Annotated in this window: 112 protein-coding genes, 1 pseudogene and 1 other annotated feature (1 of these 114 only partly in view); of the genes and pseudogenes, 47 read left to right on the forward strand and 66 right to left on the reverse strand. The window is 68.3% G+C overall.

Annotation, left to right across the window (positions count from 1 at the left end):
• Both ALI144C_RS37870 and ALI144C_RS37880 read right to left on the reverse strand, forming a co-directional pair.
• Positions 1–800: DUF222 domain-containing protein (locus tag ALI144C_RS37870; RefSeq protein ID WP_168211455.1), on the reverse strand; the 800-nt coding region annotated here is incomplete at its 3' end.
• A 612-nt stretch (positions 801–1412) separates the two neighbouring features.
• Positions 1413–1994: a TetR/AcrR family transcriptional regulator gene (locus ALI144C_RS37880; protein ID WP_076992081.1), complete on the reverse strand. Its 582-nt coding sequence runs from the start codon at positions 1992–1994 to the stop codon at positions 1413–1415.
• Positions 1995–2174: 180 nt separating this feature from the next.
• On the opposite strand from ALI144C_RS37880, the gene ALI144C_RS37885 reads away from it, so the two are divergent.
• Positions 2175–2966: an SDR family NAD(P)-dependent oxidoreductase gene (locus tag ALI144C_RS37885; protein ID WP_076992082.1), complete on the forward strand. Its 792-nt coding sequence runs from the start codon at positions 2175–2177 to the stop codon at positions 2964–2966.
• Here ALI144C_RS37885 and ALI144C_RS37890 read toward each other — a convergent pair.
• Genes ALI144C_RS37890 through ALI144C_RS54915 form a run of 5 tightly spaced genes read right to left on the reverse strand, consistent with a single transcriptional unit; the run spans position 2953 to position 8432 of the window.
• Positions 2953–4737, reverse strand: a complete 1785-nt coding sequence (locus tag ALI144C_RS37890; RefSeq protein WP_083753758.1) for an HtaA domain-containing protein — start codon at positions 4735–4737, stop codon at positions 2953–2955. The genes ALI144C_RS37885 and ALI144C_RS37890 overlap by 14 nt on opposite strands.
• Positions 4730–5593, reverse strand: coding sequence for a hypothetical protein (locus ALI144C_RS37895; RefSeq protein ID WP_143231117.1), 864 nt, complete (start codon positions 5591–5593; stop codon positions 4730–4732). The genes ALI144C_RS37890 and ALI144C_RS37895 overlap by 8 nt, the downstream gene beginning before the upstream one ends.
• Entirely contained in the window at positions 5594–6409 is an 816-nt protein-coding gene (locus ALI144C_RS37900) for a heme ABC transporter ATP-binding protein (RefSeq protein ID WP_076992085.1), read from the reverse strand.
• The gene (locus ALI144C_RS54910) at positions 6406–7419 is read right to left on the reverse strand and encodes a FecCD family ABC transporter permease (protein WP_237774512.1); all 1014 of its coding nucleotides are present in this window, start codon (positions 7417–7419) and stop codon (positions 6406–6408) included. Before ALI144C_RS54910 ends, ALI144C_RS37900 begins: the two co-directional genes overlap by 4 nt.
• Positions 7416–8432 (reverse strand): heme/hemin ABC transporter substrate-binding protein, encoded by a 1017-nt coding sequence (locus ALI144C_RS54915; protein ID WP_076992086.1) that lies wholly within the window; start codon positions 8430–8432, stop codon positions 7416–7418. The genes ALI144C_RS54910 and ALI144C_RS54915 overlap by 4 nt, the downstream gene beginning before the upstream one ends.
• Positions 8433–8512: 80 nt before the next feature.
• Between ALI144C_RS54915 and ALI144C_RS37915 the strand changes: the two genes are divergently transcribed.
• The gene (locus ALI144C_RS37915) at positions 8513–9010 is read left to right on the forward strand and encodes a hypothetical protein (protein WP_076992087.1); all 498 of its coding nucleotides are present in this window, start codon (positions 8513–8515) and stop codon (positions 9008–9010) included.
• A gap of 155 nt (positions 9011–9165) precedes the next feature.
• Here the strand turns inward: ALI144C_RS37915 and ALI144C_RS37920 are convergent, their stop codons facing one another.
• From ALI144C_RS37920 to ALI144C_RS37935, 4 genes are read right to left on the reverse strand one after another with little or no spacing between them, the layout of a single operon-like run.
• Complete coding sequence (locus ALI144C_RS37920) at positions 9166–10449, reverse strand: amidohydrolase family protein (RefSeq protein WP_168211456.1); 1284 nt, start codon at positions 10447–10449, stop codon at positions 9166–9168.
• 46 nt (positions 10450–10495) lie between these two features.
• Positions 10496–10936, reverse strand: a complete 441-nt coding sequence (locus tag ALI144C_RS37925; protein WP_076992088.1) for a response regulator — start codon at positions 10934–10936, stop codon at positions 10496–10498.
• A complete protein-coding gene (locus ALI144C_RS37930; RefSeq protein WP_076992089.1) occupies positions 10929–12404 on the reverse strand; it encodes a sensor histidine kinase in 1476 nt (491 codons plus the stop codon). The genes ALI144C_RS37925 and ALI144C_RS37930 overlap by 8 nt, the downstream gene beginning before the upstream one ends.
• Positions 12401–13555 carry a PP2C family protein-serine/threonine phosphatase gene (locus tag ALI144C_RS37935; protein ID WP_076992090.1) on the reverse strand — a complete coding sequence of 385 codons (1155 nt, stop codon included), beginning with the start codon at positions 13553–13555 and terminating at the stop codon, positions 12401–12403. Before ALI144C_RS37935 ends, ALI144C_RS37930 begins: the two co-directional genes overlap by 4 nt.
• A gap of 132 nt (positions 13556–13687) precedes the next feature.
• Here ALI144C_RS37935 and ALI144C_RS37940 point away from each other — a divergent pair, with 132 nt between their 5' ends.
• A complete protein-coding gene (locus ALI144C_RS37940; protein WP_076992747.1) occupies positions 13688–14281 on the forward strand; it encodes an HAD family hydrolase in 594 nt (197 codons plus the stop codon).
• Here the strand turns inward: ALI144C_RS37940 and ALI144C_RS37945 are convergent.
• The 4 genes from ALI144C_RS37945 to ALI144C_RS37960 are packed head-to-tail and all read right to left on the reverse strand — an operon-like array spanning position 14278 to position 17785.
• Complete coding sequence (locus ALI144C_RS37945) at positions 14278–14904, reverse strand: TetR/AcrR family transcriptional regulator (protein WP_237774513.1); 627 nt, start codon at positions 14902–14904, stop codon at positions 14278–14280. The two genes, ALI144C_RS37940 and ALI144C_RS37945, sit on opposite strands and share 4 nt — an antisense overlap.
• 16 nt (positions 14905–14920) lie before the next feature.
• Entirely contained in the window at positions 14921–15958 is a 1038-nt protein-coding gene (locus ALI144C_RS37950; protein ID WP_076992091.1) for a PDR/VanB family oxidoreductase, read from the reverse strand.
• Positions 15955–16842, reverse strand: coding sequence for a metal-dependent hydrolase (locus tag ALI144C_RS37955; protein WP_076992092.1), 888 nt, complete (start codon positions 16840–16842; stop codon positions 15955–15957). Before ALI144C_RS37955 ends, ALI144C_RS37950 begins: the two co-directional genes overlap by 4 nt.
• Before the next feature lie 34 nt (positions 16843–16876).
• Complete coding sequence (locus ALI144C_RS37960) at positions 16877–17785, reverse strand: TIGR03620 family F420-dependent LLM class oxidoreductase (protein WP_076992093.1); 909 nt, start codon at positions 17783–17785, stop codon at positions 16877–16879.
• Between the two features lie 89 nt (positions 17786–17874).
• Here ALI144C_RS37960 and ALI144C_RS37965 point away from each other — a divergent pair, with 89 nt between their 5' ends.
• Positions 17875–18411, forward strand: coding sequence for a TetR/AcrR family transcriptional regulator (locus ALI144C_RS37965; RefSeq protein ID WP_076992094.1), 537 nt, complete (start codon positions 17875–17877; stop codon positions 18409–18411).
• 62 nt (positions 18412–18473) lie between these two features.
• Positions 18474–18977, forward strand: coding sequence for a mycothiol transferase (locus ALI144C_RS37970; protein WP_076992095.1), 504 nt, complete (start codon positions 18474–18476; stop codon positions 18975–18977).
• Here the strand turns inward: ALI144C_RS37970 and ALI144C_RS37975 are convergent.
• Complete coding sequence (locus ALI144C_RS37975; RefSeq protein ID WP_076992096.1) at positions 18974–19966, reverse strand: response regulator transcription factor; 993 nt, start codon at positions 19964–19966, stop codon at positions 18974–18976. The two genes, ALI144C_RS37970 and ALI144C_RS37975, sit on opposite strands and share 4 nt — an antisense overlap.
• A 92-nt stretch (positions 19967–20058) precedes the next feature.
• On the opposite strand from ALI144C_RS37975, the gene ALI144C_RS37980 reads away from it, so the two are divergent.
• Positions 20059–20688 carry a LuxR C-terminal-related transcriptional regulator gene (locus tag ALI144C_RS37980; protein WP_076992749.1) on the forward strand — a complete coding sequence of 210 codons (630 nt, stop codon included), beginning with the start codon at positions 20059–20061 and terminating at the stop codon, positions 20686–20688.
• A 23-nt stretch (positions 20689–20711) separates the two neighbouring features.
• Here ALI144C_RS37980 and ALI144C_RS37985 read toward each other — a convergent pair whose 3' ends face one another.
• Together ALI144C_RS37985 and ALI144C_RS37990 are read right to left on the reverse strand one after the other, a co-directional pair.
• Positions 20712–21314 (reverse strand): TetR/AcrR family transcriptional regulator, encoded by a 603-nt coding sequence (locus ALI144C_RS37985; protein WP_143231118.1) that lies wholly within the window; start codon positions 21312–21314, stop codon positions 20712–20714.
• 52 nt (positions 21315–21366) lie between these two features.
• Positions 21367–22185, reverse strand: a complete 819-nt coding sequence (locus tag ALI144C_RS37990; RefSeq protein ID WP_076992098.1) for an SMI1/KNR4 family protein — start codon at positions 22183–22185, stop codon at positions 21367–21369.
• Positions 22186–22235: 50 nt separating this feature from the next.
• Here ALI144C_RS37990 and ALI144C_RS37995 point away from each other — a divergent pair, with 50 nt between their 5' ends.
• The 4 genes from ALI144C_RS37995 to ALI144C_RS38010 are packed head-to-tail and all read left to right on the forward strand — an operon-like array spanning position 22236 to position 26711.
• Positions 22236–23258 carry an alpha/beta hydrolase gene (locus ALI144C_RS37995; protein WP_202819154.1) on the forward strand — a complete coding sequence of 341 codons (1023 nt, stop codon included), beginning with the start codon at positions 22236–22238 and terminating at the stop codon, positions 23256–23258.
• A complete protein-coding gene (locus ALI144C_RS38000; protein WP_076992751.1) occupies positions 23255–23980 on the forward strand; it encodes an esterase family protein in 726 nt (241 codons plus the stop codon). Before ALI144C_RS37995 ends, ALI144C_RS38000 begins: the two co-directional genes overlap by 4 nt.
• Before the next feature lie 16 nt (positions 23981–23996).
• A complete protein-coding gene (locus ALI144C_RS38005; protein ID WP_076992099.1) occupies positions 23997–25229 on the forward strand; it encodes an ATP-grasp domain-containing protein in 1233 nt (410 codons plus the stop codon).
• A gap of 3 nt (positions 25230–25232) precedes the next feature.
• Positions 25233–26711: a glutamate-cysteine ligase family protein gene (locus tag ALI144C_RS38010; RefSeq protein WP_076992100.1), complete on the forward strand. Its 1479-nt coding sequence runs from the start codon at positions 25233–25235 to the stop codon at positions 26709–26711.
• 6 nt (positions 26712–26717) lie between these two features.
• Here the strand turns inward: ALI144C_RS38010 and ALI144C_RS38015 are convergent, their stop codons facing one another.
• The 3 genes from ALI144C_RS38015 to ALI144C_RS58025 are packed head-to-tail and all read right to left on the reverse strand — an operon-like array spanning position 26718 to position 28470.
• Positions 26718–27494 (reverse strand): DUF6082 family protein, encoded by a 777-nt coding sequence (locus ALI144C_RS38015; protein ID WP_143231119.1) that lies wholly within the window; start codon positions 27492–27494, stop codon positions 26718–26720.
• Positions 27495–27542: 48 nt separating this feature from the next.
• Entirely contained in the window at positions 27543–28163 is a 621-nt protein-coding gene (locus ALI144C_RS38020) for a DUF6879 family protein (protein ID WP_076992102.1), read from the reverse strand.
• On the reverse strand, positions 28156–28470 hold the full coding sequence (locus ALI144C_RS58025) for a hypothetical protein (protein WP_076992103.1): 315 nt from the start codon (positions 28468–28470) through the stop codon (positions 28156–28158). Before ALI144C_RS58025 ends, ALI144C_RS38020 begins: the two co-directional genes overlap by 8 nt.
• Before the next feature lie 253 nt (positions 28471–28723).
• Between ALI144C_RS58025 and ALI144C_RS38030 the strand changes: the two genes are divergently transcribed.
• Positions 28724–29131 carry a DoxX family protein gene (locus ALI144C_RS38030; protein ID WP_076992104.1) on the forward strand — a complete coding sequence of 136 codons (408 nt, stop codon included), beginning with the start codon at positions 28724–28726 and terminating at the stop codon, positions 29129–29131.
• Here ALI144C_RS38030 and ALI144C_RS38035 read toward each other — a convergent pair.
• Positions 29106–29561, reverse strand: coding sequence for a protein-tyrosine phosphatase family protein (locus ALI144C_RS38035; RefSeq protein WP_076992105.1), 456 nt, complete (start codon positions 29559–29561; stop codon positions 29106–29108). The two genes, ALI144C_RS38030 and ALI144C_RS38035, sit on opposite strands and share 26 nt — an antisense overlap.
• Positions 29562–29569: 8 nt before the next feature.
• Complete coding sequence (locus tag ALI144C_RS38040; protein WP_076992106.1) at positions 29570–30787, reverse strand: sialidase family protein; 1218 nt, start codon at positions 30785–30787, stop codon at positions 29570–29572.
• A gap of 75 nt (positions 30788–30862) precedes the next feature.
• On the opposite strand from ALI144C_RS38040, the gene ALI144C_RS38045 reads away from it, so the two are divergent.
• From ALI144C_RS38045 to ALI144C_RS58030, 4 genes and pseudogenes are all read left to right on the forward strand, one after another.
• Positions 30863–31537: a peptidylprolyl isomerase gene (locus ALI144C_RS38045; RefSeq protein WP_076992107.1), complete on the forward strand. Its 675-nt coding sequence runs from the start codon at positions 30863–30865 to the stop codon at positions 31535–31537.
• Positions 31538–31623: 86 nt separating this feature from the next.
• Positions 31624–31941, forward strand: a complete 318-nt coding sequence (locus tag ALI144C_RS38050) for a transposase (RefSeq protein ID WP_076992108.1) — start codon at positions 31624–31626, stop codon at positions 31939–31941.
• Positions 31899–32012: a sequence feature (AL1L pseudoknot), on the forward strand. (Overlaps the previous gene by 43 nt.)
• A 72-nt stretch (positions 32013–32084) precedes the next feature.
• A pseudogene (locus tag ALI144C_RS59245) lies at positions 32085–32150 on the forward strand (hypothetical protein); the annotation flags it as partial.
• Positions 32151–32186: 36 nt separating this feature from the next.
• Complete coding sequence (locus ALI144C_RS58030) at positions 32187–32543, forward strand: hypothetical protein (RefSeq protein WP_076992109.1); 357 nt, start codon at positions 32187–32189, stop codon at positions 32541–32543.
• Positions 32544–32547: 4 nt separating this feature from the next.
• Here the strand turns inward: ALI144C_RS58030 and ALI144C_RS38060 are convergent, their stop codons facing one another.
• Complete coding sequence (locus ALI144C_RS38060; protein WP_076992110.1) at positions 32548–33447, reverse strand: pirin family protein; 900 nt, start codon at positions 33445–33447, stop codon at positions 32548–32550.
• The gene (locus ALI144C_RS38065) at positions 33444–33740 is read right to left on the reverse strand and encodes a GNAT family N-acetyltransferase (protein ID WP_076992752.1); all 297 of its coding nucleotides are present in this window, start codon (positions 33738–33740) and stop codon (positions 33444–33446) included. The genes ALI144C_RS38060 and ALI144C_RS38065 overlap by 4 nt, the downstream gene beginning before the upstream one ends.
• Positions 33741–33872: 132 nt before the next feature.
• On the opposite strand from ALI144C_RS38065, the gene sigC reads away from it, so the two are divergent.
• The 3 genes from sigC to ALI144C_RS38080 all read left to right on the forward strand — a co-directional run bounded on the left by sigC (position 33873) and on the right by ALI144C_RS38080 (position 36594).
• Positions 33873–34442, forward strand: coding sequence for an RNA polymerase sigma factor SigC (sigC, locus tag ALI144C_RS38070; protein ID WP_076992111.1), 570 nt, complete (start codon positions 33873–33875; stop codon positions 34440–34442).
• 211 nt (positions 34443–34653) lie between these two features.
• Positions 34654–35949, forward strand: coding sequence for an FAD-dependent oxidoreductase (locus ALI144C_RS38075; protein WP_076992753.1), 1296 nt, complete (start codon positions 34654–34656; stop codon positions 35947–35949).
• A gap of 18 nt (positions 35950–35967) precedes the next feature.
• A complete protein-coding gene (locus ALI144C_RS38080; RefSeq protein ID WP_076992112.1) occupies positions 35968–36594 on the forward strand; it encodes a TetR/AcrR family transcriptional regulator in 627 nt (208 codons plus the stop codon).
• Positions 36595–36610: 16 nt separating this feature from the next.
• Here the strand turns inward: ALI144C_RS38080 and ALI144C_RS38085 are convergent, their stop codons facing one another.
• Positions 36611–37549 (reverse strand): zinc-binding dehydrogenase, encoded by a 939-nt coding sequence (locus ALI144C_RS38085; protein WP_237774514.1) that lies wholly within the window; start codon positions 37547–37549, stop codon positions 36611–36613.
• Between the two features lie 204 nt (positions 37550–37753).
• On the opposite strand from ALI144C_RS38085, the gene ALI144C_RS38090 reads away from it, so the two are divergent.
• The 5 genes from ALI144C_RS38090 to ALI144C_RS38110 are packed head-to-tail and all read left to right on the forward strand — an operon-like array spanning position 37754 to position 41735.
• Positions 37754–38233: a hypothetical protein gene (locus ALI144C_RS38090; protein ID WP_076992113.1), complete on the forward strand. Its 480-nt coding sequence runs from the start codon at positions 37754–37756 to the stop codon at positions 38231–38233.
• Positions 38230–39126 carry an ABC transporter ATP-binding protein gene (locus ALI144C_RS38095; RefSeq protein WP_076992114.1) on the forward strand — a complete coding sequence of 299 codons (897 nt, stop codon included), beginning with the start codon at positions 38230–38232 and terminating at the stop codon, positions 39124–39126. The genes ALI144C_RS38090 and ALI144C_RS38095 overlap by 4 nt, the downstream gene beginning before the upstream one ends.
• The gene (locus ALI144C_RS38100) at positions 39119–39934 is read left to right on the forward strand and encodes an ABC transporter permease (RefSeq protein WP_237774515.1); all 816 of its coding nucleotides are present in this window, start codon (positions 39119–39121) and stop codon (positions 39932–39934) included. The genes ALI144C_RS38095 and ALI144C_RS38100 overlap by 8 nt, the downstream gene beginning before the upstream one ends.
• Before the next feature lie 14 nt (positions 39935–39948).
• Positions 39949–41088, forward strand: coding sequence for a sensor histidine kinase (locus ALI144C_RS38105; protein ID WP_076992115.1), 1140 nt, complete (start codon positions 39949–39951; stop codon positions 41086–41088).
• Positions 41085–41735 carry a response regulator transcription factor gene (locus tag ALI144C_RS38110; RefSeq protein WP_076992116.1) on the forward strand — a complete coding sequence of 217 codons (651 nt, stop codon included), beginning with the start codon at positions 41085–41087 and terminating at the stop codon, positions 41733–41735. The genes ALI144C_RS38105 and ALI144C_RS38110 overlap by 4 nt, the downstream gene beginning before the upstream one ends.
• Before the next feature lie 2 nt (positions 41736–41737).
• Here the strand turns inward: ALI144C_RS38110 and ALI144C_RS38115 are convergent, their stop codons facing one another.
• Complete coding sequence (locus tag ALI144C_RS38115) at positions 41738–42868, reverse strand: epoxide hydrolase family protein (protein ID WP_076992117.1); 1131 nt, start codon at positions 42866–42868, stop codon at positions 41738–41740.
• A gap of 51 nt (positions 42869–42919) precedes the next feature.
• Between ALI144C_RS38115 and ALI144C_RS38120 the strand changes: the two genes are divergently transcribed.
• Positions 42920–43855, forward strand: a complete 936-nt coding sequence (locus ALI144C_RS38120) for a helix-turn-helix transcriptional regulator (RefSeq protein ID WP_076992118.1) — start codon at positions 42920–42922, stop codon at positions 43853–43855.
• On the opposite strand, the gene ALI144C_RS38125 is transcribed toward ALI144C_RS38120, so the two are convergent.
• Positions 43834–44274 (reverse strand): MarR family winged helix-turn-helix transcriptional regulator, encoded by a 441-nt coding sequence (locus ALI144C_RS38125; protein ID WP_076992119.1) that lies wholly within the window; start codon positions 44272–44274, stop codon positions 43834–43836. The two genes, ALI144C_RS38120 and ALI144C_RS38125, sit on opposite strands and share 22 nt — an antisense overlap.
• A 133-nt stretch (positions 44275–44407) precedes the next feature.
• Between ALI144C_RS38125 and ALI144C_RS38130 the strand changes: the two genes are divergently transcribed.
• Positions 44408–45358 (forward strand): alpha/beta hydrolase, encoded by a 951-nt coding sequence (locus ALI144C_RS38130; protein ID WP_076992120.1) that lies wholly within the window; start codon positions 44408–44410, stop codon positions 45356–45358.
• A 14-nt stretch (positions 45359–45372) separates the two neighbouring features.
• Here the strand turns inward: ALI144C_RS38130 and ALI144C_RS38135 are convergent, their stop codons facing one another.
• Positions 45373–46602 carry an FAD-binding protein gene (locus tag ALI144C_RS38135; protein ID WP_076992121.1) on the reverse strand — a complete coding sequence of 410 codons (1230 nt, stop codon included), beginning with the start codon at positions 46600–46602 and terminating at the stop codon, positions 45373–45375.
• A 15-nt stretch (positions 46603–46617) separates the two neighbouring features.
• Positions 46618–47379 carry a DUF899 domain-containing protein gene (locus tag ALI144C_RS38140; protein ID WP_076992122.1) on the reverse strand — a complete coding sequence of 254 codons (762 nt, stop codon included), beginning with the start codon at positions 47377–47379 and terminating at the stop codon, positions 46618–46620.
• Between the two features lie 162 nt (positions 47380–47541).
• On the opposite strand from ALI144C_RS38140, the gene ALI144C_RS55945 reads away from it, so the two are divergent.
• On the forward strand, positions 47542–47730 hold the full coding sequence (locus tag ALI144C_RS55945) for a hypothetical protein (RefSeq protein ID WP_076992123.1): 189 nt from the start codon (positions 47542–47544) through the stop codon (positions 47728–47730).
• Between the two features lie 241 nt (positions 47731–47971).
• Here ALI144C_RS55945 and ALI144C_RS38150 read toward each other — a convergent pair whose 3' ends face one another.
• Positions 47972–48502, reverse strand: a complete 531-nt coding sequence (locus ALI144C_RS38150; RefSeq protein ID WP_237774516.1) for a GNAT family N-acetyltransferase — start codon at positions 48500–48502, stop codon at positions 47972–47974.
• 116 nt (positions 48503–48618) lie between these two features.
• Here ALI144C_RS38150 and ALI144C_RS38155 point away from each other — a divergent pair, with 116 nt between their 5' ends.
• Complete coding sequence (locus tag ALI144C_RS38155) at positions 48619–49362, forward strand: SDR family oxidoreductase (RefSeq protein WP_076992124.1); 744 nt, start codon at positions 48619–48621, stop codon at positions 49360–49362.
• Here the strand turns inward: ALI144C_RS38155 and ALI144C_RS38160 are convergent.
• From ALI144C_RS38160 to ALI144C_RS38200, 9 genes are read right to left on the reverse strand one after another with little or no spacing between them, the layout of a single operon-like run.
• Complete coding sequence (locus ALI144C_RS38160) at positions 49359–50258, reverse strand: LysR family transcriptional regulator (RefSeq protein WP_076992125.1); 900 nt, start codon at positions 50256–50258, stop codon at positions 49359–49361. The genes ALI144C_RS38155 and ALI144C_RS38160 overlap by 4 nt on opposite strands.
• 35 nt (positions 50259–50293) lie before the next feature.
• Complete coding sequence (locus ALI144C_RS38165; protein WP_076992126.1) at positions 50294–51310, reverse strand: hypothetical protein; 1017 nt, start codon at positions 51308–51310, stop codon at positions 50294–50296.
• Positions 51307–52041, reverse strand: coding sequence for an acetylxylan esterase (locus ALI144C_RS38170; protein ID WP_076992127.1), 735 nt, complete (start codon positions 52039–52041; stop codon positions 51307–51309). The genes ALI144C_RS38165 and ALI144C_RS38170 overlap by 4 nt, the downstream gene beginning before the upstream one ends.
• Complete coding sequence (locus ALI144C_RS38175) at positions 52038–52961, reverse strand: acetylxylan esterase (RefSeq protein WP_076992128.1); 924 nt, start codon at positions 52959–52961, stop codon at positions 52038–52040. The genes ALI144C_RS38170 and ALI144C_RS38175 overlap by 4 nt, the downstream gene beginning before the upstream one ends.
• Complete coding sequence (locus ALI144C_RS38180) at positions 52961–54043, reverse strand: ABC transporter ATP-binding protein (RefSeq protein ID WP_076992129.1); 1083 nt, start codon at positions 54041–54043, stop codon at positions 52961–52963. Before ALI144C_RS38180 ends, ALI144C_RS38175 begins: the two co-directional genes overlap by 1 nt.
• Positions 54044–54047: 4 nt before the next feature.
• On the reverse strand, positions 54048–54932 hold the full coding sequence (locus tag ALI144C_RS38185) for a carbohydrate ABC transporter permease (RefSeq protein ID WP_076992130.1): 885 nt from the start codon (positions 54930–54932) through the stop codon (positions 54048–54050).
• A complete protein-coding gene (locus ALI144C_RS38190) occupies positions 54929–55831 on the reverse strand; it encodes a carbohydrate ABC transporter permease (protein ID WP_076992131.1) in 903 nt (300 codons plus the stop codon). The genes ALI144C_RS38185 and ALI144C_RS38190 overlap by 4 nt, the downstream gene beginning before the upstream one ends.
• Positions 55828–57123: an ABC transporter substrate-binding protein gene (locus ALI144C_RS38195; protein ID WP_076992132.1), complete on the reverse strand. Its 1296-nt coding sequence runs from the start codon at positions 57121–57123 to the stop codon at positions 55828–55830. Before ALI144C_RS38195 ends, ALI144C_RS38190 begins: the two co-directional genes overlap by 4 nt.
• The gene (locus ALI144C_RS38200) at positions 57120–58436 is read right to left on the reverse strand and encodes a helix-turn-helix domain-containing protein (RefSeq protein WP_237774517.1); all 1317 of its coding nucleotides are present in this window, start codon (positions 58434–58436) and stop codon (positions 57120–57122) included. The genes ALI144C_RS38195 and ALI144C_RS38200 overlap by 4 nt, the downstream gene beginning before the upstream one ends.
• A gap of 149 nt (positions 58437–58585) precedes the next feature.
• On the opposite strand from ALI144C_RS38200, the gene ALI144C_RS38205 reads away from it, so the two are divergent.
• Complete coding sequence (locus ALI144C_RS38205) at positions 58586–61759, forward strand: hypothetical protein (RefSeq protein WP_143231120.1); 3174 nt, start codon at positions 58586–58588, stop codon at positions 61757–61759.
• A gap of 127 nt (positions 61760–61886) precedes the next feature.
• Positions 61887–62189 carry a hypothetical protein gene (locus ALI144C_RS38210; RefSeq protein WP_076992134.1) on the forward strand — a complete coding sequence of 101 codons (303 nt, stop codon included), beginning with the start codon at positions 61887–61889 and terminating at the stop codon, positions 62187–62189.
• Positions 62190–62299: 110 nt separating this feature from the next.
• Here ALI144C_RS38210 and ALI144C_RS38215 read toward each other — a convergent pair whose 3' ends face one another.
• From ALI144C_RS38215 to ALI144C_RS38230, 4 genes are all read right to left on the reverse strand, one after another.
• Complete coding sequence (locus ALI144C_RS38215) at positions 62300–64945, reverse strand: VIT domain-containing protein (RefSeq protein WP_237774518.1); 2646 nt, start codon at positions 64943–64945, stop codon at positions 62300–62302.
• Positions 64942–65613, reverse strand: a complete 672-nt coding sequence (locus tag ALI144C_RS38220; RefSeq protein WP_076992135.1) for a helix-turn-helix domain-containing protein — start codon at positions 65611–65613, stop codon at positions 64942–64944. The genes ALI144C_RS38215 and ALI144C_RS38220 overlap by 4 nt, the downstream gene beginning before the upstream one ends.
• 62 nt (positions 65614–65675) lie before the next feature.
• The gene (locus tag ALI144C_RS38225) at positions 65676–65954 is read right to left on the reverse strand and encodes an HPr family phosphocarrier protein (RefSeq protein WP_076992136.1); all 279 of its coding nucleotides are present in this window, start codon (positions 65952–65954) and stop codon (positions 65676–65678) included.
• Positions 65955–66049: 95 nt separating this feature from the next.
• A complete protein-coding gene (locus ALI144C_RS38230) occupies positions 66050–66811 on the reverse strand; it encodes a DeoR/GlpR family DNA-binding transcription regulator (RefSeq protein ID WP_076992137.1) in 762 nt (253 codons plus the stop codon).
• 97 nt (positions 66812–66908) lie between these two features.
• Between ALI144C_RS38230 and pfkB the strand changes: the two genes are divergently transcribed.
• From pfkB to ALI144C_RS38260, 6 genes are read left to right on the forward strand one after another with little or no spacing between them, the layout of a single operon-like run.
• On the forward strand, positions 66909–67895 hold the full coding sequence (gene pfkB, locus ALI144C_RS38235; protein ID WP_330359638.1) for a 1-phosphofructokinase: 987 nt from the start codon (positions 66909–66911) through the stop codon (positions 67893–67895).
• A 26-nt stretch (positions 67896–67921) separates the two neighbouring features.
• Complete coding sequence (gene mtlA, locus ALI144C_RS38240) at positions 67922–69022, forward strand: PTS mannitol transporter subunit IICB (protein WP_076992760.1); 1101 nt, start codon at positions 67922–67924, stop codon at positions 69020–69022.
• Between the two features lie 13 nt (positions 69023–69035).
• Entirely contained in the window at positions 69036–69344 is a 309-nt protein-coding gene (locus ALI144C_RS38245; RefSeq protein ID WP_076992138.1) for a PTS lactose transporter subunit IIB, read from the forward strand.
• Positions 69334–69795 carry a PTS sugar transporter subunit IIA gene (locus ALI144C_RS38250; RefSeq protein WP_076992139.1) on the forward strand — a complete coding sequence of 154 codons (462 nt, stop codon included), beginning with the start codon at positions 69334–69336 and terminating at the stop codon, positions 69793–69795. The genes ALI144C_RS38245 and ALI144C_RS38250 overlap by 11 nt, the downstream gene beginning before the upstream one ends.
• Positions 69792–70832, forward strand: coding sequence for a zinc-dependent dehydrogenase (locus ALI144C_RS38255; RefSeq protein WP_076992140.1), 1041 nt, complete (start codon positions 69792–69794; stop codon positions 70830–70832). The genes ALI144C_RS38250 and ALI144C_RS38255 overlap by 4 nt, the downstream gene beginning before the upstream one ends.
• A 37-nt stretch (positions 70833–70869) precedes the next feature.
• The gene (locus ALI144C_RS38260; RefSeq protein WP_076992761.1) at positions 70870–71616 is read left to right on the forward strand and encodes a DUF427 domain-containing protein; all 747 of its coding nucleotides are present in this window, start codon (positions 70870–70872) and stop codon (positions 71614–71616) included.
• Positions 71617–71634: 18 nt separating this feature from the next.
• Here ALI144C_RS38260 and ALI144C_RS38265 read toward each other — a convergent pair whose 3' ends face one another.
• A complete protein-coding gene (locus ALI144C_RS38265) occupies positions 71635–72453 on the reverse strand; it encodes an aldo/keto reductase (protein WP_143231121.1) in 819 nt (272 codons plus the stop codon).
• Positions 72454–72597: 144 nt separating this feature from the next.
• Between ALI144C_RS38265 and ALI144C_RS38270 the strand changes: the two genes are divergently transcribed.
• A complete protein-coding gene (locus ALI144C_RS38270) occupies positions 72598–73248 on the forward strand; it encodes a DJ-1/PfpI family protein (RefSeq protein WP_083753762.1) in 651 nt (216 codons plus the stop codon).
• A gap of 8 nt (positions 73249–73256) precedes the next feature.
• Here ALI144C_RS38270 and ALI144C_RS38275 read toward each other — a convergent pair whose 3' ends face one another.
• A complete protein-coding gene (locus tag ALI144C_RS38275; protein WP_076992142.1) occupies positions 73257–74030 on the reverse strand; it encodes a DUF4255 domain-containing protein in 774 nt (257 codons plus the stop codon).
• Positions 74014–75966 (reverse strand): ATP-binding protein, encoded by a 1953-nt coding sequence (locus ALI144C_RS38280; RefSeq protein ID WP_237774520.1) that lies wholly within the window; start codon positions 75964–75966, stop codon positions 74014–74016. The genes ALI144C_RS38275 and ALI144C_RS38280 overlap by 17 nt, the downstream gene beginning before the upstream one ends.
• 133 nt (positions 75967–76099) lie before the next feature.
• Here ALI144C_RS38280 and ALI144C_RS38285 point away from each other — a divergent pair, with 133 nt between their 5' ends.
• The 5 genes from ALI144C_RS38285 (at position 76100) to ALI144C_RS38305 (ending at position 83160) form a co-directional block, all read left to right on the forward strand.
• Positions 76100–77668 (forward strand): NlpC/P60 family protein, encoded by a 1569-nt coding sequence (locus tag ALI144C_RS38285; RefSeq protein WP_076992143.1) that lies wholly within the window; start codon positions 76100–76102, stop codon positions 77666–77668.
• A gap of 5 nt (positions 77669–77673) precedes the next feature.
• Positions 77674–79512, forward strand: a complete 1839-nt coding sequence (locus tag ALI144C_RS38290; protein ID WP_076992144.1) for a dynamin family protein — start codon at positions 77674–77676, stop codon at positions 79510–79512.
• On the forward strand, positions 79509–81164 hold the full coding sequence (locus ALI144C_RS38295; RefSeq protein WP_076992145.1) for a GTPase: 1656 nt from the start codon (positions 79509–79511) through the stop codon (positions 81162–81164). The genes ALI144C_RS38290 and ALI144C_RS38295 overlap by 4 nt, the downstream gene beginning before the upstream one ends.
• A 59-nt stretch (positions 81165–81223) precedes the next feature.
• On the forward strand, positions 81224–81658 hold the full coding sequence (locus ALI144C_RS38300; RefSeq protein WP_076992764.1) for an RrF2 family transcriptional regulator: 435 nt from the start codon (positions 81224–81226) through the stop codon (positions 81656–81658).
• 98 nt (positions 81659–81756) lie between these two features.
• Positions 81757–83160: an MFS transporter gene (locus ALI144C_RS38305; protein ID WP_076992146.1), complete on the forward strand. Its 1404-nt coding sequence runs from the start codon at positions 81757–81759 to the stop codon at positions 83158–83160.
• Here ALI144C_RS38305 and ALI144C_RS38310 read toward each other — a convergent pair.
• Positions 83157–85730, reverse strand: a complete 2574-nt coding sequence (locus tag ALI144C_RS38310) for an Hsp70 family protein (protein ID WP_076992147.1) — start codon at positions 85728–85730, stop codon at positions 83157–83159. The two genes, ALI144C_RS38305 and ALI144C_RS38310, sit on opposite strands and share 4 nt — an antisense overlap.
• Before the next feature lie 180 nt (positions 85731–85910).
• On the opposite strand from ALI144C_RS38310, the gene ALI144C_RS38315 reads away from it, so the two are divergent.
• The 5 genes from ALI144C_RS38315 (at position 85911) to ALI144C_RS38335 (ending at position 94397) form a co-directional block, all read left to right on the forward strand.
• Positions 85911–86891, forward strand: coding sequence for an AAA family ATPase (locus ALI144C_RS38315; protein WP_076992148.1), 981 nt, complete (start codon positions 85911–85913; stop codon positions 86889–86891).
• A gap of 1 nt (position 86892) precedes the next feature.
• On the forward strand, positions 86893–88035 hold the full coding sequence (locus ALI144C_RS38320) for a DUF58 domain-containing protein (RefSeq protein ID WP_076992149.1): 1143 nt from the start codon (positions 86893–86895) through the stop codon (positions 88033–88035).
• Positions 88032–90422: a transglutaminase family protein gene (locus ALI144C_RS38325; RefSeq protein ID WP_076992150.1), complete on the forward strand. Its 2391-nt coding sequence runs from the start codon at positions 88032–88034 to the stop codon at positions 90420–90422. The genes ALI144C_RS38320 and ALI144C_RS38325 overlap by 4 nt, the downstream gene beginning before the upstream one ends.
• A gap of 103 nt (positions 90423–90525) precedes the next feature.
• Positions 90526–92883, forward strand: a complete 2358-nt coding sequence (locus ALI144C_RS38330) for a PKD domain-containing protein (RefSeq protein ID WP_076992151.1) — start codon at positions 90526–90528, stop codon at positions 92881–92883.
• Positions 92884–92888: 5 nt separating this feature from the next.
• A complete protein-coding gene (locus ALI144C_RS38335) occupies positions 92889–94397 on the forward strand; it encodes a COG1470 family protein (protein WP_143231125.1) in 1509 nt (502 codons plus the stop codon).
• 73 nt (positions 94398–94470) lie between these two features.
• Here ALI144C_RS38335 and ALI144C_RS58535 read toward each other — a convergent pair whose 3' ends face one another.
• The 12 genes from ALI144C_RS58535 to ALI144C_RS38390 form a co-directional block, all read right to left on the reverse strand.
• On the reverse strand, positions 94471–94596 hold the full coding sequence (locus ALI144C_RS58535; protein ID WP_269086724.1) for a hypothetical protein: 126 nt from the start codon (positions 94594–94596) through the stop codon (positions 94471–94473).
• 368 nt (positions 94597–94964) lie between these two features.
• The gene (locus tag ALI144C_RS38340) at positions 94965–95510 is read right to left on the reverse strand and encodes a hypothetical protein (RefSeq protein WP_076992153.1); all 546 of its coding nucleotides are present in this window, start codon (positions 95508–95510) and stop codon (positions 94965–94967) included.
• Positions 95507–97471 carry a putative baseplate assembly protein gene (locus ALI144C_RS38345; protein ID WP_076992154.1) on the reverse strand — a complete coding sequence of 655 codons (1965 nt, stop codon included), beginning with the start codon at positions 97469–97471 and terminating at the stop codon, positions 95507–95509. Before ALI144C_RS38345 ends, ALI144C_RS38340 begins: the two co-directional genes overlap by 4 nt.
• On the reverse strand, positions 97468–97884 hold the full coding sequence (locus tag ALI144C_RS38350; protein WP_076992155.1) for a GPW/gp25 family protein: 417 nt from the start codon (positions 97882–97884) through the stop codon (positions 97468–97470). The genes ALI144C_RS38345 and ALI144C_RS38350 overlap by 4 nt, the downstream gene beginning before the upstream one ends.
• A 72-nt stretch (positions 97885–97956) precedes the next feature.
• Positions 97957–99612: a VgrG-related protein gene (locus ALI144C_RS38355; RefSeq protein WP_076992156.1), complete on the reverse strand. Its 1656-nt coding sequence runs from the start codon at positions 99610–99612 to the stop codon at positions 97957–97959.
• On the reverse strand, positions 99605–100282 hold the full coding sequence (locus ALI144C_RS38360) for a CIS tube protein (protein ID WP_076992157.1): 678 nt from the start codon (positions 100280–100282) through the stop codon (positions 99605–99607). The genes ALI144C_RS38355 and ALI144C_RS38360 overlap by 8 nt, the downstream gene beginning before the upstream one ends.
• Positions 100283–102247: an eCIS core domain-containing protein gene (locus ALI144C_RS38365; protein ID WP_076992158.1), complete on the reverse strand. Its 1965-nt coding sequence runs from the start codon at positions 102245–102247 to the stop codon at positions 100283–100285.
• A gap of 118 nt (positions 102248–102365) precedes the next feature.
• Positions 102366–102830: a phage tail protein gene (locus tag ALI144C_RS38370; RefSeq protein WP_076992159.1), complete on the reverse strand. Its 465-nt coding sequence runs from the start codon at positions 102828–102830 to the stop codon at positions 102366–102368.
• Positions 102820–102999: a DUF6760 family protein gene (locus tag ALI144C_RS58765; RefSeq protein ID WP_042193283.1), complete on the reverse strand. Its 180-nt coding sequence runs from the start codon at positions 102997–102999 to the stop codon at positions 102820–102822. Before ALI144C_RS58765 ends, ALI144C_RS38370 begins: the two co-directional genes overlap by 11 nt.
• A complete protein-coding gene (locus tag ALI144C_RS38380) occupies positions 102996–103352 on the reverse strand; it encodes a hypothetical protein (protein WP_076992160.1) in 357 nt (118 codons plus the stop codon). The genes ALI144C_RS58765 and ALI144C_RS38380 overlap by 4 nt, the downstream gene beginning before the upstream one ends.
• On the reverse strand, positions 103349–103780 hold the full coding sequence (locus ALI144C_RS38385) for a phage tail protein (protein WP_076992161.1): 432 nt from the start codon (positions 103778–103780) through the stop codon (positions 103349–103351). Before ALI144C_RS38385 ends, ALI144C_RS38380 begins: the two co-directional genes overlap by 4 nt.
• Before the next feature lie 32 nt (positions 103781–103812).
• Positions 103813–105405, reverse strand: a complete 1593-nt coding sequence (locus ALI144C_RS38390) for a phage tail sheath family protein (protein ID WP_076992162.1) — start codon at positions 105403–105405, stop codon at positions 103813–103815.
• A 412-nt stretch (positions 105406–105817) separates the two neighbouring features.
• On the opposite strand from ALI144C_RS38390, the gene ALI144C_RS38395 reads away from it, so the two are divergent.
• The gene (locus ALI144C_RS38395) at positions 105818–106774 is read left to right on the forward strand and encodes a LysR family transcriptional regulator (protein ID WP_076992163.1); all 957 of its coding nucleotides are present in this window, start codon (positions 105818–105820) and stop codon (positions 106772–106774) included.
• A gap of 5 nt (positions 106775–106779) precedes the next feature.
• Here ALI144C_RS38395 and ALI144C_RS38400 read toward each other — a convergent pair whose 3' ends face one another.
• The 6 genes from ALI144C_RS38400 to ALI144C_RS38425 form a co-directional block, all read right to left on the reverse strand.
• Positions 106780–107331: a DUF305 domain-containing protein gene (locus ALI144C_RS38400; protein ID WP_168211457.1), complete on the reverse strand. Its 552-nt coding sequence runs from the start codon at positions 107329–107331 to the stop codon at positions 106780–106782.
• A 41-nt stretch (positions 107332–107372) separates the two neighbouring features.
• Complete coding sequence (locus ALI144C_RS38405; RefSeq protein ID WP_202819156.1) at positions 107373–108848, reverse strand: LVIVD repeat-containing protein; 1476 nt, start codon at positions 108846–108848, stop codon at positions 107373–107375.
• 79 nt (positions 108849–108927) lie between these two features.
• On the reverse strand, positions 108928–109650 hold the full coding sequence (locus ALI144C_RS38410; RefSeq protein WP_076992166.1) for an alpha/beta fold hydrolase: 723 nt from the start codon (positions 109648–109650) through the stop codon (positions 108928–108930).
• 23 nt (positions 109651–109673) lie between these two features.
• Positions 109674–110840, reverse strand: coding sequence for a serine hydrolase domain-containing protein (locus ALI144C_RS38415; RefSeq protein ID WP_076992167.1), 1167 nt, complete (start codon positions 110838–110840; stop codon positions 109674–109676).
• A complete protein-coding gene (locus ALI144C_RS38420; protein ID WP_076992168.1) occupies positions 110833–111462 on the reverse strand; it encodes a TetR/AcrR family transcriptional regulator in 630 nt (209 codons plus the stop codon). The genes ALI144C_RS38415 and ALI144C_RS38420 overlap by 8 nt, the downstream gene beginning before the upstream one ends.
• Positions 111463–111518: 56 nt before the next feature.
• On the reverse strand, positions 111519–112389 hold the 3' portion of the coding sequence (locus ALI144C_RS38425; RefSeq protein WP_143231126.1) for a pentapeptide repeat-containing protein. Its footprint extends 119 nt past the window's final position; the window shows 871 of its 990 coding nt (coding positions 120–990); its start codon lies beyond the right edge, outside the window — the gene reads right to left on this strand; the stop codon is at positions 111519–111521.

Here is a 112389-nt window from a genome sequence, read left to right on the forward strand (position 1 = left end):
TGGACGAACCGGGTCAACCCGGGTGAGGCGAACCGTCGCCGAGACACTTCCAGCACCTGCCCGGTGGGGTCGGTGATCACCCGTCGCCAGGTGGCGTTCCGCGCCAGTTCTCGCGCGTACTCGGCGGTGATGGGCCCGATCCCGCTGATCTCTCCGGGTTGCTGGTTCAATCCCATCAACGTGGTCATCGGCACGACCACGTGCACACTCACCGACGGCCGGTCGACCTGTTTGCCGCTGATCAGGTCCATGAACACATCAGCCCGCGCCGTCGCGAGGTTCCGGCTTGTTCCTGTGGCGTGTCCGGCGAGCAGGTTGATGTGCTGGTACGCCAACTCCGCCTCGTGTGGCTGCAAGTGGACGGTGAGACTCGAGGTCCCGTCGGCCCGGTGCCATCGGGTGACATCCCGCTGCGCTTTCACCGCCAACCGGCGCTGTTCAGCGCCCTGCGGGTCCGCCCGGATGACTTCCCGCCGCAGGACGTGCTTGAACCGGGTCAGGTTCTCTTGCTTCCCGCCCGCCAACACCCGCTTCTCCACGTGTGCGGTCTGGTCGTCGTCCAATTCGGCGGTGTACTCCCGCACGGCCTTGGCCCGCATGACGTCGATCTCGCCGGTGGTCAGCGCTGACACCGTCCCCGGCAGGCGGGTCACCAATTCATGGGCCTCGTGCAGGTGTTTGGCGGTGGTGTTCGGGCTGAGAGACAATTCCACCGCGATCTCTTCTGCCGCGCCGTCTCCGATCGTGATTCCGCTGCGTTGTGGCGGGGTTAGTTCCGCGAACCGGGCGTACGCTTGCACGATTTCGCCGTCGATTTGGTTACGTCGTCGGTGACGGTCCACCACATAGTCAAGAACTTGATCCCGTGTCATCTCGGCGAGTGGAATGTGTGGTGGTTGACCTACTGGGCGGAATGGAACAGCGAGCTGTTCGGGCATAGGTCCAGTTTATCGGAAACAGTGCTTTTTTTCCAGCGGTGGCCACGGTTGAGTTACGGTCTGCCTACTTGTGGCCTGCTTGTCGCTGGGGCTGGTTTTCACGGATAATGTCTGATTGCTTTGCGCTGTTGGTTGCGTTGGAGTGCGGTTTCCGGCCAGGGGTTCGGTTTCCGGCGCTGGGTGCACTGTGTTGGTTACCTACCAGCCGTTGTGCGTCACCATAGAGTTCTTAACAGTCGTAGGCACGGTCGGCGTAAAGCGCGTCGGGGCGGCGGCAAGTCGCCCCACGCGCATGCCGAGCTGTCGAACACCGCCCGCGACCAGTCCAGCCTCCCGGCCGCGTTCAGCCCGGCCACTAACGTCTCGTGCAACCGCTGCCACACCCCGGTGGCCCCGTCGCGAGGGGAACTTCAGGGGCCTCCGATGCCGGTCAAGTGGCCTTCACGGCACACCGTCGGATACACCGGCGCAGAATCAACCGATCGGCCGCAAGGCGGCCCGAATCGTTTCCTCGGCGAAAGTCACCGCGGCCGCCGCCGTACCCGCTTTGCCCATAGCCGCACCGTTGGCCTTCAAGCCGTCGATGATCAGCAGCAGCCGGTCGGCCAGGGTGCGGGGGTCGGCCGCGCCGGTACGCTTCGCGAGACCGAAAAGGCTCTCCCTGATCAGCTCCAGGTTCTCGGCCGCCGCCATGTTCACAGGGTGATCCGCTTCCGGAAACTCCGCGTAAGCGTTGTATATGAAGCAGCCGCGGAAGCCGGGCGTGGTCGACTCCTCGGCCACCTTCGCCACGAGGGCCACCAGTTGGTCCGCCGGGCCGCTGACCTGCCGCTCCGTTTCCTCGAGGTTGACCAGCCACTCGCGCCTGCCGCGCCGGATGTAGGCGGCCACCAGGTCGTCCTTGGTCTGGAACTCGCGGTACAGCAGGTTCTTGCCGCACCCGACCTCGTCGATGATCTGCTGCATCCCCACGGCGTGCACGCCGTGCGCGTTGAACAGCCGGCAGGCGGCGTCGAGGATGCGGTCCCGTGCCCCCGGATCTGACTTACGAGGCATGCTCGCACCTTACCCGATCACGTTCCGGACCACCCAGTCCGACCGGGCACCCGTCGCACACCTCGCCGGTGACCGAAAACGGGAATACGCAGGGATCGGTTGACATGAACTCGCCACCTCCAGCACGATAGGGACCGAACGGTCCGGACCGATCGGTCCGATACTTCTGGGAGGAACTCAGTGGATCTGCGGTTGTCAGGCAAGACCGCCGTCGTCACCGGCGGCAGCAAGGGAATCGGGCTCGAGATCGTCCGGCTGCTGCTCGCCGAAGGGGTCGCGGTCGTCAGCGGCTCGCGGACCATCACCCCCGAGCTCAAGGAGACCGGCGCGCACGCGGTCACCGTCGATCTGTCCACTCCGGACGGTCCGAAGCGGCTGATCGACGAGGCGGCGGCCCTGCTCGGCGGGATCGACATCCTGGTCAACAACGTCGGTGTCGGTGACGCCGAGAGCCTGGTCGAAGGCGCGACGAACACGCTGCTCACGCTGCCGGACAGCGCCTGGGAAAGCGCGTTCGACCTGCACTTCTACAGCGCTCTGCGTGCCACGAGGGCGGCACTGCCGAGCCTGATCGAGCGCCGCGGCGTCGTGGTCAACGTGTCGTCGATCGGGGCGCGGCTGGTCGGCGGCGGCCCGGTCAACTACAACGTCTCCAAGGTCGCGCTGAACGCGTTGACCAAGATCACCGCCGAGCAGTTCGGCAGCCAGGGCGTGCGGGCGATCACCGTCTCCCCCGGCCCGGTCAGCACCGGCGTCTGGGTCGACGACGACGGCTACATCGCCAAGGTCGCGCGCAGCGAAGGCATCTCGCACCAGCAGTTCCAGGAGAACGCGCTCAACGGCATGGGCGTCTCCACCGGTCGCGTCAGCACACCGGTGGAAGTCGCCCAACTGGTCGTGTTCGCCGCGGCGCCGAACAACATCACCGGCGTCGACTACCTGATCGACGGCGGCGTCGTCAAGACCGCCTGACCCTCCGTCCGAAGTGGACCAGCCAGGCCCCGGACAGCACCAGCAGGACTCCCGTGGCCACCAGGCCGAACGGAGCCGATCCGGTGTTGGCCAACGGGGGCCGGAAGTTCAATGCGGGCACCAGGTCCTCCTGCGAACCTGACGCACCACCGCCGCTACCGCCCGACTGGCTCGCCGCGGCGGGCAGCGAGGAACACTCCGCTCCCAGCGTGACCGTCGCGTCATCGAGTTTCTCGCCTTTCGAGTAGTACCCGGCGAACGCGTCATCGCTGGCCAGCGTCGCCGCGACACCCGAAACCGTCAACACGCCGTCGGCCGACGACGTCTTCGCCGACTCGAAGTTCAGCTTCGCCAGTTCGACACCGGTCTGCTTGGTCGGCTTGCCCTGCCCACCGGCGTTCGCCGTCAGCTCCACATCCGCGAACAGCGAACCGGCCTTGCCGTCCACGACGACGCGGGGATTGCCGATCTGGACGGTGAAGTCGTCGTGGGCCGGATAGCTGAAGGTGATCGTCCCGCCGAACGACGTGTCGAACTTGGTCTCCGAGGTGAACTGGGCGGACCTGAACGGGTACTGGTGCAGACCGGTCGCCACCCCGTTCGGGTTCGCCTGCACGTCGATGTCGGTGATCACGGCACCACCCGACGCCGTGATGCTGTTGCCCTTGCCACCGCCGACGTAGTTGCGGAAGCTGCGTTTGAAGCCCCACAGGAGGTTGCCCTTGGTGTAGACGCCGTTCGCCTCACAGGCTGACGGTATGTCGGCGGTGAACGCCAAGGTCCCCGTGTCGAGCGGAGTGCCCTTCTTGTAGCCCCCGGCCGCCAGTGTCGCGCCGCCCTCCTCGGTCAACACGGCCGATTTGATCTTGACCGTGACCTTTTTGCCGGACACCGCGGGCTTGCCGTCGAACTCCAGGTCCGCGAACGGGATCTGCTGGGGCCCGAACACGTCCTTCGGTTGCGTCTTGGTGCCGAACAGCGCGTAGTTGACCGTCGCGTACAGCACGCCCTTGCCGTCCGGGTTGATCACGACCTTCGGGTTGGCCAGACCGTAGTCCCAGATCGTGTGCGCCTCGTACGAGAAGTTGACCTTCCCGGTGAGCTGCACCTCGCCCCTGCCCGTACGCGGGTCGTAGCTGGCGGTCTTGAACGGCCAGAAATACGGGTAGGGCGCCTGACCGGAGGTGTCGTAGGTGGCGCCCTGGCTCGGCGTGATGGTGCCACCGCCAGTGATGTAGGAGCGCCACGCCCCCTTGAACCCCCACGCCAACGCGCCATCGACCGGCGCGGGTGTGGTGATCCCCTTGAAGGTCAACGGGATCACGATGTCGCGGGACGTGTCGGGGTTGTCCCACGGGAAGATCATCAGGTAGATCTGCTCTTTCGCGGCACTGATCGCCTCGCCGTCGCCCGCGGTGTAGTTCGCCGCGGGTTTGATCGTGGCCTGCCAGGTGCCGTCCGGCTTCAGGGTGATGCCGGGTACCCAGTTCTCCTTGAGCAGCTTGCTGAACTGGGTGAACGGCGTCTTGTCCGTCCCGCGCCAGCCGGTTCGCCGCGGGCCGACGCGGACACCGTAGCCCTTGCCGTCGCCGAACTTCGGGTCGAAGGCGGCTCCGGTGACAGTGACCGGCTGCCCGGCCGGGTCGAGGTCGCTGCTGCTGGACAGCGAGACCCTGGGTGTCGGCGCGTCGGCGGCGGAGGCCGTGGGCGATGCCACGACGAGCAGCAACGCCCCCAGCGCTGCCGCACCCGCCCGCCTCAATCTACTCATCGTTTGACTCTTTCCTTGCGGTGAGGCGCCGACGGGACACCACCAGGCCACCCACCGCCACCAGGACGAGCACCGGGATCCCGATGATCAGCCAGAGGTTCGGTCCGTCGCCGGAGCCGAGGGGTTGGCTCTGCGCGGCCGGTTGCGGTGTCTGGTCCGGACTCGTCGTTTCCACATTGGACGTTGTCACCGCCGTCGTCGACGTGGTCGTCGGTGGCGGTGTCGTCGTGGTGACGGCCGGTGGTGGTGTTGCCGGTGTCGTCGCCTTCTGAGGGGGTGGTGGTGCGGGCTGCTGGTTCGGGACAGCGAAACTCACCGGGGTGAAGGTCTCGTTGTTGGCGTTCACCACGCCGTGCGCGCCGACCGTGATCACACCGCACCGCGTCCGCAGGCAATCCACTTCGGACACAGCGCCGGACCGGTCGGCGGTCTTGAACTTGGCGCCGGGGATGGTGAGCTTGGTACTCCAAGTACCGTTGTCGGCGATCGTGCCGCCGTTGGCCGACGAAGCGGTGTCGCTGCCAGGGAAGGCGACGAAACGCTGGTATCCGTTGTTGTCCTTGGTTTCCTTGTCCTGCACGTACCGGAAGGTGACGCCGCTCGCGCCACCCTTGCTCGGCCGCCAGGCACCGCCTGCCGGATCCGAGACCCAGCCGAAGAACACGTAGATCCCGCCGTGGCCGTTCCTGACCGACTGGAAACCCCGGCCCTGCACGGTCAGCGAGGTCGCGTACGCCGGGTCCGCGGCAGCGGGCGACACGGTCACGACCGCGCTCTGCGCCTCGGCAGGCCCAGCCATGACCAGGCCGAACACCGCCGTGCACGCCAAAGTCAGTGCTCCTGCTCGTGTTCTCATTCATCCCTCCCGATAGGGCATGACGACCGGTCGGCCGGTGCGCGGATGGCCGAACACCTCGACCCGGTGCTGGTAGACCTCGCTGAGCAGGCCCTCGGTCAACACCTCGGCAGGCTGCCCGTCCGCGACCACCCGGCCGTCCGACAGGACCGCTATCCGATCGGCGTGTGCGGCGGCGAAACCGAGGTCGTGCAGGACGACCAGGACCGCGTCGCCCGCCGCCGCGCCCTGGTTGGCTATTGCCAGCACGGACTCGGCGTGTTTCAGGTCAAGCGCCGCCGTCGGTTCGTCCAGCAGCACGATCCCGGTCCGTTGGGCCAGGACACGCGCCAAGGCGGCACGAGCCTGCTCGCCGCCCGACAGCGAGTTGAAGTCACGCTCGACGAACGCGGTCGTCTCGGTCAGCGCCATGACCTCGTCGACGACCTTGTCGTCCTCGTCGTCGTCCGGACCCCACGGCGTGCGCCCCATCCGGACGACCTCGCCGACCGTGAACGGAAACGACAGCGTGATCCGTTGCGGCAACACCGCCCTGCGCCGCGCGAGCTCCACAGTGGACCAATCGGCGATCGTCCTGCCGCCGATCCAGACCCCGCCGCTGTCCGGCGTGACGTCCCCGGCCAGCACGCTGAGCAGCGTGGACTTCCCCGAGCCGTTCGGGCCGACGAGGGCGAGCACCTCACCGGCCCGCAACTGCAGCGCGACGTCCCTGAGCACCGGCTGGCCGCCCAACCGGACGCTCACGCCGTCGGCGCGCAGCGCTTCCTTGCCGTGCTCCAGCCGCTCCGGTACCTCGATGCGCTTGCCCATTCTCATGCCCAGCCACCTGCCCGTCTTCTGGTGCGGCGCAGCAGGAAGAAGAACAACGGACCGCCCACCAGCGCGGTCAGCATCCCGATGGGCAGGTCGACGAACCGGATCAGGCCACGCGCCAGCAGGTCAGCCGAGACCAGCAGCAAAGCACCGCCCAACGCGCTGGCGGGCAGCAACACCCGGTGCCCTGGCCCGACGACCATGCGGATCGCGTGCGGCACGACCAGCCCGACGAACGCGATCACCCCGGTGAACGACACCGCCGCCGAGACCATCAGCGCGACGAGCACGATGGCCACCACCCGCAGCGCTTCGACGTTCACGCCGAGGTGCCGCGCGGAACGTTCGCCCAGCGACAGCAGGTCCATCCGGCGCGCCAACAGCATCGCGATCACGAGCCCGGCGGCGGCCAGCGGGATCACCGTCCACACGTAGGGCCAGCGCGAACCGGCGATACTTCCCAGTTGCCAGAACACGATCTGCTCGCGTGCCTGCTGGTCGCCGAGGAACGTCAGGAAGGCGATGGCGGCACCGGCGACGGCGTTGACCGCGATCCCGGTCAGCAGCAAGGTGACGACTTCGGTCTTGCCGCGTGCACGAGACAGCGTGTACACCGCCATGGTCGTGGCGAGGCCGAACGTGAACGCGAAGGCCGGAGTGGTGAACTGGCCAAGGAAGCTGATCTGGAACACGATCGTCAGGCACGCCCCGACCGCGGCACCCAACGACACCCCGACAACTCCGGGTTCGGCCAACGGATTGCCGAAGATTCCCTGCATCAGCGCGCCCGTGACCCCGAGAACCGCGCCCACCAGCAGCGACATCAGCACGCGGGGGAACCGGATGTTCCACAGCGTCGACTGGGCGGCCGGATCGGCCGCGCCGCCGCCGAACGCCGAGGCGATCACCTCGCGTAGCGGCACGGGGAACTGCCCGACGGACGCGGACACCAGTGCCATCACGACCACACCGACGACGAGCGCCGCGAACAACACGACGACCCGGATCTTCACTTGACGTCTCCGTAGAGCGCCGTGGCCAGCGCGTCGAGCACGTTCGCCGTCAGCGGGCCGAAGCCGAGTATCTGCGTGTCGTCCATGTCGACGACACGCCTGCGTTGCCCCGCAGGCGTTTGCGCGACGCCGGGGAGCTGCAGGATGCCGTCGACACCGCCGACGGACTGCAGCCCCTTCGTCATGACCAGGATCACGTCGGGGCGCGCGCCCGCCAGCGCTTCCGGGTTGACCGGCTTCATCCCGTCGAGGCCGACCTCGGAGGCGACGTCGACACCGCCGACCGCGTCGATCAACGAGTCCACTCCGCTGCCCCGGCCGAACATGTAGTAGACCCCCGCTTGGCCGCGCAGGTACAGGAAAACGATCCGCGGTTTGTGCTCCGGATTGGCGCGGTTGGCGATCGCGGCCTTGGCTTCGGTGATCTCCTTGGTGGTGCGCTCGACCAGCCGCGCGCCCGCGTCCGGCACGCCGAGCGCGGCGGCGACCTGGTGGGCGATGTCGTCGACGTTGTCGATCGTGCGCTTGGAATCCGTGACCACGACGGGGATTCCCGAATCGCGCAACTGCAGGACGACGTCCCACGGGCCGAGCGTGGTGTCCGTGATCACGACGGTCGGCCGGAGCGCCATGATCGCCTCGGCGTTGAGCTGGTGGCCGTTCGCCGTGATGACGGGCAGGTGCTTGGCTGCGGGGAAACCCGTCGACGTGTCGCGGCCGACGACCTTGTCGCCGAGGCCGAGGCCGAAGACCGTCGCGGCGAGCGTGCCGTACGTGTCGAAGGCGAGGGTGCGGTCCACGCTGGTCACGGTCACCTTCGTGCCTTGGTTGTCGGTGACCGTGACCGGCAGGTTCGGTTGCGGCGCGGGAGTGATCGGCACGATGTCCGGCCGCGCGACAACCGCGGTGGTTGGTCCATTGCCCTCGGTGGGTGTCTGGGGTGAAGTGCTTGCCGGAGGCGCGGAACAGCCCGCTGCGACCAGGATCGCCAGCGCGAGGAGCCATCTGAACACGGACTCGACATTAGCTTAGGCTTACCTAATAATCTAGCCCGGCTCCCACCACGGTCCGACTGCCTCAAGAAGGGCTGTTCATGGTTCGCAAGTCACTCACCCTGGCAACCACGGCGTTCGCCGTCCTGGCGCTGGCGACCCCGGCGTCAGCGGCCCCGGGTTCGGGTTCGCACAACGGCAGAACCCTGTCCGCGTCCAACGCCACCGACCTCGACCCGGCAGGCGAGACGATCACCGTGACCGGCACGGGCTACGACCCGAAGAAGGGCTACTACGTCGCGCTCTGCCAGGTGCCCGACGACTTCCGCTACGGCGACAACCCCACGCCATGCCAAGGTGGCGACGGACAGGGCGGGAGCGGAGTCGGGCCGTCGGCCTGGGTCACCAACACCCCGATCGGCACCAACCCGTCCACCCCGATCGCGGCGGACGGCAGCTTCACCACCCAGATCAGGATCACCCAGTCCGGCTCGCGGCTCGACTGCACCCAGGTGACCTGCGCGATCGTCAGCAAGCGCGACCACATCGGTCTGGGGGACCGCAGCTTCGACGTGTTCATCCCGGTCTCCTGGAGCTGACCGGCTGAACACCCCTCCGCGGCCGCCACGCATGGTCAAGGGCGTGGCGGCCGCGCCCGCGGGTCGCAAGTCTGAAGTAGACGGTTGAAATGAACCTGTTCCCCTCGGCTGGCGGGCGAGGTCTTACTTGGTCTCCACAAGGCGTTCAGCCTTCTTCAGCGAGTGATCGGCGCGCCGTTCTTCCACACCTCCGCGACACCCCGCAGCGCGGTGATGTCCTTCGTCGGGTCGCCGTCGACCAGCACGAGGTCGGCGCGCAGGCCCTGGCGGATCCGGCCGCGGTCAGCGAACCCGTAGATCGACGCGGGTGTCGTGGTGGCCGCCGTCAAGGCCTCGCACGGCGTCAGTCCCGCGCGGACGAGCAGTTCCAACTCGACCAGCAGGCTGACGCCGTGCGCGATGCCGGGGATCCCGGAGTCCGTGCCCGCGGTGATCGGTACGCCCGCGTCGTGCAGGATCTTGACGTTGCGCGACGCGGTGGCCAAGCCGGGACGTTCGAAACCCCAAGGCGCGTCGAGGAACGCGCGCTGCCGGGCGGAGATGTACGGCGCGACACGCTGGTCCTTGACCACCGCGTTGGTCGCCGGGTTGGCCGCCGATTCGAACGCGCTCCACAGCGTCAGCGTGGGATTGACGAACGCGCCCGTCCGGCGTGCCAACGCGACCGTCTCATCCGACACGACCTCGTCAGCGAACAAGTGCACGAGACCGGTCACTCCGGCCCGCAACCCGACCTGGGCCATGCGCTGCGCGGTCGCGTGTGCCACGGCGGGCATGCCGAGTTTCCTGGCCGCGGCAACGAGTTTGGTGGTCTGCTCGGCCGTCAGTACGGGGATCTGTTCCTGTGTCGCCAGATTCCTGTCCTCCAGGGCGAGCTTCAGGTGGTCCGAGCCCTCGGACCGGCGCGCCGCCACGAACTCGGCGAGGTCGGTGCCCGGCTCGACCAAGGGGAACACAGTTCCGGTTCCCGTGCCGTGGCCGCCCGGCACGGTCGCCCACCAGCCCGCCGTCCACAGGTCCGAATTCGCCGTCGCCGCGTAGGACCTGCGCTGCTGCTTGAACCGACCGTGCACGGTCGGGTCGCTGACCATGTCCAGTTCGGTGGTGACGCCGAACCGCGGCGCGTCGGTGCGGTTCGCGTCAGTGTGGTGCACGTGCCCGTCGATGAAGCCCGGCACCAGCGTTTTGCCTCTGCCGTCGTGCACCCGCAGTCCCGCGGGCACCCCGCCGCGGTCGAGCACCGACACGATCCGGCCCGCGGACACCACCACGTGACCGCGGTCGATCACCCGTTTGCCGTCGAAGATCCGCACGTTGGCGACGACGAACGCGTCCTGCGCGGCCGTCGCCTCCGTCCCGGCAAGCGCGACGGGGACCGCCAGCCCCGCCGCGAGCGCGGTCCGGCGGCTGACGGCCGATGTCGGGACAACATGGGACAAGCACATTTCGATCCCCCAAGAACAGTTCGGTGGACCTCCACGCTACTCACGTGTGCGGCAACTTGACCACCGTGAGGAAGAAGTCGTCGATCTGGCGGACCGCGGCGACGAACTGTTCGAAGTCGACCGGTTTGGTGACGTACGCGTTCGCGTGCAGCTGATAGCTGCGCAGGACGTCCTCCTCCGCTTCGGAGGTGGTCAGGATCACCACCGGAATCGTCCGCAGGTCGTCGCTGCTTTTCAGCTCCGCCAGCACTTCCTGCCCGTTGCGGCGCGGCAGGTTGAGGTCGAGCAGGATCAGGCCCGGCCTCGGCACGTCCTCATAAGGCGGTTGCCTGCGCACGAACCGCATGGCCTCGACGCCGTCGTTGACCACGTGCAGCGTGTTGTGGACTTTGTTGTCAGCCAGCGCCTCACGGGTCATCAGCACGTCACCCGGGTCGTCCTCGACGAGCAGGATGTCGATCGGGCGCAGCTGTTCAGGCATCGTTGTTCTCCCTGACGGGCAGTGTGAAACGGAAGGTCGTGCGCTCGTCGGCGGCCGAGGTGTCCAGCCAGATCCGGCCGTCGTGGTCCTCGATGATCCTGCGGGCCATCGCCAGGCCGATTCCGGTGCCCGGATAGGCGGTACGCGGGTGCAGCCGTTGGAAGATCACGAAGATCCGGTCGGCGTACTCGGCCTCGATGCCGATCCCGTTGTCGCTGACCGAGAAGACCCACTCGTCGCCTTGCCTTGCCGCTTCGACGGCGATCCGCGGCGGCTGGTGGCCGCGGAACTTGATGGCGTTGCCGACGAGGTTCTGGACCACTGTGGTCAGCAGCGAGGCCTCGCCGCGGACCACCGGCAGCCCGGCGAACGCCACCTCGGTCCCGGTTTCCTCGATCGGCTGCTCCAGGTTGTCCAGCGCGGCGCGGACCACGTCGGCCATGTCGACGTCGGTGGGCTCGGCGGTGTGCCTGCCGACGCCGGAGAACGCGAGCAAGTCGTTGATCAGCACCTGCATCCGCCGGGCACCGTCCACGGCGAACTCGATGTACTGCTCGCCGCGTTCGTCCAGCTGGCCCTGGTAGCGGCGCTGGATCAGCTGGCAGAAGCTGGTGACCTTGCGCAGCGGCTCCTGCAGGTCGTGCGACGCCACGTAGGCGAACTGTTCGAGGTCCGAATTGGACTGCTGCAGCTCCCGCGTCCGCGTGGCGAGCGACGCGACCTCGGTGACCAGCCGTTGCCGCAACGCTTCCACGTCACTGGCCAGTTCCTTGAGCTCGCTCGGGCCGTCTCCCGGTGGGATGACGTGGTCGATGTCGTCGGTCGCGGCCCGGATCTGTTCGGCCAGCGAGAACACCGGGCGGGCGACCCGGCGGTGGAAACCGAACGCCAGCACCACGAACAGGATCACGAGCAACAGCACGATGACGGCGAACACGACCGGCAGCAGGACGGCCGAACGCTGCAACGTCTGGCGGTCCGCCGCTCGTGCGGCGGTCAGATTGGTTCGCTGGGTGTTCAGCGCCGCACGTACCTCGTCGAACTGCGCCTTCCCCGTCTCGACCGCCGCCGGGTCGCCGGGAGTCGTGATCATCCGCTCGGCCGTCGCCCGCCACTCGGCCACCTTGGCCAGCACGACGGCGAGGTCCGTGCCCGCCGGTGTCCGGTCGGTCGCACCCAGCCTGCGCATCTCGGCCACGGCCCTGTCCTGCTGGACGCGGCCTTCGCGGTACGGCGTGAGGAAATCGGGCCGCCCGGTCAGCAGGAAACCGCGCAGGCCGGTTTCCTGTTCGAGCAGCGAGGTCTCCAGCTCGCGCTGCTCGATCAGCTCCGGGTCGATCTGGTCGACCACCCGGCTGCGCGCCTCGCCGAGCTGGGTCAGGCCGACCACGCCACCGACGACCGCCGCCGCGAGCACGACCGCCTCCAGCACGATCAGCAGCACCACCCAGCGGCGCAGGGTGTTCATCGGAGGTCGTGGTGGCTGAGCAGGGCCAGCGCCACGTCGTCGTCGAGCGGGCCGTCGTTGAGGTCGACGACCGCCGCGATCAACCGGTCGAGCACGGCTTCCGGCCGCGTGCGCCAGTCAGGGTTGGCCCGCAGGTCGGTCAGCACCAGCCGCGCCATGTTCTCGTGGCCGAGCCGATCCGTCTGGCCCCTTACCTTGCCCTCGAACACGCCATCGGTGTACAGCAACAACGACCACGCTTCGGGCAGGTCGACGTCGACCGCCTGCCACGAGGCGTCCTGCAGCAGCCCGAGCGGGACCCCGAGGCGGTCCAACGGCAGCAGTTCGCCGTCGTCACCGTCGATCAGCAGCGGCGGCGGGTGGCCGGCCAGCCGCATCCGCAGCGACCTCCTGTCCGGGGCGATGCTGATCGCGCACACCGTGACGAAGCTGTGCTTGATCCGCTCATGCCGCAACACGATCTCGATCGCGCGCAGCATCTCGTTGGTCGGCAGGCCCGCGACCACCAGCGACCGCCACGCGATGCGCACCGCGACACCGAGCGCGGCCTCGTCCGGGCCGTGCCCGCTGACGTCGCCGATGACCACGTGCAACGTGCCGTCCGGCAGTTCCACGGCGTCGTAGAAATCCCCGCCCAGCACGGATTCGCCACGGCCGGGACGGTAACGCGCGACCAGCGTGACACGGGGGTCGGTCAGCAGCGGAGCGGGCAGCAACCCACGCTCAAGGCGGCGGTTCTCGTCAGCCACCAACCGCTGCTGCCACAACTGCCGCTCGGCCTCTTCGGCACGCTTGCGTTCCCAGGCGTACCGCAGCGCCTTGACCAGCAGCCGACCGTCGACCTGGTCCTTCACCAGGTAGTCCTGTGCGCCCGCGGCCACGGCCGCGATCCCGACGGCCTCGTCGTGCTGCCCGGTCAGCACGACCACCGCTGTCCCCGGCGCGTGCTGGCGCAGCCTGGTCACGGCCGTGAGCCCCACCGCGTCGGGCAGTTGCAGGTCCAGCAGGACGCAGTCGACGCGCACCGGCGAGCCGAGCGCGTGGGCCAGGGTCTCGACCCGGTGCATCACGATCTGGTCGGACCGCTCCGCGAGCAGTTCGGCGACCAGGAAGGCGTCGGCGTCGTCGTCCTCGACGAGGAGCACCCGCATCGGCTGGCCCGCTCCCGGCGGCGCGTCCAGAACGTCCACACGGCCCCCTGGTCTCTGACCCGAATCGAACCGGCGATCATCTTACGGGTCGGTCATGCCCACACTAAGGTCGATCCGGTGGAGTCGCTCGCGATGCGAACCGAACGTGTTCCCGGTGTCCGCGCACTGATCTTCGACCTGGACGGCACACTCGTCGACACCAAGGCGAACAACCGCCGCGCCCTGTTCGCGACGTTCGAAACCCAAGGCATCCATCCGGGGGACATGCCGTCCGCGCCGGAGGGCACGGGGTTCGTCGACTGGTGCGCTTTGCTGGTCGCCGAAGGACTCCTCGACCCCGACGTGCCCGTCGGGTCGCTGCGGGAGATCTGCGAACGGGAAACGCTGGCCGGGATCCACCAGGTGCGTGAGATCCAGGTGGTGGCGTCGTTCGCCCGTTGGGCGCAGGGCCGGTTCCCGCTGGCGGTCGCGACGGGGAGTTCGCGTCCGGTCGTGGATCCCCTGCTGGCGGCGACCGGATTGCGGCCGCTGTTCGACGTAGTGGTGACACGCGACGAGGTCACACACGGCAAACCCGCGCCCGAGCTGTTCCTGCGCGCGGCCGAGCTGCTCGACGTCCCACCTGCGGCGTGTCTGGTCCTCGAGGACACCGACGTGGGCATGACGGCCGCCGAACGCGCCGGGATGGCGGCGTTGGACGTGCGACCGTACCGGCCGAAGGCCTAGCGACGTACGACTTCGCGGACGACCTGCGCGGTTTCCTTGTCGTAGTTCGCGGTTGCCGAGATCATCGCCATAAGCTGGTCCACGAGCCAGTTCTCCAGGTCCGCACGCGGCAGGTTGCGCTCCTGCAGCCAGGTCAACGTCGTTCCCTCGACGACCGCGGTCCAGCAGTTCAGCGTGAGCAGCCCGAGCGGTGAGGGGTGCTCCACCCCGGTGCGGGCCAGGATCTCGGCGACCGCGTGCCTGCGTACGTCGTCGACGACCGCGCCGGTCTCGGCCGTCGCGACCACCGAGCCGCCCCTGAGCAGGGCGACGAAGGCCGCGGCGTGTGTCTCGGCGAACGAGATGAACTCGCCGATCAGCGACCGGAGCTGGTCCAGCAGCGGGCCTTCCGCCGGGGCGGCGAAGCGGGCGATCAGGCTGTCGGCGGCGGACCGCAGCGCCGCGACGTAGATCTCCGTCGGGCTGGAGAAGTAGCGGTAGAACAACGCGCGGGAGACGTCCGCCGCCGCCGCGATGTCGTCGATCGAGACCTGTTCATACGGCCGGGTGCCGTACAACTGGATCGCCGCGTCGAGCAGCTGCATGCGCCGCTGCTCCGGCGCCATCCGCCGCGAAGTCTTCATCAGGCTCATTGTGGCATCACAGGTCCAGCACGATTCGACCGTTGCCCCGTGACACGCAGATCGCCATCTTCTCGCGCCGTTCGTCGTCGGTCAGCACGCGGTCGTGGTGCACCACCTCGCCACCGGCCACTTTCAGGGTGCACGTGCCGCAGAAACCCTGCCTGCACGAGTAGCCGACGCCGGGCACGGCCTCCCTGATGACGTCGAGCGCGGACCGGTCCGCCGGGACCTCCAGCACAGTCCCGCGACGGCTCAGCTCGATCTCGAACGGACGGCCGCCGACGATCGGCGGCGGGGAGAACCGCTCGAAGTGCAGTCCGGTCCGCCGGTCGACGCGGACACCGGCGATCATCTTCGGCGGACCGCAGCAGTAGACGTGCGTGCTGGGCAGCGCCCACGTCAGCAACTCCTTGCCGCTCACGGGAACGCCGTACTCCTCGTCCGGCCGGATCCACACCCGCGCCGGGTCGAGGTCCGCGATCTCGTCGAGAAACGGCATCGACTCCCTGGTTCGTCCACAGTAGACCAGGTGCCAGTCCTTGTCCCGCACGGCCTTGACCATCGGCAGGATCGGCGTGATCCCGATGCCGCCCGCGATGAACAGGTACCTCGGCACCTGGATGAACGGGAACGCGTTGCGCGGGCCCCGGACCGTGACGACGTCGCCTTCGCCGAGAGCGTGCACCTCCCGGGAACCCGAGCCCAGCTTGCGCACGGCGATCCGGTAGGTCGACCTGTCGTCGGGATCGCCGCACAGCGAGTACTGACGCCGGGTTCCCGACGGCAGGATCAGGTCAAGGTGGCACCCGGGCTGCCACGCGGGCAGCGGCGACCAGTCCGGCGCGGACAGCGTCACGCTGACGACGTCCTCGGCCTCGGGGGTGACCTTGCGCACGACCACGGTCGTGCTCAGGCTGACGACCGGCTTCGGCGGCGGCTCCTCGCCACCCGCGAGCTTTCTCGTGACGGCTTCGAAAGCGTCGACGGCACGCGCGGCGAAGGCCCACATCCGGTCCTTCGACCGTCTGCCGTACAGGTCAGGCGGGGCACTCATTGCTCGGCCGCCAGCGCGGCGGGCGAACTGGCCAGGTACGCGACGGCCTGGCTCGTGGAGCCCTCCTGCGACGGGTGGTAGCCCGGCTTGAAGTACCGGAGGATGGAGGCCACCAGGTACGGCACGGTCGGCAGGAGCCCCTTGCGACCGGCCCGCACCAGGTCACGCCACCGCGCCTTGCCCTTGCACCGCGGGTCGACGGTCATCAGGTAGCGCACGCCGCGGATCCACAGCCAGACCAGTGCGGGGAAGCCGATCGCCATGGCCGCGACCCGGTTGACGAAGCCGCCGTCGACGTGCGCGAACAGGTCGTAGGCCACGGCGCGGTGCTCGACTTCCTCGGCGCCGTGCCAGCGCAGCAGGTCCAGCATCGTCGCGTCCGCCCCGGCCTCGTCGAGCTTGGGCGAGTTGAGCACCCAGTGCCCGAGGAACGCCGTCATGTGCTCCACCGCGGCGATCACCGCCAGCCTCGCCACCAGCCAGCGCCTGCCGCCGTCCGGCCGGTCGAGTCGTTCGCGGAAGAACCATTCGAGTTGCCGGACGTACGGCGCCGGGTCGATGCCGTGCTGGAGGAGGTGGTCCTGCGCGCCCTGGTGCGCGGAAGCGTGCATCGCCTCCTGGCCGATGAAGCCGACGACGTCCTCGCGGAGGCGCTCGTCGGTGATCAGCGGCAGCGCCTCCTTGAAGACCTCGACGAACCAGCGCTCGCCTTCCGGCAGCAGCAGGTGCATCACGTTGAACATGTGCGTGGCGAACGGCTCGCCCGGAATCCAGTGCGCGGGCAGCGCGGCCCAGTCGAACCGCACGTCACGCGGCCTGAGCGCGAGGTTTTCCGGTTCCATCGTGACCTCCAGACCGAGCTCGCCAATGAGACTGGATGTCATGATAGACAGATCGTCAACAAGCGTGGAAGAGCTTCTACAACGCCGTGACGAGAGCCGCCAGCTCGCGCCACTCACGCAGCGGGAGCTCACCCGGCGTGGCCGTCATGACCTGCAGGCACACGTGGTCCGCGCCCGCATCGAAGTGGTCACGCACGCGCTGGGCGATCACGTCGAGGTCGCCGCCCGCGATCACCGCGTCGAGCAGCCTGTCACTGCCGCCGTCGGCGAAGTCGCCGTCGCCGAAGCCAAGGCGGCGCAGGTTGTTCAGCTGATGCGGAGCCAGCATGTACGGGCCGATATGGGCGCGCTGGACCTCACGCACGCGATCGGCGTCCGTCTCAAGAACCACCCCTTGCTCGACCGCCAGGTAGGCCTCGGCTCCCATGCGTTGCCTGGCCATCTCGGTATGCGACACCGGCACGAAGTAGGTATGCGCACCCCAGGTCCGCTCCGCCGCCAGGTCCAGCATCTTCGGCCCCAACGCCGCCAGCACCCGGCGAGGACGGACGGCCGCCACCCCGCTCAACGGGACCTCGTCGAGTTCGTCGAGGTAGTCACGCACTCCCGACACGGGCTTGCCGCTGAAGGGGATGCGATAGCCGCCCAGCGACAGCGGCGGCCCCGGCACCCGGTGACCCCCGAGCCCCAGCACGAACCGGCCGGGGTGCTGCTCCCCCAGCGACCGCTCCGCGGCCGCCATCGCCATCGGATGGCGCACGTACATGTTGGCGATACCGCTTGCCACCACGATGCGTTTCGTGGCGTCGAGCAGCAGAGCGCCCTGGGATATCGCGTCCCGGCCGAACGCCTCGCCGTACCAGAGTGCGCCGTAGCCCAGCTCGTCGAGTTCCCCCGCCGCGGCACGGACCGCCGCGGCCGGATGGGCGTCCAACGCCATCGTCCAGATTCCAAGCTTGCCCAGGTCGTGCTGGGTTTCAGTCACCGCGTACTCCCAATAAGGTGAGGATGCCTCCGGTTGTGCCGACCTTACGGAGGCTGCCTCCGTTTGGCAAATGTGATTGAGTAGGGCGAATGCGAGCAGATGCGCGCCGGAACTACGAACGACTCCTCGCGGAAGCCGAAGAGTCCTTCCGCACACGCGGCATCGACGCGTCGCTTGAGGACATCGCACGCAACGCGGGCGTCGGCATCGGGACCCTCTACCGGCACTTCCCCACCCGGGAAGCACTGCTGGAGGCCCTGCTGCACGACAGGTTCGCGGCACTGGACGAACTCAGCGCCGGACTGCTCGACGCCGAATCGCCGCGCGCGGCCCTGATCGAGTGGCTCAGGGAGTTCGTGAAGTCGTCGAACCGGTACCAGGGCCTGCCCGCGTCCGTGGTGGCGACGTTGCGCAACGAGCAGTCCCGCCTGTACGCGTCCTGCCACGCCATGCGGGAGGCGGGCGGACGCCTCCTGGCACGAGCCCAACAGGCCGGAACCGTCCGCGCGGACCTCGAGCCCGACGAACTCCTGCTGCTGACCGCGTCCATCTCGTGGGCGAACGAACACGGCCCGGACAACGTGGACAGGTTCATAACTCTGCTGGTCGAAGGCATCAACCCCTGAAACTGTCGTACCCACTCGGTACGGTCGGCCCAAGGAACCAACGAGATCCACAGAGGACGACAATGACAAGCACGGACCTGCTCGTCGACGCGTTCGGCCGAGTGCGCGAGGAGGTGCACGCGGCGCTGGACGGGCTGACCCCGGACGACCTCGCCCACCGCGTGAACGACAAGGCGAACTCGATCGGGTGGCTGATCTGGCACCTGACCCGCGTCCAGGACGACCACATCGCCGACGCGGCGGGCACCGCCCAGGTGTGGATCGAGGAAGGCTGGGCCGAGCGCCTCGGCCTGCCGCTGGCGGAGACCGACACCGGCTACGGCCACACGGCCGATCAAGTGGCGAAAGTCCGGTCCACGGCGGACCTCCTGGCCGGTTACCACGACGCCACCCACGAGCAGACCGTCGGCTACCTCGAAACACTGACCGACGAGGACCACGCCCGAGTCGTCGACACCGCGTGGGATCCGCCGGTCACGCTGGCCGTGCGGCTGATCAGCGTGATCTCCGACGACCTCCAGCACGTCGGCCAGGCCGCGTTCCTGCGTGGACTGCTGGGCCGTTAGCCGAACACGGCCGCCAGTTCGTCCCGCCCGCGGACGCCGAGCTTCCGGTAGATCGCCTTGAAGTGGTCGTTGACGGTGTGCGCGGACAGTTCCAGCCTGCGGGCGATCTGCTTCATGGGCAACCCGGCCAAGGCGTGGCCGATGACCGTCTCCTCCCGCCGCGTGACGTCGAACCACCTCGACACGACCGGCAGCCGCTCGTCGACCGACGCGGCCCGCAAAGTGATCACAGCCCCGCCGTCGGGAAGGATCTCGGTGTGACAGCAGGCCCACCCCGCTGAGGTCGGCTGGCGGTTCGAAGCGTGCCCGCCCATCAGGCGGGCGACGGCGATCTCGCTCAACGCCCACCCGGACCGGACTTCCGGATCCGTCGCGACATCGGCGTACAGCAATTCCATCCACCGGTAGGCGCTGGGCGAGCAGACGGTGATCTCGTCGCGCGCGTCGACCACCACCACCCCTGGCGGCAGCGGAGCCCGCAGTGCGCCGATCGGCTGTCCCATGACGAACCGTTGCAACGCCCCACCCAAAGCCCCGGTCATCGCCCGGGCCGCGGCGATGTCGCCCGCGCTGAACGGCGCGCGGCCGGACTCGCGAACCATGATCAGGAAGCCGGATGTCCGGCGCCCCTGCTTCAAGGCGACGCGCAACTCCGCGCCGATGCCGTCGTCGGCCAACGTGCGCAACCGATTCCGCTGCCCCGGAGCGGCGTCCTGGCCGCCGACAGCGCTGACCACCTTGGACCGCACGAACAAACTGACAAGGCTGTGCTCGTCGCGGCTGTCGCTCTCGTTGGACAACCATTTCCGGTACGTGCCGGGGCGGTAGCCGTCCCGACCGGTGTAGAGGCTGATCGCGTGGTCGACCGGATCCGTCGCGACGAGCATGTACCCGTCGTGGCGGATGTGTTTGCCGACGGCAGCGGTCACGATCTCCCCCAGATCGGCGATCGACTCCGCGTCAGGGTCGAGTCCCCCGAGCTCGCGCATGACTCGATCGTATGTGCGGTCAATCCCTTGTTGCAGGGATGGTTCCCGCCCCACGCGCCCGTGACACTCAGTCAGTGCGCGAAGGGGATCCGATGCTGCGAATCTTGTTGGCCGACCGCGATCCGGTCATGCGGACAGGCCTGGCCGTGCTCGTCACGCAAGCGGGCATGACCGTTGCCGGGCAGGTCAACGGCTCGTCGGAGCTGGTCCACGCGGCTCTCACGTGTTGTCCGGACGTCGTGGTCGGCGAGTTCGACGGGCTCGCCGCCGTCGAGCAGGTCGCCAGGGCCGTGCCTGGCGCCGCGCTGCTGATGTTCACAACCCGTGACGACGACGAATCCGTGCGCGCCGCGGTCAACGCGGGAGTGCGCGGATATCTGCACAAAAGTGCCTCCCCGACGAGCGTGGTGCGCGCCATCGAGTCGGTGGCCGCGGGTGAAGCGGTTCTCGGGCCGCGGATCGCGGCGCGGTTGCCCGCGTTGGCGTCGGTCGTCGTGGGAGAACCCGACGACGGGCTGACCGACCGGCAACAGGACATCCTGCGGCTGCTCGGCGAAGGCTGCGGCAACGCCGTGATCGCGGCACGCCTGGGCATCGCCGCGAAGACCGTCGGCAACCAGATCCCTTTGATACTGGCCAAGCTGGGAGTACCGGACCGGGCCGCGGCGATCGACTACGCGCGCCGCAAGCGACCACCCACACACCTCATGGCGGCCTGTTGAAGCCGGTTGTCCGAACAGGACAATCAGGACGGCGCCCGCGGACGCAGGCCGTCGAGGATGAACCCCAGCACCCGCCGGGAAGCCTGGTCGTCGACGGTGATGGTCGCCTGCACAGCCGCCGACAGCAGTGTCATGTCCCGCGCCTCGAAGTCGGCACGCAGCTCACCGGCCTGCTTGGCGCGGCGCACGAGCTTGTCCAGGTGCGCACCCATGACCTTGTGGTTGTCCGCGAACAACTGCGCCAGCCTGGTCGGCGGTGTGCCGCGCGCCCAGCCCAACGACTGGTTGAAGCCGCCCGTGGTCAGCTCCCACAGGCCGCGGTCGGCCGCCAGGTCACGGATGGACCGCTCGAAGAACCGCACGAACCCCGACCAGACGTCGTCGGCCTCGCTGGCATCACGGGCGAGTTCCGTGGCGCGCACGAGCGGCCCGCGGTAGACCTCGTAGATCAGCTCGTCCTTGTTGGCGAACCGCCGGTAGACCGTGCCCACGCCGACGCCCGCGTGCCCGGCCACGTCGGCGAGCGTCGCGTCGAGCCCACGGCCTGCGAACACTTCGGCCGCGGCGTCGAGCACCCTGCGCAGGTTGGTCTCGGCGTCCCGGCGCATCCGATCGCTTGACGGCACCCGGTCACCGTACCCGCATTCACGTCCCGCTGACCGGCACAGCGGTGCTGTCTCACGGAATGATGTCCCACTCGAGAACCTCACCGTCGACCACCTTGGGGCGGTAGTGCTTGAGCACGACGCCACCGGTCTCCAGCGAAGTCGCCGTCATCTCCAGCAGCTCGGTCAACGTGCGCGGATACGTGTCGAAGCGCATCTCCGACTCCTCGGAGTGGTCACCGAGCCAGCCGTCGCGCCCCGGTCGTTGGTCGAGCAGCAGGTTGCCGCCGCCGCCATCGTGCGCGAACGGCACAACCTGGCCGTGCCACCACCAACCGACGCTCTCGTCGTGTCCGCTCTTGCTCAGCACGTCGCACATCATCTTGGCTTCCTCGCCGATGTACCTCGTCGACAGCAGCCGGTAGAACGGCGGCAACGCGAAGCCCGCTCGCATGTCCGTGCCCGCACCGTCGTGCCGCCGCAGGAACGCGACCAGTTCGGCGGGGAAGGGCACACCGATCTGCCGCTGCGTCTCGGCGATCAGCCCGGGGTCGGCGGGCGGGGCGAGCGTCGCGGCGGTCGCGGGCGCGTTGGCCGCGAGCCACTTCTCGATCCGCTCCCACGCCCTGTTCATCCGGCCGGTCACCCGCTGGGGCACTTTCACCAGTTCCTTCGGCCCCTGCCCGATCCGGCATCCCGAGTCGACGGTCAGCGTCGGCCGCGGAGGTGGCGGCGGGGGCGTTGTCGTCTTCCTGGTGGTGCTCGTCGCCGAGACCCGTGGGCCCGCACCAGGTTCGGTGTTGGACGCCAGCAACACCGTCACCACGCCGACCGTCACGACAGCGACGACGATGCCGACAACCGCGAGAACCTGCCCCCTGTGTGGTTTCACGGCGACGCACTATTCCACGGATCCCGCGCGGCCGTGAGAGTGTGATCGGTGTGGACGAAACGACCGTCGAAGCCGGACCGCTGGTCACGGCGAGCTCGGTGAGGTTCCGGCTGCCTGACACCGGCCCTGTCCTCGCCGGGGTCAGGCTGCTGCCCGCCCTGTCGCTGCCCGGCGCGGCACTGGAGTTCACGCACGCGGACGGCTGCTGGACGCTGCCGCTGAACCGCCCGCCGGTCTGGCGGATGGAATACCGCCTGCAGTTGCGGCACCGCGACGGCCGGGTCGAGGAGATCTGCGACCCCGGCAACGAACTGCGCGCGCCCGGAGCGTTCGGCGACAAGTCCGTTGTCCAGTTCCCGGACTACGCCGCCCCGCGTTGGCTCGACACGCCCCCGGCAGGTGAGGTCGTCGACCTGGACGTCCCGGGGATCAAGGCCCAGCTGTGGTCGCCCGGCGAGGGCCCGATGCCGTTGCTGGTGGCCAACGACGGCCCGGAGTACGACCGGCTCGCCGGGTTGACGCGGTTCGCCGCCTGGTTCGACATCCCGCACCGGGTCGCGTTGCTCCAGCCGGGTGATCGTGATGACGAGTACTCCGGCAATCCGGAGTACGTCCGCACCCTCGCGCGTGACCTGCTGCCCGCGATCCGAAACCGCGTCCCGGTGGAGAAACCCGTGGTCGGGATGGGCGCGAGCCTCGGCGGGCTGGCCATGCTGCACGCGCACCGGCGCAGGCCGAGCCTGTTCGGCGGGTTGTTCCTGCAGTCGGGTTCGTTCTTCGACCGGCGGTTGGATCCGCAGGAGTCGGGGTACAGCCGGTTCGGGCGGATCACCAGGTTCGTCGGCGGTGTCGTACGCGGGACGGGAAAGGGCAGGCCGATCCCGGTGACGATCACGTGCGGTCTCGCCGAGGAGAACCTGGCGAACAACCGCCAGCTGGCCGCGGCCCTGGTGGCGCTGGGATACCCGACAGGACTGGTGGAGGTGCCGGACGCGCACAACTATGTGGGGTGGCGCGACGCGTTCGACCCCGCGCTGGCCGACCTGCTGCGCACGGTGTGGGAGGGATCTTGAGACGTGACCAGGTGGACGTGGCCGGCGGGACGGTGATCGCGTACGGCCACTACGGCAAGCCGTTGCTGGTGTTCCCGTCCGAGCAGGGCCGCGCGTGGGACTGGGAGAGCAACGGGATGATCGACGCGGTCCGGCCGTTGCTCGAGGACGGTCGGGTCAAGCTCTACTGCGTCGACTCCCACGACGGCGCGTCGTGGTCCAATCGGTCGATCCCGTTGGAAGAACGCGCGAGGCACCATGGCACGTACGAGGCGTGGGTCCTTGATCACGTGCTGCCGATGATCCACGCTGACTGTGGTGGACCGCAGGAGGTGACCACGATGGGATGTTCGCTCGGCGCGTTCCACGCGGTCCTCTTCGCCTTGCGCCGCGCCGACTTGTTCCCCCTCGCCATCGGCCTGTCCGGCAACTACGACGCGTCCTCCTGGCACGGCTGGGGTGAGCGCGGCGACGCGACGTACTTCGCCAACCCGGTCGACTTCGTGCCGAACCTGGACGGTGATCACCTGGAGTGGTTGCGGTCCAGGCTGTCGGTACTGCTGGTGGTCGGCCAGGGCCAGTGGGAGGACACGACCGGCTCGCTGCCGTCCACCCGGCACATGGCCAATGTGCTGCGGGACAAGGGCCTGCGCTGCGAACTCGACGTATGGGGGCACGACGTGCCGCACGACTGGCCGTCGTGGCGCGCCCAGGTCGCCCACCACCTGCCCAGGTTCTGCTGAGGAAGAGAGGCCGCGCATGCCGGACAGCACAAAGCACTTGCTCGGACTGCTGCTGGGCACCGAGGAGGACTGGCCGCGCGCGTTCGAGACGCTGGTGGCGCGGCTCGGGCCGGTGCGCGGTCCGTCGGGTGCCGACCACTCGTTGAGCACCGAGCGGATCACCATCGAGCCGTTCGACCTGCGTGCGAAACCGCGTTACGACCTGGTGATCGACCGGCTCGCGTACTGGTACTACGTGCCGCGTGAGTGGTTGAAGAAGGTCGCGCTGATGGACGACGTGTACCTGCTCAACAGCCCGTTCACGTTCCAGTCCATGGAGAAGCACGCCGCCTACTGCGCGATGATGCGGCTGGGGTTGAAAGTTCCGCCGACTTGGCTTGTGCCGTACAAGAATCCGGTCGACCACGCGAAGTACGCCTTCACCGCGGCGAAGTACAACAAGCCGTTCGACCTGGACGCCGTGGCCGACGAGGTCGGTTATCCCCTGTTCATGAAGCCCTACGACGGCGGCGCGTGGCGCGGTGTCTCGCGGATCACCGACCCGAAGGCGCTGCACGAGGCGTACGACTCGTCCGGTGAGATGCTGATGCACCTGCAGGCGTCGGTGGAGGGCTACGACTCGTTCGCCCGGTCGCTGACCATCGGCCCGGAGACCATGGTCATGCGGTTCCAGCCGGAGAAACCGATGCACGAGCGCTACGCCGTGCAGCACGGGTTCCTGTCCGACCAGGCCGGTTCCGAGGTCGTCACGATCTCCCGGCTGATCAACGCGTTCTTCCGGTGGGAGTTCAACTCGTGCGAGAGCCTGGTGGTCGGCCAGGAGATCTACCCGATCGACTACGCCAACGCGTGCCCGGACATCTCGATCACCTCGCTGCACTACTACTTCCCGTGGGCGATCGGCGCGCTGCTGAAGTGGTCGGTGTTCTGCGCGGTGACCGGCCGCAGGCCCCGGCTGGATCTGGACACCCGCAAGTACTTCGAGGTCGCCGACTCCGAGCTGGACTACGGCGCCAAGCTCGCCGAGTACGGCAAGCTGGCCGACAAGTACTTCGACACGGCCGCCTACCACGAGTTCTGCGCGACCTCGTTGCCCAATGTGGACACGATGGTCCGGGACTGGGTGTCGTCGCCCGACTTCGACTCGTTGCTCGTCGACACAGTGCGGGCGACGTATCCACCGGCCGAGCATGATCGGTTCGTCGCGCACTTCCGCGGCCTGATCGGACTCTGGATCCAGGAGGGCTGAGCGATGGGTCAGGAAGTCGAGCGGCGGACCTTCAGCCGCGAGGACAGAACCCGCTACCGGCACAAGGTGCGGCGCTGTCTTGACGCGTTCGCCCGGATGCTGCAGGAGGCCCGGTTCGACTTCGAGCGGCCGATGACCGGGCTGGAGATCGAGCTGAACCTGGTCAACAACCAGACCGAACCGGCGATGCGCAACGAGGAGGTGCTGTCCGCGATCGCCGACCCGGACTTCGTCACCGAACTCGGCCAGTTCAACATCGAGATCAACGTCCAGCCGCGCGAACTGTCCGGCGGCGGCGTCACCGCGTTCGAGAAGCAGGTCCGCGACAGTCTCAACGCGGCGGAGCACAAGGCCCGCACGAAAGGCGCGCACATGGTGACGGTCGGCATCCTGCCGACGTTGCGCGCCACGGACCTCACGCGGGACAGCCTGTCGGCAAACCCGCGCTACGCCCTGCTCAACGACCAGATCTTCACCGCGCGCGGCGAGGACATGCACATCTCGATCGAAGGCACCGAACGCCTCGAGGTCACGTGCGACTCGATCGCGCCGGAGGCCGCGTGCACGAGCACGCAACTGCACCTGCAGGTCAGCCCGGCGCAGTTCTCGGCGTACTGGAACGCCGCGCAGGCCATCGCGGGCGTGCAGCTCGCGCTGGCCGCGAACTCGCCCTACCTGTTCGGGCAACACCTCTGGCAGGAAACCAGGGTGCCGTTGTTCGAGCAGGCGACCGACACCCGGTCCGACGAACTGAAGGCGCAGGGCGTGCGGCCGAGGGTGTGGTTCGGCGAGCGGTGGATCACCTCGGTGTTCGACCTGTTCGAGGAGAACGTCCGGCTGTACCCGGCCCTGCTGCCCATTGTGGACGACGAGGACCCGTTCGAGGAGCTGGAATCCGGAAACATCCCGTCACTGGGTGAACTGCGGTTGCACAACGGGACGATCTACCGCTGGAACCGCCCGGTGTACGACGTCGTCGACGGAACTCCGCACCTGCGGGTGGAGAACCGGGTCCTGCCAGCCGGGCCGACCGTCGTGGACACGCTGGCCAACGCGGCGTTCTACTTCGGTGTGGTCCGGATGCTCGCCGAGGCCGACCGGCCGATCTGGTCACAGATGTCCTTCAGCGCGGCCGAGGAGAACTTCCACCTCGGCGCCCGCCAGGGCATCGAAGCCCAGCTGTACTGGCCGGGCGTCGGCTTCGTGCCCGCCGCGGAACTCGTGCTGCGCCGGTTGCTGCCGTTGGCGTACGAGGGTCTGGATCGCTGGGGTGTGCATCCCGATGAGCGGGACCGGCTGCTCGGCATCATCCAGGACCGCTGCCTGACCGGCCGCAACGGCGCCACCTGGCAGGTCAGCGAGGTCACGCGGATCGAGGAGCGGGACAACACCGACCGCTACACGGCACTGCGCACGATGTTGAACCTCTACATCACCAACATGCACTCCAACACGCCCGTGCACTCGTGGCCGATCGACTGAAGGAAGTCATCCCCGCCGGAACAGCACACGCCCAAGGGCCTTGATGACAACCGAAAAGAGTAGTCCCGCCACGAACGGAAGCACGAAGTGTTTCCTGTCGACGGCAGGCGATGCGGGCCCCCGAACCCCTGGGGCATGAGCCACACGCGGCGGGGCCACGATTGGCCGATGTTCAGCAGCGCGATAAGCCTGGTCAATGATTTCATAGAATCGGCGATCGCGGCGGGTGGGCGCCGTTTTCATTCGCCGCGGTCCCACCTTCTGCCAATAAGTCCGTCCTGGCATCGCCGAAAAAATCTCGCCACACGCGACCGACAGGGTCGCATCATCGACCTCGCCGAGATCGTAGACCGAACGCCAGTAGGAGACAATCAAATTGACGTATGTGAATTGACGTTCAGCCGCAAAGCTGTCGGTGGCGTACTCTCCCCAGCACTCCATGTAGACCGGATCATCCATGGCCGTTCGCAGGAGATCGACATGCAGCCCGCGAAGCGCACTCGCCCGGGTCGCTTTCGCCTCGCGACTCTGAATGATCAACGAGACGACGACACCGATGAGCGCGATAGCCGCGACCAGAGCCGATACCGCGCCATAAGTCTGACCAACATTACTGAGCAGCTGCCAATCCGAATTGGTCCCATATCGTCCGATCAGCCACACAGCAAAAGGAGAGAAGACCACCGCAATGACGGCGAATACCGCCAGAAGTACTACCGGCAGTGTACGACGCCTCTTACCCAGCCCGCCTGTCACCCGCATCCGTCGTACCGCTCGAGCCATTCGCGGATTGTATCAGCCCGCCCTCTCGACAGATCGACGAAACAGGGACTAGCTCGGCAGCCGACTGACGTCAGGCGGTGGAAGACGCACCAGTTCCCGCTCGTAGAAATCGGCAATATCCTCACCCATCGAGTACAGTCGCTCGATCTCCCCTCGACTTGCCGACACAACACTCTCGTCCGTTATTCTGCGACTGCCGAACGGGACACCCCGCTCATCGTAAAGTATCTCGTACATCACTCTCGAACCAAGGACAAGGACCTCAGGTATCTGATTTTCGCCTTCATAGTCACGCACAGCGGAAGCGGTCACCACCCTGATCTTCTCACCGCACTCCGCACGAACCTTCAGCGCATTCATTTCCCATTGCACATAAGGCGTGATCGGAAATTCCACGACCCGCACGCGCTGGAAAACGACACCGCGAGCAGCCTGGTCGGAAAAGTAGCCGAGAAGGTCAGTTCGGTCGGCTTCGTTGAACCGGACGGCGGAGTCCCAGTCACCTGCCGTGAACGCCAGCCAACTCGGATCGTCCCCCTCGTCGAAATACTGCCTGCGTTCAATCTTGTTCACGACATCGGCCAACCCCTTCCGCTCCCTCGGCGCTTCAGCCAGATAGTCGTCCAGCGGAAGAAATACACCCGGCTCCCGCCGGACACTCTCAAGCATCCGGAATGTCCCCTTTGGCGGCGACCATTGTTTCCCTCGGAACGACAACCACACGTTCATCCTCGGCCAGCTTGACACCATCAGGAAGACGCCCGCGGTACACGTCGGTCAGGTCGCGACCGATCACGGCGACGTCCCCGTTGGTCAACTCCCAGACGTCCGGACAGACTTCCGTGGTCTTACTCAGCTCATCGTCGTCGCCGCCCGCGGTGATATATGTCAACTCTTTGGCCGATTTTCCCCATCGCCGCTCGAATGCCGCCGCCGGATCCGCTTCCCATCCACGTTCACTGCTCTTGCTGCCCATAATCAACCTCCCACCGGAATGCGAAACAAACAAACAGTATCGAGCGACCTGTGAAACCACACCAAGAAGCTGCCCTCGTCACCCGTACAGGTCAATAGTCGATCTCACAGAGGCCATGCAGATGAGGCATACCGCGAACCGTCGAAGCCAGCAGTGGGATGTTCACCCTCCACACGGACGGCACCAACAACCTGCGAACGCAACCGGTCTGCGAGCACTTGACGACGGGTGACCATGCGTACAGTGTGTCGCCATGTCCGACGGAACTGGTACAAAAGGCGCGTTGCTGGTCGTCAACATCGTGCTGTGGCTGTTGCAGATCGCGCTGGCCGCCTACTTCCTCTACAGCGCCTACATGCTGTTCTTCGAGACCGGCATGGTGAAGAAGTTCGACAACATCGGTTTCGGCCAGTGGCTGCGGTACGTCACCGGTGTGCTGGAGGCGGCGGGCGCGATCGGCCTGCTGATCCCTGGTCTGTCGGGACTGGCCGGGCTCGGGCTGGCGCTGGTCATGGTGGGCGCCTCCGGTACCGAGTTGTTCATCCTCGACAACGGAGACGCCACTCTGCCCCTGATCCTGCTGCTCGCCTCGGTGATCGTCGCCATCTTCCGTCGCGGCGACATCACCGCCTTCTTCAGCCGACTGAGGCCCGGTCGCTGAACCGCAGGACCCACTTGCGCTGCCACGGGGTTTCCACAGCCCGGTGGTTGTAGTGCTCACGCACCCACGGGATGGCGTCGGCGGGAGCGACCCCCGCGAGGATCGCCAGGCAGGACATCACTGTGCCGGTCCTGCCGACGCCACCCCCACACGCGACTTCGACGTGCTTGCCCGAACTCGCCGTGTCGTACAGCTCGCGGATCGCGCGGACGGCGTCCGCAGTGTCCTTCGGCAGCAGGAAGTCCGGCCATTCGAGCCAGTCGTGCGGCCAGTCGATTCCGTCGCCGTGTTTGCGCCGCAACTTGGCTGTCCCCAGGTACAGCCCGTACTCCGGCTTGCCGCCGGGCGGCTCGGGGTTGCGCAGGCCCCGGCCGCGGATCCAGGTCCCGTTCGGCAACTGGATCGCGCCTTCAAGGTGGGAACCGGTCATACGCCTTTCTACTCCACGCAGTTCGGTTCCCGCACCCCACCCTGGATCCACGGCAGGTTCACCTTGCGGAACGCGATGGACCGGTGGGACGTGGAACTGCTGCCGGTGTTCTCGTTGACCTCGATCAGTGCGCCCACGTGGTAGTCGGCGGTCTTGACGATGCTGGAGTAGCCGCCTTCCTTGTACGTCGAGCTCTCGCCGGGCAGCGGCGCGTCCGAGAACGGACGGCTGTAGCTCCAGGTCCTGCCCTCGTCCTCGCTCATCCGGATCCGCATCTTGGTCCGTGTCGTCGTGCTCGCGGAGTTCACGAACGCCAGACGGGCGGGCGTGTCGGCGTTGTAGCGCATGGTCGATGCCTCGTTGAGCGGGTCGAGCAGGCAGTCCGCGCCGGAGAACGGCGTGAAGCCGGACTCGATCGTGCCCCTGGCCACCCAGCGGCGTTTGACGTTCGCCCAGTTGGCCGACGTCGGCCGGTCGTTGCGGTACAGCCTGCCGTCGGCCAGTTCGAGCACAGTGGACTCGCCGGTCTGTTCCATCGCCGCGCCGGTTGTCGTCTCGAGGACCTGCACCTTCCAGGTCGTGCCGTGGTCGTCGCTGTAGATGTTGCGGTGCTGTGCCGGGATCACGAGCCTGCCGGGATTGCGCACCGTGGTCTGGATGCCGACTCCGGGCCCGACGGCGTCCCAGTTCCAGCTCTTGCCGGTGGCGAGGTTCCTGGGTTTGAGGCTGGCGGACAGATTGACCGGCGCCTGCCAGGTGACGCCGTCGTCGGCGCTGGACGAGAGCCACACCTGCCGGTCGTCCCACGAGTCGACCGGGTGGTGACCGTCCGGCTGGTGGTTCATGAACAGCCAGATCCGGCCGGTCGACCGGTCGACGACCGGGGTGGGGTTGCCCCACACCCCCTGGCCGGAGCCGACGACCTCGGCCAGCTTGGACCAGGTGGCGCCGTTGTCGGTAGACCGTTTGTACAACAGGTTGATGTTGCCGTAGTCGCCGTTGCCCGCGGCCCTGCCCTCGGCGAACGCGATCAGGGTGTTGGCGTTCGTGCGGATCAGGGCAGGGATCCGGAAGGAGTGGTACCGGATGCCGTTGAGCGTGTCGTCGCCCCCGCCGTCGAAGATGATCCGCTCGGAGTGGGACTCGGCGGCGGCCGCCGCGGTGGCCGGGAGCGCGGTGGTCATGACGGTGGTGGCTGCCAGGAGCAGTCTTGCCCAATGCTTCACGGGACCCGATCCTCACCGACCGGGGTACAAGCGAGCTACAAAGCACTTCGTCACGGTCGTCGTTATTGTCTCGGCATGAAGACTCGTTGGGTATTAACCAGTGTTGTCGCGCTTGCGGCCTCGGTGCTCGCCGCGGCACCGGCCCAGGCAGCGCCGACCGGCCAGCACAAGCCGATTGTCCGCTGCGAGTTCACCCCGACGCCGGAGAACCCGTCTCCGAAGCCCGTCCTGCGCCCGCTGCCGTTCGCGCTGACCATCGGCACGCAGAAGGTCACCTTCAGGACCAACTACGGCCCGATAGTGATCGAGCTCAACCGGGCCGGTGCCGCGCCGTGCGCCGCGCACAACATGGCCAGCCTGGTCGTGCAGCGCTTCTACGACAACAGCCAGTGCTGGCGGCTGACCGACAACGCCCGGCTCGGCGTGCTGCAGTGCGGCGACCTGATCAAGGCCGAGGTCGGCGGGCCGGGGTACAAGTTCGCCGACGAGGTCACCGGCAAGGAGACCTACCCGCGCGGCACCGTGGCGATGGGCAACCAGGGCCCCGGCACCAACGGGAGCGAATTCTTCATCGTGCACTCCTTCGCCAAGATCGCCCCCAACTACTCGGTGTTCGGCCGGGTCGTGCGGGGCATGGACGTGCTCGACAGGATCGTCGCCAACGGCATCGTCGACACGGACCCGAAGGTCCCGGGCGACGGGCTGCCCGCGAAGCCGGTGAAGATCGTAAAGGCGGCGCTCACCTTCTAGGCCGGTCGCGGGCACGGCCGCGCGAAGTCTTAGGCTTTGTACGCGGATTATGCGGGACGTGTGCGCGTGCCCGTCACTATCCAGCCGTGCCCGCACCGAAGAAGTATCCAGATGACCTCCGAGTCAGAGCAGTCCGGCAGGTGTTCGACACCCGGCGTGCCCGTGGGAACTCCTACGGCGTGATCGCCGAGGTCGCCGCCAACCTGGGCATCGGTGACCAGTCACTACGCGGCTGGGTCCGGCAGGCCGAACTGCACGGCGAGACGCCCGGTGAGCACGTCTCCGCCGAACGCCGGATCACCGAGCTGACCAAGGAAGTTCAGCAGCTGCGCCGGTCCAACGAGATCCTCAAGGCGGCGTCGGCTTTTTTCGCGCGGGAGCTCGACCCGCGACCGACCAGCTGATCAAGTTCGTCAGCGAGCACAAGCGCACGTTCGGAGTCGAGCCGATCTGCCGGGTTCTGGGGATCGCTCCGTCCACCTACTACGCGGCGGCTGTCCGGCCGCCGTCGCTGCGCTCGCGCCGGGACGAGGACATCAAACGGGAGATCCTCCGCGTCTTCGCCGAGACCTCGTCGGGCTCGCGGCGGATCTGGCGGCGGCTCAACGAGGAAGGCATCCAGGTCGCTCGCTGCACTGTCGAACGGCTGATGCGTGACCTGCGGATCTCCGGCGGGCCGCGACCAGCCGACAGCGGCCCGGGGGTCCGGCGGTGGTTCGTCGACTTCATCGGCGGCGCGCTGTACGTCGTCGACGAGTCCGCGCACCGGATCCTGGCCTACGAACGGTCCCCCGTGGTCACGACCGACCTGGTGCTCAACGCGTTGGAGAGCGCGCTGTGGGGCGGCACCTGGCATCCCGGGCACACCGTCATCCGCTACGGGGAGCGGCTGGCCGCGTCCGGTGTGGACATCTCGACGGGCACCGTCGGGGTGAGCCCGACGGCCCACTCGATCATCCAGTGGTACAACCGGCAGCTGACCGCGCCGGTCGTCCAGACGGCTTAGCCGTCTAGCCGCGTGTCGGCTGCCTGCGGGGTTTGAGGCGGAGGTTCGGCAGGATCGGGGCGGGGATCCTGTCGGACCCGTGGCCGGCGACCGCGCCGAAGCGCCCGCGTTCGGCGTTGGCCTCCCAGTCCGCTCGGGCGGCCGCGATCTCGTCGTGGTCGCGGCCGACGAAGTTCCACCACATCACCAGGTCGTCGGGGAACGGTTCGCCGCCGAGCAGGACCGCGCGCGCCGGACCGGTCATCGTGAGCGAATCCCGGCCAGTGCCCAGGTACAGCAACGGGCCCGGCTTGACCTCCACTCCCGCGACCCGCACGGCACCGTCGAGCACGAGCAGCCCGTACTCGAAGTCCGGCCGCAGCGGCACCGTCGCCTCGGTGATCTCCAATTGTGCGCCGACCAGCGGTGTGTACGTGGTGGCCGGGGACTCGACGTCACCGAGCGCGCCCATGAACACCAGGGCGTCGATGCCGTCGTCCTGGTAGTGCGGCAGGGACGGGTGGTGTTCGAACGCGGCGGGCATACCCGTCGCCTCCGCGGGCAGTGCCACCCACAGTTGGAGCGCGTGCAGCGGACCTGTGCCGACCGACACCTCCGAATGCGACACCCCACGTCCGCTGGTCATCAGGTTGAGCTGACCGGGCCGCAGGATCACGTCGCTGCCCACGCTGTCGCGGTGGCGAATCTCGCCGGACAGCGGCCACGTGACCGTCTGCAGGCCGATGTGTGGATGGGGCAGGACGACCATCTTGGCCACGTCCGGGCCGAACTGGTCGAGGAAGCACCAGGCCCCCAGGGTCGGCAGCTCGCGCTGCGGCAGGATCCTGTCCACCTGGACGCCGCGCACCCCGCCGAGGGGCACCTCGCGGGCCTCGAAGTACTCCGGGCCGGTGAGATCGCTCATCCCAACCACTTGACGTAGTCGTCGTACTGGTCGGTCTTGCGCACGAAGGACGCGATGAACGGGCAGACCGGCACGATCACCTTGCCCCGGCCGACGACGTCGTCCAGCGCGCCACCGGCAAGGACCTTGCCGAGGCCCTTGCCCGCGAAGGCGCCGTCGATCTCGGTGTGGGTGAAGACGACCTGGTCGCCTTCCTCGGTGTACGCCGCGAATCCGGCCAGCTCACCGCCGTGCAGCACGTCGTAGCGGCTCTTGTCCGCGTTGCGCACGACCTGGGTCGTTTCGTCAGTCATCTTGTCCTTCTCGGCTGAGAACGGTTTGTCGTGTCCATAGTGACGCATTCCGGCGATCCCGCATTCCGCCGGCACCCTCGCGCAGGTTGCGACGACCGGGCCTGACTGAACGCGGGATCGATCCACTACGTTGTGGTAACTGTGAGGCCTGAGGACACCGAGATCACCCAGCTTGCGTTCGCGGCCCGACGTGGCGACCGCGGCGCGTTGGAGCGGTTCATCCGTGCCACTCAGCGGGACGTGTGGCGGTTCGTGGCACACCTCGCGGACCCGAAGCTGGCCGACGACCTGGCGCAGGAGACCTACCTGCGCGCGTTGGGCAGCATCGGCCGGTTCGAGGGTCGCTCGTCGGCGCGGACGTGGCTGCTGTCGATCGCGCGCCGGGTGGTCGTCGACCAGATCAGGGCGGCGCAGGTGCGACCGCGGCACGCGGACATGCCGGACTGGCAGACGGCGGCCGAACGGGTCCAGCAGGCCCCCGGCTTCGAGGAGGGCGTCGTCCTCGAGGAGCTGGTCCGCTCGCTCGACGCGGAGCGCCGGGAGGCCTTCGTGCTCACCCAGACCCTGGGGCTGTCGTACGCGGACGCCGCCGAGGTATGCGGCTGCCCGGTCGGCACGATCCGGTCGCGGGTCGCCAGGGCCCGCGACGACCTGATCACGTCCATGAAGGACACCGACACGCCTCGGCGGCGGTTCGCCTAGTGCTGTGACCGGCTATGTCCACCGGGGCGCATCCCATGCACCTGCATGAAACGCAACCAATGTGGCCTTGGTTGCGCCAGGCGCACCGAAGGCCACATTGGTTGCACCCCCACACGGCCGACCCGCTGCCGCCCGTCGCCGCTCATACGCGGTAAACTTACTCGGTAAGCTTATTGAGTAAGTGTCAGTCGCGTCGGAGGGAATCGGTGTCATGACATCCGCATCCGGAAAACACCGCTTGAAAGTTCTCGTGTGCGGCGGTGGTATCGCAGGGCAGGCGACGGCCTACTGGCTCGCGCGGGGTGGTCATCGAGTAGTCGTGGTCGAGCGTTTCCCGGCGTTGCGAGCCACGGGCGCCCAGGTCGATCTCCGCGGTCAAGGCATCGAGGCGGTCGAGGCCATGGGCCTTCTCGACGTCGTGAAGAGCAAGCTCGTGGACGAAGCCGGCGTCGCCTTCGTGAATGCCCAGGGCAAGGCGAGAGCGACGATCATGGCCAACACGTCCGGCCAGGGCCGCCAGACCCTGACGTCCGAGTACGAGATCATGCGCGGCGACCTCGTGCGCATACTCCACGATGCGACGAAGAACGACGTCGACTACGTCTTCGGGATGGGCATCGACCGCTTCGAACAGGATGAGAACAAGGTCGTCGCGCACTTCTCCGACGGCTCGTCCGACGAGTTCGACCTGCTGATCGGTGCCGACGGGCAGGGATCGCGCGTCCGTCGAGCCATCCTGCCCGCCGGGAGTCCGGAGCCGTACTGGCGGATGGGGATGCACATGTCGTACTGGTTCGTTCCGCGCATCGCGTCGGACAGCAACATCCGCGACACCTACCTCGCCCCCGGCGGCCGGATGATCATGCGCAGGAGTCACGCCCCAGACGAGACCCAGGTGTATTTCGTGCTTCGGGAAACGTCGGAGGAAGCCTCGGCCGTCCACCGCGAGCCGGTCGAACGCCAGAAGGAGTTCTGGGTCGAGCGGTTCCGGGACGCGGGATGGCAGACCGACAGGTTCATCGAAGGCATGCGGACGACCGCGAGCTTCTACTCCCAGGAGGTCGTGCAGGTCCGCACGGACTCCTGGTCCCGCGGCCGCGTGGCCCTTGTCGGGGATGCCGCGTACTGCGCCTCCCCCTACAGCGGTATGGGGGTCTCCGGCGGTCTGGTCGGCGCCTACGTCCTGGCTGGTGAGATCAACCGACACCCCACTGAACTGCCTCGGGCGCTGGCGAACTACGACACCACACTTCGCCCGTTCGTCGACGAGATCCAGGCCGCGGTGAACCCGCGCCTGCTGCGCCTCGGCATGCCCATCAGCCGGTTCGGGATCAACGCCTTCCTCACCGTCTCGGGACTGGCCGCCTTCCTGCGCGTCCCCGACCTCGTCGCGCGGTTCTCCCAGGAGGACCGGGGCGGCGCTTGGCAGCTGCCCGACAGGCCGGACCTCCGTGCCGGTCAGAAACGGCCGCCCGACATGCCTTACCGTATAACCTTACTGGATTAAGTGAGGGAGCCTTTTCACATGCCGAACCGAGGAGATCGCGGCGGGTCGAAGACGCGAGCGCGCATCGCTGAGGTCGCGAATGAGCTGTTCGTGGAGCGCGGCTTCGACGACGTCACGATCGCCGAGGTCGCCGCGGCCGCCGGCGTGTCCAAGGTGACGGTGTTCTCGCACTTCGAACGGAAGGAAGACCTCCTGCTCGATCGTCTTCCCGACGTGGTCGACATCGTGCGAACCGCACTCCGTGAACGGACCGACGACATCAGCGCCGTCGAGTCGTTCCGTCAGGCCGCCCTCGCACTGGCGGAGGAGCGGCATGTGCTCTCAGGCCTGAACGGGGACATCGAACCGATGATGCGGACCATCACGGCTTCGCCCGCCTTGATCGCGCGGCTCCGCGCGTTCGCGTACGAGATCGAGACAGAGCTGGCCGCCGAGCTCGACACGGACACGACGTTCTCCGGCGACAGCACGTTGGCCGCGGCCCTGCTCGTCGCCGCATACCGGACAGTCGCCGTCGAGACGGTACGACGCCGACTCGCCGGAGACGACCTCACCGACATCGCCACAACGCACCGCCAGCGGCTGAACCAGGCGTTCGACGCGGTCGAACACGGCATCTCCGGCCATACCCGCCAACGCTCTTGATCATTGCGGGGCAGTCTCAGTCGATGTCGAGCACGGCCTTGCCGGAGATCCGGCGGCCGAGCAGTTCGGCCGCGGCCTCGTCGAACCGGGTCCACGAGCCGCGCCAGCCGACGTCGACCGTGAGCTTGCCGTCCGCGACCAGTTTCAGCAGGTAGGCCAGGTCCGGCGCGTATCCGTCGCCGGACTCGAACGACACGAGCGACTTCGCCGGGCCGACAGTGGCGTACGGCGGGAACACCGCGGGCTCCATCGACGTCCAGCCGATGCTCTGCAGCACGCCGCCCGCCTTGACCAGTTCCCACGCCCGCACGAGCGTCGGGCCGCCCACGTTCTCCAGCACGATGTCGACCGGCCCGACCGCGTCCAGGTCCGCCACGATCTCGGTCGCGCCCAGTTCGGCCAGCCCGTCGCCACGCCGGGCCAACGCGACGACCTCCGCGCCTTCCAGAGCCGCGAGTTGAACGCCGTACCGGCCGACTCCGCCGGACGCCCCGGTGATCAGCACGCGCTTGCCGGTCAGTTCACCGGACCGCCGCAGCGCCCTGAGCGCGGCGACACCGGCGATCGGCAGCGCGGACGCGTCCGCCATGTCCACTCCGTCCGGGATGACGGCGAGTTCCCCGACGGACACCGCGCGCTTCTCCGCCCATCCCCCGCTGCCGCCGAACGTCAGGACGTTCGCGCCGACCTCCGGTCCTTCGCCGTTCGCCGCGGCCTGGACCACGACACCCGCCGCGTCCCAGCCCATCACCTTGTCCGGTTTGGCACCGCCCGCCGCGGACACGTCCCCGTGGTTGAGTGAGGAGTTGCGCACCTCGATCAGGACCTGGCCGGGCTTCGGCGCCGGGTCCGGGGCCTCCCGCAACCGCACCCCGAACTCGGTGCCAGGGGTCGTGACCATGGCGCGCATCGATGCCTCCACAAGCGAGTCGAACAGGTCCGTCAGGTGCGTCAACCACCTTGGTGCACCACCGTATTCCGATGATCTTGGAACCCGCCACTGGAGTCCCTTGTGGACCTGGGCGGGTACGCGGATTTGCGTACGAATAGATCCGTACCGGCGCGGACGCTCGTCTCGCCGAGTCCGGCGACGATTTCAGTCATGGAACCCGACGTGCGTCCCCCGCCGAGAAGCCCGGCTCCGGCGCGGGGAAGACCGATGAAACTGGGCAAGAACACGCGGAAGGTGTGGCTGATCGTCCACATCGCGTCCGGGGGCACGTGGCTGGGGATGGACCTGGTGCTGGGTGTCCTGGTCGTCACCGCCATGAGCGCGTCCGATCCGCTGACCGTCTCGGTGGCGTTGCAGGCAGTCGAACTGTTCGCGGTGTGGCCGTTGATCATCGCCGGGCTCGCGAGCCTGGTCAGCGGGATCGTTCTCGGCCTCGGCACCAGGTACGGCCTGGTCAGGTACTGGTGGGTGTTCGTCAAGCTGGTGATGAGCGTCGTGCTGATCCTGCTGGTCGTCTTCGCGCTGCGGCCCGGTGTGCACGAGGCCGCCGAGATGGGCCGGTCGCTGAGCGGCGCGGTTCCCGGCGACATGCTCTTCCCGCCGATCGTGTCCACCGCCGCCGTTCTGTTCGCCACCGTCATCTCCGTGCTCAAACCGTGGGGACGGCTCAGGAAGGACAAGTCATGAACCCGGTCGAGACGACTGGCCTCAGCAAGAAGTTCGGCGACGTCACCGCGGTCAAGGACGTGAGCCTGACCGTGCACCGAGGTGAGGTCTACGGATTCCTGGGTCCGAACGGCGCAGGCAAGACAACTACGTTGCGCATGCTGCTCGGCCTGATCCGGCCCACCTCGGGCGGTGTCCGGCTGTTGGGCAAGCCACCTGGTCACGGATACCTGGATCGGGTCGGCGCGCTGATCGAAGGGCCCGCGTTCTACCCGTACCTGTCCGGCCGCAAGAACCTCCTTGTTCTCGCGGACCACGCGGGCGTGGCGCGGACCAGGGTGGACGCGGTGCTCGGCACGGTCGGCCTGACCGGCCGCGCGGGCGACAGGTACGGGACGTACTCCCTGGGCATGAAGCAGCGCCTCGGCCTGGCCGCGGCGCTGCTCAAGGAGCCCGAACTGCTGATCCTCGACGAGCCCACCAACGGGCTCGACCCGGCTGGCATGGCCGACATGCGGGTGACCATCCGCGAGCTGGCCGCGAACGGGTGCACGGTGTTGCTGTCCAGCCACCTGCTGGCCGAGGTCGAGCAGATCTGCGACCGGGTCGGCGTGATCACGCGCGGCGAACTCGTCGCCGAGACGACCGTGGCCGAATTGCGCGCGGGCGGGACGCTGCGGGTCGTGGCGCACCCGTTCGATCAGGCGCGGACCGTGCTCACCACGCTGCTCGGCGAGGCGCACGTGGCAGTCGACGACCGGGTGTTCGACCTGGAGGTCGAACCGGGCCGGGCCGCGGAGATCAACTCCGAGCTGGTCGGCGCCGGGCTGGCGGTCAGCGAGGTGCGGTGGCGCGAGCCCGACCTCGAACGGGCATTCCTCGAACTGACAGGAGGCGGGAACGGTGTTGACTGACATCAGGGCCGAGATCACCAAGCAGGTCCGCAGGCCGGCGATGTGGCTGTTGCTGGGCATCGCGGTGCTGCAGACCCTCACGTTCGCCTACGTCATCCCGTACGCGGGCTACACCGGTACCGCGGCGGGCGGGATCAACCGGGGGCTCGCGGCGATGCTGCCCGGCCAGTTCGTGTCCAGCGCGATCGGCGGCCTCCCGCTGTTCGCAGGCGCACTGGCGTTGATCTTCGGCGTGCTGGTCGCGGGCAGCGAGTACGGCTGGGAGACGTGGAAAACCGTGCTCTCCCAACGGCCTTCGCGGCTCCGGGCGTACTCGGCGAAGTTGACCGTGGTCGCTGTGGGCGTGGCCGTGCTCGTGCTGGTGCTGCTGGTCTTCGCGGCGTTGGCCAGTGTCGTGGTCGCCGCGCTCGCCGACCAGCCGCTGGCCTGGCCGTCCGTTGTGGACATCGTGACCGGGTTCGGCGCGGGCTGGCTGGTGACGATGATGTGGGGCGCGCTCGGCGTCCTGCTCGGCATCGTGTTCCGCGGGGTCGCGCTGCCGATCGGGCTCGGCCTGGTGTGGATGCTGGCGGTCCAGAACCTGCTGTCCGCCATCGCGGCACCGCTGCTGACCTGGGTCAACGAGATGCAGAAAGGCCTGCCGGGGCCGAACGCGGGCGCGCTGGTGGCCTCGCTGATCGGCGGCGCGGGCCCGCCGGGGGTCGAACCGATCGTCGGCGGCGCGCACGCCGCCGTGGTCATCGCGGCCTACCTGCTGGCATTCTCCGTGCTGGGCGGCTGGCTGCTGCAACGCCGCGACATCAAGTGAAACCGGAGCAGAGGATGAAGGTCGGCGACATCGCGTTGGCGGTCGCGCTCGCGGTCGTCAGCGTGGTGACGACCGCGACACTGCACTGGCAGACCGGTGTGGACCTGCCACCCGACGTACTGGGTTTCGCACTGGCGGCGAGCGCGGCACTCGCGCTCGCCGCCAGACGGCGGTGGCCGCTGCCGACACTGCTGGCGAACACGGTCCTGCTCACGACCTACCTGTTGCTGAGCTACCCGTACGGGCCTGTCATGTTCACCTTCTCGGTGGCGACCTACACCGTCGGCCGCCACCTCCCGTTGCACCGCGCCGCGACAGGAACCGGGATCGCGTTGGTGGTGCTCGTGTCGCACCTGTTGGTCCACCCGTCCTCGGCCAGCGGCGCGTACGGGCTGATCCCGGCGGCCGGTTTCGCGATCGTTCCGCTGGCCATCGGCGTGCTCGTGCGCGTCAACCGGGAGTCGGTCGAACGCACCAGAGCCGAGATGATCAGGGAACGGGTCTCCGACGAGCGGCTGCGCGTCGCGCAGGAGGTGCACGACGTCGTCGGCCACGGGCTCGCGGCGATCAAGATGCAGGCGGACATCGCATTGCACGTACTGGCCAAGAAACCCGAGCAGGCCGAAATAGCGCTGCGAGCCATCAGCGAGACCAGCACCGGGGCGTTGGACGAACTGCGCGCGACCCTGACCGTCGTGCGCGGCCGAGCCCCCACACCGGGTCTGGGCCTGCTGAGCGACCTGGCCGACCGGATGAACCACGCCGGGGTCGAAGTCGATCTCCACGTCGCAGGCGCGGAACGCGCACTGCCCGCCGCCGTGGACCTGGCGGGGTACCGCGTCGTACAGGAGTCACTGACGAACGTGCTCAAGCACGGCCCGGTCAAACAGGCGTCCGTAAAGATCGACTACGACGACGACGCCGTGCGCATCGTGGTGTCCAACCCGGCCGACGAGGTCGCGGTGGGCGACGGGTTCGGCATTCCCGGCATGCGTGAGAGAGTCACGTCGCTGGGCGGGGACTTCAGCGCCGGGCCGACCGGTCTCGGCGTGTTCGAGGTACGGGCGCGGTTGCCGACTGTGCCGCATTCCCTCGAGCCGAACTCCGTGCGGTCGAATTCCGTGCGGTCGAATTTCCTGGAGGGGGACGCATGATCCGGGTGCTGATCGTCGACGACCAGGACCTGATCCGCTTCGGCCTGCGCACGCTGCTGGAGAACGAGGACGGCCTCGAGTACGCGGGCGAGGCGGCGGACGGTCTCGCCGCGGTGGCCCGGGCGCAGGAGATCAGGCCGGACGTGGTGCTGATGGACATCAGGATGCCGGGCATCGACGGCATCGAGGCCACCCGGCGGATCGTCGCGTCCCCCGCGCTGGACCACACCAAGATCATCGTGCTGACCACGTTCGAACTCGACGAGTACGTCTTCGACGCGCTGCGGTACGGCGCGAGCGGGTTCCTGCTCAAGGACACCAAGCCGGACGAGCTGGTGTCGGCGATCAAGCTGGTCGCGGGCGGCGCCGCGCTGCTGTCGCCGTCGGTGACCCGCCGGGTGATCAGCGAGTTCGCCTCGGGACCGTCCCGTGCCGTGAAACCCCACCCGCGGCTGGGCACCCTGACCCAGCGCGAGCTGGAGATTGTCGGCCTGGTCGGCCAGGGCCTGACCAACGACGAGATCGCCGAGCGACTCGTGGTCAGCCCGGCGACGGCCCGCACCCACGTCAGCCGGGCGATGATCAAGCTGGGCGCGCGGGACCGCGCCCAGCTCGTCGTGTTCGCCTACCAGTCAGGTCTCACCTAAGGTCACGTTTCGACCTGTAGCCCGGCGAAGAACTCCTTGATGTCACCGGCCAGGGCCTCCGGCTCCTCCATGGCCGCGAAGTGCCCGCCGCGGTCGACGTCGGTCCACCGCACGATCGTGTGCTCGGCTTCGAGGTAACGCCGGACGCCCGCGTCGTGCGCGAACACGATCATCGCGGTCGGCACACCGGAGTTCTTGGCGACCTCTCCCCACGAGGTGTCCTGTGCGTAGCCGACGTAGGCGGCCGACCCGGCCGTCCCGGTGAGCCAGTAGATCATCGCGTTGGTCAGCAGCCAGTCCCGGTCGACGATCTCGTCCGGGTTCACCGTGCGCGGATGGGTCCACTCGCGGAACTTGTCCATGATCCACCCGAGCTGGCCGACCGGGGAGTCGACGAGGCCGTACGCCAGCGTCTGCGGGCGCGTCGACTGGATCGCGATGTAGCCCATCTCCTCGCGCAGGAACGCCTCGGTCCGGTTGAGCCGGTCGCGCTCCACCTCGGTGAACGTGGCCCACTCGTCCTCGGGGATGGGGAACTCCGGGATCGTCAACGGACCGTTCATGTGCACGCCGATCACGCGGTCCGGCGCGACTCGCGCCACCTCGGGGCTCACCGCCGCGCCGATGTCGCCGCCCTGCACGCCGAACCTCTCGTAGCCGAGCCGGTCCATCAACGTCACCCACGCCCGTGCGATCCGGCTCGTGTCCCAGCCGGGCTCACTGGTGGGGCCGGAGAACCCGAAGCCGGGCAGTGCCGGGATGACGAGGTGGAACTCGTCGGTGAGCAGCGGGATCACGCCGAGGAACTCCGCGACCGAGCCGGGCCAGCCGTGCGTGAGCAGCAGGGGCGTGGCGTTCTCGTTGGCCGACCGGACGTGCATGAAGTAGATCCGCTGGCCGTCGATCGTGGTGGTGAACTGCGGGTACGCGTTCAGTTTCGCCTCCGCGTCGCGCCACGAGTAGCCGGTGCGCCAGTACTCGACCAGGTCACGCAGCCACGAGACGGGCACGCCGGTGTCCCAGGAGTCGCCGGGCAGCGCGGCGGGCCAGACGGTGTTCGCCAGGCGCGACCGCAGGTCGTCCAGCCGGGCCTGGGGGATCTCGATGCGGAACTCGGTGATCTCTTCGCTCATGAGAACAACACTAGAAGCCACTTAGGGCAGTTTCGGTCCTAAGCTGGAACCATGCGACTTCTTCGGCTGTTGTCCCTGCTCCAGACCTCGCGTGACTGGAGCGGCGCCGACCTGGCGCAGCGCCTGGAGGTCGACGTACGGACCGTCCGCCGCGACATCGAACGCCTGCGTGACCTGGGGTATCCCGTGCTGGCGTCGCAGGGACTGGCCGGATACCGGCTGGGCGCGGGCGCGAAGCTCCCTCCCCTGCTGCTCGACGACGAGGAGGCGATCGCGGTGGCGATCGGCCTGCGCACGGCGGCGAGCGGCACGATCTCGGGCATCGAGGAAAGCTCGCTGCGCGCGCTGGCCAAACTGGAACAAGTGCTGCCGTCACGGCTGCGACACCGGGTGAACCTGGTGCACTCGGTCACCGAGACCCTGCCGTCACGCGGACCCACGGTCGACCCGGACACGTTGACCGCGATCGCGACGGCCTGCCGTGCCCACGAAGTCCTGCGGTTCGACTACGAGTCCCACGACGGCACGCTGTCGACGCGCCGGACCGAACCGCACCGGGTCGTCCACACGGGACGGCGGTGGTACCTGGTCGGCTGGGACATCGACCGCGCCGACTGGCGGACCTACCGGGTGGACCGGCTACGACCGAAGATCCCGACCGGTCCGCGCTTCGCGCCGAGGGAGATCCCGGAACTGGCGGGATACGTGTCCCGTGGGGTGTCCACTTCGGCCTACCGATACCACGCGAAGATCACTCTCGGCGTGCCGACCGAGGTCGCCGCGGAACGGGTTTCGCCCACCACGGGAATGCTCGAGGCGATCGACGACCGCAGCTGCGTGCTGCACACGGGGGCCAATTCGCTCGACGAGATCGTGTTGTACGTCGGGTTGTTCGACTTCCCTTTCACCGTGCAGGAACCGCCGGAGCTCGTGGCGCGGGTCCGTGAGCTCGCCGAGAGGCTCACTCAGGCCAGCGACTCGCGGTAGGCGTTCACCGAGGCCGTCAGCCGGTCGAGGTCGGTTCGCATCCGGGCGAGGCCGTCGCCGTCGAGACCCATCGCCTCGCCGATGATGCCGGGGATCCGCTCGGCCCGCTCGCACAGCGCTTTGCCTTTGTCAGTCAGCGCGGCCCGTACGGCGCGCTCGTCGTCGGTCTGGCGCACGCGCTCGATGAGCCCGGCCGCCGCGAGGCGCTTGAGCAACGGCGACAACGTGCCGGAGTCGAGGCTCAGCTCAGAGCCGAGCTCCTTGACCAGGCGGTTGTCCTGCTCCCACAGCGCCAGCATGACCAGGTACTGCGGATACGTCAGGTCCATGTCCTCGAGCAGGGCGCGGTAGAGGGCGGTCACCGCTCGGGACGCGGAGTACAGCCCGAAGCACACCTGGTCGTCGAGTCGCAGTGACATCACCCGATAGTGACGCACAACTCGGTAACAGGCAACTCAAGTGCCTCAGGCCTCATTTTGTCCAACTAAGTTGTGTACAACTCAGTTGCGGGCTACCTTCATGACATCGGCTCAACCACCCCAGGAGGACGAAATGACCGCCAACCCCCGCGGAATCGCACTCGAACCGGCAGCGCAGGCTTTCGTCGAAGCGACCGCGAAGCCGCCGTTCCTCTTCGAACTGCCGCCCGCCGAAGGCCGCATCGCCGTCGACGGCGTGCAGGACGGCCCGGTGGACCTGCCGCCCGCCGACATCGAGACCCTGACCGACGTCCCCGGGGTCCCCGAGGTCCGGATCGTCCGCCCGCGGGACGCGACCGGCACGCTGCCGGTGATCGTCTACATCCACGGCGCCGGCTGGGTGTTCGGCGACTTCCACACCCACGAGCGCCTCGTCCGCGAACTCGCCGTCGGCACCGGCGCGGCCGTGGTGTTCCCCGAGTACGACCGGTCGCCCGAAGCCCGCTACCCCGTGGCGATCGAGCAGAACTACGCCGCGGCCAAGTGGGTCGCCGAGCACGGCGCCGAGAAGAACCTGGACACCACCCGGATCGCCATCGCGGGCGACTCGGTCGGCGGCAACATGACCGCGGCCCTGACCCTGATGGCCAAACAGCGCGGCGACGTGACCTTCAAGCAGCAGGTGCTGTTCTACCCGGTCACCGACGCGAACTTCGACACCGGTTCGTACGCGGAGTTCGCCGAGGGCTACTTCCTGCGCCGCGACGGCATGCAGTGGTTCTGGGACCAGTACACCACCGACCCGGCGCAGCGCGCCGAGATCACCGCGTCCCCGCTGCGGGCCACGCTCGAGCAGCTCGCGGACCTGCCGCCCGCGTTGGTCATCACCGGCGAGGCCGACGTTCTGCGCGACGAAGGCGAGGCGTACGCGGCGAAGCTGCGTCAGGCGGGCGTACCGGTGACGGCCGTGCGCTACCAGGGCATCGTGCACGACTTCGTGATGGTCAACGCGCTGCGCGAGACACACGCCGCCGAAGCCGCGATCAGCCAGGCGATCGCCGTGCTCCGCAAGGCACTGGACTGATCATTCCGGGCTGATCACGTCGGACTGAGCAGGCGCTGAGTCAGCTCGTTGGTGAACTTGCCCGCCGGGTCGAGTCTGCTCGCCAGATCCGCGAAGTCCTGCAGCCGCGTGTACCGCGACCGCAGGACTTCGGGCGTTGTGGTGAAAACCTTCGCCCAGTGCGGGCGCGCACTGAACTGCGCCAGCCGCTCCCCCACCAGGTCGACGACGGGCATCACCGCGGCGGCGTCCGCGATCCACGTGAAGTGGATGCACACGGTGTCGCGTTCGTAGTACGGGCTGAGCCACAGCCGATCCGCTGCGACAGCCCGGATTTCGCTGATCTGCAGCACCGGGTGGACGCGCTCGCGGATCTCGTCGACCGCGCGCAGTGCGGCGACGGCGTCGTCGCGGGCGACCATGAACTCGGTCTGCAGTTCGTCGCCTGCGCTCGGCGTGAACTCGGGCCGGAAATGCGGGAGCCGGTCGGCCGACCGGCCGGGGACACCCAGCTGCCGCGTGCAGTTGCGCGTGGCCATGCCGGGAACGGGGTGTCGCGGCCCGTCCGCCCTCGTGGTCCCGTCCGGCACGAACTCGAGGTCGCCGGTGCGGTGTTTCACCCACACCTGGTTGATGGTGTCGCCGGACCAGTCGGTGAACAGGCTGACGCTGTACGCGCCGTCGAGCACGGCGAGGATGTCCGAGTCCAGCGGGAGTCCTTCGTGGACGGACTGGCTGACCTCGAAGGCGGGCACCAGGTCCAGCGTCAGACTGGACACGATCCCCAGCACACCGAGGTTCACGACGGCGCCGTCGAAGTCCTCGTCGCCGCGCCGCAACGCGACAACGTCTCCGTCGGCGGTGACGATCTCCAGTCCGGCAACGGAAGTCGACAGACTCCCGTTGCCGGACCCCGACCCGTGGGTCGCGGTGGCGGTGGCGCCCGCGACCGAGATGTGCGGCAGCGAGGCGAGGTTGGGCAGCGCGAACCCCTTGGCGTCCAGGTCTTCGGTGAACTCCGCGTACCGCATGCCGCCGCCCACCTTGACCTGCCGCGCTTCGGAGTCGACCTCGACCAGCCGGGGCATCCGCGCGAGGCAGACGAGCTCACCCCCAGTGTCAGCGAGCTCGTTGAACGCGTGCCTCGTGCCCAACGCCCTTGCCCGGCCGGCCTTCGCCGTCATGTGGCGCAGCTCGGCGAGGGACCGCGGGTAGTGGAACGCGGTGGCGCGGTAGATGACGTTTCCGGCCCAGTTCTTCTCCACCGAGCCAGTCTCGCATCAGTACTCGTCGCGGTACTTCACCTCGGGGCTGCCGGCCTTCGCACCGAGACCGGTGGTGCGCCCCTTGGGCTCCTCCCACTCCTCCTGACGGCCGAGCGCGGTGATGTCGAGCAGGGCGGTGGTGCTGGTCAGCAGCTCGGAGCCCCGGCCGTAGGTGGAGTACGTGTGGAACACGCGGTCGCCGTCCCGCAGGAACGCGCTCACCCCGGGCAGTTCGAACGGCTGGTCAGCGCCTTCGAAGTAGTACCCGGTTCCGGCCGCGACGTGCTCGTCCTTGGAGCGGAAGTTGTAGACGAGCGGATTGACGGACTCGTCAAGGGTCACGTTGAAGTCGTAGTTGAAATCGCTGCCGTACGACGAATACCACGGCACCTGCCAGCCCATCCGAGCCTTGAACCTGGTGATCTTGTCGATCGGCGCACGGGACACCGCGGCGAACGTGGTGCCACGGACGTTGAGGTGCGTGACGTGCCCCATGTCGTCGAGGAACCCGGAGCAGCTCTTGCACCCGGCGTCCCAGTCCGGGTCGAACATGAAGTGGTACACCACCAGCTGCAGCCGGTCCTCGAACAGGTCGAGCAGGCTCGCCTTGCCTTCGGGGCCCTCGAAGACGTAGTCCTCGGTGATCTCGACCATCGGCAGTCGTCGCCGGTCGGCGTTGAGCTCGTCGCGTGCCCTGGTCTGCGCCTTCTCCTTGGCGAGCAGGGCCCGCCGAGCCGCCAACCACTCGTCCCGGGAGACGATCTCGGGAAGACTCATGTGCTCACTCCCTTTGTCGCTGGGTGTTCACATGTACTGACTCGGCTCGCTCCCGAAACTCGTCGGCCGGGCGCGGATGATTTTTCTCTTTCTGCGAGCGCGCCGACCAGTGCGCCGAACAACACGTGGTCCAGCCACTGCGGCAACCTCGGCAGCGCTCGGATGCCGGGGTGGCGCCGGGCGATCAGTTCCAGGCCGATCGCCGCGATCACGAGTCCGGCGGCCGCTCCGCCCGCCACGGCGCTGCGCCGGGTCCGCACAGCACCCGTCGTCTTCGCACCCGTCGATTTCGCGGCCTTCGTCATCGCCGCCTCGATGACGGCCGACCAGAACGCTGACACCGCAAGGTGAACAGCCGCGCCGGCCGAAACTGTCAGACCCCTTTGATACCGTGAAAACAAGGGATCCCCTTGGGGGAATTGCTGTTGTGGTGGTGCATGGCCTGGGGCGGGCGCTGTGCCGGAGAACCCGGATATCAGTGTCGCCGCGACCCGGGTGGCGGCCAAGGGATCCCGCCCGGTGAGCAGGGCGTGCACTGTGGACGGGAGCCCGCTCACCGCGGCGGCGACGACAACCCGGACGGCCCACCGCATCACGTTCGGGCGCCGAAGATCGCGCTTTCCGAGGCCGCGACCTCGTAGACGACCTCCACCCCGTCCTCCTCGTCCCACTGCTCCCCCACCTCGACGAACCCGTACTGCGAAGCCAGCCGGTACGAAGCCTCATTGTCCGGGGCGATGGTCACCCGCACCACTCGCACCGCCTGCTCCGCCACGGCACGCCGCAGCAGGAATTCCAGGGCCGCCCGCGCGTAGCCGCGCCTGCGTCGGTCCGGGTCGACGGCGTACCCGATCTCGACCATCCCGGCCGAGTCCGGCGGGCCGTGAAAACCCGCCCGGCCGACCGCCGCCCTCTCCTCCGAGTCCCAGATCACGCCGGTCACCCATGCGGCAGTCGCCGGGTCTTCCTCGAACTGCCTGCTTCGGCGTTGCCACACTCCCCGTGACTCGGGTCCTGCGAGGTATTCCGACACGGGCACCGGGCTGACCTTGTTCGCCGTGTCGAGATCGCCTGCGGCGAGGGCGCGGAAGGTGAGGCCGTTGAGGTGGACGACTTGGATCACCGGCTCAGCGTGCCATCTGCCGTTGGTCGCCGTGAAACGAATATAGGCATCTCCTATGCCGTCGGCTGCCTTTTCGTCTTTGCCCGCATGGCTTTCCCGAACGTAGCGTGAAACGCGTGAACAATTACAGCAGTAGTCATGCGGTTGTCACTGGCGGCGGCAGCGGAATGGGTTTCGCGATCGCCAAGCTGCTGGTGGACGGCGGCGCCCGCGTGGTGATCACCGGCCGTTCACAGGCCACGCTCGACGCGGCACGGGAACGGCTCGGCGAGAACGCGATCGCCGTCCGGGGCGACGTGGCCTCGTTGTCCGATCTTGATGCTCTGGCTGACCGCGTGAAGGGCGAACTCGGCACGCTCGATGCCTTGTTCGTCAACGCCGGTGTCGCCCGCACCACGCCCTTCGAATCAGTGACCGAGGAGGCATACGACGAACTGTTCGCGATCAACGTCAAGGGCGCCTTCTTCACCGTGCAGAAACTCGCTCCGCTGCTGAACACGGGCGCCGGTGTCGTTCTCACCACCTCGAACGCGAATGTCATCGGGCTGCCGGAGACCAGTGTCTACGCGGCCGGAAAAGCCGCGTTGCGCTCGTTGGCGCGCACTCTTTCCGGTGATCTGCTCCCGCGCGGAATCCGGGTCAACGCGATCAGCCCTGGTCCGATCGACACGGGCATCCTGGAGAACACGATGTCCGCCGCGGAGGCGGAGCGGTTCAAGGCACAGATGGTCGCGAACAACCCCATGCGGCGTTTCGGCCGCCCCGACGAGATCGCCAGGGCGGCCGCGTTCCTCGCCTTCGACGCCACGTACACCACCGGCACCGAGCTGGTCGTGGACGGCGGCGCCACCCAGCTTTAGGTCACGGGCGCGTAGAAGGCGGACTTGTGCCAGGTCTCCTGCAGCAGGAGTTCGAGCAGGGCTGTCTCCGCTGGGCCCGCGCCACGCCGGATCGCGGCGACGACGGGCTGGGACACCACCGGGGACACCGGGCGGGCGAGGTGCTCGTGGCCGTGGGGCACCGCGGAGGCGGGGACGAGCGTCACCCCCAGGCCGTGGGAGGCCCAGCGCACGGCCGTCGCCGCCTGGGACACGCGGGCGATCGTGGTCGGGGTCAGCCCGTGGTCACGCAGCACGTCCCGCAGCACGGCGTCCAACGCGCTGTCCCTGTCGAACCGCACCCACGGCTCCCCCTCCAGTTCGCGCAGGTCGACCTGGTCCTTGGCGAGCAGTCGGTGCCCGGCGCCCAGCACGACGACGAACTCCTCGTCGCCGAGGTGGTGGGCGGCGACACCGTTCTCCTCGCACGGCAGGGCCACCAGGGCCAGGTCGACCACGTCCCGGCGGCCCAGCCGCTCCAACTCGGCGGGGTTCGGCTCCTCGAACACGGTGACCTCCAGCCGTGGGAAGTGGCGGCGCAGCGCGCCCAGCGCGGCCGGTAGCTGCCGCGTGCCCAGGCCCATCTGGACCGCGACCACCAGTTCGCCCACCAGTTCGTCGGCGCCTGCCCGTGCCGTCGCCCGTGCCCGCCGCGACGCGCTCACCGCGACCTCCGCCTCCCGCAGGAACGCACGGCCGATCTTGGTCGGCACGAGTCCGGTCGGCGTGCGGGTGAACAGCTTCACGCCGAGCTCCCGCTCCAAGCTCCTGATCTGCTGGGACACCGACGGCTGAGCGACGCGCAACAGTTCCGCGGCCGCCGTCACCGAACCCTCCTCGGCAACAGCCAGTGCGTACTCGTACTGACGAAGGCTCATCTGTTCCCGTCCTGTCCCGGCGTGATCATCAGGTGCTACAACGCGGGACGCGTCGCGTTTACTCCAGCCCACCGGACCACCGCGTCCAAGACGATCTTGTCCTCGCCGGGTTGCAGCGTCTGCGGGTTCAGGGCGATCGTCTGCTCGTCGAGCAGGCCGACCATGATCGGCGGGTCGTGGGCACGCAACGCGGCCACGAGGTCCAGGCACCGGTCACCGGCGTGGACGAGCGCGCGGCTGTGGGGCTGACCTGCCTCGCTCGGGTAGCCGCGCACGGCCCTGATCCCCGGGCAGTCGCGCAGACCGTCGAGCCACCGCGCCACGGTTTCCTCGTACCCCGCGATGATCGCGTTCTCGTCCTGCTCCAGGTTCCACTCCACCGCGGCGAGCAGGCCGAGCAACTCCTCCTTGCCCACTTTCATCCCCCGGCCGACCCCGTGGTGGGGTGCGCCGTTGGCGCGGCAGCCCTCGACGATGTGCCCGCGCCCCAGCACCAAGCCGGTGCTCTGCGGGCCGCGCAGACCTTTGCCACCGCTGACCAGGACAGCGTCCGCACCCATGTCCACGGTGAACCGCCACAGCGTCGCGATCGGCGGGATCTGCGCGGCGGCGTCCACGATCACCGGCACGCCCAGTCCCAGCACCGACGACAGCTCCCGGGTGCCGAACCTCGACCCGGCGTACCAGAGCACGCACGCGGTTCGCGGCCCGATCCGCGTGGTCAGCCGCGCACCGGTGAACTGCACGGCTTCCTCGTAGCCCAGGCGTTGCTCGGGGAAGACGACGACCTCGTCACGGTCGGGCCGCACACACGCCGAGACGGCCTGGATGGTGCCCGCCCAGGCGCCACAGGAGACGTATCCGGCTTCGTTGCCAGTCAGCTCGGCGAGCCGGGCACCGACCTTCTCCTGCAGTTCGACCAGGTTGACGAAGTGCCCCGCCGCGGCCACCATGGCGGCGACCACGGGTGGGGCGAGGATCGAGCCACCCAACGCGGTCAAGGTCGCGGAGGCGTTGATGACGGGCCGGACCCCCAGGTCCTCGTAGGTCATGATGGCATCAGGTCGAATTTCCGGATCGGGCTGACGCCCAGTTCCCGCGCGAGCCACGTGTCGAGCACTTCGTCGTCGGCCGAATCCTCGTGTGTCAGCTCGTAGTCCGTGCCGACCCGGAACGTTCTGGCACTGCACGGGTGCCGCGCGACGTCGAGGAACTCGATCGCCCTGGGCGAGCCGGTGACCTCCGTCAACGCCTCCAGCGGCCCGTTGGACCGGGCGGCGCGAAAGCCAGGTCGCCGGGACGCCGTGATCAGGGCCAGGTCGTCGCCCGTGACACCGACCCGTGCCGGGTCGACGAGGTCGTGCCCGAGCAGGAACTCCGCGCCGCGCAGGCAGTCGGCCACTATCGCGCGGTAGACGTACGTCGCCGGGTCCTCGATCCCCAGCGTGGCCAGGCCCGGGTAGGCGGCCTGGAACGGCACGTCGGCCAGGCGCTGGCCACGGTGCATCACTGTGAACGTGATGTACCGCAAACGATCGCGGTAGTGCGGCGCCAGGTTGACGCTGCCGTAACGCGGCGTCTCCAGCACAGCGGGGAACGGGCCGTCCCCGGCGGGGACGCTGAGGTAGCCGAAGATCCGGTACGGCCCGATGCTGGTCAGCCGGACGTCGTAGGCCGTGAACCGGTCGGTCGACCTGGCCGGGACGTGGTCGGCCACCGGCCTGGCGGGCAACGCCGCGAGCTCGTCGTCCACCGCACGCCAGTACTCGTCGAACTCCGTCATCGCGATCCTCCGTGCACCAGGTGCTTGTCGAGGAAATCCGCCACCTTGGGCATCACCCAGTGCAGTCCCGCCTGGTGCGCGCTGCGCGGATACGTGTGCATCTCCTTGGGGCCGTTGAGGGCCTTGTACACCGCGAACCCGGTTTCCGGCGGGCACACGTCGTCCTCGAGGCCGATGTAGACGAAAGCGGGCGCCTTGACCTTCGGGGCGAAGTTCATGCCGTCGTAGTAGGCGACGCTCTGCCGGATCAGCTCGCTGTGGCCGGGGTGGACGCGCACGTACTCGTTGATCTCCTCGTACGGGTAGGAATGCGTCAGCTTGGCCGAGTCCCAGATCCCGCAGAGGTACGGCGCCCCGGCGGCGAAACACGACACCGCGTCCGGGCGCAGCGCCGCCGTCACGATCCCCAGTCCGCCGCCCTGGCTCGAACCTTGCAGGCCGACTCGGGAACTGTCGACCTCAGTGCGTTCGGCGAGCACGTCCAGCGCGCGAACCACGTCCACGTAGAACCCGCGGTAGCCGTACGTGTGATGGTCGACGATGTTGTGCGTCAGCAGGCCCGGGTAGCCGGGGTTGAAGTGGCTGTTGGACCGCAGTTTCCCGCGTGGCGCCACCGCCAGGGCCGCGTAGCCGCGCCGCGCCCACTGGACCGGCGGGAGCGGCTCGGAGATGTAGCCCGGGATGTTCACCAGGCCCGGAAACGGCCCGCCGGTGCGTGGCGTCGCGTACCACGCGGCGACCCGGACGTTCTCATAACTGGTGTAGCGCACGTCGTACACCGCGACCTCGTCGGTGGACAGGCGCTCCACGTAGGTCAGCGATGTGTCCAGTTCCGGCACGGACTTCAGGGTCTCCGCCCAGAACGAGTCGAAGTCCTCCGGCAACGGAACGGTTATGACGGCGTTCTCCGGATCCCTCATCACGCTCCCCTGGTTGACGTCAGCGCACGGCCGTCGGCCGCGGCGAACAGGTGGACCTTCGCGGGGTCGATGCCCACGTGCACCGCGCTGTCCACACCGGCGTGGAACGGCGCGGGGACCCTCGCCTTGATCAGCTCACCGGCGACGTCGACGGTGACCAGCACGTCCGCGCCCAGCAGTTCGGCGACGAACACCCGGCCGGGCAGGAAACCCGGCTCGGGTCGCGGCGACACGAGCACGTGCTCCGGGCGGACGCCGAGTTCCACTTCGGACTCGCCGCCCGCGGCGGGCAGGTCGACCGCGATCCCCCTGGTGCGGAACCGGCGGACGCCGTCCTCGTCGACGATCGATCCGGTCAGGAAGTTCATCGGCGGGCTGCCCATGAACGAGGCGACGAACCGGTTCGACGGCCGCTCGTAGATCTCCTCCGGCGTTCCGCACTGCTGCAGCCGTCCGTCGGACAACACCGCGATCCGGTCGGACATCGTCATCGCCTCGACCTGGTCGTGCGTGACGTAGATGAACGTCCTGGCCACTTCGGCGTGCAGGCGCTTGATCTCCGCCCGCATGTGCACGCGCAGCTGGGCGTCCAAGTTGGACAACGGCTCGTCCAGCAGGTACGCGCCCGCGTCCCGCACGATCGCCCGGCCGAGCGCGACGCGTTGCCGTTGCCCACCGGACAGCTCACGCGGCTTGCGGTCGAGCAGGTCCTCGATTCCCAGTGCCCGCGCCGCCCTGCCGACCTTCTCCTCGATGGTCCGGCGCGGCTGCCGCATCATCTTCAGCGCGAACCCGATGTTCTGCGCGACCGTCCGGTGAGGATAGAGCGCGTAGCTCTGGAACACCATGGCGACGTCACGCTTGTTCGCGGGCAGGTGCCCCACGGCGTGGTCGTCGAAGTAGATCTGGCCCGCCGTGGCCCGTTCCAGCCCGCAGACCATCCGCAGGGTGGTCGACTTGCCGCAGCCGGACGGGCCGACCAGGGTCAGGAACTCCCGGTCGCGGACGGTCAGCGACAGGCCGTCCACCGCGGTCGCCTTGCCGAACTCCTTGCGCAGCCCCTCGACGCGTACCTCGGCCATCGCCCTACCCCTTCACCGATCCGGCGGCCATGCCCTGCACGATCAGCCGCTGGAAGATCAACACCAACACGAGTGGCGGCAGCACCGCCAGCACGCCGGACGCCGCCATCACCGTGAACTGAGTGTTGATGTCGGTCGCGAAGTTCGCCGCGATCACCGGCATCGTCTTCGACGCCGCCGTGCTGGTCAGGAACAGCGCGAACATGAACTCGTTCCACGCGGTCATGAACGCGAAGACGGCCGCGGCGACCAGGCCGGGCGCGGACACCGGCAGCACGACCGACCACATCATCCGAAACCAGCCGCACCGATCCACCTTCGCGGCGTCCTCCAGTTCCCTCGGCACGGCGCGGAAGAAGTCCTTGAGCACCCAGATCGTCACCGGCAGGGCGAACGTCGTGTACGACAGGATCAGCGCCCAGTACGTGTCCAGCAGGTCCAGTTCCCGCATCAGCAGGTAGTACGGGATGATGATGGCGATCCCCGGCACCATCCTGGTCAGCAGGTACACCATCAGCAGCACCTGGCTGCCCCGGAACCTGATCCGGGAGAACGAGTACGCGGCGAACACGCCGAGCACCAGGTTCAGCACCGCGGTCAGCAACGCCACGAGCAGGCTGTTGCCCAGCGCGAACGGCGTCTCCCGCACAGCACGGGAACCGACCATCGCCTGCGCGCCGGTCGGGTCGACGAACGCGGTGTAGTTCTCCAGCGTCGGGTGCTGCGGGATCCACTGCGGCGGCACGGAGTTCGCGTCGACCTCGGGCATGAAGCTCATCGCCACGATCCAGTAGAACGGCAGCACCAGGTACAACGCGAACACCACGGCCAGCGCGTAGACAGCGATCTTCTTCCACGGCACGCGGTACCGGAGCGGAATGGTCGTCATACCTCGAAACTCCCCCTCCGGTAGAGCAGGCCGACATACGCGACGGAGATGACCAACGTGATGAGCGTGATCACCCAGGCGTACGCGCTGCCGAGGCCGACATCGGTGTAGGTGAGGACACGTTGAACGGTCAGCAGCGCGACCGTGGTCGTCGCGTCGCCCGGCCCTCCGCCGGTCAGGACGTAGATCGTGTCGAACGCGCGGAACGCGTTCATCGTCTCCAGGATGAGCACGATCAGCAACGGGTGCAGCAGCCACGGCACCGTGACCTGCCGGAAGCGTTGCACCACACCGGCCCGGTCGACCGTGGCGGCGTCGTACAGCTCACGGGGGATGGTCGAGAGCCCGGCGAGCAGGATGATCACGGTGAACGGCAACGTGTTCCAGACCTGCGCGAACGCCGTGAAGAAGAACGCACCGGACTCGGAAGCCAGCCAGGCCTGGTACGAGTCGATCCACCCGAGTTCGGTCAGCACACCGTTCAGCGCGCCTGTCTTGGCGTCGAACACCGTCCGCCACATCAGACCGTTGACCACGCCCGGCATCGCCCACGGCAGCAGCACCAGGCTGCGCAGCACTCCCCTGCCCATGAACGTCTCGTTGAGCACCAACGCCAACACGAGCCCGAGCACAACTGTGACCACAAGGACGACCAGCACGAACAACGCCGAGACCCGCAGCGACGCCAGGAATGCCGGGTCGTCCACGAGCGACAGGTAGTTGTCCAGGCCGATCAGCTTGCGGGCAGCCGGTTGTGCCAGGTTGTCACGGTGCAGGCTGACCCAGAAGGAGTACCCGATCGGATACGCCACCAGCAGCAGGATCGCGATCAACGCGGGCGCGTTCATGGCGTAGCCGCGCGTGTTGTCGCTCCACTGCCGTACCGTGCTGGTGGTCATGAGTACTTCTTGGCCAGCGAGATCGCGGTCTCGGACAAGCTCGACACCGCGGCTGATGCGTCCGTCTGGTTGGTCAGCAGTTGCTGCACGGTTTTCTGCTGCGCGGACTCGTACTCGCCGTACCACGGCGCGCCGAGGAGGTTACGCGGCTTGGCGACCGCGGAGAGCTTGGTGTAGGTCTCCGGGTCCGTGAACTTCGCCAGCGTGGTCCTGATGTCCGGATCGTCGGCGAGCTGTCGGAACGGGAAGCCGAGGCCGCGTTGGTCGAACCAGAACCGCGCGGTGGACGGTTTCCCGTCCGAGCCGTAGCCACCGAGGAAGTTCAGCAGTTTCACGGCCTTGTCCTTGACCGCTGTCTTCGCGGCCAGGCAGTACATCCGGGTGCTGCTGACAGTTCCTCGCGCGGTCCCGTCGAGGCTGGGGACGGCCGCGAGCTTCAACGCCCCGGCCTGCTTGGACTTCGCCGGGTCGTTGTACGTCCGCAGCGCATACCGTGGTCCGATCGTGAAGGCGTACTGGCCTGCCATCATCGCGTTGTCCAACGGCACGGGCGTCAGCTGCAGCGACGCCGGGTCGATCACCTTGCTGACGGTGGCGGCCTTGTGGATCCAGTCGAAGATGGGTCGCGCCTTGTCCATGGTCGGCTTGAAGTCGTCGGAGAACAAGGCCGCGTCGCTGCCGTAGACCAAGGTCCACACCCAGCTGCTCCACGTGTCCGCGAGCTGGGCGGCGAGCCCGATCGGATACTCGAGCACACCGGCGTTCTTGACCTTCAGCGCCTGCTGTTCCAGCTCGTCGAGGCTCTTGGGCGGGGTCTTGATGCCCGCCTTGTCCAGCAGCGCCGCGTTGTAGGTCAGACCGTGGCAGTCGGTGTAGTACGGCAGACCATAGCGTTTTCCCTGGAACGTCATGGCTTTCGCGTTGGACTCGTAGATGCCGCTGTAGACCTCGTCGACGCCGGGCAGGCCGTCCAGCGGCTGCAGGTACCCGGCCTGCACCCAGCTGACCATCGAGTCGTCGTAGCTGTACAGCACGTCCGGGCCGTTGTTGCCGGTGAACTCCGCGACGATCTTGCGGACGTACTGCGCACTGGTGATCGGTGTGTACGCGACCTTGATGTCGGCGTTGGCCGCGGTGAAACGATCCAGGTTCTGCTGCACCAACTGGGATTCGTAGTCCCAGCCCTCGAATCGGACGGCACCGGCGCCTGCCGAGCCCGCGCCGCAGGCCGACAACAGCGGCAGTGCCACCGCGGAGCCCAGTAGCGTTCGACGGTTGACCAGGGTGCTCATGTCAGGTCCTTCCTGGCGTCGACGGCGTTGTCGATAGAGAGCCGGTACAGACGAGTCGGTCGCCCTTTCCTGTTCGTCTGCGTCGTCCCCTCCTGGCTGACCAGCCCGCTGGCCACGAGCTTGCGGATCAGCCTGCGGCCGCTGGGATCGGTGATGCCGAGCGAGTCGGCGAGGTCGCTCGGCGCGATGGGCCTGCCGTGCAGGCCGCGTTCCAGCGCGGCCAGCCTGGCCAGGGTCACCGCCGACAGGCCCGCGTCGCGGGCGAGCGCCTCCAGTTCGGCCGTGTGCTCCCGGTACTCGAAACTCAGCGGCGGCCGTGCCGAGCTCATCGGGCCGATCATCAGCCCGCTGTCCTCGATCAGGTACCCGCACGGCACCGCCTCCTGGTCCGCGCGGGCAGCGGCCCGTTCGGCCAGCAGGACGCAGTTGCGCGCCGAGGCACCCACGCCGAACCCGGCCACCACGCGCTGCCCGATCACGTCCTCGGCCTGCGCCAACGCGGGCACCGACACCCAGTTGTCCGTGATCCGTTCGAACAACGCCTTGTGGGCGAACACGACCACACCGCGGCGGCCGCGGTTCTCGATCCAGGCGTCGCCGAACTCCGGCGTCTCCACGAGCAGGTTCATCAGCCGCACCCTGGCCCTGTCCAGGTCAACTCCCCCGTCCTGTTTGGACACGAAGAAGACGCCGGCAGCGAACCGCTGCGCGTTGGCCCGTTCGGACCGGATGCGCAGGGCCAGTTCGTGCAGTTCGGCGCGGACCGTGGAGACGACCTTCTCCGTGGTCATCACCCGGCAGGTGAGCTCACGGGCGACGGCGGTCCGCATGGTGATCACGTAGGCGTCCGGGTTGCGGGCCAGGAAGTCGTTGTGGAACCGAAGGACCTCGGCCGCCGACTGGTCGGGCGAGTACGGCAGACGCGCGATGTCCGCCGTGTCGAGGCCCAGTTGCCCGGCGACCTCGTCGACGATGCCGGGCTCGAACGTGTCGATGCTGACCGGTGTCATCGGCCAGCCGCGGCCCGCCGCCCGGTTGATCATCAGCGCGAGGTCGAGCGGGGCCGGCCTGGTGACCGTGACCTGCAGGTCCGGGGGCAGCAGGGCGCGGCACTCGGCGTACGGCATGAGCCCGAGCAGCAGACCGTCCACATGCGTGGACCCGAGCAGGCGCTCGACGTTCGCCCGGATCTCCCGCTCGTACTCGTAGGTGACCCATTCCAGTGCGACGCCGGACAGCGTGCTGGCCGCCGTCTGGAACGTCTCGCGGCCTCTTTCGTGGATCACCAGGCCGATCACGATCGCCATCCGCACCGCCGGTCAATTAGGAACCAGGTTCGGAAATAGTCCGTTTGTCGTGGTAGTGGGACTGTAACCACAAACCCGCGTGGTACGGAAGAGGGCACCGAAGATCGCCCGATCGCGCATTCACCGCCCCGGCAAGCACTGTGCACGCTGTGTGCATGAGGTTCATGCCCTTGCTCGCCATGGTCGCGATCGTCGCGGGCGCGGTCGTACCCGCCGAGGCCGCCCCGGCTATGCCGCAGTCACCACGGCCCTATTTCGCGCCTGGCGAGTCGTTCGGCGAAGTGCGCTACGTCCTGCGGTTCGGCCAGCCCGACAAAGGCACCGAAAGCCTTGCCGGAAGCGGAATGCAGGCGCACGACGCGTACGGTTCGGGCAAGAGCAGACGACAGTTCAGCACGTCGTCCCGCGGCCAGTACAACATCGCCTACAAGACGACGTGCTGCGGCGAACGCGTGGACAAGCACGTACGCAACGGCATTCCTACGCCAGGTGCCAACCTCGGGGACCTCAGCTGGCACGACGGCACGTCGCTGTGGCTGTCGCACAGCAGGTTCAAGGCAGGCTCGGCGCCGAAGACCGGTGCGGACAGTCCACCGGGAACCGGCATCCGCGAGGACGGCACGACCGGGCCCGCCGACACCGGCACGGGTGTGCGTGCCGACAACGACCATCTGGTAGCGGTCCCAGTCGTGCGCGGCACCGAGACGAAGCGGAGCTTCCTGGTTTCCGCCAACGTATTCGTACCGGCACATCCAGGCGCCAAGTACTCGTTGCGTGCCCAGCCCTATGTGGACCGCGGCGGGCTCGGCCTGACCAGCCCCGGTGGCCTCGGCAGCCGGACCGTCGACCTGGCCGCGGTGACCAACCAGTTCGCCATCCTCCAGGTCCGTGCGGACGTGGTGACCAACGGCGGCGCGCTCGCCGACACCAGCGACGACACCGGGAAGGTCACCTACCGGTACTTCGTGAACAACGCGGAAGTCGGCCAGGCCGACGCGATCGACTTCGCGCCGACAGCCATGCGCACCGGCCAGGGCGACGTCCGGTTCGGCCCCGCGTTCGGGCTGGCCCGCGGCTGGCAGGGCGACGCGCCGGAGGCGTTCGTCGACAACGTCGCCGTCTACGACATCCAGAACATCCCGTACCGGACGTCGTGGATCGGCGAGACGATCTCACCGGAGGACGCGGCGAAGTACGCCAAGGACAACCTGCCGGTGCAGGGTCGGCACGTCGGCCAGAACGTGCACGCGATCTGGGTCGACCCCGTCCCGGTCGACGGCAGGACACTCGTCTACACCAACACCCAGTGGGACGAGGCCGCGCGGGCGATGGGCGTCTACTCGGCGGATTCGACGACGATCCGGCCGTACAGCAGCCTGGGCAGCACCCACGGCCGCAACCTCGGCGGCTTCGCGATCACCGGTGACGCGGAGTCGATCTACGCGAGCTACCCCCGGATGATCGACGTGGTCGGCCCCACCGGGAAGACGACCAAGGTCGTCGACGCTTCCTGCGTCACCAGGATCCCGAAGATCGCGGTCAAACCGGATGTCGGCGTTCCGCCAACGGGAACGGATCTGTGCCTGCCGGACAAGCCGTCCGCGAGCGAACCGCAGCCGCAGAGCATCCGTGGCCTCGCCGCGAGCCCGGACTTCCTCTTCGTCGCGCACCGGCAACTCGGCGAGATCCAGGTGTACCGCAAGAACCAGCTGACCACACCGGTCAGCAAGCTGGCCGTGCCGCAGCCGCGAGGAATGGCGTACGCACCGGACGGCACGCTGTGGGCGATCGTCGACGGCGCGGTGCAGCAGTACACGGTCAGTCCTGCCGGGGTGCTGACACCCGGTCGTCGCCTGACCGGCATGATTCCCAGCGCACTGACCGTCGACAAGGACAACAGGCTGTACGTGGCGGACGACGCCAGGTTCGAGCAGCTGATCCGGGTGTTCGGCAGCGATCTGGTGGAGATCCAGGCGAAGAGGCTCGGCGACCCGGGAGGCGTGACCAACCACGGCGGCGAGTACGCGCCGAACCGCTTCGACGGGATAGCCGGTGTGGGCGTGGACGGCGCGGGCAACTACTACGTCGCCGGCAACGGGATCGGCGTGTCGGCGGCCCGTTCACCGAACTTCTTCGACCTGCGCAGGTTCAACGGCACCACCAAGGCACTGGAAGCGCAGGCGCTGAGCTACCCCAGTACGACGATCGTGTCCCCCGACCCGACGGCGCCGAACATGCTGTACTCGCCCACGCGGCAGTACACCGTGAACCTGGACGCCGCGGTCCCGGGAACGGAGTGGTCGCCGCGGAACTCGACCCTGATGACCGACCGCTACCGGTGCCCAGAAGACGCGAGGGTGGGCGGGATCCAGGGCCAGCAGGCATCCATCGCGGTCCGCCGGATGGGGCCGGACAAGTACATGTTCGTGACCGGCCAGGGTGACCTCAGCAGGCTGGGCGTCTACCGGCTCACGGACGACGGCAAACGCTCCCAGCCGACGGTGGTGTTCACCGAGAACGCGGACAACGCGGTCTGGCCGGCGAACGAACCGCACGACTACAACGTGCCGGGCCGGGACGACGACTGGATGTGGAGCTGGCGGGACAAGAACGGCAACTGCCAGTTCGACACGGGCGAGTACGACGCGCCGATGTACATCAGCAACTCGTCGAACTGGAGCGTGACGGAGAAGGACGACCTGCCCGACCACCGAGCGGGTGACCTGTGGCTGTCCGGATACGCGAACAACAGGTGGAACCTGAAACGGGTCCGTTTCACCGGCACCTTCGAGTCCGGCAGTCCGGTGTACGACACGAAGAACGTGGAGCTGATGCCGATCCCGGGGCAGTTCGGCTTCGTCGAGGGGATCGTCTACCAGTCCACAACGGACACCCTGTACCTGATGGGCAGGCCGCAGCAGCAGGTGGACCAGTGGAAGCTGGCCCGCTACGACACCTTCTACGCGAAGCACAAGGCGGGAACGACGCAGGCCCCGGCCTGGCTGAAGGACCTGCCGGACGACATCTCCTTCTGCCCGTACGACGAGCACAAGTCCTGCCGGATCTACTCGATGACAGTGGCAGGAGACCGCGTCCACGTCGGGAACCTGGCCCCGGCGACGAGCATGATAGCGGGAAGGATCCGGATGTACGACACGGCAACCGGGACCTTCAAGGGCTCACTGTCAGCGGGCCCGGAAGTCGCCCACAGGTCAGGCTGGCAGGACATGCGGCACGCGGTGACGGCGATGCAACTGCCCGACGGCAGGCGCTACGCCTTCGCCGAGGAGAACTTCACCGGCAGAATCCTGATGTACAAAGACTTCTGAGCAACTCAGGGGTCGGTGCGCGGCCGTTCTGGCGACCAGGCACGACCTCCGGAGACCACGCGCTGGCGCTGACCTGCACCTCGGTCTTCCCGTCGACCAGGGCAGCCGGTTCCTGACCGCACAACCGATGACGGCCATCCCCGAGCGGCTGAACGAACTGGCCGCTACCGCGTCCGAGCCCAACAGCGTGAGCGGAATCGCCCTCAACCGAAGGCGTGGGTCATCGGATTCCACGCGGCCTCGGACATCCATCCGGTACTGGGCGTGCGTGTTCGGCCACAGTGGAGCAGGCGGACAGCGGGCATTGGTGGATCCCCGCAACGAAGTGTCGTACGCGTTCCTGCGCCACCGCTTCCTGTTGCCCGCCCAGGCGGACGCCGACCACGGACGACTGCTGAAAGCCCTGCTCACCGCCGTGCACACCGTCTGATCGACCCGGGTATGCCGAGATCCGGTACAGGCAAACGCTTCCCCGCCCGGGAGCACGAACGCGGTGCCCCGGCTCTGGGCGGGACACCGCGTTCGTGCGGTGTTTGCCTTCTACCTCTTCCAGAAGGCTTTTCGTTGGGGGCGGAGGGATTCAAGGGTTGCCATGGTGTGGTGCCAGCGGCGTTCGAGTTCGTCGAGGTCGGTTGTGGGCACGGTCAGTTCTGTGTGCAGGGTAAGGAGGGTGGCTCGGGCTTCTGCGGGTTCGTTGGCTGCTGCCCAGTCACTCAGGTTGGCGAGGATCGTCTGGGCCAGGATGTCCAGCAGCGATGCTCGGGCCAGGGTCGGCTCGTTCTCCGCCGCGCGCAAGGCTTTCAGTTGCTCTGCCACGAAGTCGGCCAGCGTTGGTGTCGTGGTCGCCGTCGGGTCTGCTCCCGGCGCTGCCTCGGCTCGGTCCCCGCGGCGGGCTTTCCTGAGACTTCGCGGGTTTCGCTCGGGCTGGTTCGGTGACTCAGGTGGGTTCATCACGTGCGGCGGGCAACCGGGTCCTGAGAGCGGTGCGCCACCGGGCTGAGGTGCGGCCGGTCGAGGTGCGGGTGGCGGGGGTGAGCCGTACGGCGCCGAAGGTGCGCTGCCTGGGGCCGTGCTGCCGAACTGGCTGCCGTAGGCGCCTTGGTCGTACGAGGCGTTCTGATACGACGGACCTCCTTGGTTGCCGTACCCGCCCGAGTACGCGGTGCCTCCGCCCTGCTGGGGCTGGGCTCCGCCGACCGCGCTGCCCGGGGCCGACATTCGGCTGTACATGGGTGCGGCCGCCATCGGGGCCGATGCCGGCGCCGCGAAGCCGTAGCCGCCGTCCATCTGCCAGCCGCTGGGGAGTTCCACCGGTTGCGTTACCTTGTGGACCGTTCCCGCTTCGTTGACCACTCGCTGGTCGACTGCCACGAAGGCCGTGAAGCGGGAGAGCACGCCGAACTTCAGCGACGTGTCCACGATCTGCTGCTCCAGGCCGGGGAGATCACCCGAGCCGACCACATAACGATCTTCCAGGTCCCGGATCCATGCCCTTGCCCACAGCGCGCCGAGGCTGGGGTTGTCGCTGGCGGTCGATGTCACGTCGGACTTCCAGCCGTCCGCGCTGCTCACCGTGACCGTTCCGCTTGCTTGGCCGGTGAAGCGGCCGGTCACCACGATCGGCGCGCCAGGGAACAGGTCGGGCAACGGGCTGGGGGCCAGGGTGCTCTCGTCCACCGCCAGCCCGGCCGGGGTCAGCCGCAGGCCCACTGCCACGGGTGATCCGATGCGCCGGTGGATGTTCTGCATCGCGTCGTCGAGACGGTCCTCGGACTCCACGAGTTCACACCGGCCTGCCGTGCCTGCCAGCCTGCGCAGGAAGGACTCGTTGACCGCGCGGTCGATGCCGACGGTGTGCACCCGGACACCGCTCAGCACGGGGCTCAACTCACGCAGTAGCTGGTCCTCGTTGCCGATCTGGCCGTCGGTGACCAGAACGAGCACACGGTCGCGTTCGGCTGACTCGCTCAGTAACCCGGCGGCGCTTTGCAGCGGCACCGACATCTCGGTACCGCCGCGGGCGTCCAGGCCGGAGAGGAACTCGACAGCACGGAACCTGTTGCGGTCACTGGCCTCCACGAAGCCCGTGGCCAACGAGGGCGGCGTTTGCACCTCGTGGTCGAAGGCGATCACGGCGAACCTGTCCGACGAACCGAGGGTGTCCACGATCCGGCCCGCGGCGCGCCGGGCGGCGACCATCTTCCAGCCGCCCATGGAGCCCGACCGGTCGATCAACAACACGACGTCACGCGGACGCCCGGCCGTTGCGGTCGACGGCGGCAGCACGGTCAACGCGAACGTGCCACCGGAGCCACCGGAGTCACCGTCGGGCAGGAGCGCGAGCGATGTGCTGATCGCCTCCGCGCCGTAGCTCAGGCGCAGGATGAAATCCCGATCCGCGCGCTCCCCCGGTTCGAGCCTGACCCGCAGTCCGGTCGGCCCGTCCTCGGTGGCGACCGCGTGCAAGCTGGACGCGAGTCCCCGCAACGGCAACGAACCCGGGTCGATGTCGACCACGACGGACAGCTGAACGGGATTCGGGAAGCCCGGCAACAACACCGGCGGACTGATCCGGGACGCGTCCGGGACCGCGTCGGTGTCCTGGGCGACACCATCGCCCACCTGCTGCCCGGCCAGCGGCGTGCCGGGGATGTAGCGCGGGGCCACCACGAGCGGGAACCTGAACGTGGCTTCCTCATCCTCATAGGACAAGGTGGCGGCCAGCGTCAGGTGCACGCTGACCTGCTCACCCGGCATGATGTTGCCGACTCGCATGGTGAAGACGCCCGGACGCTCCTCCTCCGCGATCGACGCGCGTTTGCCCTCGGAGATGGCCTGGTCGTAGCTCTCTCTTGCCGCGCCCCGCTCCTTCAACAGCCCTTCGACCACGCGCCCGTCAGCCTCCATCCGCAACGCGGTGACCGCGGCTCGGGGCGGCAACGGGAAGATGTAGGTGGCTTCGAGCGGTTCTTCGTACGGATTGCGGAATCCTTGCGTGACTTCGACGCTGGCCGCCAGGCCGGTGATCGAGGACCGGACGTCGATCACCTCGAGCGGCAGGTTGCCCCGGCTGGTCCGCAGGCAGCCGACACCGTCGTCCGCACCGGGCCCCTGAGCACCGGGCTCCTGTGCACCGGGACTACTCGGCGCCGCGATCGATTCCCTGACGTCGACATGCATGGTCATTGCGTTTCCCCTCCAGTGGACGGCGCCAGGCCGAGGCGGCCGAGCAGTTCGAGCAACGGTGCGGCCGCGGCCTCGATGGCGGCGATTTCGTCCGCGTCGGGCATGTGCGCGGCGGCCTCCAGCACGACAGTGACACTGTCAGCGAGCCGGACCCCGTGGACCAGCTTCGGGACAGTGACAGCGTCGATGTGGGTGACAGTGTCGGCACCGGTGACAGCGTTCGGGGCGGTTTCGCCGTTGCCCGGTGTCTGCGTCGGGGTCACTGGCGGGGCCACTGTCGGGCGGCCGTGCGCATGGCCTTTCCAGAACTGCGGGGAGGTGCCGACGTCCACCTGCGGGCGGACGGCATCCACGTGCGCGACGCCCGCGAGCTCGGCGAGCCGGGAGTCGGTCGCTCCGACCAGCTGTTCCTGGATTTCCGCGAGCGAGGCCCCGGTGGACTGCAGCTTCTTGACCGCGACGATCTGCAGCAAGTGGCGGCGCCCGTAGAGCACGGTGCGGCCGCGGGTGGCCGCGGGCCGGTCCACCAGGCCTATCGTGGTGTACCACCGGATGGTGCGACGGTTCGGCAGCTCCCGGATCCGGCCGTTGCGCTGGCCGTCGTAGTTCTCCGACAGCAGCTCGGCCACTTGATCCGGGAGCTGTTCGATCGTCCACAGCTCGCTCATACTGCAAGACTGCCAGATGTATCTGACAGTGTCAATGTTGCAGTGTTGCTCGAAGGGGACGCTCAGGAGGTGGGGGCTGCGTCCAGGTCCTGCGCGAGCAGTGCGGCCAGTTCGTCCAGCGCGGCTTCGGCGCCGTCGCCTTCCGCGGACAGTTCGACCTCTTCCTCGAACTTCACACCCAGCGCCATCACGGCCAGGATGCTCGACGCCACAACACCTTCGCCACCGGGGCGGCCGATCAGGACCGGCATCGGCTGCCGCGCGGCCGCCTGCGCGAACAGCCCGGCAGGGCGGGCGTGCAGCCCGACAGTGGACGCGACCTTCACCCGGATCGTCGCCATCAGCTCTCCTCCCGTGGTCAATGGAAGAGCCAACGGTAAGCACTGCCGATGTGGTTAAGCAAGGGTTTGATGTTGATTTAGTTTGTTTTACGTGGTCATGCTTGGATCACACGTGGTCCAGCGGCCGCGAGCTCCTTGGCTACCTCGTCGTCGACGCCGGTGTCGGTGATGAAGGTGTCGATGTCCCCCAGGTCGGCGAAGCGCGAGAAGTGGTCGTTGCCGACCTTGGTGTGGTCGGCCAGGAGGACACACCGCCGCCCGCTGGCGATCGCGGCCTTCTTGACCATCGCCTCCGCCGGGTCCGGCGTGGTCAGCCCCCGATCGACCGAGATCCCGTTCGTGGCGAGGAAGACGACCTCGACGAACGTGTCACGCAGCGCCTGCAGCGCCCAGGCGTCGACCGAGGCGAGGGTCCGGCTGCGCAACCGGCCGCCGACGAGCATGACGGTCACGTTCGGCCGGGTTATCAGCGACAGGGCGATGTTCACCGAGTGGGTCACGACCGTGAGCTCACGGTCCACAGGCAACGCGTCGGCCATCCGCGCGGTCGTGGTGCCCGCGTCGAGCAGGATCGTCCCGGCTTCCGGCAGCTCGGCCAGCGCGGCCTTGGCGATCCGGGCCTTCTCGTCGGTCATCACCGTCTCGCGGACCGACAGCGCGGGCTCGAAGCCGAGCCGCTCGACCGGGATCGCACCGCCGTGCACCCGCCGCAGCACACCGTGGCGCTCCAGCACGGTCAGGTCGCGCCGGATCGTCTCGGTGGTGACGTCGAACTCCTCGGCGAGCGCGGCGACGTCCACACGGCCTTTCGCCCTGGCTCGTTCGAGGATCACTTGCTGCCGTTCCTCCGCGTACATGGTGTGACTTTATGTTGATTCGTGCGCGTCAGCAACGTCGCAGTCTTGCAAACCAACATGAACACATGCACAATCACTTAAATCCACGTTGGACGAGATGCAGGACCACATGGAGGTGGCAGTCAGCGTGATCGTCACCGTGACGGCGAACCCGAGCATCGACCGGACGGTCGAGGTGGGCGCGCTCGTGCGCGGCGGACTGCACCGGGCCACGGCCGTGCACATCCAGCCGGGCGGCAAGGGAATCAACGTCGCGAGAGCGTTGGTGTGCAACGGGGTCAAGGCGCGTGCCGTGGTCCCGGCAGGCGGCGCCGAAGGCGAGCAGCTGATCAGCCTGCTGAGCGGCTACAGCATCGACGTCGTCCGCGTGCCCACGCTCGGGCCGGTGCGGATGAACGTCAGCGTGATCGAACCGGACGCGACGGTCACCAAGCTGAACGAACCGGGCGCGCGGCTGACCGATGACGAGAATACGGCGCTGGCCGACGCGGTGATCACCGCGTCCCACAACGCCTCCTGTGTCATCCTCGCGGGCAGCCTGCCGCCTGGTGTGCGTGACGACTTCTACGCGGACCTGGTCAACCGCCTGTCCGGCGAGGACACCAGGGTCGTGGTGGACACCAGCGGCCCGGCGCTGCGCGCGGCGGTCGCGGCCGGTCCCGCGCTGATCAAACCGAATCACCACGAGCTCGAAGAGGCCGTCGGGCGTCCACTGCCGACACTGGGTCACGTCGTCGAAGCGGCGCGGGAACTGCGTTCCCTCGGCGCGGGCGCGGTGCTGGCCAGTCTCGGTCGTGACGGCGCGGTGCTCGTGGCGGAGGACGACACGTGGCACGCCGAAGCGCCGGTCGTGCTCGCCAGGAGCTCGGTGGGAGCCGGTGACGCGATGCTCGCCGGGTTCATCGCCGGATTCGCCACCGGCGGAGGCGACGGCCGCGAGGCGTTGGTGTCCGCGGTGGCGTGGGGCGCGGCAGCGGTGTCGCTGCCGGGCAGCACCATGCCGAGGCCGGACGACCTCCACCCGCACCTCGTCGAGGTGCACCCGCTGATCGACGCAGGCCGGGAATTACGCGGGGACAACTGAAAGCACCAGCACAGGAAGTGTCGACGATGACAAAGACTGAAGACGCGCCGTCGCGGGCGCACCAGCTGCGGGCCTCGGTGCAACGCTTCGGCGGCCACCTCGCAGGCATGGTGATGCCCAACATCGGCGCTTTCATCGCATGGGGCCTGATCACCGCGTTGTTCATCCCGTCCGGCTGGTTGCCGAACGCGCAGCTCGGTGAACTCGTCGATCCGATGGTCAAGCTGCTGCTGCCGGTCCTGATCGGGTACACCGGCGGCCGGTTGGTGCACGGTCAGCGCGGCGCCGTGGTCGGTGCCGTCGCCACGGTCGGCATCGCGGTCGGCGCGGATGTGCCAATGTTCCTCGGCGCCATGTTGATCGGCCCGCTGACCGCGTACCTGTTGAAGCTGTGGGACAACTCCGTCGGCGAGAAGGTCGGCGCCGGGTTCAAGATGCTCGTCGACAACTTCAGCGCGGGCATCATCGGTGGCGCCATGGCGGTGCTGGGATCGCTGGCGATCGGCCCGGTCGTCGAGGCGATCACGAAGGCGCTGGGCAACGGCGTGCAGGCCCTGCTGGAAGCGCACCTGCTGCCGCTGGTGTCGGTCATCGTCGAACCGGCGAAGGTGCTGTTCCTCAACAACGCCATCAACCACGGTGTGCTGTCGCCCCTTGGCGTCACGCATTCGGCCGACACGGGCAAGGCGATCGAGTTCCTGATCGAACCCAACCCCGGTCCTGGCCTAGGCATCCTGGTCGCGCTCGCGCTGTTCGGCGTGCGGGCGGCCCGTGCGACCGCGCCCGGCGCGATCGTGATCCAGTTCCTCGGCGGTATCCACGAGATCTACTTCCCGTACATCCTCGCGCAGCCACGGCTGATCCTGGCCGCCATCGCCGGTGGCGCGTCCGGTGTGCTCGTGTTCAGCATCTTCGGCGCCGGTCTGACCGCGACGCCGTCACCCGGGAGTATCTTCGCCATCCTCGCGGTGACGCCGAAGGGCGGGTATTTCGGGGTCATCGCCGGTGTGGTCGTCTCGGCGGCCGTGTCGTTCATCATCGCGGCTCTGCTGCTGAAGTTCGGCCGGGGCAACAAGGAAGCCGAACGCAAGCGGGAAGTCGGCAACGGCGGCGTAGTCACAGCGTGAAAGGAAGCCTGACATGAGCAGCATCGACGGGGCCGCGATCAAGAAGGTCGTGATCGCGTGCGACGCCGGGATGGGCAGCAGCGTGATGGTCGCGTCCCAACTGGCCAAACGGCTCAAGCCGTACTCGGTGTCGGTGTCCCACACACCGGTCAACGACATCCCGGACGACGCGGATGTCGTGCTGTGCCAGAGCACCCTGCTGGCCAGGGCCCGCAAGAGCACCGGGGACACGGTCGTCCTCGGTTTCCAGAGTTTCCTCGGCGACCCGGTGTTCGACCGGGTGGAGGCCGCGATCAGGGACGGTGGGTCGCTTGACGACTGAGCGGACGTCGTTGCTGACCGCCGACGGCATCCACCTCGGCCGCGCCGCGACCGGCCGCGACGACGCGATCGACCAGTGCGGGCGGGCGTTGCTCGACCTCGGCGCCGTCGAGGTGGACTACCTGGCGGCGATGCACGAGCGCGAGGCGTCGCTGTCGACGTTCATCGGCGAGGGCGTCGCCATCCCGCACGGCACCGACCAGTCACGGCAGTTCGTGAAACGCACGACGCTCGTGGTGCTGCAGTTCCCCGACGGCGTGGACTGGGGCTCTGGCAACACAGTCAAGGTATGTGTCGGCATCGCGGCCAACGGGTCCGAACAGGTCGGGATCCTGTCGGCGTTGGCCCACGTGCTGATGGACGGCGACAAGGCCGAACGGTTGCGGTCAGCGGCCGACACCCGGACGGTCCTTGATCTGCTGCAGTCGATCGACGAGGAGAACAGCCAGTGAAGGTCGCGCGCTTCTACGCGCCAGGGGACATCCGCATCGAGCAGGCGCCGGAGCCCACCGCGGGTCCCGGCGAGCTCAAACTCAAGGTGCACAACTGTTCCACGTGCGGGACGGATCTGAAGATCTTCCGGCACGGGCACCACCACATCGACCCGCCGAGGGTGATCGGCCACGAGATCGCCGGTGAGGTCGTCGAGGTCGGCTCCGGTGTGGACGGCTGGCAGCCGGGCGACCGGGTGCAGGTGATCGCGGCGATCCCGTGCGGCGAGTGCCCGGACTGCCTGCGCGGCTGGCTGACGATCTGCCCGAACCAGCGTTCGATGGGCTACCACTACGACGGCGGTTTCGCCGAGTACATGATCGTGCCTCAGGCAGTGCTCAAGGTGGACGGCGTGAACCGGATCCCGGACTCGCTGTCGTACGCGGAGGCCTCGGTCGCGGAGCCGTTCGCGTGTGTCCTCAACGGACAGGAACTGGCCGGGGTCGGCGACGGCGACACCGTCGTGGTCGTCGGCGCCGGGCCGATCGGCTGCCTGCACGTGCGGCTCGCCCGTGCCCGCGGCGCGGAGGCGGTGTACCTGGTCGAGCTGTCCCGGTCCCGGCTGGACATGGCCGCCGCGCTGGTCAAACCGGACGCGGCGATCTGCGCGTCGGACGCCGATCCGGTGGACGAGGTGTTGCGGCTGACCGACGGGCGCGGCGTCGACGTGGTGATCACGGCCGCCGCGGCGGGCAAGGCGCAGGAGGACGGCCTGCGGATGGCCGCGCGACGTGGCCGGATCAGCTTCTTCGGCGGCCTGCCGAAGGACAACCCGATCATCGCGTGCGACTCGAACCTGGTCCACTACCGTGAGTTGACCATCGTCGGCGCGAACGGCTCCAGCCCCGACCACAACAAGCGGGCGCTGGAACTGATCGCGTCCGGTGCCGTGCCGGTCGACGACCTGATCACCCACCGGATGCCGCTGGACGGCGTGCTCGACGCGATCGACACGGTCAGCACCGGCGAGGCCATCAAGGTGACGATCGAGCCGTAGCGGAATGTTCCGGCCGCCGCCGGGGTTGTACGTGGGCATGAATACTCGTGGACGAGTCAAGCTCGAACCGGGTACGCGCCGTGTCCGGGTCTACCTCGGTGGTGTGCTGGTCGCCGACACCCTCGCGCCGATGTACGTATGGGAAATCCCCTATTACCCGTGGTACTACATCCCGCGCGCGGACGTGAAGGCCGAACTGGTCGCGTCCGGCGGTACGGAACACTCCCCCAGTCGCGGGGACGCGACCCTGTACACGGTCAAAGCCGGCGGCAAGGAGGCGGTGGCCGCGGCGAAGATCTACGCCGACTCGCCGATCGAGGAGCTGCGTGACCTGGTCAGCTTCGACTTCAAGGCGATGGACGCGTGGTTCGAGGAGGACGAGGAGATCTACGTCCACCCGCGTAATCCGTACACGCGCCTGGACATCCTCCCCAGTTCCCGGAATGTCCGGGTCGAGATCGACGGCGTGACCGTCGCGGAGTCGGCCAACGCGCGGATGCTGTTCGAAACCGGCCTGCCGACCAGGTACTACCTGCCGAAGACCGCCGTCCGGCTGGACCTGCTCGAGCCGAGCGACACGCGCAGCGCGTGCCCGTACAAGGGCGAGGCGTCGTACTACTCGGTGCGCGTCAACGGCACCGTGCACGAGGATGTCGTCTGGTACTACGACACTCCGCTGCCGGAGAGCGAGCGGATCGCCGGAACCATGGCGTTCTACAACGAGAAGGTCGACATCTTCGTTGATGGCGTGGAGCAGCCGAGGCCCAGCACCCAGTTCAGCTGAGTGCTGGGCCTTCTGGGCTCAGCCGACCTGGTCGGGGTGCGGGCCCGTGCGGTGCCCCTTGTCCAGACTGGACAGCTCGGCGACGTCGGTTTCGGCCAGTTCGAAGTCGAACACGTCGAAGTTCTCGACGATCCGGTGCGGCGTCACCGACTTCGGGATGGCGACGTTGCCGAGCTGCAGGTGCCAGCGCAGCACGACCTGGGCCGGCGTGCGGCCGATCCGTTTGGCGACCGCGACGATCGTCGGGTGGTCCAGCAGGTCGCCGCTGGTCAGCGGGCTCCACGCCTCGGTGGCGACGCCCAGTTTGGCGTGCATCTCGCGCAGCTCTTTCTGCTGCAGGAACGGGTGCAGTTCGATCTGGTTGACCGCCGGCACGCGACCGGTCTCGTTGATGATCCGCTCGAGGTGGTCGGGCTGGAAGTTGGAGACACCGATGGCGGTGACGCGACCCTCGTCGGCCAACCTGATCAGGGCTTTCCAGGTCTCGACGTAGAGGTTGCGGGTCGGCTGGGGCCAGTGGATCAGGTACAGGTCGAGGTAGTCGAGGCCCAGGCGGGTCATGCTCGCGTCGAAGGCGCGCAGCGTCTCGTCGTAGCCGTGGTCGGAGTTGCCCAGCTTGGTCGTGATGAACAGCTGTTCACGGGGGAAGCCCGCGACCGCCTTGCCGACGCCTTCCTCGTTCTCGTACCCAGCCGCGGTGTCGATGCTGCGGTACCCGGTCTCCAGTGCCTTCGTCACGACGGAGGTGGCATCCCCGTCCGGGACCTGCCACACACCGAAGCCGAGTTGCGGCATGGTGACACCGTTGTTGAGCTTGATGGTTGGGATGTCCGGCACTGTGATCCTCTCAGCATGACTATCGGCGTGCGCAATATTTGCGTACGCTTCCTATCGTACCTGACCGGTACGGACCGTGCGCATGGCCGCAACGGTGGCCGAGATGTCCGAAAAGGTCCGGAAATCGCGGATACGGTCGAAGTCATGCAGATCGCATTCGTTGTTTACCCAGGAATGACGGCCCTAGACGCCATCGGGCCATATGAACTCCTCCGGTCCATGCCCGAAGCCGAAGTGCGGTTCGTCGCGGCCGGAACAGGACCGATCGTCACGGACAGTGGTGTTCTCGTCCTGCACGCGAGTCACTCGTTCGAGGAAACACCCACGCCCGACATCGTCCTCGTCCCCGGCGGCTCGACCGGGACGCTCGGCGCGATGAACGACCAAGCGCTGCTCGACTGGCTACGCGCCGTGCACCCGACGACGAAGTGGACGACGTCGGTCTGCTCGGGGGCGTTGATCCTGGCGGCGGCAGGCCTGCTGAAGGACGTTCCTGCCACGACACACTGGATCTGCCAGGACGTCCTCGGCTCGATGGGCGCGGTTCCCCAGCGGGACAAGCGGATCGTGCGCTCCGGCAAGATCGCCACCGCGGCGGGCGTGTCGGCCGGGATCGACCTCGCGCTCTGGCTGATCGGCGAGATCCACGGTCCTGAGCAGGCCGAGCTCTCGCAGCTGGTGATCGAATACGACCCCCAGCCGCCGTACGACGCGGGCCACCCGAGCAAGGTCACGCCCGAGTTGCTGGCGTCGGCGAAGGAGCACCTGATGGCAGAGGCCCAAGCAGCGGTGTGACCCCCGGGTCAGCGCTTGCGTTTGAACTCGACGGGCCCGGTGGGCGGCACCTCTCCCCTGCTCTTGCCGTTCACCGAGACCTTGTCGCCGACCTCCGCGGGGATGAGGAACTTCCCGGCCTCGTCCGCCTCGGTCGCGCCGTGCGGGGTGGACACGATCGTGCCCGCTTCGGACGCGGCGACCTGACCGGCGACGAACATGCGCTCCTCGGACACCGAGTCGCCGTTGGACGTGATGATCGAGAAGCGGTGCACGGGCGGCCCCGCCGGGACGAGCAGCGCACTGTCCACTGTGGCGGTCACGGTCACGTCGAGCCCCGGCTTGAGCTGGCCGCCCAGCGCCGACCAGAAGTCCGAGTTGTCGCGCTCGCCACCGGAGGCGATCGTGATGCTGGGCACGGGAGTCACTGTGTCGTACGGGGCCAGCAGGTACTGGGCGTCGATCTCGGTGTGCATCAACAACGCTGTCAGGGTCGCGCCGAGCAGTGAGTGCTCGTCGCGCATGTCCGACGTCCACGCTGTCACCAGGTACCGGCAGTCCACTCTGGGCAGTGGGGCCCGCCGGTGCGGACGACCGTTCTCGTCGTGCACCGTTTCCATACCGTACTCGCGCTCGGACACGTTGCGGCGCACGTCCCACAGGTACAGGTTGATCGTCGGCCGCGAGACCCGCGCCGACCAGTCCTTGTCCGGCGCGTCGAAGGAGATGTCCACTTCCCGCTTCGGCAGGGGGACGACCGCTCGCAGGAACTCCTCGAGGGACTCGTCAAGCAGGTTCAGCATGGCCGTCCCCATTCACCAGTTTGAAATAACGGTCGAACTCGGATTCGGTGCGCAGCCGCCCCATCTTCTGGAACTCGCGCTTCAGCGCCAGCGCGACGCGTTCCATCGTCACCGGGGCGTTCTCGTCCGCGGCGAGGAATCCGGCGCCGAGCGCCGCGTTGCGGATGATCCCGCCGGTGATCCGGAACTGTCTGGCCAGGAAGGCGTAGTCCAGGTCGTCGACGGGCGCTCCCGGCGGGAACGCCTGCCGCCAGATCTGTTCCCGCTGCGGCTCGTCCGGGGTCTCGAAGTCGATCGACACCGAGATCCGGCGCAGGAACGCGTCGTCGATGTTGCGTTGCAGGTTGGTGGCCATCACCACGAGCCCGTCGTAGGACTCCAGGCGTTGCAGCAGGTACGCGACCTCGATGTTGGCGTACCGGTCGTGCGCGTCGCTGACCTCGGAACGCTTGCCGAACAACGAGTCCGCCTCGTCGAAGAACAACACCAGGTCGCCGGCCGCCGCCGCGCCGAAGATGCGTTCCAGGTTCTTCTCGGTCTCGCCGATGTACTTGCTGACCACCGACGACAGGTCCACTTTGTACAGATCGAGGCCGAGCTCACCCGCGACGATCTCCGCCGCCAGCGTCTTGCCCGTACCCGACGGGCCGGAGAACAACGCCACGACACCGGTCGACGGCAAGGGCGAGAATCCCCAGTCCCGGTAGACCACAGTGCGGCGCCTGTACCGTGCGACCAGTTCCCGCACCTGCGCGGTCTGGTCGGCGGGCAGCACCAGATCCGACATCGTGCGACGCGGCCTGATCCGGACCGACAGACCGTCCAGGTGTCCGCCCGCGAGCCTGCGGACACCGGCTGCGACCTGCGCCGGGTCGCCTGCCGACGCGGCGGTGACGAGCCGCAACTGCTCACGGGACAACGGGAACGCGGGTACCGGGGACACGCCAAGCGCTTGCTCCCAGTCGGTCGCCGACGCGAGACCGGAGTCGAGCCGGATCTCCTGCCACGGTCTGCGCGGCAACGCGTCCAGCGCGAGTTCCTTCGGCGAGCTGAGCACCCAGCCGAGGTGGTCGGCCCGGTCGATCCGGTCGGCGGCGTCCCGGCTGGGCGGGTCGGTCAGGTCCAGCACGACCGCCCGGTCGCCGACACCTGCTTCCCGGACGACCGCTGCCCATTCGGCCTGCGAGGACGGCATCGGGCACGCCAGCAACGGTTTACCCGGCCAGCGATCACGGACCGCGGCGAGCCTGCTGTCCCTGTCCGCGCCGGTCACCAGCAGCATCGAAGCCGCGACGGGCTCCTGGCGCACGGCGTCCAGTCGTCGGGTACCGGCGGGCAACGCGGCATCCGCCGAGTCGTCGTCGGCCACTGCCCAGGTCAGCCGCGGCGCGGGCCAGCACATCCTGGTCGCCCACGCGCCCTCGGTGCCGAGTTCGACGAACTCGGCACGTCTCAGCGGAGCGTCCGGCGCGACGCAGCGGGCGTCGAGGATGCGGCCGAGACTGGCCACGGTGAGCCGGGGCAGCTGCACGTTGTCCTGGAAGTACGCCACGAGCCGCATCCGGTGCGGTGACCGTTCCACCGCGAGCATCACGGCAAGCGCTTGCGCGTCACGGGAATCCAGCCGCGCGGTGCGCACGAGCCGGTCGAAAGTGGACTGCCCGGACGCCAGGGATTCCTCGAACTGCTTGCGCGCCACCGCGAGCTCCGGTTCCAGTTGACGCAGCAGCGCGTCGACCTTCGCCGCAGCAGGCCCCGACGCGCCAGGCAGTTCGGCGAGGATCCGGTCGACCTCGTCGTGTCCGATGTAGAGCCCGGCGAAGTCGTGCGGCAGCAGTCCTTCACCGAGACGGCACACCAAAGCCTCGCGCTGCAGCAGGGTGTCGGCCATCACCTGCCACGGCGGCGCGGAACGGATGAGGCCATCGCGGTGCACTGCACCCCCGGATCGTCACAGGACAACGTCGCGCCTGAAATTAACACCAAGTGGGCCCCACCTGCTCGAACAGTGCCCTTTTGGGCACACGAAATGGCGCCCACACACCCGCGGAGTCAAACATAATGGCGGCATGGCGCGATATTCCGCGGAGCAGATCTACGGGTTCGCGCGCGAGGCTGGGTTCTCCCCCGATCGCGCCGCGACGATGACCGCGATCGCCATGGCCGAGTCCGGCGGGAACGACGGCGCGCACAACCCGGTCGGGGAGAACAGCAAGGGCCTGTGGCAGATCAACCAGGCGGCACACCCGAAGTTCGCCAACATCAACCTGTTCGACCCGGTGCAGAACGCCAGGGCGGCCTTCCAGGTCTCCAAGGGCGGTGACGACATCTCGCCGTGGACGACCACGCACAAGGGTTCCGCCGCGAAGTACCTGAAGTACAAGGAGCAGGCGCAGGCGGCGGCCGAGGCGTACGGCGACGGGCCCAACCGGGGGATGTGGACCGGTGTCTCCGGCTACGGCGACCACACCTCGGCAGGCGACGCGCGCGGCGGCGGCCAGGGTGTCGCGCCGACGCAGTCAGCCACTTCCACCAGCGGCGCGAGCGACAACGTCAACGTCGGCCAGGCAGCGGCGGCGGCTCCGGCGGCGGACGCGCCGGCCGAGCAGCAAGTCGGCGCCCAGTACGGCGCGCCACTGGACGGCGACGCGGCGACGGGTCCTGGCGGCGTGCAGAGCGTGACAGCCACCGCGAACGACCCCACCGCGCTCGCCGAGAAGCAGGCGGGCGCCCAGTACGGCGCACCGCTGGACGAGGACAGGGCGACGGCCGCCCCACCGCCCACCCCAGCCAGCACACCAGCTCCCAGCCAGACCATGGGCCAGCAGTCGGTGGCCCCCGGCGACGGCACCAAGCTGCAGACGTTCCTCAACTCGGCCGTGGCGCAGACCGGCGACAAGTACGTGTTCGGCCACGAAGTGAGCGTCAGCGACCGCAACCCCAGCACTTTCGACTGCTCGGAGCTGGTGGAATGGGCCGCGGGCCAGGCAGGCGTGAAGGTGCCGGACGGCTCGTGGTTGCAGTACCGGCAGCTCGCCAACAGCGGCACGACCATGTCGGTCGAGCAGGCCATGCGGACCCCGGGCGCGTTGCTGTTCAGCTTCTCGTCCGACCCGATGAAGGGTGGCCGCCCGTCGGCCGCGCACGTGGCGATCAGCCTGGGCAACGGCAAGACGATCGAGGCCAAGGGCACGCAGTACGGCGTCGGCTCGTGGGAGGCCAACACCAAGCGCTTCCAGTACGCGGGTTACCTGCCGGAAATGGGCGCGGGTATCGGCGGCGTCGCGCCGCCGCCGCCTCCCCCTCCGCCGACGGACTCGTTCACGCACCGCGTGAACACCGATCCGGCGCCGATGGACCGCAACCCGTCCACGGTCGCGGCCAGCCACCAGATGACCAACGCCGAGCCGCCGCCCACGCCGGTACCGGCGCCCGAGCCGCCACCTCCCCCGCCGCCCCCGCCTGCCGAGGTGCCGCAGGCCGCCGCGCCCGCGTCGTCCGACGACCTCGACCACGACAACCAGGACGACGGCATCCAGAGCGCGCACGACTGGATCGCCCCGGAGGACCATTCGTTGCCGGACGCCCAGCACGCTCCTGACCAGGACTTCGGTCACGACCCCACCCCTGGGCACTGAGGCTCATGACCGGACCACGCAGTGCGGCCGAGACCGCCGAGATGCTCGAACTGATCGACACGGCGATCACCGAGACCCGCTCGGCCGGGCGGCCCGACCTGGCCGAGAAGCTGATCAAGTGCCGTCGCCAGCTGACCACGGGAGCGTGGCACGTCCTGGTCGCCGGTGAGTTCAAGAAGGGCAAGAGCGCGTTGGTCAACGGCCTGCTCGGGGTGCCGGTGTGCGGGGTCGACGCGGTCGCGTTCACCGCTGTCCCGACGTCGGTCAAGCACGGTGACAAGCCGACGGCGTACCTGGTGCCGAGCGCGCCGGACGACGCTCCGCAGCTGCCGCCACCGATCAAGATCGACATCAGGAAGGCGGCCGAGTACGCCAGGACCGGCCTGGCCGACGACGGCAGCAGGCTGCGGGCGATCGAGACCACGCTGAAACGGGAGATCCTGGCCGACGGGCTCGTCCTGATCGACACGCCGGGGCTCGGCGGCGGGTTCGCCGCGGCGGCCGCGGCGGCGACGATGCGGGCGCTCGCTCTGGCCGACGGCGTGATCGTGGTGACCGACGCGTCGCAGGAGCTGACGGCGGCCGAGGTCGACTTCATCAGGCACGCGGTCGACGTCTGCCCGAACCTGATCGTCGTGCTCACCAAGACCGACTTCTACCCGCAGTGGCAACGAATCCTCGACCTGGACCGGCAGCACCTGCGCACCGCCGGGATCGACGCCGAGATCGTCGCGGTGTCGTCGACGCTGCGGGAGCTGGCGCTGGACACCGGCGATCCGGCGCTCAACGCCGAATGCGGCTTCCCTGTGCTGGTCGAACGCCTCGGTTCGCGGCTGCTCGCCGACCACGCCGCCAAGTCCGTGCTCGCCGCGGCCGGTGTCGTGCGCAACTCGTTGCGCCAGGTCGCCGAGACGCTGGAGACCGAGCACAAGGCGTTGACCAAACCGGAGGAACGCCAGGCCACCATCCGCAAGGTGGAGGCCAGCGGGGCGCGGGCGAAGGCGCTGTCGAGCCCGTCGGCGCGGTGGCTGAACACGATCACCGACCGGTTCGCCGACATCCAGGCGAACGTGGACGCCGACCTGACCGACTGCTCGCGCAGGCTGGAGAACGAGGTCACCAAGCGGATCAAGGAGGGCGACCCGACCAAGGAGTGGTCGGAGATCGTGCCGTGGCTGCAGAAACGCGCGAACGAGGAGCTGACCGACGCGCACACCCGGCTGATCCGGCAGATCGACGAGCTCGCCGACGACGTGGCGGCGCTGTTCGACGCGACCGCCGAGCAGGTCGAGGCGATCGGCAAGGGTGACATGTCGATCGGGCCGGATCTGAAGCTGGAGAACCTGGCCAGCAAGAAGGGCGGCAAGCTGGAGGTCGGGATGCACGCGGCCCGCGGCTGGTCGCTCTCGAGCTCGATCGTGACGACCGTGCTGGTCACGACGCTGGCGCCGAGTCTGTTGATCGTCCTGCCGATCACGGCGGCGCTGGGTTCGGTGTTCGCGTGGCGCGCCGTGCGCAGCTACAAGACCACGAAGGTCGACGCCGCCCGTGCCGAGGCTCTGCGCGCGTCCGCCGTGTACCTCAACCAGGCCAGGATGGACGCCAACCGCGCGGCGTACGACCTGATCCGGCACAGCCGCGGCAAGATCCGCGACTACTACCTCGACCAGGCGCAGGAAATGGTCTCGGCGGCCAAACACGAGCAGGAGGCGGCGATGCGCGCGGTGCAGGCCGACGCGCAGGCGGCGGCGGCTCGTGGCGCGGCGGCCAAGACGGAGCTCGACCGGGTGTCGGCGCTGCTGGCGACCGCGGAGCGGGTGTCGACACAGAGGGGCCGGTCGTGACAGTTTCCCTTGCCGCCCGGGTCCGTTCGCTGCTCAACGACGCGGCGCAGGCCTATCAGGGCCGCCAGAGCGGGCGGGTCCTCAACGACGTCGCCAGGCACCTCGACGGCCCGCTGCGGGTGGCGATCGCGGGCCGGGTGAAGGCCGGGAAGTCCACTTTGCTCAACGCGCTCGTCGGCACGCGGATCGCGGCGACCGACGCGGGCGAGTGCACGAGGATCGTGACGTGGTACTTCCGGGGCCCGCAGCCGCGGGCGACCGCCTTCCCGCACGCCACAAGGCCCATAGGGCTCGCGCTCGACCACGACGGCAGCCGGTACACCCTCGACCTGGGGACGCTGGACGTCGAGACCGTCGACCGGATCGAGGTGGCGCTGCCCAGCGAGTGGCTCGGCCAGATGACCCTGGTCGACACGCCGGGGATGGGGTCGCTGACGGAGTCGGCCGGGCGCCGGACGCAGGACTTCCTCGGCGAGACGGCGAGTGTGGACGCGGTGTTGTACTTGATGCGGCACCTGCATTCCACGGACATCGACTTCCTCGACGCGTTCAACGACAGCAGCGACGCGGCTGACAGTTCGCCCGTCAACGCGGTCGGTGTGCTGTCCCGTGCCGACGAGGTCGGTGGTGGCGAGGAGGACGCGATCACGCACGCCGGGAAGGTGGCGGCCGGGTATCGGGCCGATTCCCGGATCCGCAGTCTGGTGCACACCGTGCTGCCGGTCGCCGGGTTGCTGGCCGAGACGGCAGCGACCATGAGCGACAAGGACTTCGCCGACCTGCGGGCGATCGCGTCGGCCAGCGAAGGCGCGACCATGCCGCTGTTGTTGTCGGCCGGGCGGTTCGTGTCGCCGACACGCGCGGTCACGGTGGACCCCGAGTCGCGGCAGCGGTTGCTGTCGATGCTCGGCCTGTACGGGCTGCGGCTGAGCCTGGACTTCATGCGGTCCGGCAACGTCGACCGGGCCCGGTTGTGCACGTTGTTGCGGGAACGCAGTGGGCTCAGCGAACTGCGGCACCTGCTGTTGACCCAGTTCGCCCAGCGCCGGGACGTGTTGAAGGCCGACGGCGCGTTGCGAGTGATCGAGTCCGTCACGCGCAACGATCCGATCCCGGCCGCCCCACGGCTGCGCCAGGCGGTGGAGCGGGTGCGGGCGGGTGCGCACGAGTTGACCGAGCTGCGGCTGCTCACCGAGTTGCGGACGGGTTCGGTGCAGGCACCGACCGAGCAGATCGCCGTCATGGAGCGCTTGCTCGGCGGGCAGGGGACGTCGGTCGCCGATCGGCTGAACCTGCGCCCCGACGCTCCTTTTGAGACAGTCAATGCCGCGATCACCGGGATGCACGGGCATTGGCGGCGGGTCGCCCAGAACCAGCTGATCGATCCCAGCTTCTCCCGGGCGGCCCAGGTCCTGCAGCGGACGTGTGAAGGGCTGGCCGCCACTGTCCGGTCGGCGCCGCAGCGCCCGCAGCCGCCGCAACCTCCGCAAGGGGGTAACAGACAGGCGCCGCCGCAGCGGCGTCAAGGTCCGCCGCCGGTGGACAAGACGGAAACCATCCGCAAGCCGCCGTCGCCGGAGGACAAGACCACCGCGTTCCAGCGACCGACGAACATCCCGCGCGGTCAGGGCAACGGCCGCCCCAGGGATTGACGACCCACCAAACTGCAACTACGGTTGTTACAGTCAGGTCGGAGCGCGAAGGGGCCGTGGTGAGTCTCAGCAGCAGGAGCGCGGTCGCGATTCACGCGCTCACGATGCTGGGACGCTGGGATCGCTCGTTGACGTCCGCCGAGATCGCGGACAGCCTGGCAAGCAACCCGGTTCTGGTGCGACGCATACTCGGCAGCCTGCGCGACGCGGACCTGGTGCTGTCCACCGAAGGACGCGGTGGCGGCTGGCTGCTTGCCCGCCCAGCACGCGAGATCACGCTGCACGACGCGTACACGGCAGTGGAGGCGGGGCCGATCCTGTCGCGGCACGCACATCCACCCAGCGACGCGTGCGAGGTCGGGCGGCACATGCAGAACCTGCTCGAAACCGAGTTCCGGGACGCGGAAAACGCCATGCGGGAACGCCTGAGCCGCACGACCATCGAGCACCTGGTCCAGCAAGTGCTGGCCAGTGAGCGCACGCACCACAACTGACTGGACACACCCCAGGCGGAGGTGAACCCTCCGCCCTTCTCACACCCTAACTGTAACCACAATAGTTGCAGTTAACTCCGTGCGGAGGACGCCACGAAATGACGACGACGGAACGAACCAGCTCAGAACTGTCCCTGATGGCGGTGCTCATGCCAGCGGTGCTCGTCACGGTCATCGCCAGCGACATGGTCAACCTCATGCTCCCATCGATCGGGGCGCAGTTCGGTGCGTCCGAGGCGGAGCTCGCATGGGTCGTCACCGGCTTCCTGCTGACCTTCGCGGTCGGCATCCCGTTCTACGGCCGCATATCCGACCGAGTGAGCCTGCGGCGTCTCTTCGGGTTCGCTCTGCTGGCCTTCGCTGCCGGGAGCCTGGTCTGCGCGCTCGCCCCGGACCTGCTCGTCCTCGTGCTCGGCCGGATCGTGATGGGCGTCGGGGCGGCCGCGCTACCCGTGCTCTCGATCATCGCCGTCACCAGGCTGATGCCTTCGGACAAACGAGGGATGGGGATCGGCGTCGTCTCGGCGGCGACGGGAATCGGCACGGCCGCCGGACCGGCCCTTGGCGGCGGGATCGGCCAGGCCTTCGGGTGGCAGGCCCTGTTCTGGCTCATGCTCGTGGTCGCGTTGGTGCTGCTTCCCGCCGCGTTGCGCGTGCTACCAGGCGAAGCCGCGGCCGGTAAGGTTCGATTCGACCTGCTCGGCGGCCTGCTGCTCGGCCTCGGCGCCGGGCTGTTCCTGTTCGGCATCACCCAGGCGCAGGTCGCCGGTTTCGGCGCGGCCCCGTCTTGGGCAAGCCTTGCGGTGGCAGCCGTGGCAATCGCGCTCTTCGGGTGGCGCACGGTTCGCGTCGCGCAACCGTTTGTCCCGCCTGCGCTGTTCACCAACCGGGTCTACCGGGCCGCTGTCGTCGTGGCTTTTCTCGCCATGATCGTCAACCTCGGCGTGCTGGTGTTCGTCCCACTGCTGGTCGTCGACGCCAACGGTCTCACCCCGGGCGCCGGGGCACTGGTCATGATTCCTGCCGGAGTCGCCGTCGCGCTCCTGTCGCCGTTGATCGGCCGTCTCGCCGATCGCATCGGCACCCGGCCCCTGACACTGATCGGCCTGGGGTTCATGGGTGTGTTCACCCTGTTCCTTTCGACCTTCACGGGTGGCGCGTCGGTCATCCCCGCCGGGGCCGGGGTGCTCGGGCTCAGCACCGGTTTCATCCTCGTGATCACCCCGATCATCAGCGCGGCGGCCGACGCGCTCCCGGCCGAGCAGGTCGGCGTCGGTCTCGGGATCCTCCAAGGAGCCCAGTTCCTCGGCGCAGGCACCGGCCCGGCCCTGCTCGGTGTCCTGGTAACAGCACGGCAGCAAACCGGCGCCGTCAACCCGTTGTTTCCGAGTCACGCGGGCGCCGCGTACTCCGACGCTTTCCTCGCCATGACCGTGGTCGTCGCCCTCACGTTGATCGTCGCGTTCGGGATGCGCCCCACGGCACAGCAACCCGCGGCCTAGGAACCAGTGCGTTGACCGAAGGCGGCCACCCACATCGCGGCGTCGGTCGTGTTCTTCTCCCCCGCCTGGCCCAGCCCGACGATCACAACCTGCCTGTCCGCCACCGGGTACATGCCGTTGAGGAAGATCGCACGCGGCGAGTTCGACGCGCTGGCGACGTTCCAGCGTTCCCAGCGCTGGTCCTTCGCCTGGGTCCAGCAGCTCAGCGGGGGTGGCTGGCCCGACCCTATCGAGCCGCACACCATCAGCGTCCCGTCGGACAGGCGTGCGATGCCCTTCAGGTTCGGCCCGCCCTCCGGGATGTACGGGGACTGGTCCCATTTCAGGCCGTCCTTGGACGTCCAGATCGCCGGGCCTTGTTTGGCGCCCTGCAGAACCGATCCGACCGCGACGAACAGGCCGTCCGCCGATGTGGTGACCTTCTCGACGTTCTGCGGCCCTGTCCCGGACAATCCCGTTGTCTGCACGAGATTCCACGTATTGCCGTCGCCGGAGGCGTAGACCGCCGCGTCGCCGTTCTTGCTGTCGTTGCGGTCGTCGCGGCCGATGGCGATCAGTTTGTTCTCCGGTCCCACGGTCACCGCGTTGAACTCCTTCAGACCTGAAGTCGCGTTCAGGTCACCCTGCACGGGAAGCAACGCCCACTTCGTCCCGTCCGGCGACGTCCACACCGCCGGGCGTTTCTTCTGGCCGGTTCCCGTCCACCCGACCGCGACCAAAGTGGACCCCACCGGGGTCACGTCGAGAATCAGGCCCTGGCCGTCCTTGCCGACCTCCGCCTCGACGAAGTCCTCCTTGCCGCCTTTGCTCAGCCACGCCCGTGGTTCGCGGTTCTCCGAGAAGCCGACTGCGACCACGTCACCGTTCTCCGTTCCGGTCACGGCCGTCATCTCGTCGGTTCCCGCCGGTGGGATCACGAGCGGCTGGCCGGTCAGCGTGATCTTGCCGACCGCCGCCGGGCCTTCGATCCGCGCCGTGGCGTCCTTGCCGCTCTGCTGTGCGCCGCTGTCGCTGGAGGACTTGTTCAGCACGAAGAAGATCAGCCCAGCCACCACGGCCACGATGACCAGGACGACGAGCAACGCGATCAGCCTGCCGCGCTCCTTGCCACCCGCCTCGCTCGTGCGTACTTCGGCGAACTGGTCGCCGCCGCGCGGCGGCGGTGCCATGGCGACCGGTTCGAGGGGCTGCATCGCCTTCAGCACTGTCCGGATGTCCGTCACACCGGTCAGGCCGGACCGGGCCAGGTCGACCTTCTCGCTGACCGCGGGCGCGGGCAGGCCGTTGGGCGGCATCGGCGGCGGGATCGAGCCCATGCTCCGCTGGCCGGGGCCGTGTGGCGCGGGCATCGCCGACTGCGAGCGGTTGCCCGGTTGGTACGCGGGTGGGTGGGCCATCGGACGTGAGGCCGTCGGGTTGTACAGCGGATTCCCCGACTGGGGATTTCCCTGTGGCGGCGTCATGGGACGCGCGGGCGGCGCGAAGCCCCCGGACGACCTGATGCCCACCGCGCGTGGCGCCGCGGCGATCGCCGCACCGAGGCTGACGGTGTATTTCGGGTGCGCGTCCACCGCCACCCGGATACCCAGTTCGGCCGACAGCAGCTGGCGCACCAACGGGATCCGGCTCGACCCGCCGACCAGCAGCACGCCGTGCAACTTGGCCGGGTCGATCCCGGCGCGCCGCACCACCTGGCCGAACACGCCGACCGTGCCGAGCACCCGTTGTTTGATCAGGTCCTCGAACTCCGCGCGGGTGATCAGCACCTGGCGGCTCACGCCGGGCAGCACCACCGGAACGACTACCTCAACGTCCGCCGACAGTGCCTCTTTGGCCTCCACGACCGTGCTGAAAAGCTGCGCCATCGCGCTGGACACGACCGGATCGGTGAAGTCCAACTGGGCCACGTCCACGCCTGCCTGCGCGGCGACGTGCCTGAACAGGGCGTGGTCGAAGTCGATACCGCCGATCGAGTCGTCGCCGCCCGCTTCGCCGTGGATCTCCACCCCGGTCGCCGTCTTGCGAACGACGCTGGCGTCGAACGTGCCACCGCCGAAGTCGTAGATCCCGATCAGCGAACCGGGTTCGATCCGCTCCTGCGCCGCGTACCACGTCGCCGCCGCGACCGGCTCCGGCAGCAGCCCGACCTCGCGCAACCCGGCCAGCGTGGCGGCTTGGACCAGCAGGTTCTTGCGGTACTCGCCCCATGCCGCCGGATGGGTCAGCACGACGTGGTTCGGTGGGCCGCCCTGCAGCTCCGCCACGCGGCCCAGCGACCAGCGCATCACCTCGCCGGTGAGCTGGTGTGCGGTGAACCCCTTGCCGCCGACCAGGATCGGGATGTCGTCGCCCATCCGCCGCTTGAACTCGCGGGCCATTCTGTCCGGATCGGTGATGCCGCGCCGGGAAGCGGACTCGCCGACCAGGAAGCTGCCATCGTCGCGCAGGAACAGCACAGACGGGACGGCGTTGGCGCGGTTTCCCATCGGCACGGTCTGCACCCGGCCTTCACGCCACAACGCCGCCGCGGTGTATGTGGTCCCGATGTCGACACCCAGCGGATAGGTCACTCGCCAAACAGTAGTGGTCACAGTGTGACGTTTGGGCGCATTCGCGCGCCCGAACACTTCTCGTCACGGCCATGCGCCCATATCGCTGCACTTTCGGGCAGGCCGTGGGAGTCCAATCGGAATAGTGTTTCCGCCGAACCGGCAGCGCGGGGCTGTTCGGGACCACGTCTGGGGGCGGCGATGACCTACGGCACTCAGCTCGCCGAGCGCGTCGGCTGGGTCCAGCGCCGCTGCAACGAACTGGTCCGCAATGTCGAGCACTTCATCCACGGCAAGACCAACGTCATCTGGAACGCCGTTGTCGGCCTGCTCGCCGAAGGGCACCTGTTGATCGAGGACGTGCCCGGCGTGGCCAAGACTTCGCTGGCCAAGGCGATCGCGCACTCGATCGGCGGGTCGATGCGCCGGATCCAGTTCACGCCGGACCTGTTGCCGTCCGATGTGGTCGGTGTGCAGATCTACGACACGACCAAGGGCCAGTTCCAGTTCAAGGAAGGGCCGGTCTTCGCCAACATCCTGCTCGGCGACGAGATCAACCGGGCGTCGCCGAAGACGCAGTCGGCGCTGCTCGAGGCGATGGCCGAGCGCCAGGTCACTGTGGACGGTGTGACGTACCCGCTGCCGCGGCCCAACTTCGTGATCGCCACCCAGAACCCGGTCGACCAGCAGGGCACGTACTCGCTGCCGGAGGCCCAGCTCGACCGGTTCATGATGCTGTTGCGGATCGGCTACCCGACGCCGGAGCACGAGGTCCGCATCGTCGGCGACGCGATCGCCCGCAGGCTGCCGGAGCAACTGCAACCGGTCTGCACGATCGAGGACATGCAGCAGATGGTCGAGGTGGTGCGGGGCATCTACGTGGCACCGGCGCTGCAGGCGTTCATCGTCACGATCACCAACGCGACCAGGACCATCCCCCAGTTGAAGCTCGGTGCGAGCCCGCGTGCCAGCAACGCGCTGGCCACCGCGGCGCAGGCACGGGCGGCGGTGGACGGGCGCGCGTTCGTCACCGCGGACGACGTCAAGCAGATGGCCAAGCCCGTTCTGGCGCACCGGCTCGTGCTCACGCCCGAAGCCGCTGTGCAGGAGTTCAAGCCGGAGGGCCTCATCGACCGCATCCTCACCGCGGTACCCGTGCCGCAGGCCCCCGTCGGGGCGTGAGATGCCTACCCGCTCCGGTGTGGCGGCCGCCGTCTCGGCGGTCGTCCTGCTCGCCATCGGCTGGCTCGCCGACTACCCCGAACTGATCGCGCTCGGGTTCGCCGCCATGACCGCGTTGGCCGTCGCCGGTGCGTGGATGGCGTTGCGCCCGGACCTGTCCGCTGTGCGGGAGGTGCGTCCGCAGCGGGTCTCGGAGGGCGAGAAGGCGATGGGCGTGATCACGCTGACCAACGAGTCCAAGCGCCGCAGCCCGCCGATCCTCGCCACCGAGCGAATGGCCAACCGCGAGGTGCAGGTGCCGATCCCGAGCCTGGCCGCGGGCAGCGAGCACGCCACTACCTACTACTTGCCGACCAACCGGCGTGGCATCCACCAGGTCGGCCCGATGTCGATCGGGCACACGGACCCGTTGCGGCTCATGCGGGTCGGCACTGTCTTCTCGGCTTTCTCGACGCTGTACGTGCATCCACGTTTGGTCCCCGTCGAACCGGTGCCGACCGGGCAGACCAGGGACATGGACGGCCCGACCTCCAGCTACGCGCCGCAGGGCGGTGTCGCGTTCCACAGCCTGCGTGAGTACGTGCCCGGCGACGACTGGCGGCTGATCCACTGGAAGTCGACCGCGCGCACCGGTCAGATGATGGTGCGGCACAACGTCGTTCCCAATCAGCCCCGGCTGATGGTCGTCCTGGACACGAACTCGCTCGGCTACTCCGAGGAGACGTTCGAGTCGGCGGTCAGCGCGGCGGCGTCGTTGGCGATCGCGGCGATCCGCGATGGCTTCCCGTTGGAACTGCGCACCACGAGCGGCGGGGTCGCGGCCAGTGACCGGGCGTACGACGGGGCCGTGCCCGCGCTGGATCTCCTGGCCGCCGCCAAGGCGACCCGGAACGACCCCGGTCTGACGGCGTTGCCCGGCATGGTGTCGACCGATGACAGCGTCGCGCTCGGTGTCGTGACCGGCACGCCCGATCCGCGGGTGTTGTCCGTGTTGCCGACGGTTCGCAGGCATTTCCTCATGGTCAGCCTGGTCCAGTTCGCGGGCAGGAAGATCCCGCCGACGCCGTTGAACGGGGTCGTGTCGCTGACGGCTCGCACGGCCGACGAGTTCGCCGACGCCTGGAACAAGCTGGTGCGTAAGTGACAGCGATCCGGCCGCAGTCGCCGCCCGCGGGTCCCAGCAGCGCGGGCGGCAACGTCACGCACACGATCAGTGTGACCCAGTCGGCGTTGCTCGACCCGAACCCGCCGACGGCCAGGAGGGCCAAACGGGCGCGACAGCACATCCCGCAGAGCCAGCCACGGCTGCGGATGGGGTTTCCCGCGTACACGCAACTGGTGCTGGCCGGTGTCTCCATCGGTGTGTCCGGTCTGTTGTACTTGAGGTACTACAGCGGTCTCGGCTTCCTGATCTCGATGCTGACCGCGGCCGCCGCGGGTGTGCTGATCGGTGCGGTCGCCGCGGTGCGGCGTTGGTCCGGGCTGGTCACGATCGGCGCAGGCGTGCTCGGGTTCCTCGTGATCGCGGTCTTCGCGGTGTCGCGTGACACGCTCGACCGCGGCATCCCCACGTGGACGACGCTGAAGTCGGTCGCGTCCGGCCTGGTCTCCGGCTGGGCGAAGATGCTGTCGGTGAACCTGCCCGCCGATCCGCGCGGGGAACTGGAGTTCACGCCCGCGCTGATCTGTTTCGCCGCCGGGATCGTCGCGGCGACCCTGGTACTGCGGACCAAGTCCCTGCTCGCGCCGGTGTTGCCGCCGGTCGTGGCCTTCGGCTTCGCTCTGCCGATCACGGCACCCCGGTCGGTCGGCGGCCTCGTGCCCGTGGCCGTCCTGCTCACACTGGTGTTGTTGCTGGCGCTGATCCGCGCGGGCACGTCGGATCCGTTGGCCCGCACGATCGACACGAAAGCCATGTGGGGCCGGTTCCTCTTCGGCCTCCCGGTGGTGGCCGTCGCGGTCGCCGCGGGTATCGCCGGGATGGAGTTCGTGCCGCTCGCGGACGGTGGCAACCGGTTCGACCTGCGCGAGGTCGTCGAGCCGCCGCTGAACGTCGATGACCTGATCAACCCGTTGGCCACGTTGAAAACACAGTTGCGCAAACCCGACGCCGACATGTTCACGGTGAAGCTGACCGGGGACACCGCCGGGGTGGACCGGATCAGAACCGTCGCACTGGACAGGTTCGACGGCGCGATGTGGAGCGCACAGGACCAGTTCCTGCTGGCGGGCGGAACACTCCCGCAGGACGAGTCGCTGGTCGACCCGCGCAGGATCACGCTGGACGTCCAGGTCACCGGGCTGCCGGGACAGTACCTGCCCGAAATCGGCTCGCCGGTGTCGATCTCGGGCGCGCCCAGGGTCGGCTACAGCAAGACGTCCGGCATCCTGGCGACCGACCAGCAGCCGGGCGGGTGGAAGTACCGGCTCGTCACCGAGGTCGGCAGGAAGACCGGGCTGGACAAGAGCGTCCCGTACGTCTCGGGCTCGGCCCGGTACACCGACCTGCCGCGCGACGATCCCCGCCTGCCGGACATCATCCTGGCCAAGGGCAACGAACTCGCTGCGGGCGCGTCCGAGCCGTACGCCAAGCTGATGGCGATCCAGCGGTACATGCAGTCGTTCCCGTACAGCCTGGACACCCGCCCCGGCCATTCCTACGACGCGTTGAGCAGGTTGTTCGGCCCGAACACCAACGAGCAGGTCGGGTACGCCGAGCAGTTCGCGTCCGCGTTCGCCGTGCTGGCCAGGACGCAAGGGTTCCCGACCAGGGTCGCGGTCGGCTACATGCTGGACAAGAACCGCATGAAGGGCGACACCTACCACGTCAGGTCGGGTGACGCGCACGCGTGGGCCGAGGTGAACCTCGCCGGGTACGGCTGGGTGGCGTTCGAGCCGACCGATCCCCAGCGGCACCCGGCGAACGCGCCGAAACCGAAGGAAACCGAGACACCCGCGGACGAGAACCGGCCGGAGGAGAACTCCACGGCGTCCCAGACCGCCGAGGACCCGAACCTGCCCCGGCTCGGCGAGGGCGCGCTGACCGTGCTGGACTGGGCGCTGTTCGTCCTCATCGGACTCGGCTGTCTCGTCGTGCTCACACCGATCGCCGTTGCCGTGGAGAAGTTCCGCAGACGACGGCAACGCCGTTCCGGGAGCCGTGCGGCCCGGATCATCGGCGCGTGGCAGCAGGCCACGGACAAGCTGATCGAACACGGCGTTCCGGTGACAGCGGCATCGACCCCGAAGGAGATCAGCGATCAGGCCAGGGAGAGGATCGGCGAGGACGGCACCGGCGCGCTCGCGGTGCTGGCCCCGATCGTCACCTCAGCCGTGTCCGAACCGGCCGAGCCGGATGACGCCGCGGTCGACACGGCCTGGCAGCTGGAAAGCCAGCTGCGCGGCGAGTTGCGCAGAACCGGCAGTCCATTGTTGACCATCCGCGCGTGGCTCGACCCGCGTCCGCTGTATGCGCGCTGGCGTGACGAACGCAGGCGCAGGCGTGCGATGGAGAGGCTCACCAGGGGATGACTGCCGTGACGGTCGACGCGACCAGGACGATATGCGTGTGTGAGAGCAACGCGGGCCGTTGCCTCGACGTCCTCGTATCACCCCAATACCGAGAGGCGGGGGTATGACGCCGTTATCCCTGCGAAAGCCGTGGATTCGCAACACCACAGCCGCCGTTTCCACCGTACTCGCCGTCGGCGGGATGGCCGTGGCCGGTGTGGACAGTGGGCACGAGGCCCATGACGTCAAGCTGCTGTCCGGTGCGGCCTGGCTGGCGTCCGGCCGGGTCGGGCAGTTGAGCCTGCTGGACGGTCCGTCGACGGAAGTGTCCGCACAGGTCCAGGTCTCGGCGCCGGGTTCGGTGCTGGACGTGGTGCAGGCCGGGCCGAACGCGTACGCGGTCGACCAGACATCGGGGACCATTCGGCGGATCGACGGGGCAACGTTCGAGGTCAGCGCGCCGGAGTCGCCGATCCCCGGCGCACGCGGCGGGCTGACCGCGTTCGCGGGCTCGGGCAAGCTGTACATCGTGGACACTCAACGTGGGCTGTTCACCAACGCCGACCCACGAACCGGACGCGCGCTGAGCGACGTCAAGAACCTCCCCACGCAGATCGCGCCCGGCACGACCGGGATCGACGCGGGCGGCAGGCTCTGGATCTCCGACAACGCCACCGGCGAGGTGCGGATGATCTCCGACGACAACCCCGCCGAGCAGATCGAGGGCGTCACGCGGCCCGGACGCAGCCCGCTGACCATCACCAAGGGCAAACCAGTGGTGGTCGACATCGCGGCGCGCAAGGCGACGGTGCTGGACCCGATCATGCGACGGGCGAGTGGCACGATCGATCTCGACCTGCGCGGCGGTGAGGACGTCCAGGTCAGTGGTTCGCCGTACGGCGACCGGTTCTACCTCGTCGCGCCCCGGGGCGTGCTCACGATCTGCGAACTGGACGAGGACAACTGCTCGAGCACCGTCCCGCTGGCCGGGGGCAAGCTCGGTGCCGCCGTGGAGGCGGGCAACCGCTTGTTCGTGCCCGATTTCACCACCGGGCAGGTCTGGATCGTCGACCTGGAGAAGCGGTCCGTGCTCGCCCGGCCGCAGGTGCTCAAGACCGCGCGGCAGTTCCAACTGGTGTCCAGGGACGGTGTGGTCTTCTTCAACGACTCGGAGTCCGACCAGGCCGGTGTGATCACACTGGACGGAACCGTGCTGGACGTGGCGAAGTACGACGCGAAGGACCCGAACAAGGGCCTGAACGCGCCGATCAAGGGCGTGCCGACCCAACCGAACGCGCCTCAGCAACAGCAGCAGAACCCGGCACAGGCACCTGTCGTTCCGCAACAACCACAGCAACAACAGCAACAACAACCCCCGCCGAACCAGCCTCAGAACCCGGTTCCCTCGCAGAACCCGCCTGCCCCGTACCAACCACCTCCACCCCCTCCCCCGCCACCACCACCCCCGGCGCCGCCCGAGCAGCCGCCACCGACGCCGGATCCCCCGCCCCAAGATCCGCCACGGCCGGAGAAACCGGTCATCAAGATCACGCCGTCGAAGGCGAGCCCGGTGGTCGGCGAGACCATCACGTTGAAGGTCGAGGACAGCAAGAGCATCGCGCCGACCAAGGCGGACTGGACATTCGGTGACTCCCGGATGGGCACCGGCGCGATGGTCAGCCACAAGTGGGCCGCGCTGGGCACGTACCAGGTCAGCGTCGCGGTGACGATGCCGGACGGGCAGACCGCGACCACCTCACGTCCGATCGAGGTCACCAAGCCACCGGACAGCAAAGTGCCGAACGTCGTCGGGCAGACGGAGAACGCCGCGAAGACCGCCATCGCCAACGCGAACCTGCGCACCACGGTCAAACCGGTCGCCAGCCACACTGTCGCCGCCGGTCTGGTCATCACGCAGGACCCGGCGGGTGGGAAAGTCGTCGCACCGCAGTCGATGGTGACGATCCAGGTGTCCACGGGCAAACCGGCCGCGGTCGACCTGCTCGCCCGAGCGGGCAGCGCGGCGTGGCGCAGCGGAGCTGGAACGCTGCCGTACAACGGGAGCGACAGCGACATAAAGGGTTTCGTCAAGCCACGCAACGGCCCGATCCTCGAGGACGGCTCGTCGCCCGCGTTCCTGGAAACACACCCGCAGTGGGTCGACAACGGCTACATCGAAGGCACGTACAACCTGCCACGCGCGGTGGTGGCCGGTGACCGGTTCAAGACGACGGTCGGCTTCATGGCCGTACAGAGCCCGCCATCGGCGGGTGGTGGCACGTTCATCGTCAGCGTGATCCGCGGCGGCGCCGCGACGACGATCGCGACCGTCGCCGACTCGGCGTCCGACGGGGTCATGCGGCCGATCAACGTCGACCTGACCCCGTACGCGGGCGCCACCCAGATCAGGTTCCGTTTCAACGCAGGTCCTTCCGCAGGCCAGGACTGGGCTTCCTGGGTCGGACCACGAATCGAAGGATGAACACCATGGCCATCGCGATGAAGGTGACCGTCAGCCCCGAGCGGATCTCGCTCGGGCCGGGCGAGTCGGCGGACGTCGAGGTGACGGTCCAGAACGCCAGCCAGGTCGTCGAGCACTTCGCCGCCCAGGTGGTCGGGCTGCCCAGCGCGGACCTGGTCCGCTGCGAACCGGACGTGGTGAAGCTGCGGCCGAAGGAGATCGGCACCCTGCGGATGCAGGTCTCGGTGCCCGAAAGAGGCGGAATGGTCGCCGGGCCGTACATCCTCGGCCTGGTGGTGAAGTCCCCGTACAGCAAGGAAGTCTCGCGCTGCGAGGAACTGCCTCTCGACGTGCGCCCGGCACCGGCGCTGACGATGAACGTGCAGCCGGAGGTGGCCAACGGCGGCAAGGTCGGCAACTACGTGGTGAACCTGGCCAACGAGGGCAACATGCCGATGGCCGTGACCCTGTCGGGCAACGACCCGGAGAACCGCGTGGGCTTCAAGTTCGCGCCGAGGGAGATCCGCCTGGAACCGGGAATGGTCGCCGGATCCCAGGTAACGGTGAACTCGGACCAACCACTGACCGGCCAGGAGAAGCGCAGGTCCGCGACCCTGCGCGCGAACGCCGGTGAAACCGTGGTGGAGAAACCGGTTTCGTTCGTCCAACGCCCGAAGATCCGCGGTGGCTGGATGAAGTTCGGCGCACTGGCGGCGGGCCTCGCGGTCCTGGGCGGCGCGACAGTGGGCGGCGCGCTGCTGCTGCGTGACATCAAGGGCGATCAGACCGTCGCAGCAAACAACAACCCCGCGGCACAACAAGTCCCCCAACCACAGCCGAACCCCCAGCCGAACCCGCAGCAACCACCTCCTCAGCAGTCAGGACAGCCGAACCCTTCGTCGGCCGCACCCCAACAGCCGCCGAACTCGCAGGCACCCCCACCGGCTCCACCAGGGCCGTCCGGCGCACCGGCACCGGTCCCGGTGACCACCACCATCGACTTCGAACAGAACCCCACCACCGGCCAACCAGCGGAAGGCAACGTCTCGATCCCGCCGAACCACTACGCGGAAAAAGGCCTGACCATGGCGGCACTGCCGGACCGGGGACCGATCGAGTGCAAGAACGCGAAGCAGCTGTGGATCAGGATCAACCAACCGAACCCGAACTCGACGGTGCCGGTGGCGGGCGCAGGCCTCTACCTGACGACGGGGATCCCCACCGAGATCAGGGACTGCAACATCGTTCCCATCCGCATGACATTCGCGAAACCCACGACCGCGGTGAACGTCTACTTCACGGGCGTCCAGGGAACGAAGTACACGGCGACCATGGTCTTCGCGGATGGAACACAACAGGCGGTCGAGGGAACGGCGACCAAGATCGGTGAGCGGGTCCCGATCCCCTTCCAGGTGCCGCAGGGCGGCCAGCCGATCAGGGAAGTGATCTTCGGCCTGAGCCCGAGTGTCGCACCGGATCGTGGCGGTAAGACCAACGTGCTGCTCAAGGGTGTTGGCTTCACCAGCATCCCGTAGACGAACGAGGGTTCAGTCAGAGAGAACCGAGAATCCCGCCGCTCCGGGATTCTCGGGTTTCAGTCGTCCTTGGTCACAGGAAGTAGGCCAGGGCCCACACCGTACCCATGGCCAGCACAGGCAGTCCGATCAGCAACGCCGTCTTCCACCACTGGCTCTTGCGCTTGGGGCCAGCGGCCACCGGTGGCGGCTCAGGCATCCACCGAGGCGGGAAAGCAGCTCCCGGCCACAACTCGCACCCGCAGATCTCGCATCGCTTGCGGTGCGGCGGATTCACTTGCCGACACTGTGGACAGTGCGGCCCCAGAGCACGAGCCGGATCCGGTCGCATCATCTGCTGCTGGGGCGGCGGAGGCGGCTGCCGGTAGGGCTGCCGGGGTGGGGCCTGGCGCGGCGGCGAAGGCATCTGACCGGTGTAGCTGATCACACCGTCCTCAGCGGGCTTGTGCGTCACTTTCTGCGGTTGCGGCTCCACATGCGCGGGCTTGTCCAACAACAAAGGGTATCCGCAGTGCGCACAGAGTTTCGCGCCCTGCGGTGGCACCGGGTGGCCACACTCGGGGCAGTTCATCGTTGCTCCTGCTTCTCGGACCTGACAACCAGATCCACTCGCACACCGACCGGGAGTTCGTCGGCGAGGAAGGTCATGACCTGCTTCTTGGTCAGCAGACCGGTGTGGTCCAACTCGACGGTCACCACATGGGAAGCCTGGGGGACGTCGTCCCGCGGGCCGAAAACACCGCCGGAGTCGATCACGTCGACCCGGCTGTCGGTCAACGCCTCCAGCAGCAACTCCAACCCACGGCTGGTCCCCCGCCACACCAGGGCCTGACCCACCGCCCTGATCAGCCTGCGCTGCGCGTCGCGGACGTTCGGGTCGTCGGAGGCCAGCATCGCCGCGTCGACGTCCACACCGATCCACGACGCCATGTAGACGAGCATGTCGGGCGAGGCCAGGTTGACGTCGAGTTCGTACTCGATGTCCGAGACCTGCTCTCGGACCGAGTCACCGATCTCCTCGAACGCGCGCACGAACCCGGCGATCACCTGGTCCCTGCGCATCGCGACCGGGAGTTGGTTCACCAGCCAGCCGGCGTGTCCGTTGGTCGTCATTGCCGGACCACCACCCGGTGGGACACCGACATGAACAGCTCTTCCTTCGCCAACTGGACGCGTTGGCCCGCTTCCTCCGGCTGTTGCTGGCCACGCAGGTCCGCGAGGAACATGTGGACCGTCTCGGCCCGGGACACGCCGGGCACCCCGCGCAGCACCGAGAAGATGTCCCCGATGGACAGGTCCGTGTCGAACGGCCAGCCGTTCCCGTCCGGCCCGCCGGTGATCGGGTTGACGAACGCGTACAGCGCGCGTTCGGCGTCCTCCCTGACCTTCTCCGGCCGCACGGTCGGTGCCGCGTGCACCTCGGCGACGACCGTGATCCCCTGGTACGACGGCGTGTCGATCCGGACCTGGGTGGTCAGCAGCCGCCGTCCGTCCAGGTAGCCCTTGATCTGGCCGACCAGGTCCTGTTTCAACGCCAGGTCCGGCAGCTTCATCGTCTCCGGTGCCACGTCGCTGCGCGGCACGACCAGCAGCCGCACCGGGTCGCCTGCCTTCAGCGGCGGCAGGCAACGGGCCCGCGCCACGCCCGGTGCCGCGGCCCGGGTGAGGCGCTCGAAGTCCTTGCCGGTCACCGCGCGGTGCCCGCCGCGCAGGTACAGCGGACCGCGGACCTTGGCGTTCTCCACCGATTCCGCGTCGACACCGCCCGTTGCCGGTTCGAGGTTGCGCACCGAGTCGACCGACTGGATCGCGCTCAACGGCACGGTCAGCTTGCCCGCGCCCACGTTGCCGCGCCGCCCGCCGCCGTAGCGGTAGCCGGTCACCCAGATCTGCGCGTCCTCCTCGGGAACCGCGCCGTACTGGCGGATCCGGCCGTCGCGGCCGATCACCCTCGGCCCGAACCGGATCTCACCGGTCGCACCGTTCCACGTGTACACGCGATCGGTGTCGGAGGCGTCGGTGAAGTCGGCGACTTCCATCCACGGCACGGGATCCGGGTCCGCTCCGGGTTCACGCCGTGGGGCCACGATCTCGACGCGTTCCCGCGCACCGCGCCGGGGCAGCACGGGCGCCCGCCGCACGACGTGGACCTGGCCCGGTTCGCCGGTGCTGGAGCCGAGCAGTTCGCGGGGAGCGGGTTCGGCGTGGTGCGCGGCGACCGCGCCGCCGAGGCCGACGACGTTGACCGAGTCCAGCAGTGGCGGGGTGTCGTACGTCTGACCGGGCACGGCCGGGTCGATCAGCTTGGCACGCACCCAGTGCGCCCGCACCGGGCCGATCGCGAGGTTCTCGTGGCGTCCCTTGAGCAGCAGGGTGACCTCGCCGGACGTGTTGAACCCGTCGCTGGTGTCGGTCAGCACCCTGGCGTTCGACCAGTCCCTGCCGTTCCAGCTCTGCCAGACCCGCGGTGGGTCGCGCGGGTCGATGCCGCGCCCGGCCGCACCGCTGACCTCGATGTCGACCCTGATCAGGTTGCCTTCGAGGCTTTCCTCGAAGCCCAGGTACATCGCGTCGTCGACGTGCAGCGACGGGAAGACCGGGATCTGCGTGCCGTCCAGGCCGAGTTCGTCGGTCTTGTTCTCGAACCGGCCGTCGGTCCTGGTCAGCAACGCGGTCAGCTTCGGGCGGACGAGCATCAGGTCCGTGTCGGTCATGAACACGATCTGGTCCTCGCCGTGCCCGCGCTCCGTGCCGACCTGGGTGCCGCCCGGCACCCTGATCGACTGCTCCGGCGGCGCGGCCAGCGTGAACAGGATGTCGGTGCGGGCGGGTGACGCCGACGCGAGTTCGATCCCGACCAGTTCGAGGAACTTCACGTACAGCCGGTCGGGCACCTGGTTGAGCCGGTACAGGATCATCTCGGTCATCCAGGCGAACAACTCGATCAACGCGACACCGGGGTCCGACACGTTGTGGTCGGTCCACTCGGGGCAGTGTCGTGCGATCCGTCGCTTCGCCTCGTCGACGATGTCCTGGAACCGGCGGTCGTCGAGATTTGGCGCGGGGAGACTCATGGCGCCGGTTCCTCCTGGGGGATCACGTAGAACGGGTAGACCAGGTTGCGGTGGTCGTTGGTCGCCTTGACGCGGTAGGCGATGTCGATCGAGATCATCGAACCGTCACCTTCCGGGGACGCGCTGACCTCTTCGAGTTCGACCCGCGGCTCCCACCGCGTCACCGCCTCCCGGACGCTTTGCTCGATCAGGCCGAGGGTGTTGGCGTTGACGGGCGCGAAGACCTGTTCCCACATGGCGCAGCCGAAGTCCGGGCGCATCACGCGTTCGCCGGGCGCGGTGGTCAGGATCATCCGCAGCGCGGCGTCGATCTCCTCGTCACCGTGCACGAGACGAACGCTGCCGCCCGGGGTGATCTGGCCGGGGAACGCCCAGCCGGAACCGATCAGGTCACCGTTGCCCGGTTCGCTCATCGCCCAACTCCCTGCTCAGTCCTCGTGAGTGGTTACCAGTGCCAGAACACGGGAGAACACTCACGATGTCTTCTAGTTCAGCTTGATCGGCTTGCCGGTCGCGGTGATCGCGGCCTTGGCCGTGATGTCGATCTTCGCCGCGTCCAGCTTCAGCGAGTTGGCTGCCTTGATCTCGACGTCCTTCGCACTGATCACCAGCTTCGTCTCACCGGTCAGTGTGGACTCGTCCTTCTCCAGCACCAGTTCGCACGCCGCGTCGCCGAGCTTGACGGTGATCCTGCTCTTCGGGTCGTCGGTCAGCACGATCCGGTGGTCCTTGCGGCTGGCCATGATCCGGTCCTTGACCTTGCCGTCCTGCGTCGGCTTCGGCTCCGGTGGCCTGTCCTTGCGGCCCCACAGCCCACCGAGGACGATCGGCCGCGACTTGTCGTCGTTCTCGAAGCCGACGAGCACCTCGTCGCCGACCTCGGGCAGCCACTCGATGCCCCGGGCCGCGCCCGCGCCGATCGTGGCGATCCTGGCCCACTGGCTCTCGTCCTCCGACAGGGTCGGGAACTTCACCTTGACCCGGGCCTGGCTTTCCCTGTCGTCGTTGTTGGTCACCACGCCGACGACCAGGCTGCCCCAGCCGCGGTGCTCCTGCCGGTTCGCGGTGCCACCGCCGCCGATCATGTCGACGAGGCTCTCGGCTTCCTTGGCACCGCAGGTGAACCGCGTGACGTAGGGGCGGTCAGCGCCGTAGACGTGTTCGACCGCGGTCACCCGGTACTTGCCCGCCAGGCGTTTGCCGACCTTGTCCAGCGTCACGTCGTTGCCCGCGCCGATCCACGGGTTGCCGACGGCCTCGCCGCGCAGCACCACGCCACCACCGGAAGCCTTGGCCATCAACGACTGGGCGCGCGCGTCCGCCTCGGACTGGCTCGCCGCGGGGAACTGCCCGGCTCGCCTGGTGACCTGCCCGAACGCTCGCTTGGCCGCGGCGGCCATCTGCGCGGCGGCCGGGGCGTCGGTGCCGGGGTCGGGGGTGTTGGCACGCCCGGTGATCGTCTTCTTGTCGACCGGGTCCCACGCCGTGACCACGACCTCGTCGCACGCGTCGACCGAGGCGAACCGCACCTTGAAGCTCCGCAGGTTCTCGCCCCATGTGAGCTTCGGTGCCTGGCCGCGGCCTGACGGCTTGCGCTTGAAGTGGAACTTGTTCTCCGTGATCCAGAAGTCGTAGCCGATCGAGCCCGCGATCCGGCGCAGGAACGCGTAGTCGGTCTCGCTGTGCTGCAACAGGTGCGTCCGGACGTCCGACGTGCCGTCGATGTCCGGATCGAGGCCGTACTCGCCGGAGACGCGGCGCGCGATGTCGGCGTCGGTCATGTTGGTGAACGCGCGGGACTTGCCGCCGCGTGCCATCCGGTGGGTCAGGTCCAGTCCCGTCACGACCAACTCGTGCCGCCCGGTCACACCGGGCTCCACCGACACCCCGGTGACCTCGCCGGACGTCACGACGACCGGCTCACCCTCGGCGCGGAACGCGATCTCGACCTTGGTGCCCGGCCGGAACTTGTCCTCGTCGAACAGCTCGAAGTGCGGGTCGTCGAACCGCAGCTCGAAGGAGTCCGGCAGCTGCACGGACTCCTCGACGTGCACGAGCATCAGCCTGCCGTAGAGCTCGGTCCGCAGTGGCGAGCCGTCCACGGTCAGGATGACGCCGTCAAGGCGGCGCTGTTCAGGCATACCGGCCGTCCCGTCGGCGGGTGCCCTGCTCGGGGATGGCCAGCTGCTTGCCCTTGGGCAGCGCCAACGGGTCCAGGATGCCGTTGGCCTCGGCGATCTGCCGCCAGCGCGTGGCGTCGCCGTAGTGCGCGGCCGCGACCCGGTCGAGCGTCTCGCCCGGCCGCAGCTGGTGCACGGTGTGCAGGGTCGGCGTGGACGACGTCGGGTTCTGCAGCGGCAGCTGCTCCTCGTCCTTCCACTGCTTGAGCGTGAGGTCCGCCTTGCACCGCAACGGCATGCCGGAGCTGGCGAAGTACGTGAACCGGATCTGCACGCGTTCGACGATGCACTTGAACGACTTCGTGTCGCCCCAGTGGAACTCCACCCACGGCGGACGCGCCTTGTTGCGGCTGGGGTCCGCGCCGGGCACGGCCGGGTTGACCTTCATCAGCTTGAGCAGTTTGTCGGTGTACTTGGTGACCGACTCGCCGTCGCGGGTGGTGTCGAACGTCAACGACATCGACATCGACGCCGACTGGCCGGACTGGAACCGCAGTTCGGGGGCGTTCTTGCCCTTGGCCTCGCCGCCCTGCCAGCTGTTGGACTTGCTGATGGTCAGCTCGGCCGGGTTGAACATGCAGCCGATCTGCTCCTTGCTCTCGGTCAGCAGGTACGCCTTGACAGCCGCCATCTAGAACACCCCCGCGTAGCGCCCGCCACGGCGTTCGAGCTGGCGGAGCAGTCGTTCTTCCAGAGCCTCTGCGATCCGGTCGAGATCCACACCGGACAGTGCCTGCTGGGCACCGGGTCCGAGCGCACCCGCCGCCTGGTTCATTGCCTGGTTGGCCGCGCCGGACACGGCGTTCTGCGCGTCGCCGACCGCGCCCATGGCCTGGTTGCCGAGATCCTGCACGGCGCCACCGGCCTGGGTCATCGCGCTGTTGACCCATTGGTTCGCCTGGCCCGCGACGCCGTTCACGCCGTCGGTCGCCATGCCTTGCAACTGGCCGACCACGCCCTGCGCGGCCTGCGTCGCCTGGCTGACGGCCTGGTTAGCCTCGCTCATGGCGGACTGGGTCGCTTCACGAACCGCGTTGTCCACGACGGTCCTGGCGATCTGGGACACCGCACCGACCACGCCGTTCGCGCCGCCGCCGACCGGCAGGCTGTCCACGAGGCCTGCCGAGACCGATCCGGCCTCGTCGCCCATCCGGTTGGCGAAGCCCGACGCGGCACTGGCGAAACGTTCGCTCATCCCACCGGCGGCACTGCTGAGTTCGCTCGCGCCGGACCCGATCGCGGACGTGGCGGTACCGGCCATCCCGCCGACCATGCCGGTCACCTGGTTGCCCAGTCCGCCGATCGCACCGGTCGCTTGGTTGGTCAGTCCGCCCACGACGCCCGACGGGCTCGGCAGCCCACCGCCGAACAGCCGCTGCACCCGCGTCGGCGCAACGGCGTCGAACTGGGATCCGACGGTCCGGGCGTGGCGCTCGTCGGAGTCCATGGATCCCGTGTGGTGGTGCAGCATGAACCGGGGGCGTGTCACGGGCGAGCGGGCGTGGGTGAGCTCGTGGGCCAGAACGCCGAGCCCGGCCGGGTCCGTGCCGGGCTGCTGTGCCAAGTGCACGACGCGGCCTGTGGTCGCGCCCAGCGCGCCGACCTCGTGGAGAGCTCGGCGGGTCGCGTGACCGGTCGTGTAGGAGGCGCCGTCCGGGCTGCCGGTCAGCTGTGCCACGAGTGGCCGGACGCTGCTCGGGAACGGCTTCGGCGACTCCAGCGGGACGGACGCGATCGCCGCACGCCACCGCTGCTCGGGTGACGCCGGGCGCTCTGCGACCTCGGGTGCCGCCGTTGGGAGCCACACTGGGATCGACACTGGGGGAAACGATGCCGCTGGCGACTGGTACGGGGCGGATCGCCCTGCCGTGTCCGGAGTGGTCGGTGAAAGCGACCGCCTGGCCACGAGTGGTTGGACCGCGGTGAGGCGAACAGGCGCGGACCTGGTCGCGGGCGACTGGGTCGCCTGGAACCCGGCCGCCGGTGATTCCCCGATGAACTGAGGAGCTGTCAACGGTTGGCCGGTCAGTGGCTGGGCGGCCACGCCGGGCAGTACCACCGACGACTGCTCCGCTGCTGCGCGCAGGGAGGCGGTCGCCGGTCCCACCGCCGACATGGGCCCCGGCGACTGTGTCACCTGGCCGAAAGCGGCCGCACGCTGGACCGCCGCCGTGACACCGCCGGTCGTCTTCGGGCGGATCGAGCGCACCAGCGAACGGATCGGTGCGACCACAATGGACGACGCGGCACGCTGAACCACCGCGGCCGGGCTCGGCACAGAAAGGTGCTGTGCCGCAGAGTGCCCGGCCTCCGCACCTCGCTGATCCGCGGAAATCCCGGCGGCGCCGGGCGGTGGGGCCATCGCCAGGTGTGCGGTCGAGCCGCCGACCACCGCGTCCTTCGGCGTGGACACCAGAGTGCGGCTCAGCACAGAGGTCTTGCTGGTCAACGGTGTGCGCCGAGCCAGCAGCGGCCGCTCGGCCGGGTTGGCCCGTGCGTGCGACTGGGTGTAGGTCGGTGCGCTCGACTCGGCGGCGGGGAAGCTGCCGGAACGGAACCCCGGCAGCAAACCGCCGACAAGCCGCTGGACCGCCATCCGCCACCACGGCGGGCGGACGGCCAGCGACTTGGCCGATACTACCGGGGCGGCCTGCGGGGCAGCCGGTTGCCTACGGCGAAACGGAACCAGCCCGCGCAGGCGGCCACCGAGGCCGCTACTTCGTCGGTTTGAAGCCACAGTGGCACACCTCCAGTTCCTCGGTGGCCAGGTCCTTCGACGTCGCGGCCAGCTTGGGACCGCTCCACTTGACCGGGAAGGCACCGGTGAAGTCCCAGCTGCGCACCACCTTGCCGGTCGAGTCCTTCAGCTCGACCGACCCGTGCCTGCGCTCGATCTTGTTGCCCGATGACTCGAGACCCTCCCCCGAGCACGTCGCGAACCAGTCGAAGAGCTCGTTCGACTCGGTGATCCCGCGCTTGAGCACGAGGTTGGGCCACTTCATCTGCTTGGGCAGCTTGTGCGTGAACTGGTTCTGCCCGCCTTCGACGAGTTCCTCGACGTCGATCTGCACCGACAGACCGGAGACCTCGAGGAACGTGCCGATCGTCAGTCCGTCCACTTTGAACACGAACTGGCCTGCGAACGGCGGGTCAGCCTTGCGCACCGGGTTATTCGCCATTGCCGCCACCGATCCCCTGCCAGAAACGTTCGTTCAATGTGCTGACTTCCTCCAGCAACGTGACCCGGTCGCCGTGTTCGAGGTCCAGCAGCTGGTCCAACCCCCAGTGCAAGTGGTAGGCCAGGTACGTGATCTCGCGCCACAGCGTCGCGGCGGCGTATCTCGTCAGCCCACGGCTGCCGCCTCCTCCGGGAAAGGGCTGCCCGGCTCCATCGACTCCAGGATCGACGGGTCACCGAAGTTGATGACCCGGTAGAAGTCCTGCAGATAGCGGTAGTCGCTGGCGAACAGCCGCTCGATGGTGCGGGTGGTGACCCGGCCGGACGTGCCGAGCTCAGTCACCACCCTGGCCAGCACGATCACGGTCGCGTACGCCTCGTTGTCCTTCACGCGGTTGTCGCGCAACGGCTCGATCTCGTCGCGAGCCGTCGCGAGCCGCATCACGCCCTCGCGGTGGATCACGCCTTCGTCGTCGACGAACCCCTTGGGCAGCGTGAACGGGTACTCGGTGTTCAAACTCATACCCGCTCAAGACCTTCGTGCGTGATGGTGACCTTCTCGGTGCTCACCGCGTTGGCGTCGGCCGAGAGCTCCGAGCCCTCCCACTTGGAGATCCACGCGTTGCTGAAGTTCCACCTGGCGACCTCCTCCATCTTGGAGTTCTTCGCCACGATGGAGCCGTTGCGGCGCGCCTTGGTGATGTCGCCCTCGATGATCTCCTTGCGCCACTCCCAGAGACCTGTGTCGTTGTCGACGCGGCGCTCGAGGGTGATGTCCGACCACTTCAGCGCGCCGATGGTCTTGATGATCATCATGCGGCCGTCTTTGTTGAGTTCCTTGTGCTCGATGACCTCGGACTCGTTGACGACGCCGCTGCACTTCATGAACGTGCCGAGCTCGATGCCGTCGGCCTCGATCACGAAGATGTTGGTGGCTGTCACGTCTGACATAGCGTCTGCTCCCTATTCCCTGGTCCCGGCCGTCAGTCCGAGGTCTCCGCGCCGCCCTGCCACTGGCTGAGGCGGAAGATCACGAACTCGGCCGGCTTGACCGGCGCGAGCCCGACGTCGACGATCAGCTTTCCTTCGTCCACAGAGGACGCGGGGTTGTTGGACTCGTCGCACAGCACGTAGAAGGCCTGGTCCGGCGTGTTGCCGACGAGGGCACCCTGCATCCAGAGGTTGCGCAGGAAGGCGTTGATGGTCCGCTTGACCCGTGCCCACAGGTCGGCGTCGTTCGGCTCGAACACCACCCACTGGGTGCCCTGGCGGATGGTCTCCTCGATGAAGTTGAACAACCGCCGCACGTTGATGTAACGCCAGCTCTGGTCGGTCGCGGCCAGCGTGCGCGCGCCCCAGATGCGGATGCCGTTGGCGCCGAACGACCGGATGCAGTTGACCTGCTGCGGGTTGAGCAGGTCCTGCTCGCCGGTGGTCACGTCGGCCTCGAGCCGGGCGATGCCGCGCACGACCTCGTTGGCCGGTGCCTTCCACACACCGCGGCCCGCGTCGGTGCGCGCCCAGACACCGGCGACGTGGCCGGACGGCGGGACGGTCAGGAACTTCTCGCCGTTGGTGGCGCCGGGGCGCGCCAACGGGTTCTGCACGACCAGGTGCGGGTAGTACGCGGCGCCGAAGGCACTGTCCTTGCCCAGCGCGGTGCGCCACTCGAGCGCCTGCTGGGCGTTGAGGCCGGGCGGGGAGTCCAGGATGGCCATCTTGGTGTGGCTGCGCTCGCACCAGTCGACCAGCTTCGCCTGCGCGGCGAGGTATCCCTCCGTGTCGAAGGTCCCGTCCTCGCGGGTGGCGACGGTGATCAGGTCGGGGATCGCCACCATCGTGACGTCCTCGGCGATCGCGAGCCCCTCGTAGCCGGTGCGGGAGACCTCGGAGCCCTCGAACTCGGTCGGCGAGACGGACTTGGTCACGGGCGCGGTCGCCTGGATGGCGTACCGGCCGGGAGCGGGCGCGCGCTCGGCCACCGACAGGCCCTGTGCGCTCTTGACCTCGACGCGGATCAGCTTGGAGCGCTCGTTGATCGTCTTCTCGGCGCTCTTCGGGCCACGGCCGAGGTGGACGCCGCCGAACTCCTCGCGGACCTGGCCGTTGTCGACGACCTTGAGCGTGAACTCCTGGCTGGCCTGCTCCCCCTCGGCGGGCGGGGCGGGCTCGATGACGACGTCGTAGGTGGCGGCCGGGTCGAGCGCCTCCACGTTCAGCGTCTCGATCTCCTGGCGGCCGGACGCGGGCAGCGCGCGCTGCGCCTTGCCCCGGCCGTTGCTGCTCGGGATCCGGACGATGTAGGCGATGCCGCCACCGTTCTCGAAGAACCCCTTCACCGAGTGCGGCAGCAGGATGCCCGGCGCGAAACCGCCGTAGACACGCTCGTACTGCGGCCAGCTGGTGACCAGCTGCGGCTTCACGCCGTCGGGGTCGGTCGGGTCGCCCGCGTCGGCGTTGTAGGTCGCGGTGAAACCCACGAACGCCGCGACGGCCGTGCCCACACCTTGCAGCGGCATCGAACCGCTGGGTCGCTCCTCGATGTAGACGCCTGGGGCGCCGTAAGTCGCCGCCATGAAGTGCTCCTTCTGCCTCGGCTTGGCTCGGCCTACAGGTTCTCTCGCACGCACGTGGTCATCACCGCCCTTTCGGGCGGCTATCGGTGCGGACCTGCCGGTTGCTGGGGCGACCGGCTCGGTGGACCCGAGTCGCATGCACGCGGACGCATCCGTTCACCAGGGGTATCGACTGGGGTTATGCCCCTCTGTTCTCATCAGGGCGCGCTTTCGTCCTGCACAGTTGACGAGATCGCCTGACGCGACCCGTCGGGGCGATCAGTGGGCACAGTCGGAAACAGGGCAGCCAACGACAACCGGATGGTCGGGGCATCACTCTCGCTGGGCAGGCGAGGCACACCGGGTACCCGCGCACGTCCGGCATTTCCCGCAGAGCCGCGGCACGACCGGTGACACGGGGGAACAGGAAAGCGTGGACATCACACACCACCATCTGCGGGTGATCATCGCCGTCGCGGAGGCGGGCAGCATCGGCAGGGCAGCGGTTCGGTTGCGCACCTCCCAGGCCGCGTTGTCGGCGAAACTGCGCCGGATCGAACAGTCGCTGGGCGGCGACCTGTTCGTGCGCAGCCGTTCCGGGTGCGTGCCGACACCGTTCGGCGACTCGGTGCTGACCGGGGCGCGGCAGACGGTCCGCGCGGAGCCGGGACCGGCGCCGAGACCGGAACCCCGCGAACCGATGCGGGTCCGGATCGGCGGGTACGCCGGGGTCATGATGGGTGAGCTCGGCAGACGGCTGGTCAGCGAGCCGTGGGTGTCCGGCGTGCGGCTGAGCGACAACCCGGACTCCAGGATCAACATCCGGATGATCGTGAACGGCGACCTGGACGTGGCGCTGGTCTACGACTGGCCGCCGGTGGCGCTGCCGACCCCGGCGTCGATCCGCGAACGCGTCATCCACGTGGCCGAACCGGTCTTCGTGATGATGTCGCAGAGCCACCCGCTCGCCGTCGCGCCGGTCCTGTCGCTGCGGGCGCTGGCGGACTACCCGTGGGTGGACGAGCCCGCCGGTATGACGACGTGGCCGACGTACCTGCGGCACGTGTGCAACCACGCCGGTGTCACCCTCCACAACAGACTGGCCGCGGCCAACTTGCTGGAGGCCCGGCGCCTGCTCACCACGTCAGCCGCCGTGGCACCCGTTGTCGCCACCACGGAGTCCACGCCCGGTCTGGCGATCCGCGCACTGGAAGGACATCCGCTGCGGCAACGGCTGCGGCTGGTCTACCGGCAGGGCACCCCGATCGGCGCGAGGATCACCAGAATCGTGCAGCACATCGGCAAGGCGTACGCCGAGCACCAGGGCTGCAACGCCGCGTTCCGCGCGTGGTGGCACGCGGAGGGATGTCACGCCATGCCCGTCCGGTGAACTCGCTACGGAGCGGGCAACGGCGAGCGGCCAAGGCTGGTCAGGAGTCCGGTCATGGTGGCGATTTCGCGTTGCTGGTCGGCGGCGACGACCTTGGCCACGTCACGGACCTGTTGCCGGTGCGCGGTTCGCGCGGCTGCGTCGGCCATCCGCACCCCGCCCTGGTGGTGGCGCACCATCAGTTGCAGGAACCAGATGTCCAGGTCGTCGCCGGTCGCGTCTTCCAATCGGTGCAGGTCCGGGATGGAGGCCAGTCCGGGCATGGGCGCGCCGCTGTGACCGGCGTGGCCTTCGCCGGTGGCGACCATGGGGGCGTTCCACAGCGACAGCCAGCCCTGGAACAGGCCGATCTCCTTGCGCTGGGCCGCCGCGATGCCCGCGGCGATCGCGGCGACCTGCGGTGAGGCGCGGCCGCGGACGAGCTCGGCCATGTCCACGGCCTGCTGGTGGTGCACGATCATGTCCTGGCTGAACGCGATGTCGGCCGGGTGGCCGCCGGGATCCGGCCGGGACGTCAGCAGCACACCACCCAACGCGCCGATCCCGACCAGAACCACAGCACAGACGGCAAGAACGACTCTCCTGCGCACAACTGGGCTCATGACAGCGGATAGGCGCCGTTGCCGAAGCGCAGTGCGAGCGCGCCGTTGTCGTCGCAGGACACCCACAACTTGTTGCCGTCGAACCTCGGCGGTGACATGCACCAGTCGGCGGTCAGGTCGACGATCCCGATGTAGGGCGGGGTTCCGAAGTTGCCGTTGACGAAGTCCGACACCGGGCTGCCGAGCGTGGACGTGACGTGCGCGGAGTTCGCCAACTGACCGCGTTTGGCCGCCTGGCCGGGCGGGTTGAAGTACGCGATCTCCCGCGGGCGGTTGAGGTCGCGGACGTCGAAGACCCGTACACCCGACTGGGTCCAGCCACACGCCAGCGCGGTTGGATCGGTCTGCCGGTCGAGCGAGCAGTAGTGCGCCTCGTAGCCGAAGATCCCGTTGCTCGCGGTGTCGGCGGCACGCGCGGAGACGTTCTCCGGGCGGTTGATCTCCAGCTTGAGCCGTCGCACGATCCGCGGGGCGCGCTCGTCGCCGATGTCGATGATCCGCACCCCGCCGGACGCGAACTCGTCCTCCACGACCAGGTACGGTTTGCCGCCCGAGGTGAACGGGATGACGTGCTGGCTGATCAGGCCGTCGGTCCAGGACAGGCTGGAAACCTGGCGCAGCATCGGGAACAGCGCCCTGCGCTGGATGTCGCTCGAGTCGAACACGGTGATCCCGGCCGGGGCGATGCTGGCGACGTAGATGCGGTTGCCGTCGTTGCTCACCCCGAACCCGTGGTGGGTCAGGCCGACGATGCCGGAGTACACCACCCGGGGACGGGCGGGGTCGACCACGTCGATCGCGGTGATGGTCCCGCCCACCACACCGGTGACCCAGTAGGTACGACCGTCCGGCGCCCAGCCGCCCTCATGCCCGCCGGGGATGAACATCGGCAGCGTCAGGTTGGTACCGGCGACGCTGTTGAGCAACCGGGGATGGGCGCAGTCGGTCTTGACGTCGTAGACGGAGAAGAAAATGCCGCCGTTGCCCGCACCGACCGACACCGCGGCCAGCAGGCCGCGGTCCTGGTGCACCTTGAGGGTCTCCCACGTGCCACCGAGCATCGCCGGACTGGCCAGTGACGCGCTGAGCTTCGGGTTGGCCGGATCGGCGAAGTCGATCACGTTGACCCCGCGGTGCTGGGCGAGGACGGTGCTGGTGACGACGCTGCCGAGGTACTGGCAATGACCGTAGGACGCGCCGACGGTGGCCTGCCCCTGACCCTGGAACTGGCCGACCAGGTCCAGGTTGCAGTGGTAACCGCCCCGCTGACTGCGCCCGCTGCGCCGGTCGGCCACCGGCACCTGCCCCTGGAGCCCGGTTTCGGGCGCGGATCCCGGCCCGCACACAGCACGGGAGACGTCGGAGTCACCGGGCCCGCTGGCATCCGCGGCCATGGGCACGCCGGTGAGTGGAACCACGGCCAGCGTCAGCGCCATCGCCAACCGGCTCAAACGCCATCGGACACCATTCACCACAGCACCTCCGTTGGTACCAGGCCGCGTCGCGCGCCCACCACAGGCAACGCCCGTCACGCCGGAAGGTGACGGACGCTCACCGGAATGGGTTACTCGTCCGCTGTGGACTGGTGGCTTCGAGCAGGATCCGCGCCAGTTCGCGCGGCTGGGAGAACATCGGCCAGTGGCCGGTGTCCATCTGGGCGAGCCGCCAGCGCTCGCCGGTCAGCAGTTTCGCCACGTCGTCGCTGGGCTCGGCACCGCCGAGCAGGCACAGGACGTAGGTCGCCGGGAGTTCGCCGAGTGGACGGCCCAGCACGGCGGGTTCGGTCAGCGTGGCGCCGGGGTGCGGCGTCGAGCCGTCCACGATCCGTGCGATCTGGTCGTCGGTGAGGCCGTGGCCGTCGTAGTGGGCCGCGGGTGCGGGCGGCCAGAACCCGCCGTTCTCGGCGATCGACACCTTCAGCGCCGCGCCGCCGTCCGGCCAGGTGGCGGTGAACGCCTCGCCGTCCGCCGGAACGCACGAATCGACGAAGACCACGCGGGCCAGCCGGTCACCGATCCGCTCTGCGGCCTGACCGACCGGGATGCCCGCGTAGCTGTGCCCCACCAGGACGACGTCACGCAGGTCCCGGCCTTCGACCTCGTCGACGACGTCCTGGACGTGGGTCTGCTGCCCGGCGGCAAACCCCTGCTTGTCGGCGAGGCCGGACAATGTCAACGGGTGAACGCCGTGACCGGCCGCCCGCAGGTGCGGGACTACCTCGTCCCACGCCCATGCCCCCAGCCGCGCGCCTGCGACCAGCACGAAATTCGCCATGGCCGCACCGTATCGGAGCCCGGTCAGATGTGCTCGCGGACGGCGGCGATCAAATTGGCTGCCGGTTGGTCGGCTGTGGGGCTGTTCCTGATGTGGTTCATGACGTAGCCGAACGCGAGGCCGGTCGCCGGGTCGGCGTAACCCAGCGAGCCGCCGAGGCCGCCGAACCCGAACGAAGTCGCCGAATGCCAGGCGGCGGTGGGGGTGGGCAGGCCGAACCCGAGTCCGACGTGGAACGGCTGGAGCGTGACGAGGTCGGGGCCGGAGGTGTGCTCGGCGGTGGCGGCGGCGAGAGTGGCCGGGCTGAGGACACGGTGACCGTCGACCTCGCCGATGAGGGCGGCGTAGAACCGGGCCAGTGCGCGGGCGCTGCAGATGCCGTTGGTCGCGGGAATTTCGGCGGCCTGTTCGTCGGGGTCGTTGTGGTCGAACGACGGCTCGACGCAACTGTAGGCGCGGCGGGTCAGCGAGGTCGGGTCGAACAGCGCGGCGGCGAGGGCGCGGATGGGTTCGGGCAACTGGTCGAGGTCGATCGCCTGGTCGAAGTCGGCCGGGGGTTGCACGAGGCGGCTGACCCTGTGGTGCTCGCTCTTGGGCAGTCCGATGTGGAAGTCCAGGTCGAGCGGTGTGGCGATCTCGTCGTGGAAGAAGCCGCCGACAGTGCGGCCGGTGATCCGGCGGACGACTTCACCCACCAGCCAGCCGTAGGTGAGCGCGTGGTAGCCGTGCCGGGTACCGGGCTGCCACTGAGGGCGTTGCGCGGCAAGGGCTTCGACCATCGGGTGCCAGACAAGGGCGTCGGCGCGGGCGACCGGGTGGTCCAGTGCGACCAAACCTGCCTGGTGGGTCAACAACCAGCGAACCGGGATGTCCTGTTTGCCCTCGGCGGCGAACTCGGGCCAGTAGGACGCGACCGGTGCGTCCAGGTCCAGTTCGCCACGCTGGACGAGTAGAAGCGCGCACGCCGCCGTTGCGGCTTTGGTGGTGGAGTAGACGACCTGCAGCGTGTCGCGGTCCCATGGCCGGTCGCTCGCCGGATCGGCGATCCCGCCCCACAGGTCGACGACGGGCCGGCCGTGCAGGTAAACGCTGACCGCGGCGCCGATCTCGACCCCGTCGGCGAAGTTCGCCGCGAACACCTCCCTGACCGCATCGAACCCGCGGGCGGTGAACCCGTTGACCTCAGACATCCGAACTCCTCGAAGTATCGCGGTTCTCGACCGCGAGTCGGCAGAACGTGACGAGTTCGCGGGTGTACGAGGCCACGTCAAGATCTGGTGTGGTCAGCAGCCGCTGCAACGCGCCGGACAGCTGGTCCCTGATGAGCACAGCCACAACACGCGGGACGAAGTCGTCACGGAACTCGCCGTCCCGCTGCCCGCGGGTCAGAACCTGTTCGATGCCGTCCAGTTCGGCGTCGTTGGCCCGGTCCACCCAGCGCTCCCGCGCCTGCGGGTACCCGTGAATGATCTGCACCAGCGCCCGCATGTGCACGCGGTGCGAGTCGTAGAACGCGACGCTGCCCTCCACGAACGCAAGCAGCGCTGCGGCACTGGACATGGGATGGTCAGCGCGCAGGCGGATCTGTTCGCTGCCCGTGCCGTAGACATTCGCCACCACCTCGCCGATCAGCTCGTCCTTGTCGGCGAAGTGGTAGGAGATCAGCCCAGGACTGCTCAAACCGGCCCGCTTGGCGATCCGCGCGAACGAGGCGCCGCCATACCCCACCTCGGCGATCGTCTCGATCGCGGCCTTGACGATCTGGGCGCGCCTTGCGCCCTCGGTGAAGGTCAGCTCCCGTTTAGGTTGCACAACCTAAAATTAGCTTAGCTGACCTAACCCTCGTCGACTGGGTCGACGGATGGCGACTACGGCGGATGGATACGACCTCCGGGCTGCTCTGCCGTCCGCATGAAGCGGGTGTCAGGTGGATCTGACTGACGCCGCCTGATCGAGTGCCAAGTTTTGTTGTGCGGCACGACCTCGAACGCGGGCGGCACCACAGCGCTGCTGCGAGACCGGACGCGCATCAGCCCCGTGAAGCCGACGGGGATCGGCTCACCGATCCGGAAGGACAGCGACTGGCCGAACGCCACGTCCTCGAAGCTCGTCGGCTTTCCGGTCCGCTCCTCGCCCTTGAGCAGATAGGCACCGTCGAAGGTCGCGTCGCCCCGGAACTGGGAATCGGACAGGTCCACTCCCCACTGGAAGATCGCGTCGTCGAAGTCCGCCGAGCCGGTGACGTCTATTCTCCAGGTGACGTCCGAGCCGAAGGACACGCTCTGGCATTTGAGCGCGCCGCGAAAGGCGGTCGCCAGCGCTCGGCACTTACCGGAAAGATTCGAAGCCGAGAAGTCGGCATCGCCGTGGAAGATGGCGTCATCCAGAGTCAGGCCGCCAAGCTCGCAGTAGGTGAACTTCGCCGTACCGAACAGTGTCGCTCCACGCAGGGACAGTTCACTGGTCGCCTTGATGCTCTCGAATACGGTGGCTTGGTGGAACGACGCGTTGTCCGCCTGCAAGGAAGTCAGTTTCACTGAGCGCAGGGTGAAGTTCTCGAGCACCGCGCCCGTCAGGTCGAGCCGCATCGGCTCGGCAGCCGCGGTGAGCAGGTCCTGTATCAGCCGTTGTGAGGTCAGGCGTACTTGTCGCTCGTTGTCGGCCTTGTCCGCATCGACCACAGGACCGGTCATACCTCGTGCCGTCCGGTATTGAATGTGGTCGAAAGGTCTACGCAAG

This window comes from Actinosynnema sp. ALI-1.44 (genome assembly GCF_001984155.1).
Taxonomy (GTDB): Bacteria; Actinomycetota; Actinomycetes; order Mycobacteriales; family Pseudonocardiaceae; genus Kibdelosporangium.

Bases quoted from the DNA above. Each gene is read 5' to 3' on its own strand.
- ALI144C_RS37880 (WP_076992081.1), bottom strand. From the start codon at position 1,994: ATGCCTCGTAAGTCAGATCCGGGGGCACGGGACCGCATCCTCGACGCC.
- ALI144C_RS37890 (WP_083753758.1), bottom strand. From the start codon at position 4,737: ATGAGTAGATTGAGGCGGGCGGGTGCGGCAGCGCTGGGGGCGTTGCTG.
- ALI144C_RS37895 (WP_143231117.1), bottom strand. From the start codon at position 5,593: ATGAGAACACGAGCAGGAGCACTGACTTTGGCGTGCACGGCGGTGTTC.
- ALI144C_RS37900 (WP_076992085.1), bottom strand. From the start codon at position 6,409: ATGAGAATGGGCAAGCGCATCGAGGTACCGGAGCGGCTGGAGCACGGC.
- ALI144C_RS37915 (WP_076992087.1), top strand. From the start codon at position 8,513: ATGGTTCGCAAGTCACTCACCCTGGCAACCACGGCGTTCGCCGTCCTG.
- ALI144C_RS37925 (WP_076992088.1), bottom strand. From the start codon at position 10,936: ATGCCTGAACAGCTGCGCCCGATCGACATCCTGCTCGTCGAGGACGAC.
- ALI144C_RS37930 (WP_076992089.1), bottom strand. From the start codon at position 12,404: ATGAACACCCTGCGCCGCTGGGTGGTGCTGCTGATCGTGCTGGAGGCG.
- ALI144C_RS37935 (WP_076992090.1), bottom strand. From the start codon at position 13,555: ATGCGGGTGCTCCTCGTCGAGGACGACGACGCCGACGCCTTCCTGGTC.
- ALI144C_RS37940 (WP_076992747.1), top strand. From the start codon at position 13,688: ATGCGAACCGAACGTGTTCCCGGTGTCCGCGCACTGATCTTCGACCTG.
- ALI144C_RS37945 (WP_237774513.1), bottom strand. From the start codon at position 14,904: ATGAAGACTTCGCGGCGGATGGCGCCGGAGCAGCGGCGCATGCAGCTG.
- ALI144C_RS37950 (WP_076992091.1), bottom strand. From the start codon at position 15,958: ATGAGTGCCCCGCCTGACCTGTACGGCAGACGGTCGAAGGACCGGATG.
- ALI144C_RS37955 (WP_076992092.1), bottom strand. From the start codon at position 16,842: ATGACATCCAGTCTCATTGGCGAGCTCGGTCTGGAGGTCACGATGGAA.
- ALI144C_RS37965 (WP_076992094.1), top strand. From the start codon at position 17,875: ATGCGAGCAGATGCGCGCCGGAACTACGAACGACTCCTCGCGGAAGCC.
- ALI144C_RS37970 (WP_076992095.1), top strand. From the start codon at position 18,474: ATGACAAGCACGGACCTGCTCGTCGACGCGTTCGGCCGAGTGCGCGAG.
- ALI144C_RS37975 (WP_076992096.1), bottom strand. From the start codon at position 19,966: ATGCGCGAGCTCGGGGGACTCGACCCTGACGCGGAGTCGATCGCCGAT.
- ALI144C_RS37980 (WP_076992749.1), top strand. From the start codon at position 20,059: ATGCTGCGAATCTTGTTGGCCGACCGCGATCCGGTCATGCGGACAGGC.
- ALI144C_RS38005 (WP_076992099.1), top strand. From the start codon at position 23,997: ATGCCGGACAGCACAAAGCACTTGCTCGGACTGCTGCTGGGCACCGAG.
- ALI144C_RS38010 (WP_076992100.1), top strand. From the start codon at position 25,233: ATGGGTCAGGAAGTCGAGCGGCGGACCTTCAGCCGCGAGGACAGAACC.
- ALI144C_RS38015 (WP_143231119.1), bottom strand. From the start codon at position 27,494: ATGGCTCGAGCGGTACGACGGATGCGGGTGACAGGCGGGCTGGGTAAG.
- ALI144C_RS38020 (WP_076992102.1), bottom strand. From the start codon at position 28,163: ATGCTTGAGAGTGTCCGGCGGGAGCCGGGTGTATTTCTTCCGCTGGAC.
- ALI144C_RS58025 (WP_076992103.1), bottom strand. From the start codon at position 28,470: ATGGGCAGCAAGAGCAGTGAACGTGGATGGGAAGCGGATCCGGCGGCG.
- ALI144C_RS38030 (WP_076992104.1), top strand. From the start codon at position 28,724: ATGTCCGACGGAACTGGTACAAAAGGCGCGTTGCTGGTCGTCAACATC.
- ALI144C_RS38035 (WP_076992105.1), bottom strand. From the start codon at position 29,561: ATGACCGGTTCCCACCTTGAAGGCGCGATCCAGTTGCCGAACGGGACC.
- ALI144C_RS38045 (WP_076992107.1), top strand. From the start codon at position 30,863: ATGAAGACTCGTTGGGTATTAACCAGTGTTGTCGCGCTTGCGGCCTCG.
- ALI144C_RS58030 (WP_076992109.1), top strand. From the start codon at position 32,187: ATGCGTGACCTGCGGATCTCCGGCGGGCCGCGACCAGCCGACAGCGGC.
- ALI144C_RS38060 (WP_076992110.1), bottom strand. From the start codon at position 33,447: ATGAGCGATCTCACCGGCCCGGAGTACTTCGAGGCCCGCGAGGTGCCC.
- ALI144C_RS38065 (WP_076992752.1), bottom strand. From the start codon at position 33,740: ATGACTGACGAAACGACCCAGGTCGTGCGCAACGCGGACAAGAGCCGC.
- ALI144C_RS38075 (WP_076992753.1), top strand. From the start codon at position 34,654: ATGACATCCGCATCCGGAAAACACCGCTTGAAAGTTCTCGTGTGCGGC.
- ALI144C_RS38080 (WP_076992112.1), top strand. From the start codon at position 35,968: ATGCCGAACCGAGGAGATCGCGGCGGGTCGAAGACGCGAGCGCGCATC.
- ALI144C_RS38090 (WP_076992113.1), top strand. From the start codon at position 37,754: ATGAAACTGGGCAAGAACACGCGGAAGGTGTGGCTGATCGTCCACATC.
- ALI144C_RS38095 (WP_076992114.1), top strand. From the start codon at position 38,230: ATGAACCCGGTCGAGACGACTGGCCTCAGCAAGAAGTTCGGCGACGTC.
- ALI144C_RS38105 (WP_076992115.1), top strand. From the start codon at position 39,949: ATGAAGGTCGGCGACATCGCGTTGGCGGTCGCGCTCGCGGTCGTCAGC.
- ALI144C_RS38110 (WP_076992116.1), top strand. From the start codon at position 41,085: ATGATCCGGGTGCTGATCGTCGACGACCAGGACCTGATCCGCTTCGGC.
- ALI144C_RS38115 (WP_076992117.1), bottom strand. From the start codon at position 42,868: ATGAGCGAAGAGATCACCGAGTTCCGCATCGAGATCCCCCAGGCCCGG.
- ALI144C_RS38120 (WP_076992118.1), top strand. From the start codon at position 42,920: ATGCGACTTCTTCGGCTGTTGTCCCTGCTCCAGACCTCGCGTGACTGG.
- ALI144C_RS38125 (WP_076992119.1), bottom strand. From the start codon at position 44,274: ATGTCACTGCGACTCGACGACCAGGTGTGCTTCGGGCTGTACTCCGCG.
- ALI144C_RS38130 (WP_076992120.1), top strand. From the start codon at position 44,408: ATGACCGCCAACCCCCGCGGAATCGCACTCGAACCGGCAGCGCAGGCT.
- ALI144C_RS38140 (WP_076992122.1), bottom strand. From the start codon at position 47,379: ATGAGTCTTCCCGAGATCGTCTCCCGGGACGAGTGGTTGGCGGCTCGG.
- ALI144C_RS55945 (WP_076992123.1), top strand. From the start codon at position 47,542: ATGCCGGGGTGGCGCCGGGCGATCAGTTCCAGGCCGATCGCCGCGATC.
- ALI144C_RS38160 (WP_076992125.1), bottom strand. From the start codon at position 50,258: ATGAGCCTTCGTCAGTACGAGTACGCACTGGCTGTTGCCGAGGAGGGT.
- ALI144C_RS38165 (WP_076992126.1), bottom strand. From the start codon at position 51,310: ATGACCTACGAGGACCTGGGGGTCCGGCCCGTCATCAACGCCTCCGCG.
- ALI144C_RS38170 (WP_076992127.1), bottom strand. From the start codon at position 52,041: ATGACGGAGTTCGACGAGTACTGGCGTGCGGTGGACGACGAGCTCGCG.
- ALI144C_RS38175 (WP_076992128.1), bottom strand. From the start codon at position 52,961: ATGAGGGATCCGGAGAACGCCGTCATAACCGTTCCGTTGCCGGAGGAC.
- ALI144C_RS38180 (WP_076992129.1), bottom strand. From the start codon at position 54,043: ATGGCCGAGGTACGCGTCGAGGGGCTGCGCAAGGAGTTCGGCAAGGCG.
- ALI144C_RS38185 (WP_076992130.1), bottom strand. From the start codon at position 54,932: ATGACGACCATTCCGCTCCGGTACCGCGTGCCGTGGAAGAAGATCGCT.
- ALI144C_RS38190 (WP_076992131.1), bottom strand. From the start codon at position 55,831: ATGACCACCAGCACGGTACGGCAGTGGAGCGACAACACGCGCGGCTAC.
- ALI144C_RS38195 (WP_076992132.1), bottom strand. From the start codon at position 57,123: ATGAGCACCCTGGTCAACCGTCGAACGCTACTGGGCTCCGCGGTGGCA.
- ALI144C_RS38205 (WP_143231120.1), top strand. From the start codon at position 58,586: ATGAGGTTCATGCCCTTGCTCGCCATGGTCGCGATCGTCGCGGGCGCG.
- ALI144C_RS38210 (WP_076992134.1), top strand. From the start codon at position 61,887: ATGACGGCCATCCCCGAGCGGCTGAACGAACTGGCCGCTACCGCGTCC.
- ALI144C_RS38215 (WP_237774518.1), bottom strand. From the start codon at position 64,945: ATGACCATGCATGTCGACGTCAGGGAATCGATCGCGGCGCCGAGTAGT.
- ALI144C_RS38220 (WP_076992135.1), bottom strand. From the start codon at position 65,613: ATGAGCGAGCTGTGGACGATCGAACAGCTCCCGGATCAAGTGGCCGAG.
- ALI144C_RS38225 (WP_076992136.1), bottom strand. From the start codon at position 65,954: ATGGCGACGATCCGGGTGAAGGTCGCGTCCACTGTCGGGCTGCACGCC.
- ALI144C_RS38230 (WP_076992137.1), bottom strand. From the start codon at position 66,811: ATGTACGCGGAGGAACGGCAGCAAGTGATCCTCGAACGAGCCAGGGCG.
- pfkB (WP_330359638.1), top strand. From the start codon at position 66,909: ATGCAGGACCACATGGAGGTGGCAGTCAGCGTGATCGTCACCGTGACG.
- mtlA (WP_076992760.1), top strand. From the start codon at position 67,922: ATGACAAAGACTGAAGACGCGCCGTCGCGGGCGCACCAGCTGCGGGCC.
- ALI144C_RS38245 (WP_076992138.1), top strand. From the start codon at position 69,036: ATGAGCAGCATCGACGGGGCCGCGATCAAGAAGGTCGTGATCGCGTGC.
- ALI144C_RS38260 (WP_076992761.1), top strand. From the start codon at position 70,870: ATGAATACTCGTGGACGAGTCAAGCTCGAACCGGGTACGCGCCGTGTC.
- ALI144C_RS38270 (WP_083753762.1), top strand. From the start codon at position 72,598: ATGCAGATCGCATTCGTTGTTTACCCAGGAATGACGGCCCTAGACGCC.
- ALI144C_RS38275 (WP_076992142.1), bottom strand. From the start codon at position 74,030: ATGCTGAACCTGCTTGACGAGTCCCTCGAGGAGTTCCTGCGAGCGGTC.
- ALI144C_RS38285 (WP_076992143.1), top strand. From the start codon at position 76,100: ATGGCGCGATATTCCGCGGAGCAGATCTACGGGTTCGCGCGCGAGGCT.
- ALI144C_RS38290 (WP_076992144.1), top strand. From the start codon at position 77,674: ATGACCGGACCACGCAGTGCGGCCGAGACCGCCGAGATGCTCGAACTG.
- ALI144C_RS38305 (WP_076992146.1), top strand. From the start codon at position 81,757: ATGACGACGACGGAACGAACCAGCTCAGAACTGTCCCTGATGGCGGTG.
- ALI144C_RS38315 (WP_076992148.1), top strand. From the start codon at position 85,911: ATGACCTACGGCACTCAGCTCGCCGAGCGCGTCGGCTGGGTCCAGCGC.
- ALI144C_RS38320 (WP_076992149.1), top strand. From the start codon at position 86,893: ATGCCTACCCGCTCCGGTGTGGCGGCCGCCGTCTCGGCGGTCGTCCTG.
- ALI144C_RS38330 (WP_076992151.1), top strand. From the start codon at position 90,526: ATGACGCCGTTATCCCTGCGAAAGCCGTGGATTCGCAACACCACAGCC.
- ALI144C_RS38335 (WP_143231125.1), top strand. From the start codon at position 92,889: ATGGCCATCGCGATGAAGGTGACCGTCAGCCCCGAGCGGATCTCGCTC.
- ALI144C_RS58535 (WP_269086724.1), bottom strand. From the start codon at position 94,596: ATGCCTGAGCCGCCACCGGTGGCCGCTGGCCCCAAGCGCAAGAGCCAG.
- ALI144C_RS38340 (WP_076992153.1), bottom strand. From the start codon at position 95,510: ATGACGACCAACGGACACGCCGGCTGGCTGGTGAACCAACTCCCGGTC.
- ALI144C_RS38345 (WP_076992154.1), bottom strand. From the start codon at position 97,471: ATGAGTCTCCCCGCGCCAAATCTCGACGACCGCCGGTTCCAGGACATC.
- ALI144C_RS38350 (WP_076992155.1), bottom strand. From the start codon at position 97,884: ATGAGCGAACCGGGCAACGGTGACCTGATCGGTTCCGGCTGGGCGTTC.
- ALI144C_RS38355 (WP_076992156.1), bottom strand. From the start codon at position 99,612: ATGCCTGAACAGCGCCGCCTTGACGGCGTCATCCTGACCGTGGACGGC.
- ALI144C_RS38360 (WP_076992157.1), bottom strand. From the start codon at position 100,282: ATGGCGGCTGTCAAGGCGTACCTGCTGACCGAGAGCAAGGAGCAGATC.
- ALI144C_RS38365 (WP_076992158.1), bottom strand. From the start codon at position 102,247: ATGGCGGTCCAGCGGCTTGTCGGCGGTTTGCTGCCGGGGTTCCGTTCC.
- ALI144C_RS38370 (WP_076992159.1), bottom strand. From the start codon at position 102,830: ATGGCGAATAACCCGGTGCGCAAGGCTGACCCGCCGTTCGCAGGCCAG.
- ALI144C_RS38380 (WP_076992160.1), bottom strand. From the start codon at position 103,352: ATGAGTTTGAACACCGAGTACCCGTTCACGCTGCCCAAGGGGTTCGTC.
- ALI144C_RS38385 (WP_076992161.1), bottom strand. From the start codon at position 103,780: ATGTCAGACGTGACAGCCACCAACATCTTCGTGATCGAGGCCGACGGC.
- ALI144C_RS38390 (WP_076992162.1), bottom strand. From the start codon at position 105,405: ATGGCGGCGACTTACGGCGCCCCAGGCGTCTACATCGAGGAGCGACCC.
- ALI144C_RS38410 (WP_076992166.1), bottom strand. From the start codon at position 109,650: ATGGCGAATTTCGTGCTGGTCGCAGGCGCGCGGCTGGGGGCATGGGCG.
- ALI144C_RS38415 (WP_076992167.1), bottom strand. From the start codon at position 110,840: ATGTCTGAGGTCAACGGGTTCACCGCCCGCGGGTTCGATGCGGTCAGG.